The sequence below is a fragment of the Bradyrhizobium sp. USDA 4369 genome (genome assembly GCF_054056435.1).
This window is the reverse complement of the sequence record NZ_JBSRYH010000002.1, coordinates 110891-226233: the sequence shown is the minus strand read 5'-3', so window position 1 is coordinate 226233 and position 115343 is coordinate 110891. Positions and strand designations below refer to the sequence as shown.

Sequence of the window (115343 nt, the reverse complement as noted above, 5' to 3'; positions counted from 1 at the left end):
GGTACCTCGAGCCGCTGGCTCCATACCTAGCCGACGACACCCTCACTGAAATCGTCGTCAACCGTCCGGGCGAGGTTTTCGTGGAGGGGACTGACGGTTGGACCCGGCATGAGCTAGCTGCCCTCACGCAAACTTACCTCTCACATCTTGCAACCGCAGCCGCCAGCCACACCCGACAGGATATAGGGCCGGAATACCCGGTGGTCTCGACCAGCCTGATCGGCGACGAGCGCTGTCAGATCGTTGTGCCACCCGCGGTCCCGGCGGGCATGATCAGTCTCACGATCCGCAAGCCCTCATCGTTGACCATGAACCTGAAAGCGCTCGAGCGGGCAGAGCTATTTGATGCGGTCCGCTCCGCGAGTGACGACCTGGATGCCGACGAGCATCGACTGCTGGCCCTGAAAGAAGCCGGCCATTGGCGCGAGTTCCTAGAGCTTGCGGTGCGCACCCGTCGCAATATCCTGATTTCGGGAGCAACCGGGTCGGGCAAGACTACTTTATCCAAGGCGTTGATTGCGGCGATCCCGGAGCACGAGCGGCTCATCACCATCGAAGACACCGCCGAGCTGGTCATCCCACATCAAAATTGCGTCCGGCTGCTCTATGCCAAGGATGGGCAGGGTGTGGCCAAGATCGGCCCCCGCGAACTCCTGGAATCGTCCTTGCGCATGCGGCCTGACCGCATTCTGCTGCAGGAGCTGCGCGACGGCACCGCCTTCTTTTATCTCAGGAATGTGAATTCGGGGCACCCAGGATCGATCACGACGGTTCACGCCGACAGCGCTCGCCTTGCCTTCGAACAGATGACCTTGCTGGCCAAAGAGAGTGCGGAGGGACGTGACCTCCACCGCGACGATATCCGTTCGCTTTTGCTGCATCTGGTCGACGTGGTGGTGCAGATGCAGAAGCGTAACGGCCGCTACCGCATCTCGGAAATCTACTATGACCCCGTTCGCAAACGCGACCACGCCCGTTAAGACCGGCCTCGGCACGGCGCTGGCGCTCGCGGCCGGCGCCGTTTTCCTGCTGGTCGCCTCGAACGTTCTGCTGCTCGGGCTCAGACTCCACGATGGCGGCTTCCACTGGTCGGAGATCGCCACAGGCTGGCCGCGTTATGGCACGGATCCGCGCTTCGACCGTTGGCTGACGCTGTCGACCCTCGCTGGCTTGATTGCAGTCTTTGGCCTGCTCGGCGCCATCCTCCGGCACCGTCCGGTTCCCCTTCACGGCAAAGCCCGTTTCGCATCCGAGCGCGAGATCAGGGCTGCCGGCCTGCGATCCAAAGAGGGTCTACTGCTCGGCCGCAAGGATGGAAAAATGCTCTGCTTCGGCGGATCGGAGCACGTCCTCCTTTATGCCCCAACGCGCGCGGGGAAGGGGGTCGGCTATGTCATTCCGAACTTGCTCAATTGGCCGGATTCGGTTGTTGCGCTGGATGTGAAGAAGGAGAACTGGGATCGCTCGGCCGGCTTTCGCGCTAGCCACGGGCAGGAGGTCCATTTGTTCGATCCGCTCGACGAGAACGGTCGTACTGCGCGTTACAATCCGCTGGGATATGTGCGCAGCGATCCCGCCGACCTGTATGACGACCTACAGCGCATTGCGGTGATGCTGTTTCCGGCCGAGAGCCGCGGGGACCCGTTCTGGTTTGAGGCCGCTCGTTCATCCTTTGTGGCGATCGGCGGGTACGTCGCGGAAACGCCGGGCTTGCCATTGACGATCGGCGAGATCCTGCGCCAGCTGTCGGCGACCCAGGATCTGAAAGCCCACTTCGACAAGATCATCGCCGACCGTAAGGCGGGTCTTTCACCGCTCTCGCGGTACTGCATCACAGCGCTGAACGACTTCCTTGCTGCCTCAGAGAACACCTTGAACTCGGTCCGCAAGACCGTGACGGCACGGCTCGGCCTCTGGCTCAATCCCCGCATCGATGCCGCAACCTCGACCAATGATTTTGACCTGCGGAAGCTTCGCCAAGAGCCCATGTCGATCTACCTTGGGGTGACACCTGACAATCTCGACCGCATGGCGCCGCTCTTAAACCTGTTCTTTCAGCAGGTGGTCGATCTCAATACTCGGGAGCTGCCAGAACAAAACCCCAAACTCAATCGCAAGGTACTGCTGCTGATGGACGAATTTCCGGCGCTCGGCAATGTCAATGTGCTGGCAAAATCGGTCGCCTTCATCGCCGGCTACGGCATCCGCCTTCTCACTGTCGTCCAGAGCCCGGCGCAGCTGCGCGCCATCTACGGGATCGACGCAGCCCGCAACTTCATGACTAACCACGCAGTCGAGGTCGTGTTTGCCCCGAAAGAGCAGGACGTGGCGAATGAGCTCTCGGAGCGCATCGGCTACGAGACCGTGAACGCCCGCAGCCGCAGCGGACCAAAAGGGCTCGCGATGCGTGCAATCAGCGAAACAGTGTCCCAGCACCGGCGCGCCCTCATGCTGCCACAAGAACTCAAGCTTCTTCCGAAGTCCAAGGCCTTCATTCTTGGCACCGGCATTCCGCCAATCATCGCCGATAAGATCATCTACTACGAGGACAAGTCTTTTCTGAAGCGATTGCTGCCGGCGCCTGTCCCCAAGATGCCCAAAGCGCGTTCAAATGCACTGCTCGACGCCGAAATCAAGGAGTTGCGCTCCGAGATCGCCGAGCTGCGTGCGGTATTCCGAGCACGACCCATGACCGACGAGGAGGTGGCCGATCCCTCCACGATTCCTGCAGGCGCCAGTTTTGATTTCGGTGACGTGGATGTGGACCTCGAAGGCCTTTCCGAAGACGACATGAAGGCCTGGGTTCTGAATTATATCGACGCCCAGGCCATCCCGCCGGCGCGACGGCCCGGCCGCAAGCGGAGCGAACAGCAGCATGAGCGACACACATGATGATAGCAACGAGTTCAGCCTCGAACGGCACCGCCGCGCCGCGGATTCTTCGAACAGAGACAAGAGGGGCGATGACTCCGGAAGCAAGGCCGCCACTGACAAGTCTTCCTCCACGGAAGGTCTCGACAATGCTCTCCCCGATCGCATCCGCCGCAAATATTACGTGGTGGCCAGTCAAACCGAAAAGGATGGATCCGCCCGGGAAGCGCGGCTCTATGCCGATGAGCGGAAAGAGTACCTCGCGTTCAAGGCCACTGACGATCGCCTGGTCACCCGCCTAGCTGCCATTGAGGTGATCCGCGATATGGTCAGCGTGGCACAACATCGCCAGTGGGAGGCGCTTCACGTCCGTGGTTCTGTCGAGTTTAGACGCGAGGCTTGGCTGGAGGCTGCCGCACGCGGGATCGACGTGAAGGGCTATCAGCCAAACGAGCTTGACAGCCAGGCGCTCGCTGACCGACGAGTCGCATGGGATCGAGCCCACCCCCGGACCAACGACGTAGGGGTCCGCTCGACCTCCGACAGGTCAACCAAGGCGGATAGGCTCGATTACGACAAGGGCGTTTCCGGACGTCTGATGGAGGTCGGTATTGGCCCCTACCGCAACCGACCCGACGCGGAGCCGTCAACCTATGTAGCCATCGAACTGGGCGATGGCCGGCGACATCAGGTGTGGGGCGTCGGCGTTGTAACTGATGTCGCAGATAGTGGCGCCAGGCCTGGCGACCGCATCTCTCTGCGCAGGGATGGCGTCGAACCCATCATCAGGACGATCAACTCCATAGACACCGCCACAGGAAACGCTGGCATTGAACGGCGCCAGATGTGGCGCAACAGGTGGAGTGTAACGGTGGAGGCGCGCCGTGCAGACCGACCGGCTGCCTCGCATGATTCCGACCTGCTCGCGGCCCGATCCCAGATTGTCGTCATCAACAAGCTTGTCGAACGCGCTCTGCCGAACGATGAGAATGCTCGCCAGAGCATTCTGGCTTTCGCCAAGGAGCGCATCGCCCAACGCCTCGAGCAGGGGCACTCGTTTGCGCGAGCAACCGTCATGGAGCCCGTTGGAGAGCGGCAGCAATCGGGGCGCAACAAAGAAGAGGTCCGGCAAAGCCGGGGCGGCGAACGAGTGAGGCTGCAAGAGCGAGAGCGCTGAATGCGCGAGTTCATGCAATCAATCTTTCGACTTTGTATCACGTCACGTCGTCGCGCGGATTCACAATCTGACATTTCGAAGATAATTCATCGGACGCAATGATTCCGCGCACCGCAGACTCCGACTGACCCTCGGGAATTGCCGAACCGTCGAGAACCCGCACTGACCAGGGAGGCCCAGGCAATTGGGCTCGCCGATAGGCCTGGCCAAGCCAGACGAGATTTTGCTCAGCCGCACACGAGCCTCGCCGAGAGTCACCTGTGGCGTGGGCGTCGTCATTACGGCAAGATGCTCATCGGCCTTTGGACAAATCACGCGAAAGCAGGTCGCGGATGACATTCAGATCTGTAAGATACAAACTGACCGACGTGGGGGGGTGACCACCAGAAAGCCGTTTTTGCAAGCAGGCCCTTTGCCTTTGTGCCTTTCCTACACAGCTTTTGTCGGTCGAACGGATAACCGAGACCGCGAGATACCACCAGCTTGATGAAGCGCATGTGACAGCGGCTCCCGCAACCGCTTTCGTTATATCAACTCACCATCTCGGTCTAACCGCCCGGGGCGGACTTTTTTTTAAGGATAGGGGGTTGACGACGGTCAGCTCGGCCAAGTTTGGCATTGCCAAGTCCAATCGGCACATGAGATCGTCGAGTCCAAGTCGGTCCATTTTTGCATCGCGAACGCTGATAGTGCGAGTTTCATTGAGCATCTCATATCGCAGTCAACCATCCCGCATCATTGGATCGTTGGGTTCGTCTCAGGTGAGCGCAGCCCTTAGTTCAGCAATCAGTTTCCCGCACGCGGGTAGGTGGCGTTCCTCCACATCCAAAATACAGAGAAATCCTCGCTTCTTGGTTGCCGCTATGGCAGCTGGAGTTTGAGAGTCCGGACCGGCCGCCTCGGAAACAATATCGATCAGACGGTCCATGGCATGCAGGCGGCCGAGTAGGTAATCGTTCTCACGGTAAGCCCGCGACAGGAACGCTGCAGATTGACTAAAGCCAGTTCCCCTTAGCCGGAATGTACCAAGTCTGTTGATGCCGACAGCGTCCTGTGCGGCGATGCGATCAATCCGGATCTCATTGAACTCCCCAACTTCGCGCCACGGCATGACCGGAAACGTCACAATATCCCAGAAGGGAAACCCGAGGTAATTCACCAGGACCTCATGCGCTGCACGCGGTGGCCACCGCTCGGTTTCGGCAAGGAGAACGTCGAGGTCCGAGGTAGTGGATTTGAGGTCCACGTCCGAGCCCAAGTGCTCGATGAGGAGATCAATCCGATCCTTATGTCGCGTCACAAACGACTGCGCAAATTTGGATATCTCTTTGACTTCAGCCGGAGATGGACCTGCCCGAAAGATGTCTTCGACCAGATTGCGCGTGGTCGCGCTGACGCTGGCTTCCGTCTCTCTCCGCTCCAGCGCCTCGGCACACTCGTAATACTTACGTTTCAAGCGGTCGACGCTGGCGGCGTCTAGCCCATCGAACTCTTGTGAACCGAGCATTTGGGAAAGGCGATTTTGACCTTCAATCAAAAACCGTAGCCTGCGCTTTCGATAACTTATGTCAAATGTAAGCAAAAACGCGATCCACTTCGGGATGATCTCACCGCCTGTAACTCCACGCACAGACGAACTGTCTGCGGGCTCGTATATTACACCAGCGCGGATCGCCCAGGCGTCTATGATCTCCGTGATCGACCGTGCAAACGGCGATTCCATACGAACGCCGCGTATCTCCATTATCATTCGGCTGATGAAATCTCGCACCGAGGCGAGCTTCAGACGCACATAGGCATCGTATGCGAAGCCCGCGTCGCGAGCGGCCCTCTCGTTTGCCTGCTCGCGCCAACCGCGAATCTGAGCCGCGCTGTCCGACCCCTCGCAGTCGAAGGCCTCGACTTCCTCCACAACTCGCCGGATATGAGGACGAGCGCTATCCACGATCGATCTGAGCCGCCGCACTTGTTCGTTGAAGTCGGCTATCCAGCCAAGCTCGTCGGTTACAGGTTGGGACAACGGAATCTCGGACATCGCGCCTTTCAATGTCGAGAAAAACCCCGGCAGGCCGTGATGGGCAGCTAAGCCCGTTGGTGTGGGATTGGGATCAACGTAAACGACCCGTCGATCTACCTCACGATAAGCGGCGCGGCCTCGGATGGCGCTGACCGCCTGGCGAAACGGATGGCTGCTCAAGACGCTGCCATCGATGAAGGGCACGGACGCAGCGTCAACATTCATCTGCGCATAATTTTCGAAGTTTCTGACCATAAAATCCGCGCGGTGCGGCCAAATAATAGAGCGGTCTCTGAGTAGCTGATCGACCTCCAGAATGCGCGCCGGCGGGAAGGCTCCTGGAATTGATGATGTTGCGCGCGCGGCGAAAGCTAGTGCGGGCGCATTCGTCATGTCAAAATCGCTCTTGATAGCTCCGCTTGCGCTCCGCCGATATTTGAAATGAAGCTGGTGACGGTGATCGCGCTCATGGATGATCGGCGGACTGTGAATCGGCATGCTTCGTTGATGACCGTTGAAATCAGTCAAGGTCACGAATAAGTCGAGACCCTGACCTGGAGGAAGCAGAGACGACGTCTCCTCCCGTGGCCTTCCCATCGCCGCCACCGCGTCGTACATCAGAGCCGTCATCTTCGGACCATCAAACGGCGGTTCGAACCAGCGAGACCGCATGAACAGCGACAGCTTGGAACGCACCTCCGGGTCTCTAACGAGCCCCTTTCCAATTAGACCCGCTGCCCAGAAAAGCGGCCGAAGAACCCATTTGCTGAATCTACTTGCCTTTGCTTCGGATGCCAGGAGTTCAGTTATATCGGCATTCTCAAGCCAGAGGTCGCGCAATCTCCCCAGGGGCAGGTCATGGCTCAGTGCACGTGCCAGCATGACCCCGTTGATTCCCCCCGCAGAGGCACCAGCAACTATGTCAACCACGACTCGCAGGTCGACCGTTCGACCGACGTCGCGCAGAAGGTCGAAATAGATCCTTTCGGTATCAAATTCGGGGTCGGAGGCATCGCGGACATCTGCGAATGCGACGCTCGAGCGCTTCTTCCGGTTGGCAACGGAATGAAGAGCGCTCGAAGCCCTGGCGAGCTTCAGAACCTCCTTGGTGATCCCATGCATATAGATAGCGAGCGAGGCACCGCCAAAGCAAACAAGCGCTATGCGGAGTTCTTTTTCGCGCAAACTCTTTTCCGATCTTGAAAGTATCGATACCCTTCACAATAGCTGCCTAGCGACACAGAGGTAAGGTTTTTTCCACAACTGGCGCACACTTAAGCCTTGCGTCGGGAAATCCGGGGCAGCTCTTAACCGACTTTCGTCGGCAACATCCTCCCGGGCAGGCACGAATGCGGCTCGCAATCCTACACTGGCCGTCGCGCCATGAAACTTGCCCCCTCAGGAGTCATGAGGAATTGCCCCTCATTGGACAGCCGACGAGCGAATTGACGATGAAACGAATCACGGAAGGCTCGTCGGGCGCCGAATGAGGTGGCAGAGATGTTACGGCGGAGAGCGAGCTGGGGTCTGAAGCGGATTGCGCCATAGCTGGCAGAGGAGCTCATTTGGGCGAGATTCAGCCGGCCCTTAACAAGGTCCATCTCTCGAACAGGCTGGCGCTCGTCAACCGGATGGTGATCGCTTGAGTGGTTTAGCCCGGGACGTCCGGGAGCCGATCGGATCGCGATTGGGGCCGGTGCCGGTCAAAGTATGCGCGAAATCGCCTGAATGCCTTTCATTCCGCTCCCGAACCGCGCGATTGCCTCCCTGTGCCTTTCAAACTCGCCGTAAGGCAAGAAGCGTACCTGCAAATCCGCTACGCGACTGAAAGCGGGGCGGCGAAGTTGTGCCCGAACCTCCTCTTCACGCGCATCGGGGGCAACCAGAAAGAGACCGCCCGTCGCGTGCAGGTCGCTGCTTAAGGCGAGATCCAGCATGCGAACGATCCCCGAGTAGATAGAGGTCGTGTGTTCGACCTCGAAAGCGGCCGTCACGCGCGTGCCATCCGAGTTGATCCAAAGGACGTCGATGAGTCGGATCGAGTCCGCCCCCGACAAGCTTTCGATCGACGGCGAAAGGCACTCCAGGCAGCCAGCGGCCAGCATGCCACCATTGTGGGTGCGCCCACGATCGTTTGAGGCAACCCAGACCTTGTAGCCGAGCGCTAGCCCCAAATCCCTGAGCCACGCCTGAATTTCCGTGTGCGTGCGATCGCCTTCTCGGGCGGCGGCGATCGATCCCTGTAGTCTCTTGGCTGTATCCCGTGCCTTCGACAATTCTGCGAACCACGCATCGCGCGCCGCATCTCCTTCGGCCACCGGCGGCGCGGAGTAACGTCCCATACCGATATCGAAGAGGAAGCCCGCGATTGCCCCGAGATCGTTCGACAGGAGATCGCGGTGGGTCTGGTTCAGCCGCAACATGCCGGCTCGCATCGCCAGATACTGATCCCAGCGTCCGAGCTTGACCTTCGAACCGGTGACAGCATTGAAGCCATTGACGATGGCGGTGTTGAACGGCGACATCAGGGTAGGGTGCAGGAAGTAAAGCAGATTTGCGACCGCCGGACCGAGCCCTTTGATGGCCAACCGATCGATTGTCTCGATTCCCTCGATCAACTCCTGTTCGGTGCTGCAACACGAGCAGTGATGGAGCAGTCGACCGAAGGCCCGCTGGTTCTGCGCATCCTCATAGATATCCGGAATGCGCAGCTTAGGCTTCCAAAGGAAGGCATGATCGGCGCCTTTGAATATTTGCCGCTGCTCCGCAATGGAGCCTACGATCGTTTCCAGCGAGGAGCCCCTGTAGACGTTGCCGAAAGTTCCGGCCTCGATCTCCTCGACCACCTGCGCAATGCCCCGCCGGATCGATCGAAAATTCTTGAGTCGCTCGTCCCAGAGAAACCAACTTCGATAGGTTGATTCCGGATCATCACGCCAACGTTCAATCAATACGCGCAGGAGATCAGCCACCCCACTCTCCCTTGGACATTTCTTGCCTGTCTAAGTCGATCACCAATCAATTCGCGAATAGACAAGATCATCGGTGGGCTTAGGCCTTGTCAAGTCGCCTCCGCTGCCTGGCTCTTTGATTGCCCGGTGCTCACCAACTCTAAGAGGAACAATGCCGACGGGAACGATGTCAATCAGCGCTTCGGAGCCGCCGTGATTGCCCTACCGTATGATTGTTTTCTGATTGTCTGGTTCGTGCTCGCGCTGGCATCTACGGCCTATGTGCCTACGACCAGTTCGCGGGGAATCCCGGCCCGACAGTTATGAAGTGGGGCTTATCCTGGTCACGCTCTACATGGGCCGCTCGGGTTCTTGCTGTACGTCCTCGCCGACAAAGATCCACGGAACGAGACTTTCTTCGAGCAAACTTGCAGGGCTGGCTAGTTTCAGATTCGGACAGTTCGTAGTCGCAGCGCATTGCCCACCACGCTGACCGAGGAGAGCGCCATCGCGGCCGCGGCGACGATCGGTGTCAGCAGAAGACCGAACGTCGGGTAGAGCACCCCGGCTGCGATCGGAATTCCCGCCGCGTTGTAGACGAAGGCGAAGAACAGGTTCTGGCGGATGTTGCGCATCGTGGCGCGCGAGAGACGCCGTGCACGCACAATCCCGTTCAGATCGCCCTTCAGGAGCGTCACTCCTGCGCTCTCCATCGCCACGTCCGTCCCTGTGCCCATCGCCACTCCGACTTCGGCGGCGGCCAGCGCCGGCGCGTCGTTCACCCCGTCTCCGGCCATGGCGACCTTCCGGCCTTCCTTCTGTAGCCTGGCGACGACTGCGCTCTTCTGATCCGGCAGGACTTCAGCTTCGACGTCGCCGATGCCCAGCCTGCGTGCGACCGCCTGAGCCGTGGTGCGGTTATCGCCGGTGAGCATGATGACCCTGACGCCTTCGGCCCCAAGGTCCCGCAGCGCCTCCGGCGTGGACTGCTTAACCGGGTCGGCGATGGCGAGGATGCCGGCGAGCTTGCCGTCCACGGCCATGTTGATGACGGTGGCGCCTTCGCCGCGCTGACGCTCGGCTTCGGCTTCTATGGCGGAAGTATCCACTCCCTGCGAGCGCATGAAGCTGGCGTTACCGAGCAGAACTTTCTTGCCATTGACAGCTCCCAGCGCGCCCTTTCCGACGGGCGAGTCGAAGTCCTGGACGTCAGTTATCTGGATGCCTCGCTCCTTCGCTTCGTTCACGATCGCGTCCGCAAGTGGGTGCTCGCTCGCGCGTTCCACGCTGGCCGCGAGCTGCAGCACTTCGGCCTCCGAGTAGTTGCCAGCGGGCACGATAGCCACGACCTTCGGCTTGCCCTCCGTGAGGGTGCCTGTCTTGTCCACCACGATGGTGTCGATGCGCTCCATGCGCTCCAGCGCTTCGGCGTTCTTGATCAGGACGCCCATGTGAGCGCCGCGCCCGACACCGACCATGATCGACATCGGAGTGGCCAAACCGAGAGCACAGGGGCAGGCGATGATTAGGACGCTGACTGCGGCGACGAGGCCGAAGGCGAAGCGGGCTCCGGACCGTAGACCGCCCAGGCGGCAAAGGCCGCGATAGCAACGACGATGACGGCCGGGACGAACCAGCCTGCAACCTGGTCGGCCAAGCGCTGGATGGGAGCGCGGGAGCGCTGGGCCTGCGCAACCATCTGAACGATCTGAGACAGCATGGTGTCGCTGCCGACCTTTTCGGCGCGCATGACGAAGCCGCCGGAACGATTCAGCGTGCCGGCGATCACCTTGCCGCCGACCTCCTTGGTGACGGGCATCGATTCGCCGGTAACCATCGACTCGTCGAGCGAGGATCTGCCTTCGACGATCTCACCGTCGACCGGCACCTTCTCGCCCGGCCGCACGCGAAGGCGATCACCTGGCTGCAACACCGCAATCTGGACCTCCTCCTCGTCCATGCCGTCAGAGCGAATACGACGGGCTGTCCTCGGCGCGAGGTCGAGAAGAGCCTTGATCGCGCCTGAAGTCGCTTCGCGGGCCCGCAGTTCGAGCACCTGGCCAAGCAGGACCAGCACGGTAATGACCGCAGCCGCCTCGAAGTAGACGGCTACCGCTCCATCCTGCCCTCTGAACGTGGCCGGAAAGACACCCGGGACAACGGTGGCGGCGACGCTGTAGACCCACGCGACCCCGATGCCCATCGCGATCAGCGTGAACATGTTCAGATTGCGTGTCAGGACCGATTGCCAGCCGCGCACGAAGAACGGCCAGCCCGCCCAAAGCACCGCCGGCGTTGCAAGGACCAACTGGATCCAGTTGGAAAGCGTCTGATCGATCCAGCCATGGCCGCCGATGAGGTGACCGCCCATCTCAAGGATTACAACAGGGACCGAGAGGGCGAGGCCCACCCAAAAGCGCCGGGTCATGTCGATCAGCTCGGGGTTCGGACCGGTTTCCGCGTTTGCCAGCTCGGGTTCGAGCGCCATGCCGCAGATAGGGCAGTTGCCCGGCCCGAACTGGCGTATCTGCGGATGCATCGGGCATGTGTAGATTGTGCCTTCCGGCGCGTCGGGAGGGGTCGCTTGCTGCGTCTCGCGGTGAACGTACGTCGCCGGATCTTCCGCGAATTTCGCCCGGCAGCGCTCCGAACAGAAGTAGAAGGTCTGTCCGTCGTGCTCGATCTTGTGACGAGCCGTGGCGGGATCGACCAACATCCCGCAGACAGGATCCACGGTCGTGCCTTGCGCTGGATCGTGACGATGGTGATCTGCGGCCTCCTGGGAGGTGGAGTGAGACTGTCCGCAGCAGCTTCCGCGCGCTTTTTCCAAACCTGAGGCGTCCTGCTCAAACATCATCATCTACTCCATCTCTTGCGGAATGTACCCGTGGGGGGGTACGTACGGCTCATGATGAACGACATCAAGGCTTCTTGTCAGAAACGCCTGAACCGCATCGAAGGCCAAGTTCACGGGCTCGCGAAAGATGGTCGACGAGGACAGATACTGCATCGATATCGTTACCCAGATCTCAGCCGTGCGTTCCTCGCTTCGTCGTGTAGAAGAAGAAATCCTGAAGGATCACGTCGCCCACTGCGTGGAACACGCCATCCGCAGCGGCGACAAGCCGATCAGCGCCGAAGATCGCGGAACTGATGGAAGTCGTCGGCCGGGCGGATAGGTAAACGAGCGACGGTCACGAATGCTTGATCCCGGATCAAAGACGCCCATCGGACCTGGACTATGTTATTTAATGAAATACCTGCCGCCGCAGTGGGATCCGCAGGCCGCGAATGCCGCTAGACAAGCAACTCGGTTGGTTCCTGCCATTTTGGCATTCGTGGATCGCCTCCTTGGGCGAAAAGCTGCCGGTCGGCGCGTTGAGTTGGAGCCGGGTTATGTTCAAGCACACAGTCAGAACTCTGTTGCTGGCACTGCCATTGGCAACAGCAACGGCAAGTGCTTACGCAGGTGTTACCATTTCGGATAGGCGGTATTGGCCAAACGAGGCGAGGCAGAGCGCGCATGAGCTGTCGGTTCCGCAGGACGGCGGGAGTTCTGCGTTCGCTTTAATTCCTATGGCGCCGCCGGGCTACTCCTTCGCGCCATCTCCGAGCAGGCGGGTCTGGAGATATCAACGAGCCAGAAATTCCCGATGATGTAGCTGCATGTTCGACGCGAGGCGGGCGACCGGAAACTCTCTTTTCGGGACAACGGAAGCCCGTAGGTGGGCGGATCGTTCCTCTCGGTTCGCGCCTTTGATATCGATCAAGACTTCCGCTGCAGCATACTGTTTACTGTTTACGTAGCAGGAGTTTACGATGTCGCTGCAGGAGCGTTCCGATCACCAGGCACAGCCGCCGAAGGGTTTGTCACTTCAATCGCGCGCCGGACTGGTTGTGATCGGATTTTTGATCGTCGCAGGTGTCCTGCTGTTCACCGAACACCGCGCACACGTGCTCGGGCTTCTGATTTGGCTCCCCTTGCTGGCTTGTCCGCTGATGCACGTTTTCGTGCACGGTGGGCACGGCCATGACGGCACTGACAGTCAGCAGGACAATCGGAGAGCGTCATGAACGAGGCCACGCCTGCCTACGGCCTATGGAGCCTTGTGATCGTCAATTCGGCGATCTTCATCTTCTTTGCTTACACGTTCTTCAAACCACGGACACCTCGGGATTGTCGCTCATTCAGCGCATTCAGCGCGTTTCTGGTGGCACTGTTCGCGGAAATGTATGGATTCCCGCTGACCATCTACTTCCTGTCCGGCTGGCTGCAGTCGCGGTTTCCCGACGTGGATTGGTTTTCGCACGATGCGGGTCACCTCCTGGAAATGATGTTTGGCTGGAAGGCCAATCCGCACGCCGGTCCATTTCACATCTTAAGCTTCGTCTTCATCGGCGGCGGCTTCATCCTGATTTCTGCAGCGTGGAAGGTCCTTTATGATGTGCAGCAATCGCGGTCGCTCGCAACGACGGGACCCTACAGCTATGTCCGGCACCCGCAGTATGTCGGCTTCATCATGGTCATGTGCGGCTTCCTGTTGCAGTGGCCGACGATCCTCACGCTCGCTATGTTTCCGGTCTTGACAATGATGTATGTCAAGCTTGCGTGGGCCGAAGAGCAGGATGCCAGAGCGGCATTTGGCGAGGCATACGCAAGATATGCGGCCAAGGTGCCCGGATTCATTCCGAAGCTCAGCCGCATCCTGGGCCAATCGGCTGGCGGTTTTCCGCCACGGCTGATAAAATAATCCGAGAGAGCCAGATCAAGTCATGAAGCAAGTCCGGTATGGCAATATCAAATTTGCCCTCGGCGCGGCAATGCTCGTCGCAGCAGTGGCTGTGTTGTGGATGATGTCCTCCGCCGGACCGCCGCGATCTGTTAAGGTGGAGGTCACCGAGCCCGAGCTGTCCGCATTGGCCACAAAGGGCAAACCCTTATTCGAGGCCAATTGTGCAACTTGTCATGGAATGAGGGCCTCGGGGACGGAGAAGGGTCCACCCCTTGTTCATGACATCTACAATCCCGGGCACCATGCGGATCCCGCATTTTTTTCGGCAGCCAAGTTCGGCGTGAGGCAGCATCACTGGCCCTATGGAAACATGCCGCCGCAACCCCAGGTCCGTGAGGATCAGGTGGCGGCCATCGTGCGATACGTTCGAGAGCTCCAGATCGCAAACGGCATCAAATATCGGTCGCATCACATGTAAGGCACCAGCTGCAGGTTCGATTTCAAGTGACCAAGTCGAAGAGAGCCGGTTGAAGCTTCGGGATTTCTACAAGCTGTCCTGGTTCGATCTTGCTTTACCACAATACGCGAACGCCGCCCGCAACAAACAGGCTGCCGACAGCCTCTCCGTTGGCCCTCGCAATACCGGCTGTTTCTCCGAGCTTGCGGTCCCATACGACGCCGATATAGGGGGCGACGTTGCGAGTAACTTCATAGCGTAGCCGAGCACCCAGCTCGACATCGGTGAATCCACTGCCGAGATTGAGATCGGAGACGCGCTGCGCCTGCAGCTTGAGGTCTATGCGAGGCTGCAGAATAAGCCTGTTGGTAATCAGAACATCGTGAAAGGCGGTGAGCGCGGCTGAGACCTCGCCCTTCTGGCTGATGTAGAGGTCGGCGTCGATCTCGATGAAGAATGGGACCAATCCTTCGACACCTATGGTGGCATAGGTGCGGTTGGACTTGGCCGAAAAGTCCTGGCGAATGCCGAATTGTGCATCAAAATAATAGCTGATGAGGCGCGAATAGAGTAGCTGCACCTGTCCTTCTTCGAGCTTTCTCGTTTTGCCGTCATAGAAGCCTTCCGACTTCAGGAAGAACTTGTCGTAGTCCCCCCCGACGAAGGCTTCCATGTCCCATCGGGCGTTCGACCCGGGCCCGTTCCATTCCAGCTTGTCGAACCGCATGCTGCCGAATGGCTGCTGATCTGGGAACATTGGCTGATAGTAGGGGACGGGTGGGACGCTCAGGTCAGAATAGTTCGGCTTTAGCGAGTTGGTTGATGACTGCGCTGAGGCGATCGACAGCGTCGCAAGAATAAGACCTCCGCTTGCGACCAAGGTGGAAAGCAATTTTTGCATTCCGTCCTCCTATTTTGCGGCCGAGGCCGTCTCGCGCACGACCTCGATCTTGCGCATCATGCCGGTTTCCATGTGGTAGAGCTGATGACAGTGGAAGGCCCAAGGCCCTTCGGCATCGGCCGGAACATCGACGTCGACAGTCGCGCCTGGCTTGATGTTGACCGTGTGCTTTTTTGGGCTTCGCGCGCCATTGCCGACGTCAGGCAGAAACCAGGTGCCGTGAATATGCATCGGGTGGTTCATCATGGTTTCGTTGATGAACCGGAATCGGACACGCTCGCCGTAGCGCAGCACGATGGGCTGTGCCTCGCTGAACTTGCGGCCGTTAATCGACCAGAAGTAGCGCTGCATGTTTCCGGTGAGACGGATTTCGATGATACGGTCGTAGCGCTTGTATGGGTAGGGATCGATCGCCTTGAGATCGCGATAGGAAAGAACTCTGGTGCCTGGAGGCGCGCCGGTATCGTTGGTCAGTGGATCGGGGTCCATGTTGACCGAGGTGACCGGGACGCTGGCCATGTCCTCGCCGCCGCGCAAGGCATCGGCCTGCGGCCCAGTCTGAAGCCCAGTAGATGGCATCGACGCTGGCGACATCCGAGATCTTCGGCTTGCGCCCTGCGAACCGCCTTTCATCGCTCCATGATCCATTCCCGACATTTGTGCCAGCGCCTCGCTGGTACTTTGCGTAGGCGCTGAACTCATTCCGGGCATCTTGCCGTGGTCCATGCCCGGCACGGTTGGCGATTTCGCTGGCTTGCTGGGCTTGGATCGCGGGGCGCTCGCCGCGTGGCCAGTGTGCTGGGCGCTACCGGAGCTCGTCGGGACGCCCTTCGGCATTCCTTTCATTCCTTGCATGCCGCTCATCCCGCCACCGGAGGACATGCCCCCCATGCCAATTTCCATAGCGACAGGATCTTCCGGTGCGACATGGCCTGGCAAATCCTGCTCGGGCTGCCGCGTGCCGCGATCCTGTCCTTTGGGTCCCAAATTCATGCCCATCTCGGCCATGGACACCAGGGGCCTAAGCCGGTGCGGCGGCAGGCCGCCGATCATGCCGGGGCGCGGCGCCAGGGTGGCCCGCGCGAACCCGGTGCGGTCCATCGGTTCGCCCACGATGGTGTAAGCACGGTCTTCCGTCGGCTGGACGATCACGTCGTAAGTTTCGGCATTGCCGAAGCGAAACTCATCGACGCGCACGGGTTCGACGTTGTTTCCGTCGGCGGCGACCACTGTCATCTTCAGGCCGGGAATGCGGACGTCGAAGTAGGTCATCGCCGAGGCATTGATGAAGCGCAAACGGATGCGTTCGCCGGGGCGGAACAGCGCCGTGAAATTCTGCTCGGGCGTTCGGCCGTTGACCAGGAACGTATAGGCCGACACGTCCGAGATGTCGGTCGGATCCATTCGCATCATGGACCAGGCGATGCGGTCGTTGAGGATAGTTTTGCGCGCCTGCTCGTCCGGCGCCTGCGAAAGCTCCTGGAACAGACTGACCAGAGTGCGCCGGTTGAAATTGTACCAGCTGCTATCGATCTTCAAGTTATGGATCACGCGACTGGCCTCGTCGGTCCAATCCGACATCATGATGATGTAGTCACGGTCGTACCGGTAAGGGTCCGGCTGCCGAGGCTCGATAATGATCGGCGCGTAAATCCCGAGTTGCTCCTGCTCGCCGGAGGAGTGGCTATGGTACCAGTACGTTCCCGATTGTTTCACCTTGAAGCGATAGGTGAATGTCGTCCCCGGCTGGATGCCATTGCCGTAACCGGGCGAGATGCCGGGCACGCCATCCATCTCCGGCGGAACGATTAAGCCATGCCAATGAATGGATGCGGGTTCGTCGAGCTGGTTCGTTACATTGATCGTGACATTCTCGCCCTCCTTGAAACGCAGCAGCGGTCCTGGCAGCTGACCATTGATCAACATCGCCGCGGCCGGACGGCCGGTAATGTTTACCGCGCGACGCTCAAGGACCAGATTGTAGGTCCCAGCCCTCGCCTGCACGCCCGATATCGTGAGAATGACGCCTAGCAGGAATAGGCGAAGCGGCAAGCGATGAAGCAACGACTGCATGGGGGTCTCCCGGAAACTCGGAGCGGTTCGTATCCTTCTCCAGACTTGCACACCCGGTTCGTTGTACAAGCTGCGCGGATTAATATTCCGACACTGTGACCAGCGCGCCATACTTCAGGCTGAGGTCATGGCTAATTCATAGATGTGTGCCGAAGCATTGCAAGCACATCTGCGTCAACCCGCAATGGCTCGAAGCGCGAGGGCATCGGCCGAACGCTTTCCGCCAGCATCTGCGGCGCAAGCTTTTTTGGCCACTTCCTAGACGGCATCCAGCCTACGACACGAGCGGAGAGCAGAACTTTAGCCCGTCCTCAAGTTCGATTTCCGGCGGCCTCTCGGATTGCGGTCGCGAGACGACGTAGGCGGGCTTCTGGGTCGGATTTTCGACGCAGAGGACCTCGACCGAACGCCCTTTCTGGTACACCTGCCAGTTGGCCTTGTACGTGGTCTCTGGCGCGATCAGGACGCAGATCGCTTGTCCAAGCGCGCAAAGCTGCGGCAATGCGGGCCCCATTTTCCCTCCCATGTTTCCGCCGACGAGACGGCGGTTCGCTTGAACGTTGATGATAGTATTGGAACTCGCGGCGATTCTTGTTTTTTCTCCAGACTTGCACACTCTTATGGTTTGGCCCGCGTACCGACTTCACGCCGCGGTCAGGGTTGAATCATAGATGCTTGCATAATCCGCTGCGGCATCATTCCAGCCGGTGGGGCGCGCCATCGCGGCCCTGCGCATCGTGCGCAGACGCGAAGGTGAATGATAAACGTCGAGAGAGCGGTAGATCGCTCCGAGGAGGCCGCCGAGCGAGAACTCACGGAACAACAGACCGGTGACACCGTCTTGAATGGTATCGGCAAGCCCGCCGGTTCGATGTGCAACAGGCAATGAGCCGAAACGTTGCGCGTACATCTGGGTCAATCCGCATGGTTCAAAGCGCGAGGGCATCAGCAGAAAATCGCTTCCCGCCAGCATCTGACGCGCGGTCGTTTCCTCGTATCCGATCTTGATGCCGACCTTGCCGGGATGTTGCTTGGCCATCTGGCAAAGTGACTGTTCGAGTTCGCTTTCGCCTCTGCCGGTGACGACAATCTGACCGCCCTGTCGCACGATCGTTTCAATGGCTTCGATTGCAATGTCCAGGCCTTTCTGATGGACCAATCGCGAGACGATCGCAAACAGCGGGCCCCGCGACACCGCCAAGCCGAACGTTCTCCTTAGCGCTTGCGCGTTGGCGGCCTTTCCCTTCCAGTCATCCGGACTGAACGGTCGCGCCAGGTGCGGATCCGTCAGAGGGTCCCAGCTTTCGTCGATGCCGTTGATGATACCGGTCAAGCGCCCCTGATCGAGCTTTCCTCTGAGCAGCCCGTGCAAGCCGCAGCCATGCTCGGGTGTCACGATTTCCCGCGCATAGGTGGAACTCACGGTCGTAATGTGCGATGCGTAAAAAATCCCCGCTTTGAGGAAGGAAATGTCACCACAGAACTCGACCCCATTGATGTCGAATGCTGCGTGGGGAATGCCGAGCCGATCTAAGCGATGCCGCGCAAACAAGCCGCGATGCGCAAGATTGTGGATGGTCAGCACGCTCGGTATCGATCGGCCGCTCCAGGCCAGGTAGGCGGGCGCCAGCGCCGAGGTCCAGTCATTGAGATGCAGCAGGTCCGGTATCCAATTTGGATCACCTGTGCCGGACGCGATCTGTGCAGCGGCAAGACCGAGCCTGGCAAAACGAAGATCATTGTCCGTCCAGTCAATGCCCGTTGCGTCTCCATAGGGACCGCCGTCGCGCTCGAAAAGCTGCGGACAGAGCAGCACATAGACGGCAAGATGGTCGTCCGTGGTGCTGCGCGCAAGATCGCAGGCCGGGACGCCGCCGCGGGAAGGCAAATGACCGACGATTTCGACTGCCCGAAGTTGGCTCACGACATCGCTATACCCTGGGAGCAAGACGCGCACATCGCACTTATTTCGGAGCGTGCGGGGCAGCGCGGCGGATACTTCGCCAAGGCCGCCCACTTTTACGTAGTCGGCAAATTCGGAGGTGACGAACAGAATTTTCGGGCAACTGCGTGGAACCTGGTCGGCGCCGAGCGCAGCCCCACTTCCGGGTTTGATCGGCCGCTTATGCCGAGCCGAATCATGCGCCTTCCGCCGGTCTCCCATTCCGCTTCCCCCTTTGATGCCAAGGACCAACCATTCGATAGACGCTCGAACAGCGAAATCATTACAAGCCTCGGCGGCCATTTGTCGTTGAAGTGCCGTCACCTATTTGGAGGTTGTCACGCATTTGACCGCAGACTTTGTTTTAGATCAAACGTCTTTCACCAAGAGACAGCAACATGACGTGAGTATCAGGAGGACCAGACATGAGCCTTAGCCGTCGAAACAACCTGCTATCTGTCCCGACAATGTCGTACCGGGTCGCCGCAGTCGCCCTCATGGGCGTGCTGTCATCGCAGCTAGTCGTAACCTCTGTGCTCGCGGCATCACCGTCCGTTCGCATGGCGATGATGGACGACAAGGAAATGGGCTCGATGGGAGGCCAATCCAACAATTCGATGTCCGGCATGGGCGGAATGTCGGGAAGCCCGTCAGGGGGTATGGGGGGAATGTCCGGCGCTTCGTCCAGCGGCATGGGCGGCGGTTGCTGCATGGGATCGATGGGACAGGCGCCCGGATCTGGGTCGTCCAGTGCATCGGGCATGTTAATGCAAACCAGCCTACCGGGATTTCCCGGCTCATCTCATATTTATCACGTGGGTGCGACGGGATTTTACCTCGAATATGCCGACAAGCTCGGCCTTTCTACCCAGCAGAGGACCAGCCTCAACGAAATCAAGCAGCGCGCCCTCGTCGACCAGTCAAATCAGCAGCGGAAGATCGACGAAGCAGAGCAGGCCCTCTGGTTGCAAACGGCAGCAGACCAGCCAGATGCCACGTCGGTCGAGGCCAAAATCCGCGAGATCGAAAAGTTGAGGGCGGATCAAAGACTGAACTTCATTCGCAACGTGGGCGATGCCGCCAAAGTCCTGACCGACGATCAGCGCAAGATGGTGCTGGGAATGGCGCCGATGCCAGGCTCAGCGGCCGCACCTGCATCGGCGCCGAAGTCGATGAATATGGGTAAATAGACGATCGACAGCAATGGTAGGCGTTCAATGAAATCCAAGGAGGCTGAGCCGCTGTTTAGATGTGGTCTTTCAGGAGGATGTTTATCTGGTCTCTCCTCGGAACACTGAAGCGCCGTAACCTCAGCTTCCTGCAGAAGCATTGCCATACTCGCCTAGCCGGCAACAAGTGGCAGGAGCCGCGTGATGGCGTACCGTTGGTCAGAGACAAACCGGCACATCCGGCGGAACGTTGACACACCAATTGCCGCGAGAAGTTCCCTTCGAGTTGGAGGAGGCGTTCGATCTATAGTCGCGCTACTCTCCCCGACGCGGATATAGCTCGTTCGAACGGTTTATTAACATGCCAGTCGGCATCGACCTCGACAAGGTCGAGGCGCAGTTCGCGAACGGCGTGCTGACCGTTGAGCTAGTGACGTGACGTCCGAGAATGTGACAACACACAAAGAGATCCCGATCGAGGACAGATACGCAGAACGAGGCCATCGGGCCAGACACTGGCGCCTCGAACGACACGAGAGTCAAAACATGACCACTGACAGTCTGGCCGAGCCAACACGCCGCGACTTCCTTTATGTTGCGACCGGGGCGGCTGCAGCTGTAGGCGCGGCGGCCGCTATGTGGCCTCTGATCAGCCAAATGAACCCCGATGCGTCAACGATTGCGGCGGCTGTTCCCATTGAAATCGATCTCGCGCCCATTGCCGAAGGCCAGATCATCAAAGTCTTCTGGCGCGGCAAGCCAATATTCGTGCGGCACCGCACCGCTAAGGAGATCGAGGAGGCGCGCGCCATCGATCCGCGAACACTGCCCGATCCGCAAAGTGATGCCGATCGCGTGAAAAGCGGCCACGAACAATGGCTTGTTGTGGTCGGCATTTGCACGCATCTTGGTTGCATTCCGCTCGGCCACCAAGGCCAATATGACGGCTGGTTCTGCCCGTGCCACGGCTCCGTCTACGACACCTCTGGCCGCGTACGACGCGGTCCCGCGCCTGCCAATCTGTATTTGCCGCCCTACGAGTTCCTCTCCGAGGCGCGGATCCGCATCGGCTAACGCAATCCAATGGTTCCTGGCCGGCCAAGCAGGGCAAGCCGCGCGACAGCCCGCAAATGGCGTGCTCGGCGAAGTCGCCGAACTTGATTCACGTCGGCTCAATGCGGATCACGGTTTCGGTGCCGCGCTAAGATGCATGCGTGGAGGACATCGATCTGCGCACCCGCGTCAACTCGTTGGCACTCGCGATTTCATCGCGTTAGTTGCCCAGCAGAATGATACTGCGGATCCCGACCAGAAACGATGTCGCAAGAGTTCGTGCGACGGCGCCGATACCCGTGGTACGCTACTCTTCACGGAATCCCTGGTGTGCACCGTGCTTGTTGCAGATAACGACCAACGCTTCAGTGCTGCGCCAAGCGGATCTCCGCCCGTGCGGAGCCGTAGACAAGGGCAAAAGAGCGGCAGCGCGAAACAACTCCCTTCATGATGTCCAAAGCCTCGTTTGTAGCGCCTCGGTGGATACCATAGTCGGCGACATAAAACTGAGCCTCGCAAAGCCGCCGCTCGGAGTCATGCTCAGCACCTTCTTGGGCCTTTGCGAGCATGTCCGTCGGCATCAGTGCTCCCAGATACAGGTCGAGCACCGCGCCAGGCCACACGTCACGTTTCACTCTTGCGGCGTTGGTGGCGAACTCATCGTCGTCAATGGATTTTGCATGAAGCCGTGCGATGTGCAGCCAGATCGCAGCGTTGCCATCGGTCGGCCGCAGCCGCACCGCCACCTGGAGATCGTTGATTGCGTCCGCGGTATTTTCCAGAAACAGGCGGGCGCGGCCACGTCCAAAATACAGCGCGGGATTGCCGGGATCGATCTGCAAGGCCTCCTCGAACTCGGCAAGCGCGTCGCTGTAGCGGGCCTCAACCAGATAGGCATTGGCACGGGCGTCATGATATCGCGCGTTGCGCGGCGCGAGCTTGAGGGCGGCGTTGAGGTCGGAAAGAGCTCTTTCGAAATTCCCATTCGCCAGATACAGCGCCCCGCGACTGGCGAAAGCATCCGCGAACGAGGGACGAAGCTCGATCGCCTTGTCAAAATCCGCCATTGCGCGTGCGAAATCGTGCTTAACCGTGTAAGCGCCCGCCCGATCAAAGTAGGCCTTGTCGAAATCCGGACGCAGCGCGATCGCTTGGCCGTAGTTCTCAATTGCGAGCTCGAGCCTGCCCGTTTGAGCGTAGAGGTTGCCGAGATTCAGAAGCACGCTCGCATCGTTCGGGGCAAGCTGATGGGCTAGCTGCAAATCCGTGAAGGCCTCTCCGTATCGCCGCTCCGCGGCCCAGATCACGGCGCGATAGACGTAGCCGCCAGGAAAATCAGGTAGCAGCGCGACCACCCCGTCCAGATCGGTGAGGGCGGCCTCTGTCATCCCGAGTTGCTGATAGGCGGCGCCACGGCCGAACAGCAGCAGGCCGCGTTGCTTTTTCGAAAGTTGCTCGTCCTTCATGGCCTGATTGAACAGGCCGATCGCCATCAGGAACTGACCGCGATCTTTGGCCTCAAAGGCGGCTCGCGCGACCTCCGAAGTGTCGGGCGCAGAAGCAGCTGCTGTCATTGCGAAGGCAAGCGCGGCGCAAACAACAGAAAGTGTTCGAATACAGCGATACATGATGATCTCCAGCCGAAGGAGATGGGAAGGAATTCTTCTACCATGGCTATCCCACCCGCTATCGGGAGTTTGGCATGGCTGAACGCCCTCACATATTCTCGCGAGCAGATACCACCTCGATGCGATGGTCGATCCGTTCCCAACCACCCTCCTGCCAACGGATGGTGAAATCGATACTTTCACCCTTGTTCATCCGGCCAGTGTCGAGTTCCGCCACCCAGAAGCCGAGACTGCTATCGAGTGCTTCGAGGTCCGAGACCTCACGCCAGCCATTGACGCCCCAGTGCACCATACCCGCCCGAGGCAGCGCAATGACCAGACGGCAGCCAGCGATGATCGACCGGATTTGCGCGTGGGGCCACCAGAAGGCGTAAGCGGATGTCTTCTTCCTTCCCCCGTAGCGATTCCAGACGGCCTCCGGTCGGTCGAATGGCCGGCCGTGGTTGCGGGAGACGGCAAGCTTGACAAATTCGGCATGCGCCCATGCGAGCGGCATGGCCGATCCGGTGGGGCGGCCGGGATGCAATCGCCGCTCCTGGATTGGTGACGCATCCCAGACCTGTTCAGGGATCATACCGCCGGGGCTGGCTGATGCGGCCATCGTCTCAAGCATCGGCAAGGGATCTTCGTCGGCGCTTAAGGCATAATGGCCCCGCTCCCCTGCGAGAAGCGGCCAGGGCCGGCCTCTGCCGGCCCCATCATACGGCCGGCCATCATCGTGCTCGCCGTAGCCATCGCCATTATAGCGGTGCCAGAACGAACCGGAGGGGGTTTCGACTTTTAGGAGCCGGTCCATCACCTTGATCGTATCCAGGATCAGTGGATCAGATGCGTCCCTGAGGCCATAGCGGACCAGGCGCAAGAAATCCGTGCTGACTTGTTCGCTCGCCCGCATTCGCATCCCATCGCTTCGGTTGCGAATGGGCACGTGCTCATCGAGCGCGGTCTGGCCTTCGGAAAGTACTGATGGCGGCGACGTGCGAATATAATAGCCGGCAATGGCGAACTGTTTTGCCAGATCGGTGCCGCACGCGGTGAGCCAGTCTTCCAGATGGGCGTTCCAGAAGTCTGCGAGCGCCGTGGCCCAGTGGCGCGCCATAGGCTCGAGCAGCGAGCCGCCTGCGACAAGCGCCGCGATGCAGGTGGCAAGGGTGAACGCGTTCAGTCCGCTATTTTCTTCCCAACGGTCCTGATCGGTCGAGGGGCCAACCCGGGCGATATAGCCGAGCGCGCGACGGATCATGTCGTGGGGCTCTGTTCCCCCCAAGGCATCCCGGTCGGCGAGCAGAGCGGCCAAAAGAACCGGATAGGCCGCTTCGTCGAGTTGGACCCCGCGCCAATAGGGTTCGCCACCCAACCATTGGTTTTGCTGCCAGTGTCCTTCCACATTTTGTGTTGCGATCAGGTAGCGTAGGGTGTTGCGCGCTTCCGCCTCCCCTCCGAAGGCAAGCAGCGCCGTGGCGCACTCGACGAGGTCGCGAGGCCAAACCAAATGATAACCGCTTCGCTCGTTACCCGTGTCGCCCCAGGGCACGCTCAGGCTTGCCACCATCGCGCCCGGATAGGTCTTATCGAGGTGTGTGCGCAAAACCATCACGGATGTAACAAACTGATCCTGCAAATGAGCCGGAGCGCCCGCCGGTCGGGCGCAACATTCAGCGCAGCTGCGGTGCCAGGCGCTCCAATCGGCGATTTGCGAGTCCAAAACGCTATCGAACGGCTGCATCAGTGATGACACGGCCAGTGTCGCGGCCGCACCTTGGCTGCTTGCGAAGGCCAAAGCGAGCACGCTGAATGGCTGCAGCTCCGCCAACAGCGCGACGTTGCCGGGACCGGCAGCCGGGTACTCCCATGCCATCCTGCCGTTGCCGGCGAAGTCCTGCCAGCCGTCGCTGGCGCCGACATAACCCGCGCTCGCCCTCGTGACGGCGTCCTGCTGGTGCTCGTCGACGGCGGCAAGGGCCATCGCAAACGGCGCCCGTTCCGCCGACAGAAAACGCCGTCCGCGATGCTCGGCGATGACAGCGCGATTGCTGTAGCCGGTGGCGCCGAGATGGGGGGCAACCAGCACATAGATTCGCAACGCCGGATCGTCACTCTCAAGGCGACATTCGATCAAAAGCACATCGCGCAGCGGGTCGGGCGTGATTCGAAGCCGCAAGCTGAACCGCGAATGGGAATGGGTGATTTCATAGGCGGGAACGCCTGGTGCGACCGATCGCAGCTGATATTGACCGATCCGCTTGACCTCGATCCAAAATCCCCGGTCGTCGGCTACGATGAAGCCGAGGTCCCGAATCTGCGGAATGTCGATCCTCGGCCAATAGACTTCGTTGATGATGCCGTAACCTGCCGTGAACCAAAGCCGGGCGGGCCCGAGCGAGCAGCCGACCACGTCTTTTGAGCTGCTCGTCCAGGTCGGAAGTATCCCCGGCGCGCCCGGCGCATCGAAATACGGGGCCGGTTCCCAGTGGTTGGTCCGGCGCCGCGGAGCTGTTGAAATCGCCGCTTCCTTCGCAAGCGCGTCCAGGTGATCTCGAGCAGTTATCACGGCTTGATGCTTGGATTGACACTCTGGCAAAGGAGGGCAAAGGTTCCGTTCACAATGTTGCATTGCATGAGCTCGATGATCGGATGAACTTATAACAGTTTGTCGAACATCCGGCTTGTCAAGTATGATGCAGGTCAATCACGGCGACCCAATCCGGTTCATTATGACCATGACGCATTGCAGGTGTAGGAGCCGGGGCTTTGCCAATTCCTGAAACCTCTGCAGGAAAGGGGGCGATTCGTGGCCCGCAACATCCTGGACGCAGCCGGCGGCTTGTGCAGGAGGATAGGGTGCGCGGGGTGACTTCAAATCCCGCCATCTTCCAAAGGGAAATCGCTGAGTCCCGGGACTATGATGTCGCGCTGTGTGCCCTCTCTGGCGATGGGACGTGTCTGGAGACTCCGGGAAAAGCAACCGGGTTGTGTTCTCTGCCAGATGATGCTCTCTCATAATAGAAGTTCGGGAGTCTCTTTCGTGCCGTTCGCATCTCAACGTCGCCGTTCATGGTTGGCCCGGATTGCAGCAGCCACGTTCGTGAGCCTTTCTGTCTTCCACGCCGATGCGCAGACGGAAGGGGGGCACGAATCCCATCATCCGAATGCATCTGCGCCAGCGAATCCAGCGGCGCCGGGCAGCATGGGATTTCCGCCTGTCCCGTCGAGGCCGCCAATGGGCCCGCCGAGCGCAGGGATGGGAGAAATGGGAGGCGCATCCCCGGGCGGCGCAGGCCACGGCGGCGGCATGGGCGGGATGGGCGAAATGATGGGGGGCCGTCCGCGCAAGGCGTTTTATCCGTCGCTGATGGAGATGCCGAGCCTCTCAGCCGAGCAGCGCCAGCGCATCGAGTCGCAAACGCGCGCGGCGCTCAATACCGCCACAGAAGAGATCGCCAGCGCTGAAGCGGCGCTTCGCCAGGCGAATGCGAGGGCTGATTCCAAGGGCGCGGAGGAGGCTACATCGCGGCTTCGGGATGCGCTTAACCAGGCGAAGAGCGCGGCTACCACGCTTCGGGCGCTTTCAGAAGGAAAGCCCCCACAGCAGATCGCGCTGGACTGGTTCAGGACACAACTGAATCTTCCTGCCCTGACGGCTTCGAACGATGCGGGGCTTGGATTGTCGTGGTTTCATGTCGTCACAATGGCGGTGCTGGCGACATTCACCGTGGCCATGATCCTCGTGTATGTTCTGCGTCTGCGCCGTGCCAACCTGTTGGTGCAAAGATTGACGAGCGCTCCCGCTCTCGCCACTGCATCTGGCAGAGTAGCTACTCCGGGGCCGCCAAGTGCGCCGCCGCCCACCACACCACCTCCTGCCGCATCTCCGGGTACGCCTCCATCGACCCGGGCGGGTGAAGCTGCCCCGCCAAGCTCGGCAGTTGCGGCGGCAAGTCCTGCCGCCGCATCCTCGCCCTGGAAAGGCAAACTACAGGTCGCCGGCATCTTTCGCGAAACGAACGACGTCAAAACCTTTCGACTCAAGAGCCCCGACGGCGGTCCCATTCCCTTTACCTTCCTGCCGGGGCAGTTTCTCACCTATACCGCTGAAATTGATGGCAAGCTCGTGCGGCGCTCCTACACCATCGCCTCGTCGGCCGCACAGACCGCCTATGTGGAGACGACCATCAAGCGGGAGGAGCCAGGCATCTTCTCCGATTACATGCATGACAAGGTCAAACAAGGCGATCTGATCGAAGTCACTGCGCCCTTTGGCGCGTTCACCTTCAGAGGCAAGGAGGCCGACAGCGTCGTCCTGATCGGTGGCGGGGTGGGAATCACCCCTTTGATGGCTGCCATACGCTATCTGTTTGATACCGCCTGGCGGGGCGACATTTTTCTCGTCTACGGCGTCCAGACCACCGAGCACTTCATCTTTCGCGACGAGCTTGAATATCTGCAACGCCGCATGCCGAACCTGCACGTGATCGCCACCATGGCGCGCGCAGAGGGCACCTCCTGGATGGGACCGCAGGGTCACGTGACCAAGGAGCTCCTGAGCCAATCGGTTCCAGATATCCAAAAGCGGCGCGTCCACCTCTGCGGCCCGCCCGGCATGATGGAGGCCATGAAGAAGATCCTTGCGACAGTCGGGGTGCCGTCTGACCAGGTGAAGACCGAGGCGTTCGGACCAGCGCGCGGCGCCGTGCCGCCACCGGGGGTGACACAGGTGCTCTCAGCCGAGCCGGCTGCTCCCGCGGCGGCGGGTGCGCCGCCTGCCGCACCTGCTCTAGGGCCGGCGACGGCAACCATTCGGTTTGCCAAGGCCAACAAAATCGCAGCCCTGCCGCCCGACAAGACCGTGCTTGAGGTCGCCGAGTCCAATGGAGTGTCGATCGACTACGCCTGCCGCGTCGGGGTTTGCGGTACCTGCAAGACGAAACTCCTCGAAGGTCAGGTGACGATGGAGGTCGAGGACGCCCTGACACCCGAGGACAAGACCCAGAACATCATCCTCGCCTGCCAAGCCAAATCCGTCGGCAATCTGGTTGTCGAGGCCTGAGATGAATCAGACCGAACGGCAGATCACCGAGGCCGTGCTCTCTGTCATCCTCTTCCTGGTGCCAGCATTCCTGTTTCACACCGCGCCGCGCTTTGCCGGAAGCCTGACAGGCTTTGTGCTCGGGGTGGCCGCTGCCACCTTGATGGTCTTGCTTCTGATCTATCCGCTCGTCAAATATACGGCTTGGCTCAAGCGATGGGTGACTCGCGTCGTGTCGCTGCGCGCGCTGCTGGCGTTTCACGTCTATGCCGGTGTCTTCGGCGCGTTTCTGGCCATTCTTCACACCGGCCACAAATACCAGAGCCAACTCGGAATCGCGCTTCTCGTCACGATGTTGATCGTGGTGGCGACGGGGTTCATCGGCCGATATTACCTGCCGCAGACGTCTCTTGAGCTGAAGGAGGCGGAGTCGCACCTGGGGACACTTCGCGCGACCTACAATCAGGCAGCGGAAGCCCTTGCCGAGCGCCAGGCCCTCGAGGACGCCGCTGCCGCTAATATCAGCGCGCCAGCCCTGCAGAACGTTTCGATGCTGCAGGTCGTTGAAGGCATCGCCGATCTCGAATATGCCATCGGCTCGCGCGAGATCCTGAAGAAGGTGTCGATGCGCTGGATCGTGGCGCATGTCGTGGCCGCAATCCTCATGTACACTTTGCTCGCCCTGCACATCGCAGGAGAAATTTACTACGGGCTGCGGTGGCTGTCGTGAAGCCGCTCAATGCCTTTTACCTTCTGCTGGTCGTCGCCGGGCTGCTTGCCAGCGGAACCGCCATCGCGATGCTCTATCGCACCGGATCGGCCTCTATTCCGGGATGGCAAGAAACCTTCCAGCCTGGTCCCCTCTCCAAGGAGCATGCGTTCTTGAGCGGCAAGTGCGAAGCGTGTCATACACCTGCGCGCGGTGTTGAAGCTCAGACCTGCATCAAATGCCACGCCAACGCCGCCGCGGATCTGGCCAAGCAGCCGACTGCCTTCCACGCCACGGTCGAGGATTGCCGCGGCTGCCATAGCGAACATCAAGCGGCAGGCCGGCCGACCCGAATGGATCACGCGGCGCTCGCGCGAATTGGCTCACACCTCGCCATCGGAGCGGCAGGCCATCCGGGAGTAACCCGGCAGATGGTCAAGGATATGGCGGATTTTCTCGGAATTTCCGTCTCACCTGGGGTGGAGAGGAGTGCGCTGGATTGTGCGAGCTGCCACAGTAATCAGGACCCACATCAGGAGCTCCTGGGACGCAATTGCGCAAGCTGCCATGACACCGAGACATGGCGGATCACTTGGTTTCTGCATCCCTCTCCCGCGTCAAAGATCTGTGCGCAATGCCATCAGGCCCCGCCGAGCCATTTTACCGAACATTTTTCGGCTGGTTCGATGGGTGGGCACGGAAGCACGCAGATCAATCAATGCCACCAATGTCATAAAACGAACTCGTTCAAGGATCGCAAAGAAGCAGCCGGCGGCGGCATGCACTGACGCCGTGCTGCCGCCGGAATGCGTTACGCTGTGACGGAAAGAACGATGTCCGCGACCAAGAGCACAGACTGGAAGCGCGAGAGTGAGACGGCCAATCGCCTGACCTGGGCAATCACGGCGATCAATGCCCATCTGGAGGAGCTTCGGCAGATTTTGGCCCGAGCGCTCGGCATCAGCGGGCCGCAATGGATGATCCTAATGGCCATTTCCGATCTGGACACCGGCGACGGCGTTCAGGTCAATGCCGTTGCGAGGATGTTGCATGTTAATGGATCCTTTGTCACAACCCAATCCAAGCTGCTTGAAAAGGCCGGGCTGGTGGGGCGCAAGCCTTGCCCGTTGGACCGGCGGGTCGTTCGGCTTTCATTGTCACGCAAGGCGCTCAAGCAGCTAAGCCGCGATAGCGAGCAGCAGCAAGCCGCCGCCGATATCGTTTTCGCGGGCTTTGAAGGTGAGGAGCTCAATCAATTCATCACCCGCTTGGCAGCGGTAAGTCGGCGGCTCGAGAAGGCCCGGTTAAGAGTGGCGCTCGAGTTATGAGCCCCTCGTCTCCGCCGTCATCAATTGTGAACGCCTTCATCCGCAAGCTTCGCGGGGCTGCTGCAAGTGCAAGCGCGCTCATGAGTGGCTGCGATTGATCATTCTGTCGTCGGTCCGGATGCGCCGGACCCGGGAACGGCGATACCGCGCGCGCGCGGCCAGACCAGGTGATCGACCTGCCACCTCAAACCCTTCAATCTCATCTCGAATTCGATATTCGGATATTGCGGCTCGTTCATCCTCAGTGTGACTAGGAAGCGCGTCGGGGTCCGGAAGAACGCGTAGCTCGTTGCCTCCCATAACGTGCTCGATCGGCCCGATCTTCGTGCGTCCGAATACCAGGCGATGAGTCCGGACGGCGAGATAACGCGCTCGGCTACGGGGTCGAACACATATGGACTTAACGCCAGCGCAAAAGCCGCGCCAATCGCTTCCGGCCCGCTTGCGCCATAGGCCTGCGTTGCGAGCGACGTCGTAACGTCCGTCTTCAGCTGCGTCCGAATGCTCGGCCAGTCGATCAGTTCTGCAACCACGCGGGTATCGCTGGCTTCCAAGGCCCGATCAAGCCGATACAGGGTCACATAGGGATAGGATAAATAACTGGCGAGCAAAGTGCCGAGAAGCACATATGCCACCGTGCGGCGGCGAATGTGGCGGTGCGCCGCTATCACCTCGGTCTCCAGGTATGCCATGTCGATCTCCCGTCGCGGCTTCGCCACCGGTCCCTAGCAGGGTCCGTGAGATTGCCGTGCAAGCCGTGACGTGTGTTGATCTGCCTCAAGCCTGGAAGAATGCGATCGCCATCCTGATTGATCGCGCGGGAGTGGTGGAGAATTCGAGTTCTTGGTCTTCGTTGCCCGGACAGCGGAATTTGTCTTTCCTCCATCGCATCAATAGGACGAAATAGCCGTGAGCTCTTGGTTCAGATGACGCCCGTCGTTTTCTGTGCGGACCGATTGATAGGCCGTTTGATCTGTACAACCATCGCTTTTCGCGACCGTCACAACCCGTCGAGGAATAAATGGCATTCAAGTTCAAGGAGGTGTTCTCGAGCGCGCAGGCTGCGCTGAGCGCTGACCCTGCCCAAGCGTTAGCGACCTTCCGAGCGCAATCCCGTCTCGGAGATGGCGTTGACAGCGCCGTCGCGATTCGCCAGTTCAGCGTCCAGGTCGACGAGCCAGCGGGCCTCGGCGGGCAGGACACAGGACCGAACCCAGTGGAGTACATTTTGGCTGCCCTAGGCTCTTGTCAGGAAATCACCTACCGCCTCTATGCCGACGCGCTTGGCATTCCCCTCAATGGCGTTTCGGTTCGGCTTTCCGGCAGGATTGACTTGCGCGGCTTGTTCGACGTCGAAGCGGACGTTCGGCCGGGTTATCAAGTCATTGAAGCCGAGGTAATTTTGGACAGTCCGGCTCCCGAAGGCGAGTTGGCGCGCCTCAAAGAAATCGTTGACCGTCATTGCCCCGTGCTGGACATCTTACAGAATCCGACCCCGATTCAGCTTTCACTTCGTGTGGACCCATTGCGGAGCGCGGGTGAGTGAGCCGCCTGCCGTTCGTGTCATCCCCCGGAAAGCCGCGTTCGAACGATCTAAATGGCTGATCAGGTCGGAAGGATAATGGTCCCGTGAGCCGGCTCTTTTGGCGGAGGCGGATCAAGAGTTTTCTAGCCCTGAGCATCTTCGTTGAGGGTACGTCCACTGCACAGCAGCACTTGAGCTTCCGGTTGGCTTACCCCTGTGGTCACCGCCAAGTTCGCGAGAATTCCGCGCCCCCTCCGAATTTGTCAGCTGAAGCGGCGAGCATCGCACGGAGACGACGGGGCGCGTTTGCGCGTCGTACCAGAAAGCGCGTCATCTTTGAGCGAATTGCGTCAACAGACCAATGCCCGCTAGATGATCATGGATGCTCAAGGGATGATCACTTCTATAGTCGGTGAGGCGTCACTGCATCCAACCAGCACGCGCAGGCTTGTTTATCGATTGTGCAGCTGTTTAAGGTCTCCAGTTGAACGAGACCGCAAGATGTCAGATAGTGTTTCCAACCGCGGCTTGCCGCTCACAACCAGGGGGGCATTGGTACTCGCCGCCTTTGCGACCGCCCTGGCGTTCAGCATCATTCTGCCAAACCTGCCGTCGCGGATTGCGGCCGTGTCCGGCTTCGATGATCCCGCGACGATATCGCGGCATACAGGTCTCATGACGGCGGCCTACACGGCTGCCATTTTCGTTTCCGCTCCCTTCCTTGGGAGGATCTCGGACGGCTGGGGCCGTCGACCGGTGCTCATCCTGGGTCTTGCAGGATTTTCCACCAGCCTGATGCTGTTCGAACTTGCAGGCGACTTGTTGCTTCTTTACACGGCGCGAGCGCTGGCCGGGGTTTCGGCAGCGGCAATCACACCCGTGGCGCTCGCGACCGTTGGTGACTGGTCGCCCGACGATGGGTGGCGTGCGCGGCGGTTCGCCTGGATTGGAGCGGCAACCATGATCGGCTTTATGGTTGGTCCGCTGCTCGGCGGCACCTTGTCCATCCTGAGTTCGAAGCAAGCTCAACTTGAGGCCGGAGCCCCGCTGTTTTGGCCAATCGTGCTTGCGCTGGTTAGCGCTTGCGTGATCGCGCGCACAGTTCCCGTCTCGAAGAGACCCTCCAGTTCACATGCCAATGCATACCCTCCGCGGAGCCGATGACCAACGAACCTCCAAGAGCTTGCTTGTGCTGGCCGCGATCGTTGCGGGCGCTGTTGCTGCTCTTGACGTTCACCTGGCCTTGCGCGGCAATCTTGGCTCAAGCGCCTCCGGGTTGACCATCGGATTGATGCTCGCCGAGTGCAGCGCTGTGATGCTGCTCGCCCAAATACTCGTGTTCTCGCCGGTTGTGCCGCCGAAGGCGACGCGCTGGTTGATCGCGCCCGCGCTGGGCATGCTTGGGATCGCTCTTGCTCTCGCCTCGGCCGCGACAACTGCGCCAGCACTTGCGCTTGGCGTCGGCGCGATTGCGATGGCGGCGGGTGTGGCTGCCCCGATTATCACCTACTGGACCTCCCTGATTGCGGGCGAGCATCAGGGCGAGGATTTGGGCCGATGGATTGCGGTCACCAGCCTTGGTCAGGCCCTGGGGTCGGGCGCCGCCGGCCTGTTGCTGGCATATGGGTTGTCCAACGTCATGTTCGCTATCGCGAGCGCGCTGGCGCTCGCCGGGATGATCATCGCCGCGTGGTTGGCAAAGCGGTTGGCATAGCCCAACAACGGGATCAGCTGGTTTTCCGCAGAAATCGGGAGCTCCGCCGAGCCGGAATCGCCCGAGCGCGCCGAGTTGGCTCCCGGAACAAATAACTTCTCCCATGAGTCCGTAGCGATGTGCAGTCGGAAGCGGCATCAGCGGCCATCGGGTGTGCGCACCCCGAACCAGGAATCCCTGACCTGATGATAGTGCACCGACGGATCATAGGATTCTGTCGGCAATCCGAGAACGCCAGGAGCGAGCCGGCCAACGGCCGCGAGCAGCGCGTAGGAGGACGTCACCCGCTCCCGCTGAGTCATGACCAGGGCGATCCGCGCATTCAGCAGCTCCTGCTGAACCGTGAGCAGCTCGAGCGTGCTGCGCTGGCCGGCGCCGAACTCGCGCCGGACGGATTCGAGTGCGAACTCGGCCGCCTTCACCTGAGCTTGCGCCGAATCGACCTGCGCCCTCGTTGCAGCAACCGCGCTCCACGCCTGCACGACGGTGGCCCGTGCGAGCTTGCGCACCGCTTCAAGCGACAGTCGTTTCTGACCGGTCATTTCCTTCGATTGGCGGATCTTGGCGTACTCGCTGCCCCCCTGATAGAGAGGAATGACCACCCGGCTGATGATCGACGCATCGGTGCCCGTCGCCGGAAACATCAGATTCTGGTCGGGCATGATGTCCCAGCGGCGTTTCACGCTACCTTCCAGCGTCACCATCGGGTACAGCGCCCCTTCGGCAATTTTGGTCTGCAGAAGCGCGATATCGACGCCGTACATGGCGGCAAGAAGGGCCGGGTGCTGGGTGCGCGCAAGTGCGATGGCGGCCTCGAGCGTCGCAGGAGCAAAGCGATCCACCGGTTGGCCGGGCGTCAATTTGCCGGGTTCGCTGCCGATTACGCGAGCGAATGTGGCGCGCGACGAGTTGTACGTCGCCTGAGCCGCGAGCACCGCTGTCCGCGCCGCGGCAAGGCGAGCTTCCACTTGCGCCACATCGGCAGTGGTCAGGTCACCGCTCGCTTGCCGGTTACGGACTAGGTTCAGTTGCTCTCCCAGTAGGTCGAGATTACGCTTCTGCAGTTCAAGGATCGCGGCATCGCGCAGTACATCCATATAGGCGGTCGCTGCATCCACCAGCACGGTCTGCTCCATGACGCGGAGCGCCTCCCGGCCGGCAAGCACCTGGTTCTCGGCCGCACGCACCCGGTTTGCCGTCTGGAATCCGTTGAAGATGGACTGGCTTGCCGTCACCCCGACGCCGCGAGGGGTGGTGGTCGAGCTTTGCTGCGCGCCATCGGCTCCCTTCTCGTTGAGGTAACGAGGACCGGCCTCCGCGGTCGCTTCGATGCGCGGGCGATAACCGGAGAGCGCCTGGGGCACCTCTTCGTCCGTCGCCCGCAGATTGGCGCGTTCCGCATTGAGCGTCTCGTTGTTGCGGTAGGCTTGAGCCAGTGCCCCGTCGAGCGTCTGCGCCGCACCGCTGCGCCAAGACCAAACCGCGACGACCGCCATGGCCAGCAACCGAATTGACGTACGCGCAATGCTCATTGAAGTCCCCGGATCGCGATACCGAGCCAGGTCTGCTCCCCGCCCTCCGGCGTCGTCATGCGAGATTACCCAGCCCCCAAATGCGACAATAGCGTCTGGACGGGAGATGTGCAAAGCTCGCGCCCTTAGCGTTGGGCGCGCCGTGGGAAGTTTTCGGCGTTGTCGGGTCGCGCGCATTGCCTTCGGTGAATGGCTACGGGCACGTCATGCGTCACCGCTGGCGGCCCAAGCCGGACGCTGCCGATCCATGCGGGTGGGGCAAGTCCCTGAGGACGTTGATAATGACTGGCAACGGCAATTTCGTTTCTGATCCAATCATCGCGGCGCTGCTCTCGGAAGTGAGCGCAAAGTTGGCGGAGATCGTCGAATCGGGGACGAGCTTTCGCATCGATCTGCGCCGGCTTCCGTTGCCTGTAGGCGGTACCGCCGCGCTACGCGACTTTCTTGGCAACGGGCAGGTCGAGGCAAGTTTTAGGGGCGTGGGATCATGCATCTTTTCGGAAACGGCCGTGGCCGGCGTATGGTGGGGGCAGCAATACAACACCGGCGGTGATCTTGTCGGCGAATTTATCGAAATTGCCTATGTCCCTGAACTACTGAAGTGCGAGACCGACGAGATCGAACAGGCCATGAAAGACCTTCGGCTCAAGATCCGCGAAGCTCAGCAGATTCGTGGTAGCGGGTCGGAATCGAGCTCCTCGACCAACCGTTCGCCGCCGAGCTCCGTTTCCAACACGACGTAAGGCCCATCTTCGCCCACGACGCCGATTTCCGCTGCGTCTTCTCCACCCGGCAGGCCGCGCCAAGCCTGCACCAGCCGTTCGGCTGACGGGGAATCGGCGACAGCCACGATCCTGCCCTCACAGGCTAGATAGAGCGGATTATAGCCGAGCATATCGCAGACGGCCTGCACTTCATCGCGCAGCGGAATCTTACGCTCGAACAGGCGCACGGTTTTTGCTGTTGATCGAACGATCTCGTGGGCGACGCTTGCCAGTCCGCCCCGGGTCGGGTCGCGCATGAATCGGATGCCCTGCTGCATTAGGGCGCTTCTAGCAAGCGGCAGAACGCTGGCGCAGTCCGACTGTAGCGTTCCCGTGAGACCAAATTGCTTGCGGGCAAGCAGGACGGCCGTTCCATGATCGCCGATCGAGCCACTGGCGATGATGCGATCGCCAGGGAGGATCTGATCGAGGCCAAGGGCGATGTCAGGGCTGCGAAATCCAAGCCCGGTTGTCGCCAGATAAAGCCCGCCACCCTCGCCATTGCGGAGGACTTTGGTGTCGCCCGTCACCACCTTGACCGATGAGGCCCGCGCCGCGGCGGCCATGGATGCGACAAGGCGCTCGAGGCGCTCCCGTTCGAAGCCCTCCTCGATGAAGCAGTTCAGCGCGATGTAGAGCGGCTCTGCTCCCGACACTGCGAGGTCATTGACGGTGCCGTTGATCGCCAGACTTCCGATGTCGCCACCTGGAAACTCCAGCGGATCCACCGTAAAGCCGTCCGAGGTCAGGGCCGGAAAACTGCCGGCTGGCAGCATCGGTAAGATCGCTGCATCGGCACTTGTATCGAACAGGTCGTTGTGGAGATGTCGGCGGAAGACCTGTTCAATCAGCTCACGCATCCTTCTGCCGCCATTGCCGTGCGCCAGCGAAATGCGGCTCAGGTCGCGCGAGGAGTGCTTGGCGTCACCAGGTTTCATGGGGCTTTCCGCGCAGAAAATTCAACGACCTGACCATAACTCAGTCCACCGTCATTCATCGGTATGCGTTCATGCAAGAGAACCTGGAAGCCGTGGCTGATCAGAGCGGCCGCCGCATGCTCGGTGAGCAGCTTGTTCTGGAACACGCCGCCCGTCAGTCCGATGATACTGGTGCGATTGGCCGCGCCATGATGCAGGGCCTCGCGAACCAGGGTTGCTGACAATGAACCGTGGAAGCGTCCGAGCCGCTCGCCAACGGACAAGGACGAATCCACGAGCATTGGAACCAGGGGAGTCCAGTCGATCCGCCGGATCTCGCCCTGGGGGCGGACCGGCAGAGCGGGCTCGGTGATGACTTCACCTGACATGCTCTCAGCCAGCGCCGGCGCCTGGCCATCGTAACTGCAGTGCTCGATGAGGCCCACCATTGCTGCGGCGGCATCGAACAATCGACCGACCGAGCTGGACATCATGCCGGCCCCGGCAGCCCAGGCACGGCGGTAGGCGGCTGCATGGGTGTGGACGCAGTCCCACCTATGATCGGCTTCCAACGACAGCGTGTACGCGCTGCGCCACGGCTCGACTGCAACGCGGTCGCCGCCGATGAGCCGAAACGGACGCAGGCTGCCGACCCTCTGCCATTGTCCGGGCGACCCGTACAAGGTCTCGCCGCCCCACAAGGTGCCATCGGTCCCAAGCCCCAGACCGTCCCAGGTGAACGCCAGCATCTTCTCCTTGCAACCATGCTCCCCGGCCAGCGCAGATGCGTGCGCTACATGGTGCTGGATCCCGATTGCGGGCACTTCTTGCCGCAGAGCCCATCGCGTCGTCGTGAAATCCGGATGAGCATCGTGGAGGATACATGTTGCATCCGTCGCATAGAGTCTTTGAAGATCGCTAGCTACCTGCTTCAGCGTTGTTTGTGAGCGCAAGGATCCCATGTCCCCAATGTGTGGCGACACGACGACCCGGTCGCCTAGCCCGAGCGCCACCGTCGCCTTGAGTTGACCTCCGCAGGCGAGCACGGCGTCAGCCGCCGCATAGGCGTTGTGCAGGATGATGGGTGCCGAACCGCGGCCGAGCCTGATCGATCTGGTCCGCCCGCCCATCACCCGCCAGACCGGATCGTCGGCAGGGCGCTGGATGGGACGATCGTGGTGCAGGAAGGCGTCGCAGCAGCGGGCGAGCCGCTCCTCGGCCTCGTCCGGATCGGTGATCACAGGTTCGCCGCTGATGTTGCCGCTCGTCGCGACCAGCACACCATCAAATTCGCTCAGGATCAGGTGGTGCAACGGGCTATAGGGCAACATCAACCCGACCTGGCCAAGTCCGGGCGCAACGGCAGCCGCGACCGGCGCGCCCGCGCGCCGCCGCACCAGGACGATGGGCCGAACGGGATCGCAGAGGGCCGCTTCTTCGATTTCATCGAGATCAGCGATCGTTCTGGCAAATCGATGCCGGTCGTTGCCACCCGGCACCATCACGGCAAGCGGCTTGTCAGGCCGTCCCTTCCTGTTGCGAAGCCTGAGCACCGCGGTCTCATTCGTCGCATCGCACATCAGGTGGTACCCGCCGATACCGCGAACAGCCACCGTCAGGCCATAGCGCAAGGCCTCGACAGCGGCGGCAAGCGCTTGCTCGCCGCCGGAGATCTCCTCGTCATTCGCTTTCCTGAAGATCAATTTCGGGCCGCACTCGGGACATGCCAAAGGCTGCGCGTGAAACCGGCGGTCCTGCTGGTCCTCAAACTCGTGCCGGCAGTTTCGGCACAGTTCGAAGCCCGCCATCGAGGTGTTGCGGCGGTCGTAGGGCAGGGCTGTGATAATGGTGTATCGCGGGCCGCATTGGGTGCAATTGGTGAAAGGATAGCGGTACCTGCGCTCCAATGGATCATCTATCTCGACGAGACAGTCGTCGCAGAGGAACAAATCGGGCGGTAGCTCCGCATCGCGAGTCGAACCAGATTTGCTTTCGAGGATCGAAAATTCGCAAAAGTCGGCTCGTGGTCGCGGGCTAACCGACTTGATCATCGGCCGCGCCAACGGTGGCCTTTGGGCGATCAGGCCGGCCGCAAAGCGGTCGAGCGCGTCAGGCTCGCCGCTGGCCAGCACGGACACATGGCTCGCCTCGTTCTTCACCCAGCCCACGATCTGGTGAGCGTCCGCGAGACGCTTCACGAACGGTCGAAATCCAACACCCTGGACACGACCCACGATTTCGAACAGCCTTGTCTCACCGCGCGATTCGATGGTCTCATTCCTGTTCATCAGAGCGCCGCGAGCCGATCGGCGCGGACCCATTTGCGAGCCAGGCGCAGCACCAATCCGGCGGCCAACGGCACCGCCGTTGCGACTCGGTCGCTCAGGCCTTCGCCCCAATCGATGCATTGAGGATGAATACCGATCAGCGCGCGACGATGCGGCAGAAGGTCCTCCATCCGAGCCATGTCGAACAGTTCCTTCAGCCCGATCTCGTGCGCGGTATGCTTCGAGGTGCCGAGGAACGCGTCGAGCTCGTCACCAACCAGGCCGCGAACCGCTCCAGCCTCATCTCCGATCATCGCAGCATCGATGACGATGAGACTTCCGGCGGTTTCGATGACCGGCAGCAGATTGAAACTCAGGGTACCGCCGTCGACGATCGCCAGCTTTGCGCTTGGTTCCGGACAGTCACGCAGGTACCGGATCACGTGAACGCCTACCCCTTCATCACCGAGGAGCACGTTGCCGATGCCCACGACAGTGACTGCTAGACCAGCGGCATGCGGTGCGGAGGACATCGGCGCTCACCTTGCTGCGCGGGCCACGCTGCCGCCCGCAAAGGCATGGCAGCCGCTGCGGTAGCCGGCAGTCCACCACACATGGCAGGCCCCTTCGTCCGACACCATGCAAGGACCTATCGGCGATTCGGGCGTACAGGCAGAACCGTACAATCGGCAATCGGTTGGCAGGACTTTGCCGAGAATGACCCGCGCGCAGTCGCAACCTGGGGGCATTTCGCCGCGACGAGGGCGTTCTGTTGTTTCGTCCAACGGAAAATCTGTCCTTGCATCGTGGCCGGCATATTCGGGCCGGAGGCGGAAACCGGATTGGGGGATGACGCCGATACCGCGCCAGGCGGCGTCCGTCACCTCCAGGGTTTCGCTAAGATACCGGCGTGCGGCGGCATTGCCGCCGGGCCTGACGCTTTTGGGATAGCAGTTGTCGAGAAAGTATCGGCTTTCGAGCAGCTGCCGAAGCGTCGAATAGGTGGCTGCCAGCAAGGCGTCGGCCGTGAAGCCTGCGATCGCAGCGGGCATGTGGTGATCGCGCGCCACGAATTCCCATTCCTCAGGGCCCATGACCGTTGCGACATGGCCCGGCGCGATCAAAGCGTTAAATCCCGGCTCTTCCGACTGAAGGAGAATGGCGACCGCTGGCCATGTCAGCCGCCCGGAAATCAGGAGCTTAAGATTCGGCGGAAGGCCCATCGCGATCAGCGCCGCGACGGGAGCAAGCGTGGTTTCAAAGCCAGCGACGAAGAAAACCACCGTCTTGCGGGGATTCTCCCTGGCAATAACGGCGGCTTCGCTCGGACTCGCGATGGGGCGAACATCCGCGCCGAGCGCGATTGCCTGCTCAAGGGAACGCGGCTGGGCCTTCGGTCCATTGACGGGGACGCGCAGCATATCGCCGAACGCAACCAGGATGACGGACTTCATCAGCGACAGTTGGATAGCATGGAAGACATCCTCTTCCGGGCAGACGCAAACCGGGCATCCCGGACCCGGAATCAGCTGCACCGCGGGCGGGAGCAGGCTTCTGATTCCTGAGGTCGCAATCGTCCGCTCATGGCCGCCGCAGACGTTAAGTATTCGAACCGGCCGATCGAGCGGGAGGTCCTTGATCCGGTCCAGCCAAATGCGAGCAGGCGAACTCATCAACTCCCTCCTGCTTCAACCGAGGTGGTTAGCCCGGCGCGATGATCGGCAAGCCGCTGGCGGAGCCAGGCCAGCCATTCGCCCACATCGGCCGATTTGGCCGCCGACGTCCTCAGAAACGGACCGTCATAACCTGATGCCTTGAGCGTTGCCGCCGCTCGATCCACCTCAAAGTCACCCAGATATGGCAAAAGATCCGATTTCGTGAGCATCACGAGATCGCTCTTGCGGAAGATGATCGGATATTTGGCCGGCTTGTCGTCGCCTTCCGTGGCCGACAAGAGGGTCACATTGCAGTGCGCCCCAAGATCGAATGAAGCGGGGCATACCAGATTGCCCACATTCTCAATGAACAAAACGTCGACGCCGTTCAGATCGAGCTCATGGAGCCCATGATGCACCATGGTCGCATCGAGATGACAGGCGCCGCCGGTCGTAATCTGGAGGGCGGGGACCCCTTTTGCTCGGATCCGGTCGGCATCGTTCTCGGTTTCGAGGTCGCCCTCGATGACGGCGAAACCGAGTTTGGAGCCGAGAGCATCAATTGTTGCTTCGAGAAGCGAGGTTTTGCCGGATCCGGGCGAGGACATCAAATTGATCGCAAGCAGACCGCTCTCATCGAAATGCTGCCGGTTGTGGCTGGCGATCCGATCGTTGGCGGCGAGAATATTACGGATCACGCCTTCCTCGTGGGCAAGCCCGTGTACCGACGCAATTGCGCTATCTTCCGAACCCCTATGTGGAAGATGAAGCCGGTGCTTGTTGTTGGCGGCGCAGCCGCAATGGCTACACATGCGGCGCCTCCTCCGTGTTCAGGTTCGCCGATCCGCCGGCTGCTGGTGGATCCGAGGTGCGGGGGATGCCGGTTCCGGTAAATTCGACTGCCGCGATCGACAGTTCGTCGCCGCCGATGACATTTACTCGAAATGAACCGCAGCACGCGCAAAGCAAGCGATTGGGGCGTGTCACGTTTTCCAGGCCGCACTCCGTGCATTTGACACGTGGATCGCAGCGCTCGATCGTCAGATACGCATGTTCCGCTTTCGTGCCCGAACGCGCGACCTCGAATGCGCGAACAAGCAGGCCTGGGTCCGTACCCGACAGCTCACCGACGCGGATTGCGATATGCGCAATGCTGTCCTCGCCCGCCTCCTGCGCGAGGCGCTCGACTTCGGAAATCAGAGCCCAGCACACCGAAAGCTCATGCATGCGAGTGGTTGTCCCCTGCGGCCAGCATGGCGTCGAAGACTTCCCAGGTGGACTTGGCCTCCCGCTCGTCGATGAGCTGGATCGCATAGCCCAGGTGAACCAGGACGTGGTCACCGACCGAGACGTCCTGGTCCTGTAGCAGGAACAGGTTCACCTCGCGAGAGACGCCTTTGACGGAGCATTGCGCGAGGAATCCTTCGATTCTATCCACCCGCATGGGGATGGCGAGGCACATGATAGTTCTCCGACGATCTACGGTGGGATGGCGGCCAGGATCGGTCTGAGCCCCTCGACAAGCCTCTGGCGCTGTTGATCCGAAAGGCTCGCATTGAGGCGCGCAAGCGCGAGCCCAACGGCGCGCATGCTCGCCACGTGTTTGGATGATTGCAGCTCATGAACCTTGAGTAACGTCACCGGGTCCTTGGTGGCAGCTTCGGCAGGACCGGAAGGACGCTGCAGCGCGCGAGCGGCTGCGTCGAGAAGGTCGAGCCACGCCGGCTCCTGTGCCGTCGTGATGCCGACCGCATCATGTAAGGCCGCCATCTCCCGAGACAGCTCCTCGTCTGACGTCGCCGGCTGCGCATTCACCTTCGGTTGACTCTCGGAGGACGCAGTATTGGGTTGCGCGCCCTCCGGCGTCGGCAGAGATGGACTTGGGCCCGGCGGCATACCCATTGGGCTTGTCGAGTTCTCAGCGGCTTCTGCCGTTGCGCTTTTAGGCCCCGGAGGCAACTTCTCTCCGGGCACGCGCGCCGTTTGGGTGCTATCGGTCCCCCCTGGGCAGAAGAAGCCGAAATCGCCAGTTGTTCGTCCTCTGATGAACTCGTTCCAGTTCGGTTCGATTCGATGTTCGGGAGACGTGTCGAAGGTGCCAAGGTGGTGGCACATCGCGCAATGCGGCTGGTGCGCGCGGACCCGCAAGCGGCCACGTTCGATGCAATAGTTGTCGATCAAGTCGCCATAGCCATTCCCAGGGCGGGCGAGGACAGGGGACATTTGCCAACCAAGCAGAGTCAGGACGAATATGGCGACCGATGAGAAGACGCTCAGTCGCCGCTGCCGGTCTTTCCTCGCTGTCTTGTTCGCATTCAGCATTAGAGCACCTTCACGCGAACCAGTTCTTCGCCGTTTGGGTCGACGACATGAACGGCGCAGGCCAGACACGGATCGAAACTGTGGATCGTGCGCAAGATCTCCAAGGGACGGGAAGCATCCTGTAACTTGTGGCCGCGTAACGCCGCCTCGTAGGGCCCCTCTCGCCCTTGGGCGTCGCGGGGGCCGGCGTTCCAAGTGCTGGGGACGACGGCCTGATAGTTGCCGATCCGTCCCTCCTCGATCGTGAGCCAGTGAGCCAGTGCGCCGCGAGGCGCCTCCATCATGCCGACGCCACGCGCCTTCTTCGGCCAGGTCTTCGGATCGAACAGCACATCATCGAAGGTGCGAAGATCGCTGCGCGCGATGTTCGCCATCAGCGCATCGTACATGCCCGGCATCATGTCGGCGATCAATTTCGTCTCGATGGTGCGGGCAGCGACGCGGCCCAGCGTGGAGAACAGGGCGGAGATCGGAAGTCCCAACCGTCCGAGGCTGTGGTCGACGAGTCCTCGCGTCCGCACCTCTCCGCTTGCATAGAGAATCAGAACACGCGCAAGCGGCCCGACTTCGACCGGCAGACCCTTCCATCGCGGCGACTTGATCCATGAATAGGACTGGTCAACATCGAGCTGCTCGTAAGGGGGCTTCGGTCCCGTATATTCGAGCTTCGTTTCGCCGTCGTAGGGGTGCAAACCGACTTGCTTGCCTGCCGAATAGCTGTACCAGGAATGGGCGACGAATTCCTGAATCTCCGTCGGGTCCTCAAAGTCGACCGGCTGTATCTTCGAAAGGTCCCTGTTGATGATGACCCCGGCGGGAAACTGCAAGGTCGCTCGCTCGGCGGCACCCACCCCGGTCGGAAATTCACCATAGGACAGGAAGTTTCCGACGCCTTCGCCTCGCGTTGTCCAGTCCTTGTAGAATCCGGCGATCGCAAGCGTGTCGGGCAAATAGACCTGATCGACGAACTCCCGCATCTTGCCGATGACCTGGCCTACGAGACGCAGATTTTCTGCATTCACCGCGGTTGCATGCGAGGTTTCAGAAATCGCACAGGGGACACCGCCGACGACAAAATTGGGGTGGGGGTTCTTCCCGCCGAAGATGGCGTGAATTTTGACCACGTCGCGTTGCCAGGCCAAGGCCTCCAAATAGTGCGCAACCCCGAGCAGATTGACCTCTGGCGGAAGCTTGTACTCTGGATGACCCCAGTACCCGTTCGCAAAGATTCCAAGCTGACCGCCCTCGACGAAACCCTTCAACTTCTGCTGGACTCCGCCGAAATACGCCGGCGAGTTGTTCGGCCATGGGCTTAAACTCATCTGCAGTTTGGAAGTCGCGGCGGGATCTGCCTTGAGCGCGGAAACCACGTCGACCCAATCGAGCGCATGCAGATGGTAGAAATGCATGACGTGGTCATGCACATATTGCGCGGCAATCATCAGATTGCGGATGATTTGCGCGTTCTCCGGGATCACATAGCCGAGTGCGTACTCAACAGCCCGGATCGAGGCGATGCTATGGACGACCGTGCAGACGCCGCAGAAACGCTGAGTAAACGCCCACGCATCCCTGGGATCACGCCCCTTCAGGATCAATTCGATGCCGCGCACCATCGTGCCCGAGCTGGATGCGCGGGTGATCACGCCCTGAGCATCCGTCTCCGCTTCTATTCTGAGGTGCCCCTCGATTCGAGTAACGGGGTCGACGACAATTCGCCGAGGCTGCGCGGCGGGCGCATTCTTGGCCGCAGCGGTGGGCTTTTCGTCTACCTTCTTAGAAGACCTTGCCATAGAAGCCGCCTTCGCGATCCCAGAATTTCGGTTGGGCGCAGCCTAGGCAGCCGTGGCCCGAGAACATCGGGAAGCTGGTCTTCTCGTTCCACTTCACCGTCGTGCATGCGTTGAACGTCGTGGGTCCCTTGCAACCAAGATCCTTGAGGCAAAACCCCTTTTGGGCGCCTTCATCGTCAAAGCTTTTGGCGAACAGCCCCTGATTGAAGAAGGGCAGCCTCGGACAATCGTCATGAACGGTCCGCCCGAAAAATGGAATGGGGCGTCCCAGATTGTCGAGATCAGGCGGTTTCCCATAAGTGAGAAAATACACCACAACTCCGGTCATCACCTCCGGGACCGGCGGACAACCGGGAACGTTGATGATGGGAGCCGCGACCTCCGTGTTGTCGACGAGCTCGCGCAGGGCATCGTGAACTCCGCCCGCTCCGGTCGGGTTGGGCGAGGCTGCAGGGATGCCCCCATAAGTGGCGCAAGTGCCGACCGCAATGATGAGCGCCGCTCCTTTTGCTGCAGCGCGCACGAGATCGCGTCCGCTCTTTCCGCCGGTTGTGGAGTAATATCCATCCGGATCAAGCGGGATTCCGCCGTCAACCACAAGCACGTATTTGCCGAAGTTTTGCTCAATCGCCCTGTCGCGCGCCTGTTCGGCGGCGTTTCCAGCGGCCGCCTGCAGCACATGATGATAGTCGAGAGAAAACTGATCGAATATCAGGCTTTCGAGCGTCGGCTCGAACGAGCGCAGAATCGACTCGCTGCAGCCGGTGCATTCCTGGATGGACAGCCAGATGACGCTGGGGCGAGGCTTGGTCGCAAGCGCTTGTGCGATCGCTTGGCTTGCGCTCGGCGGCAGGGCAAGAATCGAAGCCGTATAGGCGCACCAGTTCAAAAAATCACGCCGCGACACGCCTTGACGGCGAAGATGGTCCAGCAGCGTTGGATGGTTGTCCCGTGCTTCCATTGCCGCGTAGCCTCCCCGAAAATGCTACCTTGGCGCTAAATGCCCCGCAAGAGCCAAAGCGATCCGAAACTTGTCTCGAAAGTGAGGCGAACTCGAGCGAGTCAACTCGCTAAGATAAGACGCTAAGGGTCGCTTTTTATTACAGTGAACGAGGGTGAGCTGCTGGTGCCGTCGACGCGTTGCTCAATAGCAACACGGGGCAAAGGGTGAATGGTTGATCAGCTATCCCAAGCGAGCTCGATTGCGGAAGACGAATGAAACTTTTCGTGGCTCGGGATGCGCAGAAGCTTATTCCCGGTCGAGCGCTCGCGGGCGGGCCGGTCGGCGAGGCCCCGGGCCGGGGACCATTATGCACTGTACTGGTGCTTCGCTGTCTCCCAAATCAGATCGGCATGTTCACCATGGCTCTACAATCACGAGCACAGTCACGACAGAGCGAGGCGCAATGCGCCATTTGCTCGTCTCCGGCGATGGTCTCGCAATCGTTGGCACAGGCATCGCACAGTTGCGCACAGGCGCTGCAAATCGCTCCGTGCTGCGGCGACCTGCGCATCAGCGAGTTGGCCGTCATCTGGCACATCTCGGCGCAGTCGAGCAGCAGCGCCAAATGCGTGGGCGCGACGTGGGCGCCGCCCTTTTCGGAACAATATCGCGCCGTCTCAAGGCACATGCGGTGCGACTTGATGCAAATATCGATGCAGCTCTCTCGGGTCATTGGGCTCTGTCCCATGCCCGGCATTCCCATCCCCGGCATACCCGGCGCCTGAGCTCGGGCGATGCCGCTGGATGCGGCCAACACGAGGCACGATCCCAAGAGGTTACGTCGATTCCACATGACTAAATCTCCTGTCCTAATCGTGACAGCGACTCATGGACGGCTAACGCCTACTCGTTGCAGAGCCGAGGGGAGCGGGGCTGGCGACTGTCGTGGCGGAAGTTGTCGATCGGCCGTCGAGCAGGTGGTGATAGCGCGACGCCGCGCACGAGAGGCCAGGCACGCCCAATCCGCAGGACAGCAACTCATTCCAAATCTCCTCGGCATCTTCGGCAAAACGGAATAGCGTGCAGTCCGACTTGTCGACCGTGCCACTGGCGATCAGCGCATCGAAGTTAACCGCCGCGCGCCAGTACTTCTCGTCAAATAGGACGATCGGGATTGGCGGCGACTTTCCGGTCTGACGCAGCGTGAGAATTTCAAAGAGTTCGTCGAACGTGCCAAAGCCGCCGGGAAAGGCGACCAAGGCGTTGGCGCGCATTGCCAAATGCATCTTGCGCATCGCAAAGTAATGGAATTGGAAGGTCAGTTCCGGAGCCGAATAGTCATTTGGCGCTTGCTCCCGCGGAAGCCTGATATTGAAGCCGATCGAGGGGGCGCCAGCATCATGCGCGCCGCGGTTGGCCGCTTCCATCAAGCCGGGACCGCCGCCGGTAGCAATCACGTTGTCACGCACGCCGCCATTGTCGGTCAGCGCGCCACCACGTTGCGACGCTATCAACCCGAATTGGCGAGCTTGTTCATACCAGTACGCGTGTCTGCCAGGCCCGTTCTGCCGCACGCGCGCTGATCCAAAGACCACGATGGTCGATCGTACGCCCCAGCTTCGTAGCGCTTCTTCGGCCTTGGCGTATTCGAGCAGAAACCGTACGCCTCGCATCGAGTCGCCTAGGAGGAAGTCTTGATCCAAGGCGGGCAGAATGTATGAAGACGAGTTTCGTTGGGAGAAAGCAAGCCCGGAATCGGGTTGCGAAACACCGTCGGACGTCGCTTTTTGCGAGGAATTATTTTCGGTCATTCCGCCCACTTTCGCTCCCGCCGCCCGTCCCGGCTTTCGCTGGGACGGGCGGGAGTGGGATCCTACTTGCAGCCGGAGTTCTGTGTCTGGGTTTGCCCCGGTCCGCAGGGGCGAGTTCCCATCTGGCCATGCTCCATGTTCTTATCATTCTGCATCATCTTCTGGCCCTGGTCCCGCATCATACGGCCGTGCTCCATGCCTTGCGGCGCGGAAGTCGTTCCGGTCGTCTGTTGATCGGTCGCTGTCCCCGAGGGCTGCCCCGGCTGAGCTTGCGTGGTCGACGGCTGATTGCCAGTCTGGGACTGGTCGTTATGCATCATCTTCTGACCCTGGTCGCGCATCATGCGACCGTGCTCCATGCCTTGCATAGGCATGGAATTGGTCCCAGTTTTCGGTTGATCGGCTGCTGCCCCCGAGGATTGGCCTGGCTGAGCTTGCGTCGGCGGATTGCCACTCTGCCCCGATTGGGACTGAGCCAGCGCAGCACCAAAGGACAATGCCATCGCTGCCGCGATGGCGGTTGGGATTGCGATTCTTGAGAACGAGTTTGACATGGGAATTCCTTATTCTCGATGAGAGGGCTCCGCAGCCCTAAGCTAAAGGTTAAAGCGCCGAGCGCCCGCCAAAGTTGATCTAGCTCAACAAGGAGCGGGTCACATCTGTAACGAGTTCCAGCGAACATCGTTCAAATGCGAGCATCGAAAGTTGCTCTGAACTGCAGGCCAATGCGGTCCGCCACGAAATCTAAAGGATGATTTTGCCCTCACCCTAAGTCGTGAAGCAGGCCTTACCACAGCTCATTCGTAACGCTCCTTGGTATGGGCTCGTTTGCCGCGACGGTAACGACGAGCCTGCCGGCAGAGTCCCTGCGGGCACGCTGGTCTGCCGACGCGCATGGAATTGTCGTCTGCGCCGCGCCCCTCTATTTTGCATTCCATCATCTCGGGTCAAGTCTCCAGGCCAAGCTATCCGGACCTTGCGTTCCCCAGCTTTGTCGATAGCCAACTGTCGTCCTTCGCAGTATAGAATGGTCGCGATATTTCGCCGTGATGGCGCTTCGTTCCGTGTTCCCAAACTTGCCCTGTTGGCGGTCGGTGGAATTTACTGCTTGCTGCTTGCCGGTGCTCGCCCCACAGAGAGTGGGGTTAGGTCGCAGCGAGGTTCCTGCACATTCGAGAGTTTGTCGAAAGCTGATCTTCTAGCAACCGCAACGTAGGAACGAGTGCTCGCGGCAGGACCGGCACATCTTGAGCAATCGCTGCCTGAGCTGGCCGCGTGCGCGATGCAGCCGAACCGTCAGCGCATTGACTGTCAGCCCAAGGGCGGCGGCTGCCGCAAGCCTATCCTCGGCCTCCAGGTCAATCCGGCGGATCACTTGCGCATATTCCGTGTTGAGCGAAGGCAAAATCAGGTGAACGCACTCGCACGCCGCGGCCTCGCTCTCGTCGCCAATCGGTTCCGGCGAACCCTGTTGCAGCAGAAGGTCGTTCTCATTGCGGCGGCGGAATGCCTGGCGGCGCTGGTGATCAACAATAGCAGACGCGACGATGCGGCTGAGCCAGCCATGGACGGCACCTTCATCGCGAAGCGCTTCGGCTTTCTCCATCGCGCGAAGAATGACACTATGCAAAACATCCTCGGCGTCGGCCGCATTTCCAAGCCGGCGGACAAGGTAAGCTCTCAGACGATCATAGCCCCGAGATAGCGCGTCCCCGACGACGGCCTGCCGCGGAGAGGAGGTCGTCTGAGGAGCGGGCGAAGCGGACGGCTTCTCTGACATTTTGGCGCCAAGCTTGAATGTGACGGGGCCGTGCTTAAAGGAAAACAATAATCAGCTTTCCGCTTGATACAGCTCAACAAACACGAGCGCAAGCCGAGATACATTTTAAAGAAACTTGAGAAGAGGAGGGATCGCGCTTCCGCCGCGTCCCTGATTTTTGATCGTTTGGTTCTGACGCTGCTCCGCGCGTTCGGCCGTGTGCGCAACTGGGCGCCTGACGACTTTGTGTGATGGGCGCTAATGCAGGGTGTGTTTGTTCGATTGCAGCGCAAGACCCGGCACGCCGGCAAAAGCAGCTCGATCACGATCTAAGAGGACTTGGAGTTCTGAGGGGAACCTTTCCGTGAGCATTAAATTGAGCTTTCTCGGCGCCGCTGGCACGGTCACGGGATCCAAATATCTCTTGGAAAACGGATCGCAACGACTGCTGATCGACTGTGGGTTGTTCCAAGGCGAACGAGAACTCCGCGAGGCAAACTGGTCGCGATTTCCGGTCGATCCGGCAAGCATTTCGGCCGTGATGCTGACCCACGCCCATCTCGATCACTCCGGCTATCTTCCCAAGCTGGTCAAGGGCGGCTTTCGAGGGGATATCCTGTGTAGTGAGGCAACAGCCGACCTCTGCGAGATCCTGTTGCGCGATGCTGGGCATCTCCAGGACAGCGATGCGCATTTTGCCAATCGCCACGGGTTTTCTCGCCATAAGCCGGCTCTGCCCCTCTACACGGTTGAAGATGCTGAAGCTGCGCTGCGGCAGCTGTGGACCATTCCCTTTCATCAGACTCAAACGTTGCCCGGCGGCGCGCAGCTGCGTCTCTCGCGCGCCGGACACATTTTGGGTGCGGCATCGCTCCAAGTCGAATGGGGCGGGGTGAGTGTCCTGTTCTCTGGCGATCTCGGGCGGTTCAATGATCCGCTGATGGTTGACCCTGAGGCGCGTCCCGATTCGCAATATGTCGTCGTCGAATCAACCTATGGCGATCGCCAGCATCCGCAAGCCGACCCGCAGAGCGAACTCGACGACATTGTCAATCGCACCGTTCGGCGGGGCGGAACGGTCGTCGTACCAGCCTTTGCGGTCGGGCGGGTGCAGAGCCTGTTGTTCTACTTCGAACGTCTGAAGGCGGCCGAAAAGCTCGCAAACGTCCCAATTTTTCTCGACAGCCCGATGGCGGTCAATGCCAGTGAGATCTTTTGTCATCATCGAAGGGATCACAAACTGTCAGAAGCCGAATGCCGTAGTTCGTGCGCGGTGGCGACCTACATCCGCAGCGTGGAAGATTCGAAGCGATTGGGCGCCATGGCGATACCCAAGGTCATCATATCCGCGAGTGGGATGGCGACCGGCGGACGCGTCCTGCACCACCTCAAGCGCTTTGCGTCCGATCCGAAAAGCACGATTCTGTTTGCCGGCTATCAGGCGAAAGGGACGCGCGGGGCGGCGATGATGGCGGGTGCGAGAGCCATCCGGATCCACGGCGAGGACATTCCAGTCCGAGCCGAAGTCAGGAATATCAGCGCGCTGTCGGCTCACGCGGATGCCGAGGAAATCTTGGCATGGCTGAGGACCGCCAAGTCCGCCCCTAGCATGACATTCATCACGCACGGCGAGCCCGCTGCGTCGGATGCATTGCGCTCTCGCATTGAGCGCGAGCTTGGCTGGAGCGCGACAGTCCCGGCGCGGATGGAGGTCGCCGTCCTTTCTCCACCCAAGCCTATTGCAACCGCCCGCGCAAAACGTTCCTGATACGGCCGACTCGGCGAGCGCCTGGTCATTTGATACGTCCGAACCTCGCTCGCTCTCCTGTGATCGCTGCTTTGCAAAATCGGCAGTGCGGTGATCCAGTCGATCGGCCCTCGTTTGAAACGCATGGACTGTGTGGAATCCGTGGATAGGCCCGCATGCACAGCGGGCGACTGAGCTCGTGTCGTTTCCAACATGTTCATCGTCGCCATCACCCTTTAAGTTGAACCCAGATGCGGTGTTCCCCTTGTAGGTGACATCGAATGGAAGCACTCCTCGGTCAGCGCCTCGCTCGCCTCGGGCACGGCAAATCGTCTTAGGAGGAGTTCTTGCCTTCCTTGCCGAAACCAAGAGCGACCACGCCGCGCACAGCCGACGTGGTGATGGACGACATCTCCCCGACCCGATCGCAGCCTTAATGGCTTCAACCAACATCGTTGGTCACTGATGCTTCTCCATGCAATACGCATACATGTCACCATTATGGTGGCACGTCATCATCCGCACGGTTGGGCGATAGGAACGGCAACCAGGCGCGGCCGATCGAGAAGAATCCCACGTAGCTTCGGGTTTCAACCCGATATTCCGGGGAGCCGATAAACCTTGATCCACCGCAAGCCCCGACACCCCATTCGGGTGCAATAATCAAACAACTCTGAACGGCAATCGAGGCAAGCAGTGAAGGCGTATTTCATTGGCGGGGGCATCGGATCGCTTGCTGGCGCGGCATTTCTGATCCGCGATGCCGCCGTTGCCGGACGCGGCATCACGATCTACGAGGCGCTGCCGGCGCTCGGCGGCAGCCTGGACGGCGCGCAACTTCCGAACGGCGCCTATACGTTGCGCGGCGGCCGCATGCTCACCACCGATCATTACGAATGCACCTGGGATCTCCTGTCGTCGATCCCCTCGCTCGAACGTCCCGGCTTGAGCGTGCATGACGAGACAGTCGCCTTCAACGAGGAGAACAGGGCCAATTCCCGCGCGCGTCTCGTCGACCGCAATCGCTTCAAGGTCGACGTCTCGCATATGGGCTTTTCCGGCCGCGACCGGCTGGAGCTCTTGCGCCTGGTCGAGACCTCCGAGGAGACGCTCGGCAACAGTCGGATCACCGACTGGCTGTCACCCGGATTCTTCGAGTCCAATTTCTGGTACATGTGGCAGACCACCTTCGCCTTCCAGCCCTGGCATAGCGCGGTCGAGCTGAAGCGCTATCTGCATCGCTTCATGAACGAGTTCCCGCGCATCGAAACGCTCGGCGGCGTCAAGCGCACCGTCTACAATCAATACGACGCGATCGTGCGGCCGCTGACCGACTGGCTGAAGCGACATGGCGTGCAGTTCGTGCAGGACACGCGTGTGGTCGACATGGCGTTAGAACGGGAGGGCGAGAAACTGCGCGTGCGCCAGCTCGTGCTCAACCGCGACGGCCGGACGGCGGAGATCCGCCTCGAGGATGGCGACCTCGTGTTCTTCCAGAACGGCTCGATGACGGATGCCTCGAGCCTTGGCTCGATGACGGAGCCGCCGACGCATCTGACCAAGGCCGACAGCCAAGGCTGGGCGCTCTGGGAGAAGATCGCGAAGGGACATCCCGAATTCGGCAACCCGGCCGCGTTCAACAGTTCGATCCCCGAATCCTGGTGGTTGTCCTTCACCGTCACCTGCCGTGACAGCCGGTTCTTCGACCAGATGGAAGCCTTCTCCGGCAACACGGCCGGCACCGGCGGCCTCGTGACCTTCAAGGATTCCAACTGGCTGATGTCGGTGGTGCTGTATCATCAGCCGCATTTCGTGAACCAGCCGCAAAACGTGCAGGTGTTCTGGGGCTATGCGCTGCATCCCGACCGCGTCGGCAATTTCGTCGCCAAGCCGATGTCGGAATGCAACGGCGCCGAGATCCTGACCGAGCTGTGCGGGCACCTGAACTTCGATCGCACGGTGTTCGAGGATGCGATCTGCATTCCCTGCCGCATGCCCTACATCACCAGCATGTTCATGCCGCGCGCGCTCACCGACCGGCCGCTGCCGGTGCCGAAGAACTCGGTCAACCTCGCCTTCGTCAGCCAGTTCGTGGAGATTCCCGACGACGTCGTCTTCACCGTGGAGTACTCGGTGCGCGCGGCGCAGATGGCGGTCTATCAACTCATGAAGATCGATCGCCCGATTCCGCCGGTGACCCGCCACGACAAGTCACCGGCTGTGCTACTGAGGACCGTTGAGAAAGCGTTTGCTTGACTTAACCGCTGAATGCGAGGTGTCGGATGACAATGCGACTCGCCCATCTATTTGGTGCAATTGCGCTCGCGCTTCCAGTTGCTGGATCGGCGCACGCCGGGCAGTGCGCCCAGGAGATCGCGGCTTACGAAAGCGCGGTTGCCGACCTTGCGGCGCGGGGTTGGTCCGCACACCAGTCAGTGCGTGCGCAGATGCATCGCCAGCCCACGATCAGGTCCGCGACCGAGGCCGACGCGCGGGCAAAGATCGAGGCGGCCCACGATCGGGCTGCGTTGGATCGCGCGCGGAAAGCTGACGAGGTAGGTGACGAGGCCGGCTGTCTCCGCGCCTTGTCGCAGGCGCGTCGCCATCCGCATCGTCAGAATGATTGAAAATGCCACTTTAATTTAGTGCTCAGCTTTATCGTCACGAACCCATAGAATTCAGGTCTTCGGCGATAGGACTAGACTTTGAAGATGTTTGGAGCGGCTCGCAAGCGCGAGCCGCGGCAATATGCCGCTACGGGAGCTGCTTCATTGCTCTGCGAGGAGACAATCCAGGCACGCAATCTGGCCGACGACAGCGCGACGATCAGCGCAGCTCTACTCCGGCGCGCGATCGACGCGGCATGGACCATACTGCTCACGGCGCCATGGCTATTCGGGAACATTTGCCAATTTATTGATGTCGTCGGCATCCTGCGAGCTCTTGAGCAATCTGCCGACCATCTCGTAGGTTCGGGTAATCTCCGCAAGGCGGCTCATTTCGCGCGTGCTCTGCACATTGGATTTCTCCAAGGCGCCGCTCGTGAGGGTGATAGCCGGCGGAGCGATGTCAGAAGGCGGGTCGTCGGACCTGAATAGAGTCCCGCCGATGGGTTGAAGTAACTGCGGCCGTTCGAAGCGGACCACGCGGAGCTGACCGAGGAAGCCTTGCTTCGTGTTGACAATCCCAGTAGGCGAGATCTCCAATCCCCCTTGGTTGGGCGGGACCTGCAGTGGACCGTTTTGGCCGAGGATAGGTTGTCCTTCCAGCGTCACGAGACGGCCACTGCCATCAATCGTGAACGCGCCGTTTCGCGTGAAGCGCTCGCCTCGCTCGGTCTGTACTACGAAATACCCCTGGCCATTGATGGCAACATCGAGCGGGTTGCCCGTCAATTCAGTGGCGCCTTGGGAATCGTCGGTGAATTGAAATCGTGGGTCGGGCAGCGAGAGCGGTCGCTCTCGCTGCGCCGCTTCATTCAGACCTCTCTCCGGCTTGAGGTATTCACGAAACGACAGTTCCCGCGCCCGAAATCCAACCGTATCGAGGTTTGCCACGTTCTGCGCGGTGACATCGAGCTTGCGCTGCAACGAGATCAGCCGCGACAGGTGAATCAGGGTCGTCCCACCCATGACGAGAAAACTTCCGGTGCGAATCAGAGCCACGTCGAGCTGAGTTGAGGTCGGGCGCGGTGTCAATGGCGGCTTCGACCAACACGGATGATCGCTACGCCGGGGCGCATCACTTCTGTCCGGGAAAGTCGTGGGCGCTCCACCTATGGTGATCGAGTGCGGACAGGGTAGAGAAAGCACCGGGGTTTGAGCTGGATCAAGGAACGTCCGAGGGAATATCCTTAATCTCCTAAAAGGAGGATCTTGACAATCTCTTGCCTCTCTCAGTATGGCCACGCAGGTGGTTGAAACGCGATGCGCCTTGTTCGGCCGATATTTGCCCTGATCATCGCCGTCTCGGTGGCGCTGCTACCGACGGTGGGGTTTGCCGCACCCATGAACGTACTGGCGGGGCAGCAAACGATGGCGGGGTCCTCGGCGGGCGAGGACGGATGTTGTCAAGATGACATCGACGTCAAGCCTTGCGACCAGCAGAAGGCTCAATGCCCGATGGCCTTCTGCGCGGCGCAAGCAGCTAGCATCGGTTTCGCATCACCCTTCTGGTTCAATCCCCCAGTAGCCAGTGGCGATCGGCTGCCGACCCCGCTGGATCAGGTCGCTTCGCTCCACCGCGGAAGTCCCCCTTTCAAGCCTCCTCGCATCTGACTGTTGGCACTGCAACCGCGGGAGCCCGTTCGCGCCCGCGCGTGACGCACTATCGCGACAGTCAGAGAGGGAAAACCATGCAGTGGAAGATTGCAGCCGTTGCGGCGCTTGCCGCGACAACAGCCATTGCTGAGCACGCCTGGGCCGCGGCCAGCGATTACGTTTTCGAACCTGTAAGCGCGGAGGTGAAAAAGGGGGAGGACGTCCCCATTGCGGTCCGCCTGATCAACAAGGCGACCGGAAACCCAGTCACTGATGCGGTGATCTTTCGTTCGCGGGTCGATATGGCGCCGGACGGAATGGCGGAAATGGAATCCCCAGTGACGGCCTTACCGTCAAAGGAGCCAGGTATCTATCCGTTCACGGCTGATTTGCCGATGCCAGGACGCTATCAGCTGAGTGTTGCCGCCAAGGTCCAAGGCGAGCAGGAGACGGTGACCGGCAAGGTCGTGATCAAGGCCAGCAAATAGGCGCGCATTTCGAATGCGAAATGCCGTCAAGCCGTTGCGCCTCTTGATGCAGCTCAACACGCCTCACAGCCCTCCTTCCAAGGTAACGACGATGAAACACTCCATCATGACAAAGCTCGCGCTCGCAATCGTGCTGGGCGCGGCCAGCTACTGGTCGGCCCAACAGCCGCTATTACAAGAACTCTTGCATCCGGCGCCACCGGCATCCGCCGCCGAGCGCTCGGTGCTTTATTACCGCGATCCCAGCGGAGCGCCCTTATGGTCGGCCGCTTCCAAAAAAGACCAGCGAGGGATCGACTATCTTCCAGTCTATGACGATCAGGAGCCATCACTCGAGCCCCCGGGGAAAAAGGCTCAGGTTCAAAACGCGAACGGGCCGCGCAAGATTCTCTACTATCGCAATCCCATGGGCCTACCGGATACTTCGCCGATACCCAAGAAAGATCCCATGGGGATGGACTATGTGCCCGTCTATGAGGGCGATGAGCCGGACGACGGTTCGATCAAGCTCTCACCGGGCAAAATCCAGCGTACGGGAGTAAAATCCGAGCCGGTCGAGCATCGGATCATGCGCACGCCGGTACGGGCACCCGGGACTATCCAACTTGACGAGCGACGTGTCTCGGTCATTGCAATGCGGTCCGAGAGCTTCGTGCAGAAGATCGCTGACGTCACAACCGGCACGCGCGTGAAGGCCGGCCAGCCGCTGATGCAAATCTACAGTTCGGCAATCGCGTCTGCCGCTGCGGAGTACCTCACAACGATCACCTCGAAAACCACCGGAGGTGTGGAGGAGTACGGCCGGGGTTCGCGACAACGCTTGATGAATTTGGATGTTCCTGAGCGGGTCATCTCGTCGATGGACAAGACGCGCGTTGCGCCGGTGACGATCGAATGGACCGCGCCGCGAGACGGTATAGTCCTTGAACGAAACGCGGTTGAGGGAATGCGCGCGCAACCCGGCGACGTACTCTTTCGGATCGCCGACATTTCGTCGGTCTGGGCGCTGGTCGATGTGGCCGAGCGCGACCTCGGCAGCGTCGCGGTCGGCCAGCCCGTCAATGTCCGGGCTCGCAGCTTCCCTGGCCGGACGTTTACCGGAACCATCAGCGTGATCTATCCGCAGGTCAACCGGGATACCCGCACAGCCCGCATGCGAATTGAACTGTCCAACTCCGATTTTGCACTGCTTCCGGACATGTATGTCGATGCCGAAATCGACACCGCAAGTTCAGCTCCTACGCTCGCGGTCCCCGAGAGTGCGGTATTGGATACCGGCACCCGACAGGCCGTTCTTGTCGACAAGGGGGAGGGGCGCTACGAGCCGCGCGAGGTCAAGCTAGGCCGACGGGGCAGTGGATACGCCGAGATCAGAGACGGCCTTGCCGAAGGCGAAGCTGTCGTGACAACGGCGAACTTCCTAATTGATGCGGAGAGCAACCTCAAAGCCGCTCTGAAAAGCTTTGCACAGGCGGCGACAAGTTCGGATGCAAGCGACACCTCAGGGCATACGCAGCACACGGGAGACCACAAATGATTTCCCGTGTGATTGCCTGGTCGGCACGAAATCTGTTGTTGGTGTTGTTCGGCACCGGCTTTGCAGCCGCTGCGGGGCTGTATGCCCTGATCCACCTGCCTCTGGACGCAATTCCCGATCTGTCCGACACGCAGGTGATCGTCTACACCGAATATCCCGGTCAGGCGCCGCAGGTGGTGGAGGACCAGGTCACTTACCCCTTGACCACGGCGATGCTGACAGTGCCGAAGTCCAAGGTGGTGCGCGGGTTCTCCTTTTTCGGCGTCTCTTTCGTCTATGTGATCTTCGAGGATGGCACCGACATTTACTGGGCGCGTTCGCGCGTGCTCGAGTTTCTCAACAGTGCCGCCTCCCGCCTGCCCGTGGGAGTTGCGCCGACCATCGGGCCAGATGCGACCGGGGTGGGGTGGGTGTACCAGTACGCGGTCATCTCGAAGGAGATGAATCTCGCCGAGACGCGAACACTCCAGGACTGGAATCTGAAATTCGCGCTGGCGAAGGCCGAAGGAGTGGCCGAGGTCGCAAGCGTCGGCGGCTTTGTCAAGCAGTACAACGTCGTCCTCGATCCTCAGCGCATGCGCGATCGCGGCATCAGCATGCAAAAGATTCGAGAGGCCATCCGCGCCAGCAACACGGATGTGGGCGGCCGCACCGTCGAGTTGTCGGAATTTGAATATGTGATCCGGGGCAAGGGCTATCTGAAGAGCATCGACGACCTCGGCAACATCGTGCTTAAGACCAGCAACGGCACCCCGGTTCTGCTGCGTGACGTCGCGCGGGTCGAACTCGGACCTGACGAAAGGCGCGGAATTACCGAACTGAACGGTGAAAACGAGGTCGCGAGCGGGATCGTGCTGCAGCGCTTCGGCGTGAACGCGCTCAACGTCATCGAGAATGTCAAGAAGCGTTTTAGCGAGATCGCAACCAGCCTGCCGAAATCGGTGGAGATCGTGCCGGTCTATGACCGCTCCAACCTGATCTATGCCGCGATCGATACGCTCAAGCACACCCTGCTTGAGGAAAGCATTGTGGTTGCCGTCGTCTGCGTGCTGTTCCTGCTGCACGTCCGCAGCGCGCTGGTCGCGATACTGATGCTGCCGGTCGGTGTGCTGATGGCGTTCGGAGCCATGAAGCTGCTTGGGCTGGGCTCGAATATTATGAGCCTAGGGGGCATCGCAATCGCGATCGGCGCGATGGTGGATGCCGCCATCGTCATGATCGAGAACGCGCACAAGCACCTGGAGCGCGCCGAGCCAGACCAGTCGCGCATCAGCATCCTGATCGATGCAGCTTCCGAAGTTGGTCCGGCGTTGTTCTTCAGTCTTCTGATCATCACCGTCTCGTTCATGCCGATCTTCACCCTGGAGTCGCAGGAGGGGCGCCTGTTCAGTCCCCTTGCGTTCACCAAGACGTTCGCGATGGCAGCCGCAGCCCTGTTATCAGTGACCCTCGTGCCCGCTCTAATGGTGATTTTTGTGCGGGGCAAGATCGTTCCCGAGCACAAGAACTTCATCAACCGTTTCCTGATCTGGATTTATCGGCCCATCATCAAAGGTGTGCTGCGCGCCAAGATCTTGGTCATCCTGCTCGCGGTGGCCGTGCTCGCTGCGACGCTATGGCCGGCCCGCCAGCTCGGTACCGAGTTCATGCCTGCGCTCAACGAAGGCACACTCTTGTATATGCCGACGACCCTGCCCGGCATTTCCGTGACCAAGGCGGCCGAATTGATGCAGATGCAGGACCGGATCATTCGATCGTTTCCGGAGGTCGCCTCCGTCTATGGCAAGGCCGGCCGCGCGTCGACCGCCACCGATCCTGCTCCGACCGAGATGTTCGAGACCGTCGTCAATCTAAAGCCGAAGGAGGAGTGGCGTCCGGGCATGACGATCGACAGCCTGATTGCAGCAATGGACAAGGCGCTCCAATTCCCGGGCGTTTCCAACGCCTGGACCATGCCGATCAAGGCGCGGATCGACATGCTCTCGACCGGAATTCGCACGCCGATCGGTGTGAAGGTGATGGGCACCGACCTCGCCGAGATCGACAGGCTGGCCAAGCAGATCGAGCCGGTGCTGAAGGCGGTGCCCGGCACGTCTTCCGCCTACGCGGAGCGCAGCCTTGGTGGCTATTACCTGGAGATCAATCCGGACCGGGTGGCGCTGTCTCGCTATGGCCTGATGGTTCAGGATGTCCAGGACACGATCGCCAGTGCGCTGGGCGGCCAAGCCGTCACCACCACAGTGGAGGGGCGGCAACGCTTTACGGTGAACCTGCGCTACCCGCGGGATCTCCGGGACAATCCGAAGGCGATCGCAAACGATATTCTGGTGCCAATGCCGGCCGGTGGCGCGGTGCCGCTCGGAGAGGTCGCAACGGTCGACACAAAGCGCGGTCCGACATCGATCCGGACCGAGAATGGACAGCTCTCGACCTACATCTATGTCGACATCCGCGACCGCGACATCGGCGGATATGTCGCCGATGCCCAGCAGGCGGTAGCGGCAAGCGTCCAGTTTCCGCCTGGCTATTATGTGGTCTGGAGTGGCCAATACGAATATCTGCAGCGCGCCGCCGCGCGGCTGAAGATCGTCGTCCCGGTCACGCTCACCATCATTTTTCTCCTGCTCTATCTCAACTTCCGCTCACTCACTGAGACCGCCATCGTGATGCTGTCCCTGCCATTCGCGCTCGTCGGAGGGCTCTGGATGATGTGGTGGCTCAGCTTCAACCTGTCGGTTGCGGTCGTCGTCGGCTTCATTGCACTGGCCGGGGTCGCAGCTGAAACCGGCGTCGTGATGCTGATCTACCTCAATCACGCACTCACCGAGATGAAGATCAAGCGGGAATTCGAAGGTCGCGCATTAACTCGCAACGATCTTTACGCTGCGATCATGGAAGGCGCCGTCGAGCGGGTGCGACCGAAAATGATGACCGTCGTCGCCATCATGGCAGGCTTGCTCCCGATCATGTGGAGCACGGGGACGGGGTCCGAGATCATGCAACGGATTGCGGTGCCGATGATCGGAGGCATGATCTCATCGACCTTGTTGACGCTGATCGTCATCCCGGCCATTTTTGGCCTAGTCCGGGGTGTTGGATTACCTGATGAAGATCGCGACCAGAAGCCGGGACGTCCGTCGGTCAGCAAGCCAACTGCCCGTATTCGCCTTGTTCCCGAGCCAGCCGAATGAGGCCATCCGTAATGGACACTACAAGTTTGCCGCCTGAACTTGAGGGGCTCTCGAAAGACATGGCAGCGACATCATCATCCCCCGAGCCTGCTCGCTCGTGTCTCTCAACCTATCAGCTGCGGTGGTGAATCCGTGCACGATGGCGTTCATGAAGCCGGCGCAAGCCAGTCCGCGCTGAGAGGATGGACGCGGGTGAGGGCGGCTTTCGTCACCAGCCAGCGGGACCTGCGGCTGGACTTATTCCGGGGCTTCGCAAACTGGGCGATCTTCCTCGGGCACATCCCGGATGCCGTCCTTTCCTGGTTTACGACGCGCAACTACGGCTTCAGCGATGGTGCGGATCTGTTTGTGTTCATTTCGGGCTACACCGCCACGCTCGTTTTCGGGCGGATGATGCTGGAGCGTGGATTCCTGATTGGTGCCACGCGCCTGATGCGCCGGGTCTGGCAGCTCTATGTAGCGCATTTGCTCATCTTCCTGGTCTATACCGTTGCGGTGCACTATCTGGCGCACAATTTTGACGTGCCGCACCTGATGGACCAGTTCAATGTCCGCAATTTGATGGACCATCCGGTGGAGACGCTGGGTGAGGGCCTGATCCTGAAGTTCAAGCCCCTCAATCTCGACGTGCTGCCGCTCTACATCGTTTTGATGGCGTCGTTTCCACCCATTCTGTGGCTGATGCTGCGCTTCCGGAACGGCGTGCTGATCGGCTCAGTGTTGCTTTACCTCGCGGCGCGCCACTTCCAGTGGAACTTGCCGTCCTATCCCGCCGGTGTTTGGTACTTCAACCCGTTTACCTGGCAGCTCGTCTTTTTTCTGGGCGGCTGGCTTGCTGTGGGCGGGGCGCAGACCGTGCAGTTTCTGGTGAGGTCGCGCGCTGCGCTCGCGGTCAGCATGAGCTTTTTGATCTTCGGTCTTCTGATGACGCTGGCTCAGCCGATCCCTCTGCTGCGAGAGCTCTTCCCGGACGCACTGTTCGAACTGTTCACGCCGAATGACAAGACGAATCTGGCGCCCTATCGCGTTCTGCATCTGTTGAGCCTTGCGCTCGTCGTCGTCCATTTCCTGCCTTCGCACGCGCGAGTGTTAACATCGCCGGTGCTGCGGCCCTTGATCAAGTGTGGTCAGCAATCGCTTGAGGTCTTTTGCGTTGGTGTATTCCTCTCCTTTTTGGCGCATGTCGTCCTTGAGTTGACCTCTGATGGCATGATTGCTCAGCTCATCGTGGGGGTCGCTGGGCTTTGGATACTAACCACTATCGCGTACTATAGGTCCTGGTCGAAGCGCGTCGACAAGTCCGCGCATCACGAAGCGCGCGCCACGAAGGGATAGAATGGCATGAAGACGCTCAGAGGCACAGAGCTTGGAGCGAAGAAGGCGGCGCTTGCTCTCGCTGATGGCGTTGAAGAATTCTACACGAGGCGACGTTCTCGAACACCGAGGGAACGATCGTGAGGTTCGCGCCTCTCTATGTCGGGCTGATCGCGGCCGGAGTTTTTGCGGCAGGGCTTATCAGCATCCCACTATATCGAAGTGGTTCGATGGTGACGGCCAATTTTGCGGGCGCTGTTCAGCCGCTGCCACTCTCTGCCAAGCATGAGTTTATCGGCGGAAGATGCGAAGCATGCCATACCCCGTTGCGCGGCATCGAGGCGGCCTCCTGCATCTCATGTCATGCGACCGCAGCGGGCGATTTAGGCAAGCAGTCGACCGCCTTCCACGCTTCTGCACAGCAATGTCGCGACTGCCACCCCGAACATAAGGGTACGGGCCGACTGATCACGATGGATCATTCCGCGCTGTTAAAAATAGCCGCTCGCTCGCCGGCTGGCCAGCCGCAACATCTCTCCATCTCCCGAGAGATGGTCGACGACCTCAAGGGCGTTTTGGGAATTCCTGCTTCGCAGTCAGAGCAGAGAACCGGCCTCGATTGTATGAACTGCCACAGCAATCGGGATCCGCACCGCGAATTATTCGGAAAGGACTGCGCGGCGTGCCACGAAACTACCGCGTGGCAGGTCGCGGGCTACGTTCATCCGTCTGTGACATCGAAGGACTGCGCCCAATGCCATCAGGCTCCGCCCAGCCACTACATGGAGCACTTCGTAATGATGGACCGCATGATCACCGGTCAAGAGCATGCTGAAGTCAACCAGTGTCATCTTTGTCACCGAACCGACTCGTTTAATGACATCAAAGATATCGGATGGCTGAAGCATCACTAGTCCGCAAAGATGGCTATGACGGATAGCATCTTTGCGGTCTTTCTTGCAGAGCGAATGATGCAGAAGCGCAATGTGTCGCAGCGCAAGATGCTGGGCCAAGCCTGATTGACTGGCATCCCGAGTGTTGCATGGTTAATGCGAGCGAGATTGCGAAGGCATATCGGCGTTTTTCCTGAACGGTTTGCTTACAGAAGCCGGAGCATCGGCATGCTCCTTGCCGGCGAGACAGAGCAGGCCGGCGAAAGTCCTAACCTCGCCTGGCCCGGCTCTCAAAGGGAGCATTCACGATGAGATTCACGCCAAAAAGCGAAAGAGGACGCCGAAAAGCGGCGAATCCATATCTTGAGCAGTCCCCTCGGCACCGTCTTGTAGCTGGAACGGCTATTCTCGCGCTGGATAGGAAGAGGCTCGCCCATGATGCAGCGGGGATCGAGGCGCTGCCCGTGCGCTGTTCCTGGAAGCGCACACGCGACCGCCGGCGCAGGATCATCCTCGATTTCGACGCCACCGACGGCCCGCCGTACGGGCATCAGGAGGGACGCTTCTTCCATGGCTGTTCCGATTGCTGCGTTATCGACCGCTCTGCGTGTTCTGCAGTCGGCATCTGTTGGCAGCCAAGCTGCGCTCCTCGGACATCGACCCAGTGCGGGCAGCATCGCTTTGCGCGCGAGGGATGGCGCGGTGCGAGCAGAACCGTGTGGAGTACCTGTTCGGGCTTGCCGCAACAGTACGCGAGAAGGATTGCGCGACGCGTCGCGCCCTCGAAGGTCGAGAGGCCCATCTGGAGACGGCGAGCCAGTGGAACCGCGCCTTTTCCGGCTCGAAAGTGCTGATGGCTGCGGACTCCTGCCAGATTTCCATCCCCAACTATGACAAGCTGAGGCAGAACCTCGGCTGGATGATCCGACACCACTCGGGGCGAGATCCTGGACCGCCAGCTTTTCGCCAAGGGAACCGGGAGCCGCCGCCTCACGGATGGCAAGCCGGTCCGCGATCAATACGGCCGCGACCGGATCAGGGAGCTGCATCTGCAATCCCACGGGAGTCTTCACAACGGCGAAGTCGCAGCCATCCCGCCATCATCCCGGCGTTTGTTCCAGCCGGTTTCGACCGTTGCCCATGAAGCTTGCGCCCCACACGCATCATCCCAGGTCATCACGATGATCCTGCGGAAAGGAGCATTGTATCTGCGACGGAGCGGCGCGGCAGATTGTCGTGCTCATGATCAGCAGGCCGATACCGGTGTGGGCCGGCGGCATTATGTCGCTGCCATTAAATGCGGGTTCTGTCGTGTAGAGTGCGCCCCGACATTTCTTCGCATTCTCTAAGTGGGAAGGGCCTAGCCGACGGCAATGGGCGATAACAATGGTCAATCGTGGGTTGATCCGGATCAACTATGTCCGGAACGTCGCCGGTAAGGTGCGCCACCTTCTTCTAGGGCATCTCAATATGCTGTTTGAGAACCGAACTGATGCCTGGCGGCTGCCCGCGACCGCACTCCCGAAATACGGTGGGCGGCGTGCCGACTCGCACACTGAAGAAGCCTGGCGCATCAGTTCTGTAAGGAGGCCCCCGTTTTTTCTTCGCGCGCCGCTGACGCTTCTCCTGATATCCCTCGGCGTTGTCGCCGCGGTGTGGTGGTGGCTGGGCACACCCGTCAGCTTGGTGCGCGCACCGATCGATCCGAACAACAAGCTACAATGCATATCGTACGCGCCCTTCCGCAGCCGTCAGACGTCATTGTCGCCAGCGACGCAAGTGTCGCGCGAACAGATCGCGGAAGATCTCGTCCAGCTTGCGAAAATATCCGACTGCATCCGCACCTATGCGACCGATCTCGGTCTCGATCAAATTCCCGAACTTGCGGCCAAGGCCGGCCTCAAGGTCATTCAGGGCATTTTTCTTGATAAGGACCGGCAGAAGAATGCGACGCAGATCGCAACGGCGATACGCCTCTCCAAACAGTTTCCGGGAACCATCATCGCGCTCGTGGTCGGCAACGAGACCTTGTTGCGTCATGACATCACCGCGTCCGATCTCGCCGCTACGATCCGCTCGGTCAAGGCGCAGGTTGCCGTTCCCGTCACCTATGCCGACGTCTGGGAGTTCTGGCTGAGCAACCGCGAACTTTACGACGCGGTCGATTTCGTCACGGTTCATATCCTGCCGTACTGGGAAAATGTGCCGATCCGGGCCGAATTTGCTGCCGCGCACGTCGATACCATCCGCCGGCGGATCGCGTCGGCTTTTCCGGGCAAGGAAATCCTGATCGGAGAAATTGGCTGGCCAAGCGAGGGGCGGATGCGCGAGTCAGCGCTGCCCTCGCGCGTCAATCAGGCTCGTGTGGTCTCCGAGGTCCTCGATCTCGCTCGGCGCGAGAATTTCCGAGTCAACCCGTTCGAGGCCTACGATGAATCGTGGAAGCGAGACATCGAGGGCACGGTCGGCGGCTCCTGGGGCCTGTTCGATTCCGTGCAGCGCACGCTGAAATATCCGCCCGGCATTCCGATCAGCAATTTTCCGCTCTGGAAGCTGCAAATGTACAGCGGAATGGCGCTGGCAGTCCTCGTATTCGGCGCGGCCTGGCTGACCTTGCGCCGCAAGCCGGGGGAGCCCCGGCTCATCTCATGGCTTGCGGTCGGACTATCGGCAAGCACAGCCGGAATCCTGTTTGGGGTGGCCGCCCAGAAGATGTTCGATGAAAGTTACGGAGCGGGAGGCTGGCTTCTGTGGGGCTCGCTTCTGGCCGCGGCAACTGCTTCGCCGGTTTTTGGCGCCAACGCCCTTATGTCGGGTCGCCCGTCGCCGAGTTTTCTGGACGTGCTGGGTCCGAGGGGCTACCGGACTGAATCGCTGCTGGCGATCATGCACGGATTGGTCTTGATCGTAATCGTCGTGATCGGCACGGCGACCGCACTCGGCCTCGTGTTTGATCCACGATTCATTGACTTTCCTTTCGCGGCGCTGACCATGGCGGCGGTGCCTTTTGCGGCTATGACGGCGCTCAATCCCCCGAGGAAAGGAAACCGCCCTTTGGCGGAATCGATTTTTGCCGGCGTTTTTCTTGGAGCGGCGATCTACATAGGGTTCAACGAGGGGCCGGCCAATTGGCAATCGTTGTGGACTTGCGCTGCGTATGTACTGCTGGCTGTTACACTGTGGCGCGCGCGTGCCTGAGAATGGCGAGAGTCCTGTAGCTTCATGGCACATCATCCAACGGCAGCACTACTTGCGTTCGGTGCTTTGGTGTGGCGAGCACCCACTCGCGGTGTGTTGCGCAAGTATGCTGCTATCGTTCTCAGGTCAGGCCATTCTTGCGAATGGCCTGGAACAATCTCTTAACGCAAGCGCTGGTGACACTGGGCGGTATCGTGACTATGACAGGGTCGCGCCCAGGCTCGCGCACCTAAATCGGTCCCGCGGGAGCCCTGCTCCCCGTTTGATGCCGTGCCATTCACTCCCGTAAACGCGCCAAACTCTAGGCCCAGCCGCCACGGGGTAGCGGGACTGCGACGGATAAAGGCGCTGAGCGCCGTAAGCCCCCGGTGACGGCCACCTTGCGTCGGCAGTGAGGCTTCGCGAAGCCATAGGACTAGTCCTGGAGCTAGTCCTATGGCCAAAGCGGAAGTTGAAGTGATCACGTCGGAGCGGCGACGGCGGCATTGGTCGCGGGCTGACAAGGAGCGCATCGTCGCTGCAGCGTTGCAGCCGGGTGCGACGATCCTGGGCGTGGCGCGCGCGTTTGGTGTGCATTCCAGCCAGGTGTTCCGCTGGCGCCAGCAGCTGTGCGGCGAGGAGACTGCCGTGCCCGGCTTCGCCGCTGTGACGATTGCAGCCGATCCCGATCTTCACGCAGCGGCAGCTCCGCCTCAGGGGCTGATCGAAGTCGAGATCGGGACTGAGACCAAGATCCGGATCAGCGGCGCGGCGGATGCCGCGACGGTGACGGCGGTGATCACGGCGCTCCGGGCGGGCTCGCGATGACGATCCCGATCCCTTCCGGCACACAGGTCTGGCTGGCGACCGGCCATACCGACATGCGCAAGGGCTTCGACGGCCTGGGGCTGCTGGTCCAGGAGACCTTGAAGCGCGATCCGCATGGCGGCCATCTGTTCGTGTTCCGCGGCCGCAGCGGCGGGCTGATCAAGGTGCTGTGGCACGACGGCCAGGGCATGTGCCTGTTCGCCAAGCGGCTGGAGCGCGGCCGCTTCATCTGGCCACAGGCTGTTGACGGAGCGGTGACGATCACGCCGGCCCAGCTCGGCTATCTGCTCGAAGGCATCGACTGGCGGCATCCGCAGCGGACGTGGCGCCCGGAAGCTGTTGGTTGAGGGCTCGAACGTCACGGCACTGATGCGTGCCGGGCGGAGCTGTGATTCCATCTTCTGTGATGATCACAGCCGATTCGCTCCCTGATGATGTCGCGACGCTGAAGGCGCTGGTGCTCGCCGGCCAGGCGGCCAAGCTTGCGGCGGAAGCCAAGGCACGCAATCTCGAAGCCGAGGTCCGCGCCCGCACGCTGCTGATCGAGCAGATGAAGTTCACGATCGCCAAGCTCAAGCACGAACAGCACGGCCAATCCTCCGAGCGCGCCTCGGTGCTCGATCAGCTCGAGCTGGAACTCGCCGACCTCGAGGAGGATGCATCGGAGGCCGAAGCCGATGCGCAGCTGGCAGGCGAACGCGCTAAGGCCGCGAAGATAGACGTGCAGCCATTCGAGCGGCGGCGTCCGGCGCGGCGGCCGCTGCCCGAAGACCTGCCGCGGGAGCGCGTCGTTCATCCCGCGCCGGCCAATTGTCCATGCTGTGGCGGGGACAGGTTGCGCAAGATCGGCGAGGACGTGACCGAGACGCTGGAGCTCGTGCCGCGGCAGTGGAAGGTGATCCAGCATGTGCGTGAGAAGTTCTCCTGCCGCGCCTGCGAGGCGATCAGCCAGCCGCCGGCGCCGTTCCATCCGATCTCGCGCGGGCGCGCTGGACCGCGTCTGCTCGCGCACATCCTATTCGCCAAATACGGCTTGCACCTGCCCCTCAACCGGCAGAGCACGACGTATGCGCACGAAGGTGTGATGCTGGACGTCTCCACGCTGGCCGACTGGGTCGGCGCGGCGGCGGCGACATTGATGCCGCTGGTCGATGCGATCAAGGCGCATGTCCTCGCTGCCGAGCGCATCCATGCCGACGACACCACGGTGCCGGTTCTGGCCAAGGGCGAGACGCGCACGGGGCGCGTCTGGACCTATGTGCGCGACGATCGGCCCTTCGCCGGGCACGCGCCGCCGGCCGCCTTGTTCTTCTACTCGCCCGACCGCTCCGGCACCCATCCAGAGGCGCATCTTGCGACCTATGCTGGACCGATGCAGGCGGATGCCTATGCCGGCTTCAACAGGCTCTACGATCCATCGCGGAAGCCGGGCCCGATCATCGAGGTCGGCTGCTGGGCGCATGCACGGCGCAAGTTCTTCGAGATCGCACGGCTGAAGAAGGCGCCGATCGCGATCGAAGCGATCGCGAAGATCGACGCTCTGTTTGCGATCGAGCGCGAGATCAACGGTCTGCCGGCCCAAGAGCGCAAAGCCGCGCGCCATGCGCGCAGCCGCCCGCTGGTCGATGAGCTTCATGCCTTCCTGCACGAGCGCCGCACCAAGCTCTCCGGCAAGAGCGAGACCGCCAAGGCGATCGACTACAGCCTCAAGCGCTGGGAGGTGTTCACGCGCTTCATCGACGATGGCCGGCTGTGCATGACCAACAACGCGGCCGAACGCGAGCTGCGCGCCGTGGCCGTCGGCCGCAAGAACTGGACCTTCGCCGGCTCCGACGATGGCGGCCGCCGTGCTGCCGCCATCTACACCCTGATCCAGACCGCCAAGCTCAACAACCTCGACCCGCAGGCGTGGCTTGCCGACGTCCTCGCCAGGTTGCCCGATCATCCGGCCAGCAGGATCGCAGACCTGCTGCCCTGGAGCTGGAAGCACACCGCCATCCCTGCCGCTGCCTGATCGCTCCGATCAATCGTCCATCCGCGCGGGCTACTCCGCCTGCGGTCTTCACCGGATGCGTACTGAGCGCCTGCAGCTGCTTTGTTTCAGCCTTACTTCGCACCCGTGTGATGCGGGACATCCGAATTTGGCCCCCCACTGTAATGATGGCTTCCGCCAGCACCTTTCTTCTTACCGGAAGACATGCCCATGTCCTTCTTTCCCATGTGATGGGGGACCTCGGTCTTCGGGCCACCGGAATAATGGTGGCCATTCTTCTCGGTATCGGGAGTCGTTTGCGTGCTCTGGGCAAGAGCAGACCCCGCGGCGAGGGCGGCGACGGCAGCGATGGCGAGCATCTTTGTCAAGTTCATGATTTCCTTCTCCTGGCAACGACAATTGCGACCTTAGGTCTAAAGATAAAAGCAAAATCGAACCTCTGCCAGTTGATTCATGTCAAAAGCGCATTCTGTTAGCACCCTCTGTGCTGCCTGAAATTTCAGCAAAATGCGCCGCATGCTTGCGGGGAGCCGGTTGCGAGACCTCCTACCAAGGTGTGTTATGAGAAGAAGCATGGGGTTGATTTGGCGCAAATCTCGGCAGGCAAAACCGGTCGATTGTTGAGTGTCGAACAGCTTTCGAGGCGACCCATGCCAACTGCTCCCGCCGCAAACCCAACAGTCGATCAGGTCGTTCCGACGACGACGGTGCAAGCCGCTCGCCTGCAAGCAATTTCGGAGCCTCAACAACCGGCATATTTGCAAAGACCGGATTTTGGCGCCCCGCAGGGCGCAGGCGAGCCTAGCGTATCCACCGCATTCGCGTATGGACGCGATTTGTGGGAGCGAACCATCCTGTTCTGGGACGCGCTCCGGCAACGTGCTGACAACATGATTGCTCATGAGCGAGCCGGCAAACCGCCGTTGCTCAATTTCGACTACGAAATCTTGTTGGACGCGCGTCAGTTTGAACGGCCCGTCAACTACGCGTTGGCAGCGATAAGAAAATATGGAGACAAATGCGTCGACGACTGTCTCGATCCAGCAAAGCCGCCGGTTGTGATCGTCGACCCACGCGCCGGGCATGGTCCAGGCATCGGGGGCTTCAAACGCGACTCGGAAGTCGGGATCGCCATGCACGAGGGGCATCCCGTCTACTTCGTGTTGTTCTATCCCGATCCGGCCCCGGGCCAGACCATTGCCGACGTACTGCATGCGCTTCGCCGGTTCGTCGTGGAGGTATCGAGGAGGCACGATGGAACGCCTCCGATCCTCTATGGCAACTGTCAGGCCGGATGGGCAATCGCCATCCTGGCGGCGGATTGCGAGGGGCTCGCCGGACCAGCCGTCTTGAACGGCTCGCCCTTGTCTTATTGGAGTGGTGAACCGGGCATCAACCCGGCTCGCGTGTCCGGCGGATTGTTGGGCGGGGCATGGCTCACGCACCTGACCGCCGATCTCGGCAACGGCCGGTTCGATGGAGCATGGCTCGTGCAGAATTTCGAGAACCTGAAGCCCGAGGCGGTTTGGGACAAGTATGCCAATCTCCTTGCTCACGTCGATGAGGAGCGCGACCGCTTTCTTGAATTCGAGCGGTGGTGGAACGGCTTCTATTTTCTCAGCCGAGAAGAGATGCTCGCCATTGTCCAAAATCTCTTCATCGGCAATAAGTTCGAACAAGGCCTGTTGCGGGTGTGCGAATGCTGCTTTGCCGATCTGCGCCGCGTCCGTAATCCGATGGTCATTTTTGCCTCGCAGGGCGACAACATCACCCCACCCCACCAGGCGCTTGGGTGGATCCCGACGGTCTACGGCAGCACCGAAGACTTGAAGCGCGCCGGCCAGCGGATCGTGTATCTCATCAATCCTCACGTCGGGCATCTCGGGATTTTTGTCTCTGCCAGCGTTGCGCGTCTCGAACACCGCGCGATTCTCGAGCACCTTGATCGAATCTCCGCGCTTGCGCCCGGTCTCTATGAGATGAGGATCGACAATCCGACCGGCAATCCCGATTGCAAACGCGAAGCCTATACCATCCACTTCGAGGAGCGGCGCGTTGAGGAGTTGCACTTTCCGGAGAACCGAGCTGCGTTTCGGCGCGTGGCCGAGGTTTCGTCGCGGCTGGATGAACTCTACTCAGCAACCCTCGGAAATTGGGTGAGAGCCACCTCGACGCCCTTGTCTGCCCTGCTGCTCGAATGGTTCCACCCGATGCGAACCAGCCGGTTGATGTTCGCTACCGCTTTCAATCCATTGTCGTCGATCTTGATGCCGCTCGCGTCGTCCATTCGACAGGACCGGCATGTTGCCCCTGATACGAACCCCTACAAGGCTGCAGAGCTCAAGGCTTTCGACACGATAGGCGGCGCCATTACCGAAGCGCGACGGCAGCGCGATACGACTTATGAGCGATGGTTCGAGTTGCTCTACGGCCGGTTACCGGGGCCAAATGATGTGCTATCGAGGTGATTCCGTAGTCTGAAGATCGAACGCGATGGTGTCAACGCCCATAGGGTTCGCCTTTGTCTCCGAATCCGAAGCTCAGCGAGTCTTTAAGTGTAGCGTCCGAAAGCTGCCGCCATGGTTAGCCAGCCTACGCGATTGCGCTTCTCCTTGGAGCCTTCGCGGTCGGACTGGGAGCCTCGCGTATATTTCGAATGAGCCATCAACGGCGAGGACAGAGTTGCAAACCCAGCAACTGAACACCCGAAGAGGGGTGACGGCCTATTTCAGTCTCGTGCCTGCGGAACATCAAGGAACTGATCATGAGCGCCGCTGAACAAGGGCTGCGTGGCCACGTGCCTAGGCACCCCGCACGAATACCAGATCCTTGCGGCGCTGTTCAATGCAGCGAAATGCTGTGCGAATTGCGGACGCCGTCGTGAGCGTCGAGTTCTCACGGCCGGGATCGCAGATGGTGGCAGGCAGAAGTTAACGCCGATGCAGGAAGGGGCGGCAGCGTGTGGAGGAGTCTTCGATCTGCCCGTGTTCGACCTCTACAGAGTGAAATGTTGTGGAGCGCCCTGGCGCGGGCCCTACAACCATCGACCCTAGGTACTAGATCATCTGGGCGAACCAGGCACGCCGAACTTGTCAGTTCGCGGATCCACCAACGAGGACCCATCCTTGTTGAAACATAGCGCCTTCGGGCAGCTGCAGCTGATGCAGCCATTACGAGTAATCAGCAGGAATCCCGTTGCTTGAAACCAACGCTTCCGATCTCGCGCGTTGCCCGAGCAGGAGTTGAGTACTGTCTTAGCTGGGTCTAGTCTACCGGGAGACGTCCAACAAGAGAGTGAATTGCCAGCCGATGAAGGCTAGAACTTTAAGGAGCCGCATCCATCCGTTCGGTGGCCTCGCGACTCACCCGGGTACAATCATGAATCGCATTGGCATTTCCTTGTGTCTGATCGGGATCATATTGGCATTGTTCCCCCTGATGCTGGGAGAGCATTTGCCTGCAGATTATCACAGAGTCTGGATGTATTCTGGGTTTGCGATTTTTGGGATCGGATTTGGAGCAGGTCTTGCCTCTCTGTTGGCTGAGCCAATCCGAAAACGATCGCGTTTCTTCTTTGGTCCGTATCCACTGCTGATGATGTACGTCTGGGTGAGCAGAACAGGGTTGGTAAAGGATCGCGTAAAGACGCTTAATTTCGTCGAAAGGCTACGCGCGGCCGGCGTCAAGCAAGAGCTCGATTTCTATGGGCAGCTCATCACCAAGGACGGCACCAATCCTGAATTAACGAAAATACCACCTGCGCACCTCGAAAAGTGCGCGATCAGCATCGCGACCTCGCGTGCGCTCACGCAGGGCGGAAACGAGCAGGTCTGTACCTACAATCCCAGGCGCAAGTCGGGCACGGTTTCCGGCCAGCCGGGACATTATTGCAATCTGCATGTCAGCAGGAAGGTTCTCAAGGTGATCAAGGAGCTTTGGTATGAACCGGATGTGTCGACCGGTGACGAGCGAGCGAACACCTGATCATTGCAGTTCACGGACCCGAATCGGCACAGAGCTTACAGAATTGTATTGAAGCAGAGACCGTATGAGGCGAGGAGGGGCGCTTCAGAGTCGCGGTTTCGGCCGGGCCAGCCATGCAATCGTCGCGAAGCTTGATCAATAGCAATGGACCTACAGAGCTTGGCCGAGAGGTATGCATACAGCGCCGCGACGGGAGGTAGCTGCTGTGCAGCGGACAGACCCCGCGCATCATCCACAATATATACCTATCAAAAGTCGCAAAGGGAAAGCCGCCCGGAGCGGCGCTCGATGAACGTGGAGGACGAATTAGTGCGCTCGAACGAACGTGCGTCCGGTCCAGCGAAAGCTTTGCGTTTCGCTGCCGAGCGTAGCTCTGATCAATAGGGTTCCCGAATAGCTTTCCATTCGGACATCCTGCGCGAATAGGCCGAAGATCTTTCCGAAGGTGCCGTTGCGTCGCCTGTAGATCTCGTGCAAACAGCCGCCTTCAGTGCAAATCGATTGCCTGTTTTGGCAACTTGATCTTGGAAGTGAAGGGCCCGGAAACCTTCCTTGCCGATCTCAATCGATGTCGAAAAGTAGTGTTGCGCGGAGATTTCGGACCCGCAGGTTCTCTGCAGCACCAACACGCGACGTTGTAGCTCAGCGGGAAGTTGCGCCAGATGATTGGTCGACCAGTGCCGGTCGCTCACAACGCTCGCAGCTATTACCGGCAACACGCCGAAGAGCAAACCGATCGCGGCCGCACCCAAATTAAACACCATTTTCATAGAGATTGCTCCGGACGTAACCCCAATGGTCAGCGCTACGTTTACGCCGGGGTGTCTTTCAGGAAGCGTGCGCGCGAGGTCGGCCCTGCAGCAGGTAATGCCAGCGCTCTCTAAGAAGGCGATCCGGATACAATCGTCAGCTTTGCTCCGCTCGCGGGAGCTCCACCGGACCGCCTCCCTCACGAGAGGCATTCCATTTCCGCCAATGGGTCGGCTGAATATCAACGTGCCTCCTGTTTGCGGCGTCCACAAAGCCCACTCCGCTTCTGTGGCATGGATAGGGAAGCGCGACGATCAGGCCATCATAATCCATGACTCCGATTTCCAGATCCCCATCCGGCGCGACTATAGAGACCGGTAGCCATTCTTGGACTTGAATTCGAGGTTCCATCATGACTCCGCTCCTTCAAGGCGATGATAGAACAAGCCTATTATATGTTGGTTCTACGTTGTTGATTTGCATCAATATTCATGTGTGCAGTCCGTCCGCAGCGATGGGGCGGGCGCATGATTCGCGGGAGAGATCCCTGCGATATATTGCAACAGGTACCCCGAACGGGTATATATGCGACACACCTCGGCTACCGTGAGCCGGGCGGAGCGCATGGTCCAGTACGCGGCAATTCGATGTTGTCGGCTTTTCCGCACGCGCGAACGATGGTAGAGACGGTTGTATGTTGTCGTGGTTGACGAACGCGGGTCGGCGAAGAGCGGGATATGTCCTTGCTCTCGTGTATGCGTTTTGCGCATTCGCCCCTAGCCTTGCTGTTGCGTCATCGCACTGCTCGCCCCGCGACAGTCATGAGCAAGGCGTCGTGGTGCACAATCACGAGCATGGTGACGCTTATCATCATGTAGCCGCCTCAGGAGCGAGCGTCGTCACCGACGACGCATCGGCCGATAACAATGGGCGCGTCGACCAAGATCAGCCGGCCAAGGCTCCTCGCGGCGCGACCTGCTGCAGCTTGATTTCAGTGCCCGGGCTGCCAGCCGGAAGTGCTGAGATCTTGACGCCGACCCCACAGCGCTCTTCCTACCTGCCGGAGGCGTACCTCCGCTTGAGGGATAACGCGCCGCCTCGGCACTACCGTCCTCCGATTTCCTGACCAAACGGACTAAGCTGACGCATGGCCCAGCGCACCAGCGCGGGCCAGGTGATTCATGTCAATTGGTCAGGATTCCTATCCATGTTCGATTTTCTCGGAGCGGTCCGCGTCCGAATACGTGCGGTCGCATGCCAGCGCTTGGCGCAGCTGCGGAATCCAGCGCTGGCGCTGATACCCGCCGCCGTCCTAGCTGGCTGTGTTCAGATTGCACCGCCGCTGGCGGGACCGGATCCCGCGGACCCCGGGGTGCGAGTCCGCGGCGCTTCCTATCGCTCGACTGTCGCTCCCTACACCAGCTTGCGGCCGGCATCGCCAGTCGGTTGGAAGGAGCACAATCAGGGCGTGACCCCTCCGGCCGCCAAGTCCGAGTAGGAGTGGAAACGATGAGAACTTCATACTCGATGCACCCTCGCGTCATCGCCGGCTCGTCATTGCTGGTGCTGACGCTGATGCTGGCCGGTTGTGCAAACTTCTCTCCGGACCACGGCATGACGCTCGTCGCAGACGGTGTCGGCGCCACGATCCAAAAAGACGTGGTTGCGGTGCGCACGGCCGAGGACGCCGACACGACGGAAGCAGTGGTAAAGAGGCTGCTCGGCCGGACTCTCGACGTCGAAACGGCGATCCAGATCGCCCTCCTCAACAACAAAGGTCTGCAGGCTGCATTTAATGAACTGGCCCTGGCCGAAGCAGACTCCGTCGAGCAGAGCCTTCCGCCCAATCCGGTCTTTTCGATCTCAAGAGTGAGTGGGGACGCGGCCTTCGAGACCAGCCGTCAGGTAGTTGGGGATATTCTGGCTCTCGCGACGCTTCCTTTTCGCGCCGAGATTGCACGGGAACGGTTTCGTGCAGCCCAATTCCGGGCCATCCTTGAAACGCTTCGAACTGCAGCCGAGACGCGGCGAGCCTACTACCGGGCGGTTGGGGCAAATGAACTTACCGTGGTGCTGAACGATACGAAAACCTCTGCGGAAGCGATCGCCGAATTGGCCGAGAAACTCGGCAAGACCGGGTCGATGAACAAGCTCGACCAGGCGCGCGAGCAGGTGTTCTACGCAGAGATCACTGCGGATGTTGCCTCCGCGCGGCAAGAGGCCGCGAGCTCACGAGAGCGGCTTGCGCGGGCGATGGGGCTCTGGGACCAGAAGCTGAACTTCAAGCTTCCCAGTCGCCTGCCTGACCTGCCGCGACGGCCAAAGAGTCTGCCGTTCATAGAGGTCGATGCGGTTGCACATCGCGTCGATCTGCAGATCGCTCGGATCGAGCTCGGCGCGTTAGCCAGGGCGCAAAATCTGACCGAGGCAACCCGATTTGTGACGCTCCTGGATTTGGCGGGAATTGATAGTCGCACCAAGGAGCCAGAGGGCAGCCCGTTTCGACAGCGCGGCTTTGAGCTGCAATTTCAGGTCCCTATCTTTGATGGAGGGGAAGTTCGGGTCAGGCAAGCAACTGAGATCTATAACCAGGCATTCAATCGCTTGACGGAGCGGGCGGTCAATGTGCGCTCGGAGGCGAGGGAAACTTATCGCAATTATCGCTCGCTCTACGATATCGCCGGCCACTATCAACGCGAGGTTCTGCCGCTGCGCAAGGTGATCGCCGACGAAACGGAGCTGCGTTACGGCGCGATGCAGGTCGACGTCTTTGCGGTGCTGGCTGAAGCGCGACAGCGTGTTGCCTCTCTCCGCGCCGCCACGGAAGCAAAACGCGACTTCTGGCTAGCAACGGCCGATCTCCAGACAGCCGTCAACGGCGGCGGGTCCGGCGACTCCGGCAGGGAAGGACGAATCACAACAGTGTCTGCCGTAGCATCGACTCCCAATTAATCGAAGTATTGGCAGTCAACCAATGGAGTGAGCGATGATCTCGAGAAGAGGTTTCTTAGGTACTGCTGCGCTCGTCAGTGCGACCGCGATCAGCGGCCGCGTTCAGGCTGCTGCAATCCCGGAAGCGCCAATCATGGACAAGGTCACGATGCAGCCGCCGCTTCATCCGAGCAGTGGCCCGGATTACAGACCTGTCGTGACTCTGAACGGTTGGTCGCTGCCGTGGCGCATGAACGGAGATTGGAAGGAGTACCATCTGGTTGCTGAACCCGTGGTGCGCGAATTTGCGGAAGGCATGAAGGCGTTCCTTTGGGGCTACAACGGGCAGTCGCCGGGACCAACGATCGAAGCGGTCGAGGGTGACAAGGTCCGCATCTTCGTCACCAACAAGCTTCCCGAAGCGACGACCGTGCACTGGCACGGCATGATTCTGCCGAGCGGAATGGATGGTGTCGGTGGTTTGACGCAGCCGCACATCAAACCGGGCAAGACCTTCGTCTACGAATTCGAGACGAAGAAGAGTGGCACGTTCATGTACCATCCGCATTCCGATGAGATGGTGCAGATGGCCATGGGCATGATGGGAATGTTCATCGTCCATCCGCGGGATCCCGCGTTCCGCCCTGTCGACCGCGACTTCGTGTTCATCATGAGCGCCTACGATATGGATCCCGGAACCTATCTTCCTAAGGTCACCGAGATGACCAATTTCAATATGTGGGCCTGGAATAGCCGAGTGTTTCCGGGGATCGACCCGCTGCCGGTTAGACTTGGCGATCGGGTCAGGGTGCGAATCGGCAATCTCACCATGACCAATCACCCGATTCACCTGCACGGGCATAGCTTCTCCGTAAGCTGTACGGATGGCGGTTGGGTGCCGGAGAGTGCGCAATGGCCGGAGACCACGATCGACGTGCCCGTCGGTGCGGTGCGCGCCTTCGACCTCATCGCCGACAACCCTGGTGACTGGGCCTTCCACTGCCACAAATCGCATCACACTATGAATGCGATGGGTCACGATCTCAGGACGTTGATCGGGGTCCCCAAGCAAGCAATTGCCAAAGCGGTCAAGAAGCTCGCGCCCGATTCCATGGCCATGGGATCGACGGGCATGGCGATGGGGGAGATGGAAATGCCACTGCCGGACAACACCTTGCCAATGATGACCGGCTCCGGACAGTTCGGTCCGATCGAGATGGGGGGCATGTTTACGGTCATGAAGATCCGGGAAGAACTTGCGCAAGACGACTACCGCGATCCCGGTCCTTATCAATTCCCGAAAGGCACCGTTGCCTATGAAGTTGAGACGCCGGCGGCGCAGCCAGTTCGGGAAGAGCAGGGAGCTCCGAAATCACCGACTAAGAATGGCGGGAATAAAGCGATGAAAGGGATGAAAATGTAACGCAGAGCTATGACTGGGACAAACGAAGACATCTGAAGGAGAATGCGATGAACAAACTGATCCAAACGGCAGGCGCCGTGCTCGTGGCGGCCATGTTGGTGACAGCCGCTGCGGCGGAAGACATCAAGGGCGAAGTCAAGAAAATCGACGAGAGCGCGGGCAAGATCACCCTGAAGCATGGACCTGCCAAGAGCATTGGCATGGATGAGGAGATGACGATGGTCTACCGCGTCAAGGACCCTGCGATGCTTAAGCAGGTGAAGGTGGGTGACAAGGTTACGTTCGAGGCGGAGAAATCAGACAACGGTTTCGCGGTAACCAAAATCCAGAAGGGCAAGTGATCCTGATCCTGGACGTCGCTGCGCAGACGGCGCCGTCCAGTCCAGATCTCACAAGGAAGAGGAAAGAATGTCGAAGGCATTTCAATATGGCGCCGCGGCTGGAGTTGCGGTCCTCCTGTTTACCTCGCTGGCGCAAGCTCACCCGCAGCTTCAGTCTGCGGAGCCGGCTGCTGGCACGACCGCGCCTGCGCCGAAGCAGATCCGAATCATATTTAACGAAGCTGTCATTCCGCAATTCTCAGGCATCGAGCTCAGGGATCCAAGCGGTAAGCTTATTCCAGTCGGGAAGTCAGATACGGATCGCGCAAACAAGAAGATTCTGATCGTCCCAATGAAGCAGGACCTCGCGCCCGGAGACTACAAGGTGGATTGGCACGCGGTCTCCGACGATACCCATCGCGTCAAGGGAAGCTACTCATTCAGCGTGGGACGCTGATGATAGATATTGGACTCGTAGCATCGCGACTGCTGCAGTACATAGCGGCAACAACCCTGTTTGGCATGGCGCTATTTCCCCTCTACGCATACCGAGGCCGAGAGCCAGACCGAATCTTCCGTTGGAGAGGGCGGCTGCTGTTTTTGGCGGCACTTCTGGCGATAGTGAGCGGAATCGCATGGTTCTTTTTTTCTGTCGCAAGCATGACCGGCGATGTTTCCGGTCTGCTCGATCCGGACACTCTCTTGCTCGCGGAGCACACGAGTTTTGGCACTCTCTGGACCTGGCGCATGCTGCTTGCCTTGCTCATAGTGGTCCTGATGAGCAGTGGGGTGACGTATGTCGCGGGAAGTGTGATGATATCCCTTCTCGCGGCCGTACTTCTCTTCTCGTTAGCAGGTACTGGCCATACCCAAGTCGAGGAAGGATGGGCCGGCATTGTTCATGTCTTGGCTGACGGGGTGCACCTTCTTGCCGCCGGAGCCTGGCTTGGAGGATTGTTGCCACTCGCCTACCTGGTCTCTCATTACTGCAAGACACCTGATGACGTGTCCCCGCTCGACGACGTCCTCGTCCGCTTTTCCGGTATGGGCTATTTGGCGGTCGCGACTCTCGTCGGAACGGGTCTGATCAACAGTTGGCTGCTGGTCGGTTCGGTTTACGCCCTATTGACGTCCGGGTACGGGCAGCTTCTGGCGGTGAAGCTTGTGCTTTTTATAGGTATGCTCGGCCTTGCCGTAGCCAACAGGTTCTGGCTTATTCCTGCGCTGGAGAAATCATCTGCCGTTGCATGCCGCTCGGGTACCATCGACTACCTTCGCCAGCTGCGGAACCACATCGTGAGCGAGCAGCTGTTGGGACTCTTGGTCCTGTTCGTTGTAAGTATACTGGGGACCATGCAGCCGGCGATCGTCCCGTGAGCGAGAAGCATTCTCCTCAATCGAACCTGGCCCCGGTGCTGGCTGCACTGGCCCTGCAGCCGCCCGCGGCGACATCTTACGTTTGGGAACGTTGAGCTGAGAAGGTCTTTTTCGACCGGTGCCACTGGTGGGGCTCGCGGTCGAGCCACCTGAAGGACGCTCACGAATGTCGGATCTATTGCTCAGCGGCGAAGTTCGGAATGGGCTAGGCCACACCCTTCATTGGATTGCAACAGGGATCGAAATACTTGGTGTCGCCGTCATCCTGTTGGGGGTGCTTGTCTCTACCACATGGATGGCGCGTGATCTTGCGAGCGGAGAGTGGACGAGAGCCTATCGTTCCTACAGAGCCAATTTGGGGCGAGGGATTCTGCTCGGTCTCGAGTTCTTCATCGCGGCCGATATCATCGGAATGGTCGCGATCGTACCGACGTTTGAACGTCTTGGCATACTCGCCGTGATTATTATGATCCGGACGCTTTTGAGCTTCTCGCTTCAGATCGAAGTCGATGGACGACTGCCTTGGCGTAGAAAGGAAGAAAGCAAAATCCAGAGTGAAGGCCTGTGATCATCGAGTGCGCCCCAGCACTTGGCATTCATCCGACCTATTCACCTATTCCGCTGATGCTGCTGCTGGACGAAGCGGCGACAGCGATGGAGGCGGGTTCCGACCAGACATCAGCCATACTTAACCGCCCTTGGTCTGCAGGTTATCTGCATCTGGATTTGTCAGTGAAGCGTCTGTCGCACTCTTTGAGAAGCGCCGGCGAATCCCAGATGACAGACCCGTCTTCGGCGAGAATGAACGGATCAACAAACAATGGATCTCGGGTCAAACGCCATGCCTGTTGAATGGCGGCTTCGTTGGTTGGATAGGATTCGCAGCGCAACACTGAGACTTGATAGGGCTCCTGCGAAGCCTGCAAGAGGGGGCCATCCGTATAAACAAGCAAGACCGGACCAACGCTTGGATGTCGGTTCGCGAGCTGGCTGAGTTCTTCGCAGGCGAGCTCGACTGCCTTGGGTACTGGTCTGATTTCACGCTCCCAGTTTTGTACTGCGCCGCGGTTTACTCCGAGTTTCTCTGCCGCCTCAAACTGGTTATATCCAAATCTTTTTCGCCACTTTTTCAGATCCCACGAGTCCACCGGCGTCATCCAGTTCGGGCGTAATCTACAGACCAAGAGGCGCGTGCACTGACGCCGACCTAAAATCTTCGCATTGCTTCGTCAACTCGTTGCCGCTCCAGATGGCACTTCCAAGGTCATCTAATATCATCGCGTTGAAGAAGGTCGAATTTTCGCTGAGTTCATTGATCCTTCGGAAGGCCTCAATGTTATTGACGCACCCCTTGCAAGTGAGTGCAGCCGGTTCGCTTGCAAGATTTGACCCATTCGGGAGCGGAATGATCGAGTAGACCAAAGTCACCGGTCCGAACTCGGGGCGACGCTTTTTTCGGCGTAAGAGTTGCCTGCAGGCTAAGGGCACGGTGAGTGGAATGGGAGTAATTACATACTCCCAATTTTGGATCGTCGCCCTGGTCACGCCGAGTTCGTCTCCGGCCTGCTGCTGTGTGAAGCCCATGGCCCTGCGCCACTCCTTCAACTCAACCCCGTTCATCCGCAAGTCTCCCGAACCGGAAAGTTGGCCCATCACGGCTCATGATATCGTCGGAATAGGAGCCTAAGGTGTGATGAAAATGCAACGAACGCCTGAAATCAGCCTGAAATGCCGGAAATCGCCCAATGCTTAGGCACGTGCCTACGTTTGTTGCTTCACGGGCCTGTCAATCTTCAGCGACAATGTGTCCTATCCGTTGCCGCACTCACTCGCTCAGATTCTCCGGCAACTGAAACTTAAAGTTGAGGGGACATCATGAAAACAGGGGCTTTGCTGGCAACGGCGCTAGCAATGATATCAGGTTCGGCTTTCGCCGCGGATATGCCGGTCAAAGCCGTGAAGGCGCCACCCCCGGCTGCGTTCGACCCATGGGATATCGCGTTCGGCAGCGCAATCATGAATGATTATATCTTCCGTGGCGTGACGCAGTCCAACCATAAGCCCTCGGTGGCCGCCTATTTCGAGCCTCGATTCAACGTCACGAAAGACCTGCAACTCTACGTCGGTCTGGCCGGAGAGAGCATCTCGTTCACAAACCGTCCTGCCGCGGAAATTGACATCTATGGCGGTATCCGCCCAACGTTCGGAGCCTTTGCCTTTGATTTCGGCGTTTGGGGCTATCTGTATCCTGGCGGTACCTGCGTTTACGGCGCTGCCGCGGATTTCGCGGGAAATCCCCTTGGTGCCGAATGCGCCGCCAACTTCGTACCTAATGGCAATGTGATGAAGAAGGATGTCAGCTTTTTCGAAGTTTATGGCAAGGTCAACTACACGGTTAACGATAACTGGCAATTCGGTCTGAACGAATATTACAGTCCTAGCTTTTTGAACTCCGGCGCATGGGGCAACTATACCTCGATCATCGGCAAGTACACCGCCCCGAGCACGATCTTCGGCAGCAGTGGCGTCGGCATGTATGTGTCCGGCGAGTTCGGGCGGCAATGGTTCGGAACGACCGATTCATTCTACGGGGTGCCAGCTTCTCCCTTGGGGATCCACTATGCCGACTACAATACCTGGAACATAGGTGTTGGCTTCACCTACAAGGTCTTTACGCTCGACCTGCGTTACTCCGACACCAACCTGTCCAAAGGCAACTGTAATGCCTTCACTGGGGATTACACGGCCAAGTTTGATGGCAGCTTCACCCCGATCAATCCGACCGGAGTTGGCTCGAATTGGTGCGGCGCCGCAGGCATTGTCAAGCTCTCGGCTGACCTGACGGCAATTACGAATCTGAAGTAAGCATCCGACTCTGACAGGATCGAAGGGCGGGAGAGAGATCTGTCGCCCTTCTTCATCTTGCGATGCGCGAATTGGGAAAATTGTGCCCTTCGTCGGTCCGCCCCCCCTTCACGACCAACAAAGCCTCAGATGAGGCGTGCTCTTTTTGGACCGCCGGACAAACGCGGCGGCTATCGGCTCCCATAAGCAAATGGTGGGAATCTACGCCACGCGCCTCTCACATTGCCCTACTCAGGGGCGCTTAGGTTGAGTCGAGGTTCCGCTCAGTCGTTCCGCGCGAGGTTGCTGAAAGGGTCTCTCTAATCTGCTCTGGCGGGCCCCGCCCGGCAAGAAACTTGGCCGCCATTTGCTGGACAACGACCGGGACCTCACCATGAGACGCCCGACCTCTTTGGCCTTGCACCCGTGGGCATGACCGCGGGGGGGGGGGGGTACGCCGTGGGATGGATTTGGAAAAACTGATTGATCTGCGTCAAAAGCGCGTTTGATGATTGATCTAACTTGTTACCTCGTACTGAATTGAACGAGTTCTGGATCAGAGTATGACATCGGGGCTGCTCCGTCGCTCTGATGCCAGCTGACAAATGCGGGCGCATTGTCGTTCGCTCCTTCTCTGGCCCCACTCGTGAAATGCGCGGAGGACAGAACATGCGCGTGTTACTCGTGGTATCTTTTGTATTGGCTTCGTTGGCCCATGCACACGCTCAAGAAGCGATCAAGAAATCTGACTCGTGCAGCTACGAACTAAAGGACGGGCATTCGTACGCGGTACCTGTTGGAGAGGCCCTTTGCTGGCGCGTGCCACCTCCGTTTTCCAAGGACGAGTACACCTTGCTTCGTTGTGATCCCCCGTTTCGGGAAATTGTCCGGGTGCGACGAGGCGACCATCGCTGCACCCAATACGAGGAGCGGCAGTAGATTTCGATTCGATAGTGCGCACCAAGCTCAATTGATTGCCGCTGCGGTTTTCGGATCGATTTGGGACGACGGGTGCGAATTCGATGTGCGTTCTAAGCTAAAGCTCCGCTCGCCGCAGCAATTGCGCGTTAATCGCCACGACTACCGTACTCGCCGACATGAGAATCGCGCCGACAGCGGGCGCGAGGAGAATTCCCGCCCAGGCGAGTACACCCGCCGCGAGAGGAATTGCGAAAATATTGTAGCCCGCCGCCCACCAAAGATTTTGCAGCATCTTGCGATAGCTCGCCCGGCTGAGCCTGACAATGCGCGGGATGTCGCGAGGGTCACTCCGAACCAGCACGACGTCGCCTGCCTCAACTGCAACATCGGTTCCCGCCCCGATGGCGATTCCGATGTCGGCAGTCACCAGTGCCGGCGCGTCATTGACTCCATCGCCAACCATGGCCACACGCTTGCCCTGCGCCTGCAGCTCCTTGATCTTCTCTGCCTTGTCCTCGGGCAGCACCTGAGCAAAGACGGTGTCGATCCTCAATTCCTTGGCCACGGTTCTGGCCACGGCTTCGGAATCGCCGGTGAGCATGGCGACCGCGATGCCCTCCCGGTGCAGCCGCTCAACCGCTTCGTATGATTCCGGGCGAATCGCATCGGCGATAGCAAAGGCAGCGACGACACCGTCACCCTCGATCAGATAGATGGCAGCCTGCCCCTTCTGCCCGAAACGCTCCGCGGCTTCGCGCAGCTCGGGCGCCGGCTGCACGCCCAGGCGTTTCAGCAGTGCAGGGCCGCCCATTTTTAGTTCGCGGCCGTCCACCATAGCCTGGACCCCGTGACCCGCCATGGCCTGAAAGTCCTCCGCGCGGGACACCTGGAGATTGCGCTCCTTCGCGCTCTTGACGAGTGCTTGCGCGATGGGATGCTCCGAGTCGTGCTCCACCGCTGCGGCTAGTCTCAAAGCCTCGTTTTCCTCAATTCCCGCCACCGTGACGGTTTCCACTACTCGGTGCTCTCCAAGCGTCAGCGTGCCGGTCTTGTCGAATACCACCGCGTTAAGATCGCGCGCCTCCTCCAATCCGCGCCGATCCCGGACAAGTAGGCCGGACTTTGCTCCCATAGTGGTGGAGATCGCGGTTACCAGCGGAACGGCAAGACCGAGCGCGTGTGGACAGGCAATCACCAGCACCGTCACCACTCGGGTGATGGTGAAATCAAGCGATGCCCCAAGTATTTGCCAGACTACTAGGGTGGCTCCGCCAGCCGCAATTGCCACAACCGTCAGGAGGAATGCTGCCCGGTCGGCAAGCGCCTGCGCCCGCGACCGCGAGGTCTGCGCCTCTTCCACCAAGCGCATGATTCCCGCGAGAGCGGTCTTCTCTCCGGTCCCTGTCACCTCGACACGCAGCGAACCTTCGCTGTTGACGGTACCGGCAATCACTCTGTCGCCTTCGCCTTTCGACACCAGGCGGGATTCGCCGGTAATCATCGATTCGTTCACCGAACTCTTGCCGGACTTGACAATGCCGTCGGCGGGAATGCTTGCGCCAGGGCGAATCAGAACGAGATCGCCGACGCGTAATTGGTCGACTGTAACCTCCTCCGTTTGGTCATCGTCGGTGAACCGCAGAGCCTTGTCGGGCAACAGCCTTGCAAGCTCCTTGAGCGCGCCTTGTGCCTGGAAGATCGAGCGCATCTCGATCCAGTGGCCGAGCAGCATGATTGTCACAAGAGTCGCTAGTTCCCACCACAGCGCGTGACCACGGAGACCGAGTGTGACGGCGGCGCTGTAGAGAAAAGCCACGCTGATAGCCAAGCTGATCAGGGTCATCATGCCTGGCAGCCGGGCCATCAATTCGCGGACCCCACCTTCGATGAAGATCCATCCACCATAGAAAAAGACAACTGTTCCGAAAATGGCAGGAACGTAAGCCGAGCCGGGGAACGCCGGAGCCCGAAAGCCAAACCAATCTTGGATCATCGGATCCCAGACCAGTGCCGGGATGGTCAGTGCAAAACAAACCCAAAACCTGTTGCGGAACATCTCGACGCTGTGGCCAGCGTGCTTGTCGTGGCCGCTATGATCGGTCTGCGCGCGACGGTGAGTATTGCCTATTTCCGCGTTCTGGGACGAGCGCTGCGGATCAGCCGAATCAGGCCTTGATCGCGTAAGATGCTCCGCGCCGTGGGGGCCATGCTTGCTTGAATTCACGATGGCATTTCCCGACCATATGACGGCATGGAGCCTGGCTTCAGGCGCCTATCATCCCAGTCTGCCGTCAGTAGGTTTTCAGAGCGACTGGGTTCCTTGTCACCTCAGTCCGGTCTATTGTGAGCATAAATCGAGTTCCCCGCAAGTCGCCGCTGGTAGACTGCCCGGGTCCGCGGCGAGAGGCCCGGCCTTCATAGCGGTTTTGCACGAGCTAATCGCACCAGGCTGACGCGGCGGCGCCTACGCTGGGCCGTGAGTGCGGACGCGGAGGGCCCGGAACGTATGGTCGAATAGTTCTTCGTCGAATCCTGGGGCGAGCAGCTTCATCACATATTCAAGGGAAGGCGCACAGGTACCGTTATGGCGAGCACGCGCCCAAGGTCTCGCGCTATCTTGGCGTCGGTCGGTTCCCGCCCTATGAATCACGACCCGACCACTTAGCGTCAGGAGGGGCGCGCGATCGCTTTGCGCGCCAGCTCTTTGTGCAGGCCAGGACCCGAAATTGATTTGGACGGCCGCACTGTGCTGATCACCGGCGCCGCACGGTGATCGGCCGCGCGACGGCGCTTGCCTTCCCAGCGGCGCGCGCTGCGGTCGTGATTGGCGACGTCGATCCGCGGGTAGAAGGCACCGCGCGTGATACAGCGGCCGTCGGCGGCAAGGCGGTCTTCCAAAAGACGGACGTTTCCGACAGCGGTCAGTTCGATCCCCTTCTGCCGATTAGCATCCGGCTCGATCAAGCTCGCGTCGACTGCGAACCTACACCGCGGACAGCCGCGCTTAGCGGACCTTTGCCATCGCCGCGGCTATGCACAGTTTGCTTCGTTGTGATCCCCCGTTTCCGGAAATTGTCCGGGTGCGACGAGGCGATCATCGCTGCACCCAATACGAGGAGCGGCAGAACACGCTGATCTAACTCGCACCTGTCGTCCCGAGTCGAGCCAAAAAACGCAGCGGCAATCAGTTGAGCTTGGTGCGCACTACGGAATCGAACTCTTGATGATTCAAGCTGTTCGCCGGGAGGCCGGCGGGCATGGCGAAACCGCTGTCGATGGACCTTCGCGAACGTCCTTGCCTGTATTGCAGGGGGCATTTCCGGCCGGCAGGGCTGCCGAGCGATTTGGGGCGAGGCGGCGAGCGTGAGCCGCTGGCGAACGCGCGAGCGGAAACAAGGTAGCCTAGAGCCCAAGGCGGCGATCGCAGGTCTCATCGGATCGATGCCGCCAAGCGGCGATCCTGGCAAATAAGGGCCGTAGCCGCGCTGTCAACTCTGCTGCCCTAAGGACGGAGGTGAATGCCGGATCTGACTTCAACAAGAATGGCAACAGCGGTTGCCCAGGCACGACGACGCGGCGCAGGTGAATCCGTAAACCAAACAGGTCAGCAGGTGGCTCGACGCAATCTCAATCGCCAGCCAACGCTGACGGTCCGTCCCGGCTTATCGTCAATCGCGACTTGATCCTGGAACCTTATCGAGTATGAACAATTTGGCACAACTTAAGCTTGAGGTGATTGTCGATGATAAATCTGTGAAGGTTCCCGTCAAAATAAGAACATCGATCAAACCATTGCGAGACGTGGTTGCCAGATGCGTGCGCCAGCGTTCGACTTCTGAGAGTTCAATACCAGGGTATCTCCACGAAACTCCAGCAACGAAGCTCGGAGGTTACAGCTGTAAGTGATGTGCAGAACCCGGCGGCGTGCGTAAGGCTTGCAAGCGCATCCAGTTGCTAAAGAATGGAGCGTGCTATGCGCAAGAAGTGCCGGCCGGTCGGTGTCGCTCGCACGCCATCTCTCGATCATTCGAATGTTGCCGCTCCAACTCTGTGTTCAAGCAATTGAATCGAGCGGCTGAGCGTTGACTGCTTGATTGACAGGACTTTTAGCTGCCCGTCGGAACACTGCCGTAGTCCGCAGCCGCGATGGCGTGTGAAGCTGATTTGGCGGTAGTTCCGAACGCGGACAAGCGCGGAATTTGGCGCAAAATGCTCGGTATTCATAACAGCAACTTTTGGAGATTTCAGCCAAATGTTTTTGCGCAGAAACTTGCGACATTTTTGGTTGCATTCTTGCAAAGGCGAACTGTTGAGGACGTTCACTCCTGCGAAGTAGCCTCTTGAGACATTGATCTGGATCAAAAGACCTCCTTCGGCCTTCAATAGCATCAGCTTCGCGAAGCCAGGAGAAACCGAGTTGGCGGCGGTTCAATGCAAGAGCTTTCGGACCATGTTGCTATCGTCGACGACGACGCGTCCACGCGAGTAGCTCTGGCGCGAGCGCTCGCGGCGGACGGTGTCGAGTGCCACACCTATTCCTCAGCTCGGGCCTTCTTAGCGGCGCTGCCCTTTGCAATGCCCGCATGCCTCATACTCGATGTAGATATGCCAGAAATGACAGGTCTCGATTTGCAGCGCGAACTGCTGAGACTGGGAATAAACATTCCGACTATTGTCGTGACCGGAGCCGACGACAAGGCCATCGCGAACAAAGCGGCCTCCCTTGGTGCGGCGGCATTCCTGCCAAAGCCGGTAAGCCGCGAAGTGCTGATTGCGATCATCGCTTCTGTCACGGAGAAACATGCATGACTGCGCGCGAGGAAATCGTTGGCGCGGCCGATATTCCACGAGGAGATCGACCCACAGCGGGGGTCCAAGCAGCGCAGTAGTCTCAGCGCAATCGCAGGATTTCTGTTCGATGTCGGTAGCGGGCGCTTTACCCCCTCGCCTCGGAGCAGGCGACTCTCCGCACTTTCGAAAGCACGGGAGACCGCGAAGCGGCTGGAAGGTCCGATCGAGGTCGCGCGCGAGAACGCCCTCACGCACACCGAATTCCAAGCTTGGCTCCGGGACCTAGGCTTGTCCCTCGGGTACAAGATCTGGATCGCCGCAGACGATAGAGGGCGGGCCCACGACGGTGCGACGTTGGCCGCCGGGTGCCTTGATCATCTTCCGCCGTTCGTCGAAGACGCCGCCAGCGCGGAGTCGATTCGATTGATCGACGCACTCTGGATTGACGGCGCGAGCAGCTGCGTGTCAGCCGCCTTCGAGGTCGAGCCGACGTTCATCTACTCCGGCATCGTTCGCATGCTCGATCTTGCGCTGAGCAGAGACCTGCATGCGCGGGGAGGACTGTTTCTGGTCGCTCCTGACGGCAGGGAGGAGGAGGTGCGAAACTAGCTTCGCCGGTCTGACTTCAGTCGTGTGGCAGACCTGCAGGTGCGTTTCTTGCTTTACGGTGAACTGGGAGCGCAACAAGGACGCGATCGCCCGTTTCGAAACGGGAATGAAGGGTATTCAGGGCATCGCGCGCCTGCTCTAAGCGGCGCGCGTCGGCCTCGTCCGCCTCCATCGCTTTCAGCCCGCATCTGCCGTACTTAGCGCGGGAAGCAAAGTCTTAAGGTGTCCCCCATTCTCACTTAGTGCTTCATGCTTCGTCCCGCCTCCTCACAGGCGCTCATGCATCGGCGGCACGCTTCTCCGCAGATTCGGCAGTGCTCATGCATCTGGGCGTGCTTTTCGCATTCCTCGGCGCAAAGCCGACACGCAGCAGCACAGGCGTCCAGCATCCTCCGGATCATCTCTTCGTCCGAACCGGTACGTCTGGTAGCGATCCGTCCCGTGATGTTGCAAATGTCGGCACAATCCAGGTTCAGCCGGATGCATTGGGTCAGCGATGTCACCTTCTCCTCGCCCAGGCACGCGTCAGCGCAGGACGTACATGCCTGCGCGCAGGAATAGCACTCCTCGATGCAGCGGATGAGCGCGTCATTGCGGATTCCGATCGATGTCGCCCAGGATTCCGAGATGATCTCGCCCACCATTCCGATTTGAAGTCGCCCACCCGTTCCGAGATGATGTCGCCCACGATTCCGGGATGATGTCGCCCGGGTATCGCAAGAGCGAACCCGGGGTGACGAGACCTCTTCTGGCTCCCATAGGGTCAACCTTTCGGCTTTGCGAAGGGGGACCCTGGATGCCGACGGAGAGGCTTGCGATGCGCCGTGTGCGCGATGTGATCAGGATGAAGGCGGCTGGGCTGCCGAGCCGCGAGATTGCTCGGCGGATGGGCGCGGCGCCCTCGACAGTGCGGCTGACCATCCGGCGGTTCGAGGCCGCAGGCCTGAGCTGGCCGTTGCCCGACGAACTCACGGACGCGGCCCTGGAGGCCCGCCTGTTCGCCAAGACCGGCAACGGTAACCGGCAGGGTCATCGCCGCATCGCCGAGCCCGATTGGGCGGCGGTGCACCGCGAGCTCAAGCGCAAGCACGTGACGCTGTCGATCCTGTGGGAGGAGTACATCGGCGCCGAGCCCGGCGGATACCGGTACTCGCGCTTCTGCGAGCTTTACCGCGCCTGGGAGGGACGCCTGTCGGTGACGATGCGCCAGGCGCACGCGGCCGGTGACAAGCTGTTCGTCGACTACGCGGGCGACGGCGTGCCGGTGGTGGTCGACCGCCTCACCGGCGAGCGGAGGACGGCGCAGATCTTCGTCGCCGTGCTCGGCGCCTCGAGCTTCACCTACGCGCAGGCGACGTGGACGCAGGGGCTCGCCGACTGGATCAGCGCCCATGTTGGCGCCTTCGCGGCGATCGGCGGCGTCCCGGCGCTCCTGGTGCCTGACAACACCAAAGTCGCAGTCATCAAGGCGAGCCTCTACGACCCGCAGATCAATCGCACCTATGCGGAGATGGCCGCGCATTACGGCACGGCCGTCTTGCCGGCGCGACCTCGCAAGCCGCGCGACAAGGCCAAGGTCGAGCAGGCCGTCCTCATCATCGAGCGCTGGCTGCTCGGTCGCCTGCGCCACCGCGTCTTCTACAGCCTCGCCGAGGTCAACGCAGCGATCGGCGAGTTGCTCACCAGGCTCAACGAGGAGCGGCCGATCCGGCGGCTCGGCGTGACGCGCCGCCGGCTGCTCGAGGAGATCGACCGGCCGGCGCTCAAGCCGTTGCCGGCGAGCCCCTACGTGCTCGCCGAGTGGCGGATCCGCCGCGTCAGCCTCGACTACCACGTCGAGGTGGAGAAGCATTATTACAGCGTTCCGCATCGCTTCGCGCGTGCCGAGGTCGAGGTGCGGTTCACCGCCCGCACCGTCGAGATCTTCCACAAGGGCGAGCGGATTGCCGCGCATCAGCGCATGAGTGGCAATCACAAGCACACCACCGTGCCGGAGCACATGGCCTCCAGCCATCGGCGCTACGCCGGCTGGACTATCGGGCGTATCCGTCAGGACGCCGCCGCGATCGGGCCGGCAACCAGCGCATTGTGCGACCTCATTCTCGACGAGCGCTCGCACCCCGAACAAGGCTTCCGCGCCTGCCTCGGCATCCTCAGGCTCGCCGCCTCCTATGGGCGCGAACGGCTGGACGCGGCGGCTGCGCGGGCGATCGACATCGGCGCGCGCACCTATGGCTCGGTCAAGTCGATCCTCGCCAACAATCTCGATCGGCGTCCCGCTCACCAGCGCTCCGCGGACGATGCGCCGATCCTGCATGCCAACATCCGCGGACCGCGCTACTACAATTAGGAGACCGTCCCTTGCTCACCCATCCGACCCTCGACCGCCTCAACGCCCTCGGCCTCCACGGCATGGCCAAGGCCTTCGCCGACATCGAAGCCGCCGGTGAGGCTGGCAGCCTCGGTCACGCCGAATGGCTTGCTCTGCTGCTCGAACGTGAAGCCTCGCTGCGGCACGACAAACGGCTCGCCACTCGCCTGCGCTACGCCAAGCTGCGCCAGCAGGCATGCGTCGAGGACATCGACTACCGCACCCCGCGCGGTCTCGACCGCCCGCTGTTCGCCAAGCTTGTCGAGGGCCGTTGGATCGACGACCACGTCAATCTCCTGATCTGCGGCCCGGCAGGCGTCGGCAAGAGTTGGCTCGCCTCGGCGCTCGGCCACAAGGCCTGTCGCGACAATCGCTCCGTGCTCTATCAACGCGTCCCGCGCCTGTTCGACGATCTGGCGCTCGCCCGCGGCGACGGTCGTCACCCACGCCTGTTGCGCGGCCTTGGCCGTGTCGATCTGCTGATCCTCGATGATTGGGGGCTCGAGCCGCTCGATGCCGGCGCCCGTCACGACCTCCTGGAAATCCTCGAAGATCGCTACGGTCATCGCTCCACCATCGTCACCAGCCAGCTCCCCGTGGACCAGTGGCATCTGCTCATTGGAGATCCCACCTATGCCGACGCCGTGCTCGATCGCCTCGTCCACAATGCCCATCGGCTCGACCTCACCGGTGAGAGCCTGCGCCGAACTCGGCAATCCGCCCGAAAGACCTGAGCGCCGTGGACATGCCGCTGCGCTTGGACAACGCAATCGCGTTGTCCACATGCCCACAGCAACCGCAGAAGAAGAAAAAAGGTTGAAGTCGCGATTCCAGATTGACCGCGCGGCTTGACCGATGCCAGAGAACCAGCCGGCCAGAACGCCTCGCCGCTGGGCGAGATCAAATCGGAAAGGTGGGCGACATCGTCTCGGAATCCACGGGCGACTTCATATCGGTACGCCTGGGCGACTTCGTCGGAATCCGCACGTCATTCGTCTCTCCGCGAACGCGAGGGTGCGTGCTGATCATCTGATGTACATGCATTGGGAACTCCAAGAGCTGTGGACCAAAGCACACCAATTCCCGAGGAGCGGTAAGGTTCTTATGGGCAAATGGTTGGGAAATATTCACCGCGTCGTCCTTAGGGCGCCTGTGTCGCAGACTGAGGAACCATGATTGGCTGGCCGCTTTGTGGAAACGGATGTCGTTTTGGAAGGAGATGCGTTGTCAGCCGAGCGAACCAAGCCCACTCTTCACGATTTCGAGATTCCCGCGGACGGTTATGCCATCCTGGTAACTTGGCCTGAACTACGAGATGGGAAGCACGTGCAGGAGGTCTGGTACGCGCATCAGGGCGATCAACTCGAGGCTGTGAAAGCCGTACAGGAGGCGTGCGGAGCGCTGAATGATGCCAAGGTAGAGCTTCTTGGCAGCCTCTCCGCGTCCAGTTTGTTCGCGCACGGTGTTCCCAAGGGACGCGTGCGGCGGGCCACGCATTCCCCGATCACATCGTCTCCCTGACCAATTCCGACAGCAACCAGCGGGGCCAATTTCGCGATGCCGGCCTTGCGGTCATGCTCCGAATGCGGAACGCAAGCCAAAGCCAACGGCGCGCATGCTCCGACGTCAGATCCGCACCGTTCGCAGCCGCAGCGCGTTGCCAACCACGCTGGCGGTGGAGAGGGCCATCGCAGCCGCAGTAACGATCGACGACAGCAGCAATCCAAGCGTCGGGTAGAGCACGCCGGCCGCGATCGCGACTCCTGCCGCGTTGTAGGCGAACGCAAAGAAGAGGTTCTGTCTTATGTTCCTCATGGTGGCCTGCGATAGCCTCCGCGCCCGCACGAGGCCGGTGAGGCTCCCTTGAGCAGGGTGTCTCCGGCGCTCTCCATTGCCACGTCCGTGCCCGACCCATCGCGATACCATCTTCGGCGGCCGCAAATGCCGGCGCATCATTGACGCCGGCGCCCGCCGTTGCGACTTTTCGACCCTCCTTCTGTAGCTTGGAGACAACCGCGCTCTTTTGGTCAGGCAGAACCTCGGCTTCCACATGCGGGATACCAAGCCTCCGCGCCACCGCCTGAGCGGTCGTCCGATTGTCGCCGGTGAGCATGATGACCCTGACCCCTTTGACGGCTAGTTCGCGCAGCGCCTCGGGCAGTTGGCTGCTTAACCGGGTCGGCAATGGCCAAGATGCCTGCGAGGCTGCCATCGATGGCCATGTTGATGACGGTTGCGCCTTCGCCACGCTGGCGTTCGGCTTCCGCTTCCAGCGAGGAGGTGTCGACGCCCCGCGAGTACAGGAACGTCGCGTTTCCGAGAAGCACCTCGTTGCCTTCGACGGTTCCGAGGGGCCCCTTGCCGACTGGCGAGTCGAAATCCTTAACGTCGGTCGTCTGGATACTGCGATCCCTGGCCGCGCTGACGATCGCATCCGCCAACGGATGCTCGCTCGCGCGCTCGACGCTTGCAGCGCGCCTCAACACGGTTGCCCCCGAGTACTCGTTTGTGGGTACTTCTGCGACAACCTTTGGCCTGCCCTCTGTCAGCGTACCGACCTTGTCGACCACGAGCGTGTCAATCTTCTCCATGCGGTCCAGCGCCTCGCGTTCTTGATAAGGACGCCCGCATGTGCACCGCGCCCCACGCCCACCATGATCGACATTGGCGCCGCCAGGCCGAGCGCGCACGGATAGGCGATAATGAGAACGCTGCCGCTGCCACCAGGCCGAACGCGAGTCGTGGCTCCGGCCCGTAAACGGCCCAAGCGGCGAACGCCACAAACGCGACCATGGCGGACTCTATCTGCGCAGTTCGAAGCCAACAGGCCGACGGAAGACTTAATTGGCTTCCACGTCCAATTTGCCGGCGTCGTTTGCTAATGCTGCTGCCGGCGTTTGTCGAATCCCAGCAGGGGCCCGGTCGTCGGGTCCGGCGGCGGTGCCCGCCGATCATAGGCCGGATTTCCTGCCGGCAGAGCGGTCGACCGCAGCGGGCCAAGGCCTGCCAAGGAGGGCATGATCGAATCGTGCAAACGCCGCCGCTCGAGGGACCGGGCTATCGGCGGACCTGTTTGACAGGCGCGCTTCAAGCACAATATCGCCGATCAACCTACGTTAATCGGCCGCTCTTCCCGGGGTGCGGCTTGGACAGAACTAGGAACAAAGCTCCGGCGCGGGGGTTCGAAAGACCGGCAGAGCGTGGCCCGACGGGCCGATCGCTTTTCGTCGGGTTCGAACCGGGAGCAACCAAATGAGCAGGCGTTTCGAGGATCGGCATCATCACTCCGGAGACGACATTACCGTCCAGACCTTCGACGACTACCTCCTCTTCATCGGCGACCATCATTCGGACCGGTTGACGGGTGCCGACGAACAGATGAACATAGCCTTCGGCCGCGCCGGGAACGACCACCTCGTCGGTGGAGCGATGGACGACGATCTCATCGGCGGTTCCGGCAACGACCGTCTGATCGGCGGCGAAGGAAGCGACCATCTCGTCGGCGGCGCCGGCAACGACCAGCTGGTGGGTGGCGGCCAGGCCGACACGCTGATGGGCGGCGACGGCAACGACGTGCTGGATGAGGGAGGCGGCCACGGCGATCTCGACGGCGGGCGCGGCAACGACGTTCTGACCGGCGGCCCGGGCGCCGACGCGTTCATGATCTCTCCGGACAGCGGCAACGACGTCATCACCGACTTCCGCGCTGGCGTCGGGATGTTCGACCATCTCGCCGTCATGGACATCGAGCCCGAGCAGTTCCGCTTCAAGGACACGCAGGACGGCGTCCTAATCAGTTGGGACACGAACAAGGGCGACGGGTCGGTCTTGCTCGAAGGCGTGTTCAAGGCGGATCTCGCGCAGGACGACTTCATGTTCGTCGACGACCGCCACCTGATTGACCCGGCGAGCGCCCACGCGGACCGCGTCACCGCCGAGCACTTCGTCAAGGACGAGGGCAGCGAGAGCGCGCCGACGACGGCAGGCGAGACCCCCTCGCAATTCCAGCGCTCCGTCGACGGCAATCTCATCAAATACGGCAGCGATGGACAGAACGACGTCTTCCAGGCCACGGCCAAGAACGACTTCTACTTCGGTCTGGGAGGCGACGACCATCTGTACGGCGGAAGAGGCGACGACCACCTTGCGGGAGATGCCGGCAACGATGTTCTGGGCGGCGGAGACGGGCGGGACGATCTCCGCGGCGGCGACGGGAACGACCAGCTCTACGGCGCAGCCATGGCCGACAACCTGATGGGCGGAGCGGGCAACGATTATCTCAGCGCCGGCGCCGGGCACGACATGCTCGAAGGCGGGGCAGGAAACGACGTCTACAACGGCGGCGACGGCGCCGACGCTTTCATGGTCTCGCACGGCAGCGGCAACGACGTCGTGGTGGCGGGTTTCGACCCGGGGCCGGGCGCGTTCGACCACATCGCGTTCATGGACATTCTCCCCAATGAGGTAAGTGTCACCGATTCGCTATCCCCGCACGGCGACGGTCACACCGGCGTCCTGGTAAACTGGAGCGACGGCTCGATCTTTCTGGAAGGCATCCAAAAAAGCCAGTTGGCCCAGGACGACTTCATGTTCAACGCCGTCGAGGGTGGGGCTTTCGTACCCGACCCCTCGATCAGCACCGAAGGCAGCGAAATGATCTTCCAGGGAACCCACACCGAGTGGCATCTGGTCTAGGAGCGCCGACCGCTCGAAACGGCGCTGAAGTAGGCACCGGATTTCACCGTCTTGCCGCCAGTCGAACGAGATCAAACGGGTGGATGATCGCGTCCCTCGCAATCCACAGAAGGATCAGTGAATGTCCTAGGCCGCTTCGCCGCGATGATAGCCACCACCACAGTGATCATGTTCGGACTGATGTACCTGAACACGTTCGCTACGGATTACGTCTGGTACAGCCAGACCCGCACCTGGATGGCGCTCCTCATGGGCGCGGTGATGGCCATCATCATGCTGGGCTTCATGTGGGGCATGTACAAGAACCGCGCGGCCAATCTGGGCACGTGACCACGAGCGCCCTCCTTTTCGCAGGCGCGCTGTGGCTGGTGCGCAGCCAGCAGACCGTCGCGGACGTCTCCTACAGGAAAGCGATGATTCCGCACCATTCGATCGCGATCCTGACCAGCGAGCGGTTGCACATCAGGGATCCGCGCGTCCGAAAGCTGGCGGACGGGATCATCGAAGCGCAGGTCAGGGAGATCGGCGAGATGAAGAACTTGATCGCCGAACTCGAGCAGAAACCGGTCCCGGACGATGCGAAGGATCTGCCGCCGCGCGCGCCGCAGTAGGGGTTTGCTCGGTTCGGGCCATGGACCAAGCGCGGCGCGAGCGTCAGCCAAACTGCAGACTTGCCTAAAGCCTCGTCAAGTTTGTCATGCCACCATCATCGAAACGCCCTCGCTTACAGTTGTTCGGGAGCTGCACAACCGCCGTTCCATGACCGATCAATAGGGAAAGCTCAACGTGTGCTGTATACCCAAGACAGCACGGAACGTTTCTGATGAATTCGCGAACCCAACTCCGAAGCTTCCAGACACGACGGTCTGGGGAGTTAATTGATATCGTGCGCCAATTTCGGCCATGTTGGTGACGTCTCCGAGCCGTCGGGCCGTTTCGCGGTACACGTCTGCGACTATGACGAGATCATTGATCACCGGCTGACTGTAGCCCAAGCCTACCCGATACCGATCGCTCCGTTCGCCCATCGTGCCCGGGCAGAGGGTCATGATTGTGGAACCATGACGCGTTGAAATGTATTCGACGTGGCACGTAGCTGAAAGGCGAATAGCCGCCCAAGTCGAAGGTGCCGATGGGTTTCGTAGCCAAGAACTTGAGTTCTGTCTCGGTACCGCCCGCATCGCGGCCGTACGGCTTCGTCACTCCGGCGGCGACGGACAGCGCCGGAACCCAAATGCTCTCACTGTTAAAATTGTAGAGCCCCTGGACGCGGACGTCCCCCTGGCGGTTTCGCTGGCATCGCGAACCGGTAGGGTGCCTCATCTTGATCTGCGCATTGGGAAAGATTCGGTACTCGACCCGCGGCACCGTCCAGTACCGATTCTTTCCCTCCACGTCCCGAGTCCGGTCGTACCTGAAATAGGTCCGGGCCTCGATCGCGCCCTGCTTCAGGGGGTAAGCATCCTCGACCGTCACCGGGATGCCATCCTCGAGGTTAATGAGTGGGCGGCAGAGCTACGCGGGTCAGGGGGCGTTCGCGGCAGCGACGATCCGCAGGTCGTCCGTGGTGCGCTCGAGCAAATCGTAACCGCCGCGCTCGAGGCCAATGTCATTGCGCGCTAGTCGCCATGCCCATCGAGACGAACCTCCATCGACTGTTCGCGATCAGGAATTGCGTGCCGAAATACTAGCGATAGGCGGTGGCTGCGCTTCCGGCGCCCGCTCGCAGACCATCAGACAGGATCGGATCGCGGATCGGCGCTGATGGCCGGTCCCTGCGTCACACCTCGCTACGTCAAGGCACGAGGGGACCACCGTGACGATCGGTCGTGCCCCGAGCGCACCGCCTCCGGAGGCCGCACCCGACATCCGCGCGACAAAGGCGGCCGGCAGCTGGATTTCGAAGAACCCGAACATCGCCAGCGAAAGGATGACGAGGACCGTGCTGATCACGCTAAGCAGGAGCTTGTCCCGCAGGAGTAAATGCCATTGCCCTGCTTCTCGCACTCTTCGGCGCAGAGCCGACATGCCGCCGCGCGCTTCTGCAAAGCGGCCGCGCCAAGTCTGGAGAGGCTCGTCGCGGAGAATATTGGGGTAAGCCTCATCCATAAGGACTGGCCAATCCTGACCAATGCGTTTTCTACGGCGCTCGCCTGGCCTTGAGAGCTCTATGGAGGCAGGTACGACATGGTTCGCCGCGCGCTGATGGCCATTCCGGAGGCGAGGATCCCGCAGAAGCGGATGCTGGGAGCTATGGCCGCTTCGATGGCGTCGAGACGGCGCGTATGATGGGCCGCCTGTATGCGGCGGCACGGCTCTACGTCAACTTCTTCCAGCCGTCGTTCAAGCTGAAGGAGACGCGTCGCGAAGGGACTAAAGTATCAAGCGCTATCACCTCCCATCGACGCCCTATGAGCGAGCCTTGGCGCATCTCAAGGTGACCGCGGCCGTGAAGAAATGGCTACGCGATCAGTATCGCTCGCTCGATCCGGTTGCGCTGTTGGCGGAGATTCGCGCGACCCAAGAGGAAATAGGCAATCGCGTTGATCGTCGTGCCGGACAGGCGCGCGGCCTGCAACCCGCTCACACTAGCATCCTCCCAGCGACCGCGGCGACGTTCGCGAAGACGCTCGGCAAGACCGACAACTCGGCGAGCCGCGTGTCACACACCGGCGAACTCGTCGGCCCTATAAGACCAGAGTTCGCATGCCGTCCAAGCTCGACCCGCATTGCCACGATCAGGGTTGGCTCGCTGAGGAGCCGCAGCTAACCGCGCTCGCCATTGTCGGCCGGCTGAGCGATAAATGCTCTGAGGAGTTCGGGCCGAGACAGCATTCTATTGTGCAGCGTCAGGGTGCTTGGACGGAAGACTGCTAAGCAGTTGGTCGCGGAGAAGCTGCTTGGCGACGCCGCGACTGTGGCCCCGTTGCCCGGGGCTGTGGATGACTCGGGCTATGCAGGGCCCGACCCGCCCACAGCCCCTCTCCCCGAGCAAGCGGGAAAAGCTACTTGGCGCCACCCATCAGTCGACGTCGCATCGTCATCGGCCACGGCGCTACCGGGGTAACATCTGCAAGTGAGACAATACGTACGTACATCTTCTGCAAGGCTATCACGTCGCGTCCGTTCCTCGACGGCGTGACATGAGTGCGAGGAGACATAGATCGGTTGGCGTCCCGTGGCGGTAAGTGAGTGCTGGCCGGCCGTAAGCCCTGCAAGCTAAAGCACCCGAGTGGCGCCAGGGATCTTTAGCAACGCAGCCGTCGCACCCCAGCTCAATAGCACCGTGAGTACGAAGACGATCAACGCCTTGGCGATCGCTGGCATATCGACGTCGAACAGCCAGTATTGCAGCCAGAGCACGATCGGGTAGTGCACCAGGAACATGCCGTAGGCCGCCGCCTGCATAGGATCGAGCATGCTCGAGCCCAAGCGTTTGAATCGGAGGAAATAGGCAAGAATAGCGAACAGGATGGCGGCGCTGAAGGCGGCGAAGAGCAGGCCGTAGATGATCTCATACCAGTCCGGCAGCCACACGGGATTCCCCAAGATCTCGCGCTTCATGTAGATTAGCACCCACAAGAGGCAATACGGGATCATTGCGGCGATGATCCAAGCCCAATTGCTCTTCGCCAGGCGGCCGTCCGCACTCAAGAGGCCGCGATCGAAATTCGCCGCACCCACACCGGCACCGATGAAGAAGTAGACGGGATAAAGAAGCACGCGGCTGGATTGTAGAGAGAGCGGCCCGAACTCGAACCAGCGGCTCGCACCGAAGTAGACCCGGGCCGGTATATAGACGATGGCGGTCACGATGAGCATGAACACGAAGAACACGGCCGGCCGCTCGTAACCGCGCAAGGAAAGGCGATTGATCGGGTCGACCAGCTTCGGTGAGAGCCGATGTAGTGTGCTGGCCGCGAGGTCGAACGCCAACAGGACTGAGATAAACCAGACCGGTCCACTTGGCCACGGCCCGACGGTCACCGTTGTCCACCAGAAATCAGCAAAGCTTATATGTGGCGCTCGTCGCAGCGCAATGGCGTAATAGGCGATCGGAATGATGGTAAGTGCGGCGATCGCAAGCGGCAGGCCGAGCCGAAGCAGTCGGTCGCGCAAAAAGATCCATGGTTCTTTGTGGGCCAGGCTTGGCCAGATGAACAGTCCCGACAGAAAAAAGAACGTCGCCATAAAGAAGCTGTCAGTGGAAAGAATGATCGCGTCAAAGCCGATCCAAGATTTGGGGTCGGTATGGCCGAAATAGGTGTAGGCAATAACAGAATGGTGGAGCAGCACCACCAGCGTCAGGAAGCAGCGCAAGCGATCGAGCGCCGGGTTGCGAGCTCTGACCTTCAGTGCTGTCTGAAGATCGGTGTACCCAGCCGTTTGCGAAATCGTTGTCATATTAGTATGATAAGAAGGCTCTGAGCGTGGCTTGTTGATCGAGGTCAACTGTCGCCGTTGGGTTCCCTCTCGTGTCATATGGTAGACGGGATCTATCGGCGGCGTTCTCTGAACTTTATGTCGGCCTCAACGACGCGATGAACACTCTGTTCGTAAAAGGACCGCGGGTGGAGAACGGCAAGGCGGGTGGAGGCTCCGCTATGAATCGGGAAGGCATTCCCGGTCCTTTCGGCCGCATCTGGGGGAGACATCACGATTCGGGGGTGTCACTGCTGGCGAATGGCGTCGTCAACAACGAGCTTTGGCTTACGTCCCACCTGGCTTTGTGACCGTCTTTTGTGCCCCACACGACCGTCTATTGCGTTACATGGAAACTGGAATCATTTGAGGTTTCCAGGTTCCGAGGACAGTCGCTCCATAACCGCAATTGCGGCTATCAAACCGTCCGCCGTTTCGGCTGCGCCTTCATCTCCGTTTCAGCGGGGGCGCCGGCCAGTCCGCGATAGAGTTCCGCATAGGCGTGTGCCGAGCGGTCCCACCCGAACTCCTGCCGCATGGCGTTCGATTGGATTTTGCGCCAAGCTATGGTCTGGTCTAAAAGCGAAAGCGCGCGCCTTATGCACGCAATCAATTCGGAGGCGGTCGGTTCGCTAAGGGAGAAGCCCGTGGCGATCCCGTTTCTGATGTTCTTCTGATCGGCATCGACCACGCTGTCGACCAATCCTCCGCAGCCTCGCACGATTGGCAACGTCCCGTAGCGCATGGCGTAAATCGGCGTGAGCCCAGGGTTCGAATCGTGAGGGATGCGGCAGCATGTCGGCGCCCGCGAAAAGGCGGTGGGCGACGCCTTCCTCGTAGCCGATCCCGACCGAGACTTGGCCGGGATAGCGTGTTGCCAGTTCACGGAAACCGCTCTCGTAGCCAGCGTCTCGTCTGCGATAAGTGCGAATTGAATCCCCTCAGCGAGCAGCGACGGGAGTGCCTCTGGGACGATGTCGGGCATCTTCTGAAGGCGAGGAGGGGTGTATCGGGCGACCGTACAAGGTTCAGCTCCTTCTGGCAGCCTTACAAGCCCGCTTAAGAGACACTTGACGCGGCGTAAAGGTCATCGTGAGATGGACGTCGTTGGCGGGATCCCAAATTCCATAATCGGCACCGTTCATGATCCCGCGCAAGCGATTACGTTTCTCGCGCAACAGGCCGTCAAAGCCAGAGCCATACTCGGGCGTCAGCACCTCCCGCCTGCAGTTCGGGCTGACGGTAGTGATCGCGTCAGCCCAGCAGATGCCGGCTTTAAGGAACGAAATCCGCCCATAGAACGCCAGCGTAGGGTAGAGATCGGGTCGTACGGCAAAGCAAGCCGTCCGAGTTCATCGGAGAACGCAATCGTTACGCGCCGGCGCATCGACTTGAGTTCACGCTCAGGGTCCTCGAAGGTACGCTGACAGTCGCGCGGCAAAAATAGTCGGTCCGGCCACAGCGCTCCGGGGTAAAGGCGGTCGCCTTGTCGACCATAGTCCCGCAGATGGGATCCTTGGCGAGTTCATGGACGGCCGCAGCCGGAAGCGCTGCTGGATGTACGTGGGTGTGACTCTGCAGGGGCATTGCACGCCTCGTTAGTCTGCAAAGTCGGCAAGTGCAACTTCGCATCACCCTCGGGCTCTCGTGGGTGATCATCTCTTCGCAGAGTCGCAGCCGAGACTTTAATGTCGATCAAGTATTTGCAGAACTAATCTCTCCGCCGCTTAGAGCTTGCTCTAGCTCAAAGTTTTGCAGGAGCATTGCTTCGATGCTTGCAGTCTCGGAAGAACAAACGGCCAAGAGCAGTTGTCATGGCACGTTCCACAGTTGAGGTGCAGAGAGACAGGCCGAAACTCCGGAGGAGGCCGACCGGCACCCGCGAATGCACCGTTTGCTACGAAGACTTCGCTCCGAATTGGATGATGCCTTCGATCGTTTCGCGCGTCATATTGAATTTCCTTCACTGCACTCGTTGCACCGAATCGCTGACCTTGAGCGCCGACTGCACCACGGCATGCCGCTGAGTTCCATTGCTGCAGCCGTCGAGGTGGTGGAGGAGGACGTCGACGTAGGTCAATACGACTAGGCTCCTGACCAGCGTGTCTTTGAGCGCCCGAGCAACTCAGCTCCTGCGAACTTGGCAAGTGGGCCGTGGCAGTTGGCGTTTTCCGCTACGGTCTCTTTCCAGACCTAAGGGGAGAGGTAGTCTGGTAGTAGGTGGGCGCTGGCTCGATCCTCCGACGCGGGCGATCCCCTGGCGCCGGAGGATCGATCTCGGCCGGACGGAGTTGAGCGGACGGGCGAATTTCCGAGGAGGTTCGAAATGTGCACGTGGCGCGGCCTGGGACTAACGATATCTGCTCTCATTCTGGCATACGGCGCGGTCGATGCGACCGCACAGGAGCGAATGAAGCCGCAGCCAGATCAGCAACAGGCTCAATCCCATTCCATGGAGGATGGGGGCGGTACGACGGGGCAGGGAGGTATGATGTGCGGAGATATGATGGGTCGCGGCATGATGGGCCGCGGGATGATGGGTGGCGGGATGATGGGTAGCAGCATGATGGGGAGCCGCGCGATGGGGAGCCCGATGATGTTCCGCATGATGTTCGCTCTGATGGACGACGGCGACGGGCAAATTTCATTGCAGGAGTTTCAGGCCGCCCATGAACGAATTTTCAAGGCAATGGACAGTAACAAGGATGGCCAAGTGACCCAGGAGGAGATGCAAGCTTTCATGCACGGGCGGCCGGGTAAGTCGGTTCCACAGCAGTAGCAGGCCGCTTGCTCCTTCACGGTCTCCGAATTGCCCAGTGACGCGCGGCTTTATGGCCAGGCAAGCAATTCGGCGAGGCGCCAAGCAGGACTGACCACGCGTCGCCGACGGGCAACCCCGCCAATTGGGTTGTAAAATCACAGAAGACCGGCCGGTCGACTGGGCAGTGAAGAAGGCCGAGAGGACGCTAAGAACTCGGCACAAGCCTCTGGTGCGTCAGCCGATCACGCATGGTTGTCATGATGAACATGATGGACGGGATGGGATGGGGGATGGGCCTGGTTGGGATTCTCATCCTCGTCCTGCTTCCTCGGCATTGCCGCCCTCGTCAAATATCTCTCGAGGTCGTGACGTCATGCGGCTCGGGTGCAGATCTCGGATGGAGCGTCAGCCCGCTACTCGCGATCAATAGGGACGTGGGGCTCACAAACCCGTGAACTGAACTGCCGTGACGCAGTGCATTTTGCGCGTGCTGCCAACGGCCTAGCCTTTGGCTAGGTTGGTTGTTATCTTAGCTCACATGTTGGAGAAGATCGGCCGCATCATGAGACTGGCACTGGCGCTCACGTTCATCGTGGGGCTGGTTCCGCATGGCATACGTGCAGCGGATGCGGACGTGAAGATGGTCATGGCTGCCGCGACCGACATGCCAATGAAGGGCAAGTACAATGGTTGCGGCGACAGTCAGAAGGAAATGACAGCCGCAGCATGCTCCGCCTCTTGCGGAAGTTTCGTGGCCTTGCCCGTCTTTGTTTCGCTGTTTGACCCAGTTCTTGTCGAGATGGCGCAAGATTTCTCCGGCCCAGCTCTCGCAGGGCATACGATCCCGCCTGATCCATATCCTCCCAGACCTCTCATCCTGAGCTGAGGCGCATCGCGGGTCGCGATGTGTCCTCTGGTGCGCGCGATGCCCACCGCATCGATGACGCGTCGCGATGTTGCACGTGGTTTTTGGCCATGGGCAGCGGATCAATATCCAGGATTGGCTTTCATGCACTCCAGTTTAGGTCCGGCGATCAATCGCCGCGCACTGCTCGTAGGCGGCACCGCAGTTGCGGCTTCTGCCCTGTTCCCGCGAATAGCACGAGCCACAGCGGCAGTACCCAAGGCAATTGAGCTCACCGCTGCGCCAGGTCGCGCGTCCCTCGTTGGCTCGCCTTACCCGCGCACAAATGTGTGGTGCTACGGGGACCGCATCCCAGGTCCCGAAATCCGGCTCCGTCAGGACGAGCCCGTTCGCTTGGCCGTCCGAAACAACTTACCGGAAGATACGACTGTGCATTGGCACGGCATACGTCTGCCGAATGCCATGGACGGCGTTCCCGGCCTCACGCAGCCGCCGATCAAGCCTGGCGAGAGCTTCACCTACGAATTCACGCCCCCCGACGCCGGCACGTTCTGGTACCACCCGCATGCCGACAGCCTGCAGCAATTGGGGCGTGGCCTGGCTGGCGCTCTGATTATTGAAGAGCCGGAACCCGTTCCGGTCGACCGCGACGTTGTCTGGGTATTGAGCGACTGGCGACTTAGATCCGATGCGCAAATCGCGCCCGGCTTCGGCAGCGGCATGGAAGCCGCCATGTCCGGTCGCGTCGGCAACACGGTCACGGTGAACGGTGGGGTGTCCGAAGAGGAGCCAGTACGGGCAGGGGAGCGCATTCGCCTCCGCCTCGTCAACGCCTCGCTCGCGCGCATCATGGCCCTGCGCTTCGAAGGCCACCGCCCAATAGTCGTCGCGACCGACGGTCAGCCTTGCGACCCGCATGAGCCGGACAATGGGCGTCTGCTTCTCGCTCCTGCAATGCGGGTCGATCTCATCCTCGATATGCAAGGTGAACCGGGTCGACGATACCGGGTGGTCGACGACTTCTACGATGAGCTGTCTTATTGGCTCACTCAGCTCGCCTACAACGACGAGCCGCCGCTCCGCGCCCATCCACTCGATGGACCGCTGCGTTTGCCGCGCAATCCGGTGCCGGAGCCGGACTTGACCACCGCCGAGCGGCACGAACTCCGGCTTCAGGGCGGGATGATGAGTGGTGGAGGCATGATGGGGAGGGGCGGAATGATGGGCATGGGCAGCGAAGCCAGCTGGGCCATCAATGGTCATTCGATGACAGGCGACGGTCACGTCGGCGTGCCGCCGCTGTTCACTCTGCGGCGTGGACGAAGCTGCGTGCTGTCGATGCGTAACGAAACAGCTTGGTGGCATCCTATGCATCTCCACGGCCACAGCTTCCGCGTCCTGAGTCGCAATGGCGCAGCGGTGCCGCACCGGCAATGGGCGGATACCGTTCTCGTACGACCGAAACAGACGGTCAAAATCGCTTTTGTCGCCGACAATCCCGGCGACTGGATGCTGCATTGTCACGTCACAGACCATCAAGCGTCCGGAATGATGACCATGCTGCGCGTTGCCTAACCAATTCTAATACTGCGAAGGAGAAGCGACATGAATAGACGGACATTCTGCCTTGGCACTGCGCTAACGACGCTTGTGCTGCCGCTGCCGGTATTTGCCGAGCCGATCAAGGCGACGTTGTACAAGAACCCGCAATGCAGTTGCTGTGAAGGCTACGCCGCATATCTTCGGCAGAACGGGTTCGACGTCGAGGTAAAACCCACCAATGATCTCGCTGAGATCAGCCAGAACGCCGGCGTACCAGCGAAATATCAGGGCTGTCACACCATGTTCGTTGGCGGCTACGTGGTCGATGGGCATGTTCCTGCGGACGTGGTCCGCAAGCTCCTATCCGAGCGGCCGCAGATCGCGGGGATCACGCTGCCTGGCATGCCCACCGGCTCCCCCGGTATGACCGGCCCCAAGACGCAGAAATTCGTCATCTATGTCGTGACCAAGGAAGGCAAGGCGCCGACCATCTACGCCAGCGTGTAATCGGTAGGCGCCGGCGAGGTCAACCAGCACCGCCCACAAGCACGTTGGCCCAGTATCGTCCGAGTGCTTGTGAAACGATGTCGCCAGCGATCAGAGGGTTTGAGCAGCAATGACGCTTGTCTCCTGCATCCGAGGTATCCAGCTCGCGGTTGTTGTCGCAATCGCAATCGCAACGGCTACTCCATTAGCCGCAGCTCAGGAACCAGTAAGAAGGCTGGTCCTGCATGACAGCCCACGATCTGTCGCTGCTGTCCAGTTCACCGATCAGCAAGGCCGCGCACGAAGTCTGGACGATCTTAGGGGAAAGGTCGTGGTCCTCAATATCTGGGCCACCTGGTGCGTGCCCTGCCGAAAGGAAATGCCCGCGCTCGACCGGCTGCAAGGGACCCTGGGCGGCGCCGAGCTCAAGGTCGTGCCTCTCTCGGTCGATCGCGGTGGCCTCGAAACCGTCCGCAAATTCTATTCCGAGATCAACCTTCGCAATGTTGCCATTTACACCGACCCTTCCGGACAGGCCTTGCGCGCCGTGGGTGCCATCGGCTTGCCGACCACGCTCGTTATCGATCGTGCTGGTCAGGAAGTTGGGCGCGCCATTGGTCCCGCCGAATGGGATTCGCCAGAAATCGCCGCGACGCTGCGCGCCGTCATGACCAATACCGGCGGACGTCTCGGTCAGCGGCAAGATCCCGATCGATCCAACTTGCAAGCGTCGCCCGGCCCGCTCCGGCGTGCGTTCGACTGGCTCATGGCGCCTGTTACCGAACTGATCCTTGATAGAGAAACGCCTGATAATTCCTCAGAGAAAAATAGGAGCAGATTGACGAAGGAGAATGAGCATGCAGTCAACGACTAGAATCCTCATTTCATTCGCCCTGGTCTCGGCCGCCGCGATCGTGATGGCTTCGGCTCCCTATGCCGTCGACGATCACGCGCCGTCCAGCTCGACGGGTCCTTTGCGTCAAATGCGCGGACGGTAGCTCAGAGAGGCAAAATTAGCTTTTTGAGACAACAATCAATGACTCCGACGTAAAAACAGAAATAGGGTGGGAAAGAACCAAGGGAGGAGGGGATGGAGACCGTTCGCCGCTTGCGTGCCAGGGCGTTACTGTGCCGACAGGCCGCCGCGTATCATCCAGATAGAAGCTGGAAGCTGCTCGCAGAGGCGGAGTACTGGGAGCACTTGGCCAGCGCGGCTTTGCTTGAGCACTTCAGAGAATGCAATACCCTTTTGCATAATATGGCCACCCCGCAGCACGCGAACGAAACCACCCTGAAACATGGGGCCCCGCAATGGATCAAGGGATGACGTTGCTGTCTTTCTTCGAAAGCGTCTCGAAGCTCTGACTTATCAATGGGCCGAACTGGAGGACCTTCGAGCGCGTGTGATCGAAGCCGAACAGAACAAATTCACCTCTCGTTCGCCTGCGTAACACCGTATGCTTCCGCGCAGTTCAGTCGCGCTCTTCTCGCCAAATCGCAAAATCGGCTTTCGTTCGCTTTCAGGAGAACACTCATGCTATCAAGAAAGCTACAAGCAGGCAGTATTGCGGCAGTGCCTGAGGCGCATTCGCCGGGCGTGGTCAAGTAGCTTGGCCATTCGGCTTTGCCGTGCCGGGCAGGACCGGATTATCGCGCTGTTCCACGGAAGCATAGAACGCATCCATGTCGATATGGATGATCTTGCGATGGGGCGCCGTCGAGACGACTTGCTCCGATCGGATCGGGGCCATAGACGGATTATAGAGTTACCAGTCGAGTCGTCGCAGCCGTTAGACCAGGTTGGTCCGACCGACACTCCGGGCGGGTATCGCCGATCGAATCAAAGACCTCTGCGATGGCGCCCGCGGCCGCCTCGGGAGAGACGCCGACCCGCGCATCCCGACGCGCGACATCGAACGCACGTTCCCGGGCGTGAGGGTAAAGCCGCGATCCTGCATCCAGCCGTGCTCCCTACATTCCCTGTGGCTCCGGCGTCGTTGACCATTGGCCTAGCCGCGCAGCGTCCGGACCGCGGGCTCGAGGCGAATTAAGGCCGGTGGCCACGATATGTTCCACATGTACTTTGAATGAGCTGCAGATTTCCCTTCGCATAGCACAGATTTTGGAATCTATTCCTAGCCGACCAGCTCAGGAGGCGCGGCAAACGCCAAAAGTCCCAAGATCGGCCTGGGACAAAGGGTAGGGGGTCCAGCTAGTCAGGAACTTAGGCGGTTTCGTTTATTTCACTTGTTGCGTTTATTTCGAATATGGCCTATACAAGAGGCCATACAGGGGAGAAAATACGATGACGATGCCAGCCTACGTTGAAGAGCTGGGAGGTACTCGCCTACCTTCTGCGAGCGAGAAGGCGGCAGCCAACCAGCTTCGTCAGATACTCGCTTCGCACGCGACGGGAGATGCCAAACTCCGAGTGCTCGACGATGCACAACAGGCTGCAGAGATAACCTTGTCGCCGGCGCTATCGAGTCTTTTGATGGAATTGCTGCGGCATATCGGTCGCGGCGATGCGGTGACGCTTGTGCCTGTGCATGAGATGTTGACCACGCAGCAAGCTGCCGACATTCTGAATGTCTCGCGTCCGTTTCTGGTCTCGCTGCTCGAGAAGAACGAAATTCAGCACGTGACAGTGGGGCGTCATCGCAGGATTAAGGCAGAGGACCTATTCGCCTATAAGCGCACGCGTGATGAGAAGCGGGGCAAAGCGCTTGCGAATCTCGCTGAGCAGGACGCGGAGCACCTGTAAGCTTGTTTGCAAACCGCTTCACCGCATTCGTCGATGCGTGCTCACTTGCAAGCGCGCTCAAAAGGAACCTGCTTCTCTCCTTGGCGGAAGCGGAGTTTTTTCGTCTCCGCTGGTCGAGCCGCGTCCTGGATGAGACCGAAGCAGCTATCGAGGAAATCTTGAGCGGCAAAGGCTTTGCCGATGCCACAGCGCGCGCAGAGCGGGCGCGCGCCAGTATGGAAGCTGCCTTCGAAGACGCCATGGTTACGGATTTTGACAACTTCTTGCCGGTTGCGGCGGGTCTGCCCGATCCTGGCGATCACCACGTTGTTGCTGCGGCGGCCAAGACGCAAGCCGCAATGATCGTAACGGAAAACCTTAAGGACTTTCCCGCGGCAGTTCTTTCCGACCTGAACATGGAGGCGAAATCGGCCGACGCTTTCATTGCGGATACTATCGCACTCGACGAAGCTCGCGCCGTTGCAGCCATTCGGCGTATGCGCGAACGCTTCAAGAAACCGGAAATGACGCCGGCGGAGTTCTTGCTCGTGATGGAAGCTGCGGGGCTGATTGAGACTGTTGACGTGCTAAGGTCACACGTGGAATCCCTCTAGCTCAGTAACTAACCAGACGGGCTTTTGGCAACACGATCTTGATGCGAACTCGACTTCGGATATTCCATAATGAAAATTATGCGAATAAAATCAATACCTTATCATAACTGCTGAAATAAGCGCTTCGAGCAAGTTTTGCTCACGCGCGCCTAACCAAATAGCCTTTCGCTTTGAACTCCTCGTTCACGAACGTTCCTTTGGACGTCGAGTCGCGGAATTGCTCCCAAACCTCTCGGGTAACGCCACTGTAAATGTAATAGGCTCCACGTTTGAAGATCACGTGTGCCTCACCCTGGTCCTCGTCGTATGCGATTTGGTCGACGCTGCTTGAGTCCACATAGGTGAAATCCATGAACTATCTCTTCAGTTGATGGCGCCAGTGAGTGACAGATCTCATATTGAGCCAGATCAAGTTTCCGGCTGTTCTTTCGCTGTCGGCACAACACGCCGCGATCTCCAAAGAACTGACTCTGGCTGACTCCGAACGATCCAGACAATGTGAAGTGGGGCTGGGGACCGACCGCTGTGGTTGCGCCGCTCTCTTGTGTGTCGGGGAAAACAGTGTACTGGTTAGCCTAATTCTGCGGGCGGAGATGGTGCATCGAGAAGAGGAGAGGGCTTCGTCGCTTCGTGGGCCTCAGAGCGCAGCGGACGTGTCAACACCTCACGTCTGAATTCGTGAGCTTTCGCCCCTTTTCTAATTGCAAGACGCGAGACCGAATTCGCTATACGGCCGAGTGGTCCCGTGAAGTCCGGAAGATCGACCATAGCCAGCAGCAGCCCTGCGGTTCGATGAGGTTATCGCAACAGGGTACTGGATCGCTGAGCCTCGTTGAAAAGCTGACGCCCAAGGGAAGATGACTCGCGGCGTGCCTTGGGGGCGCTCGTGCATGAAGCCGGCACCCTCGCTTAATTCAGATTTATCAACCGCGCATTTTTTCTCTGTGGCCGGAAGGAATTAGGAACGTAGCTCCGGTGCGAAGGTTCCTACGAACGGCGGAGTGCCGCCCGGCGGGGTCGATGCTCGTCGTCGCGTTCAACCGGAGCAACCAAATGAGCAGGCGTTTTGAAAATCGACATCATCACTCGGGAGACGACGGGAACACGCAGACCTTCGACGACTATCTCCTCTTCATCGGCGACCATCACTCAGACCGGTTCACGGGTTCCGACGATCGCATGAACATCGCCTTCGGCCGGGACGGAAACGACCGACTGGTCGGCGGAGCGATGGACGACGACCTCAACGGCGGTGCGGGCAACGATCATCTCATCGGCGGCGGGGGAAGCAATCATCTGGTCGGAGGTGCGGGAAACGACCACCTGATCGGCGGAGATCAAGCAGATACGTTGATGGGAGGCGATGGCAACGACGTCCTGAACGAGGGTGCGGGCCATGGCGACTTGGACGGCGGGCGAGGCAACGACGTTCTCACCGGCGGTCCGGGCGCGGATGCATTCATGATCTCTCCCGATAGCGGGCACGACATCATCACGGATTTCCGCGCCGGTCCGGGGGTGTTCGACCATCTTGCGGTCATGGACATCGAGCCCGAGCAATTCCGCTTCAGGGACACGCACGACGGCGTCCTGATCAGTTGGAATACCGACAAGGGCGACGGATCGGTGCTGCTCGAAGGCGTTTTCAAGGCGGACCTCGCGCAGGACGACTTCATGTTCGTCGACGACCGCCACCTGATCGATCCGACGAGCACTCATTCCGACCGCGTCACCGCGGAACACTTCGTGAAGGACGAGGGCAACGAGAGTGCGCTGCCGACGCCGGGCGAGACGCCGGCGCAATTCCAACGCACGGTCGACGACAATCTTATCAAGTACGGCAGCGATGGACAAAACGACGTCTTCCAGGCGACCGCCAAAAACGACATCTATTTTGGCCTGGGGGGCGACGATCGTCTGTATGGCGGAGAGGGAGACGATCACCTCGCTGGAGACGCCGGCAACGACCTCCTGAGCGGCGGGAATGGACGTGACGATCTTCGCGGCGGCGAGGGAAACGACAGTCTCTACGGCGGAGCCATGGCCGATAACCTGATGGGCGGAGCCGGTAACGACTATCTGAGCGCCGGCGCGGGCCATGACATGCTGGAAGGTGGGCCGGGTAACGATGTCTACAACGGCGGCGATGGCGCCGATGCCTTCATGGTCGCGCACGGCAGCGGCGATGACGTCGTGGTGGCGGGGTTCGACCCCGGACCGGGCGCGTTCGATCATATAGCCTTCATGGATATTATGCCCAAGGAGGTGACCGTCACCGATTCCGTGTCGACACACGGCGATGGCCACACGGGCGTGCTCGTAAGCTGGGGCGATGGATCGATCTTCCTGGAAGGCATCCAGAAGAGCCAGATGGCGCAGGACGATTTCATGTTCAACGCGGTGGAGGGCGGAGCCTTCGTGCCTGACCCGGCGATCAGCACCGAGGGCAGCAATATGATCTTCCAGGGAACGCACGCCGACTGGCACCTCGCGTAGCGGCTTGTCACAAGAAGCGCCTGGCGACTTACAGGGCGCATCTTACAAGGTCGGTTGAAGGCCAATATACCGGCTTTAGCTTGTCGCGACCGCCCTTCGAAGGTAATCGATCGTCGTCTGCGGCACCGCTGACGGCTGTCCGAAGCATGGTCCGCAGTCTTCACCCCTTGCGCTCAACCGAGGAACAACGGCTTTGCGGAGCCGTTGCGACCGAACGCAATTGGAAATCAAGGAGCAAACATGTACCAGAAATCCGCCGCGGCTGCCGCCGCCATCGTCCTGCTCTCCTCACTGGGGACAGCGGTGGTCGCCCAAGACACGATGGGCGCCTACAAGCAGTCGATGGATAAGATGAATTCAGAGATGAAGAAGGGCATGGACGATCCCGACGCCACCAGGTCCTGGGCCAAGATGATGATCGCGCACCACCAAGGCGCCATTGAGATGAACGAGACGGTTCTTAAGGAAACTAAGGATCCGATGATCCGCAAGATGGCCGAGAAGGGCATCAAGGAGCAGAAGGAAGAGCAGAAGCAGCTTGGAGAATGGCTCGCCAAGCACGACAAGTGACGCCGAGCCGTCGCCGACAGAAACGCCATGATCGCTTTCCCCTACGACTACTTCCTCGTTGCTTGGTTCGCCTTCGCGCTGGCGTCGACGGCCTACGTCGCCGTCGATCAGTTCGGCAACAATCCCGAGCCGACGGTGATGAAGTGGGGCTTCATCCTGGTCACGTTATACATGGGTCCTTTCGGACTGCTGCTCTACGTGCTGGCCGACAAGGAGCCGCGGCCAGGCCAGCATGAGGAATTCACGTCGCCGCTCTGGAAGCAGGGTGTCGGCAGCACCATCCATTGCGTGGCGGGAGATGCGACCGGCATCATCATGGCGGCTGTTATCACTGCGTCGCTCGGTCTGCCGATGTGGATCGACTTGATCGTCGAGTATATCGCGGGCTTCTCCTTCGGGCTCTTCATCTTCCAGTCGCTTTTCATGAAGCGGATGATGGGCGGTACCTACTGGCAGAACGTGAAGATGAGCTTCATGCCCGAGTTCATCAGCATGAACGCAATGATGGCCGGCATGGCACCGACCATGAGCTATCTGATGATGGGCCGGGACATGCGGGCGATGGACCCGCTTGAGCTTATCTTCTGGGGCGTGATGTCGCTCGGGGTGATGGTCGGCTTCACGACCGCCTATCCGTTCAACGTTTGGATGGTGAAAAAGGGCATCAAGCATGGCTTGATGACAGAGAGGCCCGAGAAGGAGGGAGGTCAGCAGAAGGACGGCGGTGATGGACATGGGTCACATGGCGGCGGCCATAAGATGAAAAGCGAGGCGACGACGCCACAGTTGGCTGCCCTTGCCGGCGTGACATCCTTCCTGCTGCTGACCGGCATGATCGTGCCCGGCTTCTCGGTCAATTTGCGCTTGAGCGCGCGCGACGTCGACGCCTCGATTATGCCGCCCGGCATGATCAACACGTTCGATCTTCCGGCCGCCGCGATGAAGGACATGGCGGCAGTCAAACCGCGGCAGGCCGGCTTCGAAGCGGCGTCCGACGCGCGTGGGGACCAGCCGCTAGAACCACGCATCGAAAACGGCGTAAAAGTATTCCATATCGACGCCTCCATCATCCGTTGGCACATCCTGCCGGACGTCGCGGTCGATGCCTACGCCTACAATCGTCAAATTCCCGGGCCCCGGCTGCAGGTGACGGAAGGAGATCACATCCGGATCAATTTCACGAACCACCTTCCGGAATCGACGACCGTCCATTGGCATGGCCTGATCGTGCCAAACGAAATGGACGGTCCCGCCAAGGTCGCCCAGCCGCCCATACCTCCTGGAGGCACGTATACGTACGACTACACCGTCGGCCAGCACGGGACCTATTTCTACCACAGCCACGATCATCCGGACCGGCAGCAGGCGCTCGGGCTGTACGGAGCGCTTATCATCGCGCCGAAGAACGCCGCCGACGAGGTCAAGGCCGATCTCGACTACACCATTCAGCTACAGGAGTGGTTGAAGCGCGAATGGCTGACCTATCCCGCGATGCTGATGGAAGGAGAACTCCCAAACTACTTCACGATTAACGGGAAGGCGTATCCGGCAACGGACACCATCAACATGAAGGTCGGAGAGACCATCAAGGTCCGCTTCATCGGCACCAACAACAACTTCGTGCACCCCATGCACATTCATGGCGGTCCCTTCGAGGTGGTTGCGGTCGACGGGGTCACGCTGCAGGAGAGCGCTCGCTATCAGGCGGATACTGTCAACGTCGGACCTGGCCAGCGGTATGATGTCCTCTGGACGGCACGCAAGCCAGGGAAATGGCTGGTGCATTGCCATATCCCGCATCACACGGCCAACAACAACGTCGAGCAGAATGGCGGGGGCGGCTTGATGCTTGTCTTGAACGTCAACTAGAGCGTCTGCGGCACTCTGGCTACTGCGGTTGATCTGCATCAACGACGGACGCGGTGCTCCCTCTATGCTTCGAAAGACCATAGGAGCGCGCAAATGTCGGTGCAGGATCATCCCGGGTATCGAGAACGCCCTCAGGTGGGCATGTCCACCAAGGTCAAGGCCGGCATGGTTCTGCTGGGATTTCTGGCGATCACCGGCGCGCTCCTGTTCACCGAGCATCGGGCCCACGTGCTCGGGTTGCTGGTTTGGTTGCCGCTGGTCGCCTGTCCGCTGATGCACTTCTTCATGCACGGGGGAGAGGGCCACGATCACGGCGGCGGCCGGCCGAGCGATTCAAGGAGCGCGTGATGCATGACACGGCACCCGCCTACGGCCTCTGGAGCCTTGTCATCGTCAATTCCGCGGTGTTCATCCTGTTCGCCTACAGCTTCTTCAAGCCGCAGACGTCCCGGGACTGGCGCTCGTTCGGAGCCTTCAGCGCTTTCCTGGTTGCGCTGTTCGTCGAGATGTACGGCTTCCCACTCACCATCTACTTCCTTTCCGGCTGGCTGCAGTCGCACTACCCGAGCGTCGACTGGTTCTCCCATGACGCGGGCCACCTGCTCGAGATGATGTTCGGCTGGAAGACCAATCCGCACGCAGGTCCGTTCCACATCCTGAGCTTCATCTTTATCGGGGCAGGGTTCATTCTGATCTCGGCTGCTTGGAGAGTGCTGTACGACGCGCAGCAGACCCGCAGCCTGGCCACCACCGGCCCGTACAGTTACGTCCGCCATCCGCAGTACGTTGGCTTCGTGCTGGTCATGTTCGGCTTCCTGCTGCAGTGGCCGACGATCCTCACGCTAGCGATGTTTCCCGTGCTAACGATCATGTACGTGAAGCTCGCGCGCGACGAGGAACGCGAAGCTCGGACCGAGTTCGGCGAGGCCTACGCGAAGTACGCGGCCGAAGTCCCGGGCTTCATCCCGCGCCTGAGCCGAATTCTCGGACCCGGCGCTTCCAGCAGCAGCGTTCACCACGGCTGATCCGGAATGGCATGGATCGGTGTTTTGTTGATCGGAGTCGGCATTACTTCCTTTCCTCCGGCCTGCGCTGCTGCCGGAGGACATTCGGTACATGAACCTCGACCGGGCCGAACTGCAGTCAATCGGACCGAGACTGACATCGTGGCTCACCCAGTATTTCGCGTGATGGATGGCCACGTGGCGGCGGCCGCCGGGGTGCTCGTACTCACACCGACACGCTGGCGTGGACATCCTTCCGCGACCATCGGGCAGTCGCTGCGGCTGGCGCCGTCATCGCCGCGGGCTCTCGTCAGCGATCTGCACTGACCCAGCCCGCTCAGAGTCACGACGCCCGCAGCCCACTCCAACCCCAGACTCCAAGACAGCCGTGATCTGATTTCGATTTCGATTGTAGTACGCGCCTGATTTTGGCACGGCGCCAGCTTTTTCAGCAACCTAACCTATTGATTTCACTGTGCCGATTTTCCGAG

95 protein-coding genes and 6 pseudogenes (1 of these 101 cut by a window edge) are annotated in these 115343 nt (G+C 60.3%); 61 read left to right on the top strand and 40 right to left on the bottom strand.

Features of this window, described 5'->3' with window-relative positions:
* The 3 genes in view from virB11 to ACVIJ6_RS39020 are tightly spaced (each overlapping or abutting the next) and all read left to right on the top strand, a layout consistent with a single transcriptional unit that may run on beyond the window.
* Positions 1-980, top strand: the 3' portion of a protein-coding gene (gene virB11, locus ACVIJ6_RS39030) for a P-type DNA transfer ATPase VirB11 (protein WP_028133092.1). The gene continues 52 nt to the left of window position 1, outside the view; the window shows 980 of its 1032 coding nt (coding positions 53-1032); the start codon falls outside the window, past its left edge; it ends in the stop codon at positions 978-980.
* The gene (locus tag ACVIJ6_RS39025; protein WP_028133091.1) at positions 946-2892 is read left to right on the top strand and encodes a type IV secretory system conjugative DNA transfer family protein; all 1947 of its coding nucleotides are present in this window, start codon (positions 946-948) and stop codon (positions 2890-2892) included. Before virB11 ends, ACVIJ6_RS39025 begins: the two co-directional genes overlap by 35 nt.
* Positions 2876-4048: an LPD7 domain-containing protein gene (locus ACVIJ6_RS39020; protein WP_028133090.1), complete on the top strand. Its 1173-nt coding sequence runs from the start codon at positions 2876-2878 to the stop codon at positions 4046-4048. The genes ACVIJ6_RS39025 and ACVIJ6_RS39020 overlap by 17 nt, the downstream gene beginning before the upstream one ends.
* Positions 4049-4805: 757 nt before the next feature.
* On the opposite strand, the gene ACVIJ6_RS39015 is transcribed toward ACVIJ6_RS39020, so the two are convergent.
* From ACVIJ6_RS39015 to ACVIJ6_RS39005, 3 genes and pseudogenes are all read right to left on the bottom strand, one after another.
* Positions 4806-7250, bottom strand: a complete 2445-nt coding sequence (locus ACVIJ6_RS39015; RefSeq protein ID WP_250173145.1) for a patatin-like protein — start codon at positions 7248-7250, stop codon at positions 4806-4808.
* 518 nt (positions 7251-7768) lie between these two features.
* On the bottom strand, positions 7769-9037 hold the full coding sequence (locus tag ACVIJ6_RS39010; protein WP_250173146.1) for a type II restriction endonuclease: 1269 nt from the start codon (positions 9035-9037) through the stop codon (positions 7769-7771).
* Between the two features lie 425 nt (positions 9038-9462).
* Positions 9463-11870 (bottom strand): annotated as a pseudogene (locus tag ACVIJ6_RS39005) (heavy metal translocating P-type ATPase).
* A gap of 54 nt (positions 11871-11924) precedes the next feature.
* Between ACVIJ6_RS39005 and ACVIJ6_RS39000 the strand changes: the two are divergent.
* From ACVIJ6_RS39000 to ACVIJ6_RS38985, 4 genes and pseudogenes are all read left to right on the top strand, one after another.
* Positions 11925-12199 (top strand): annotated as a pseudogene (locus ACVIJ6_RS39000) (metal-sensitive transcriptional regulator).
* Positions 12200-12835: 636 nt separating this feature from the next.
* On the top strand, positions 12836-13090 hold the full coding sequence (locus ACVIJ6_RS38995; RefSeq protein WP_028133086.1) for a DUF2933 domain-containing protein: 255 nt from the start codon (positions 12836-12838) through the stop codon (positions 13088-13090).
* Complete coding sequence (locus ACVIJ6_RS38990; protein ID WP_028133085.1) at positions 13087-13767, top strand: methyltransferase family protein; 681 nt, start codon at positions 13087-13089, stop codon at positions 13765-13767. Before ACVIJ6_RS38995 ends, ACVIJ6_RS38990 begins: the two co-directional genes overlap by 4 nt.
* Before the next feature lie 22 nt (positions 13768-13789).
* Positions 13790-14227: a c-type cytochrome gene (locus tag ACVIJ6_RS38985; protein ID WP_028133084.1), complete on the top strand. Its 438-nt coding sequence runs from the start codon at positions 13790-13792 to the stop codon at positions 14225-14227.
* 94 nt (positions 14228-14321) lie between these two features.
* On the opposite strand, the gene ACVIJ6_RS38980 is transcribed toward ACVIJ6_RS38985, so the two are convergent.
* The 4 genes from ACVIJ6_RS38980 to glgA all read right to left on the bottom strand — a co-directional run bounded on the left by ACVIJ6_RS38980 (position 14322) and on the right by glgA (position 19425).
* Positions 14322-15107: a copper resistance protein B gene (locus ACVIJ6_RS38980; RefSeq protein WP_456777209.1), complete on the bottom strand. Its 786-nt coding sequence runs from the start codon at positions 15105-15107 to the stop codon at positions 14322-14324.
* Positions 15108-15116: 9 nt separating this feature from the next.
* Complete coding sequence (locus ACVIJ6_RS38975; protein ID WP_456777208.1) at positions 15117-17180, bottom strand: copper resistance system multicopper oxidase; 2064 nt, start codon at positions 17178-17180, stop codon at positions 15117-15119.
* Positions 17181-17454: 274 nt separating this feature from the next.
* The gene (locus ACVIJ6_RS38970; protein WP_456777207.1) at positions 17455-17694 is read right to left on the bottom strand and encodes a hypothetical protein; all 240 of its coding nucleotides are present in this window, start codon (positions 17692-17694) and stop codon (positions 17455-17457) included.
* A 129-nt stretch (positions 17695-17823) separates the two neighbouring features.
* Entirely contained in the window at positions 17824-19425 is a 1602-nt protein-coding gene (glgA, locus tag ACVIJ6_RS38965; RefSeq protein ID WP_245269304.1) for a glycogen synthase GlgA, read from the bottom strand.
* Positions 19426-19547: 122 nt separating this feature from the next.
* On the opposite strand from glgA, the gene ACVIJ6_RS38960 reads away from it, so the two are divergent.
* From ACVIJ6_RS38960 to petA, 3 genes and pseudogenes are all read left to right on the top strand, one after another.
* The gene (locus tag ACVIJ6_RS38960; RefSeq protein ID WP_245269303.1) at positions 19548-20312 is read left to right on the top strand and encodes a Spy/CpxP family protein refolding chaperone; all 765 of its coding nucleotides are present in this window, start codon (positions 19548-19550) and stop codon (positions 20310-20312) included.
* Positions 20313-20631: 319 nt separating this feature from the next.
* Positions 20632-20730, top strand: a pseudogene (locus tag ACVIJ6_RS38955) (Hsp20/alpha crystallin family protein); the annotation flags it as partial.
* Between the two features lie 107 nt (positions 20731-20837).
* A complete protein-coding gene (petA, locus tag ACVIJ6_RS38950; protein WP_028133079.1) occupies positions 20838-21365 on the top strand; it encodes a ubiquinol-cytochrome c reductase iron-sulfur subunit in 528 nt (175 codons plus the stop codon).
* A gap of 344 nt (positions 21366-21709) precedes the next feature.
* Here the strand turns inward: petA and ACVIJ6_RS38945 are convergent, their stop codons facing one another.
* Positions 21710-22972 (bottom strand): tetratricopeptide repeat protein, encoded by a 1263-nt coding sequence (locus ACVIJ6_RS38945; RefSeq protein ID WP_456777206.1) that lies wholly within the window; start codon positions 22970-22972, stop codon positions 21710-21712.
* Between the two features lie 88 nt (positions 22973-23060).
* Complete coding sequence (locus ACVIJ6_RS38940; RefSeq protein ID WP_250173148.1) at positions 23061-25586, bottom strand: glycoside hydrolase family 15 protein; 2526 nt, start codon at positions 25584-25586, stop codon at positions 23061-23063.
* 636 nt (positions 25587-26222) lie between these two features.
* Here ACVIJ6_RS38940 and ACVIJ6_RS38935 point away from each other — a divergent pair.
* The 4 genes from ACVIJ6_RS38935 to ACVIJ6_RS38920 are packed head-to-tail and all read left to right on the top strand — an operon-like array spanning position 26223 to position 30035.
* The gene (locus ACVIJ6_RS38935) at positions 26223-28019 is read left to right on the top strand and encodes a 2Fe-2S iron-sulfur cluster-binding protein (protein WP_456777205.1); all 1797 of its coding nucleotides are present in this window, start codon (positions 26223-26225) and stop codon (positions 28017-28019) included.
* Between the two features lies 1 nt (position 28020).
* The gene (locus ACVIJ6_RS38930) at positions 28021-28728 is read left to right on the top strand and encodes an iron reductase (RefSeq protein WP_028133075.1); all 708 of its coding nucleotides are present in this window, start codon (positions 28021-28023) and stop codon (positions 28726-28728) included.
* The gene (locus ACVIJ6_RS38925; RefSeq protein ID WP_080672104.1) at positions 28725-29495 is read left to right on the top strand and encodes a cytochrome c3 family protein; all 771 of its coding nucleotides are present in this window, start codon (positions 28725-28727) and stop codon (positions 29493-29495) included. Before ACVIJ6_RS38930 ends, ACVIJ6_RS38925 begins: the two co-directional genes overlap by 4 nt.
* Positions 29496-29540: 45 nt before the next feature.
* Positions 29541-30035, top strand: coding sequence for a MarR family winged helix-turn-helix transcriptional regulator (locus tag ACVIJ6_RS38920; protein WP_028133073.1), 495 nt, complete (start codon positions 29541-29543; stop codon positions 30033-30035).
* A gap of 98 nt (positions 30036-30133) precedes the next feature.
* Here the strand turns inward: ACVIJ6_RS38920 and ACVIJ6_RS38915 are convergent, their stop codons facing one another.
* Entirely contained in the window at positions 30134-30727 is a 594-nt protein-coding gene (locus ACVIJ6_RS38915; protein ID WP_028133072.1) for a DUF2939 domain-containing protein, read from the bottom strand.
* Positions 30728-31056: 329 nt separating this feature from the next.
* Here ACVIJ6_RS38915 and ACVIJ6_RS38910 point away from each other — a divergent pair, with 329 nt between their 5' ends.
* The 3 genes from ACVIJ6_RS38910 (at position 31057) to ACVIJ6_RS38900 (ending at position 33274) form a co-directional block, all read left to right on the top strand.
* Positions 31057-31581 carry an OsmC family protein gene (locus ACVIJ6_RS38910; RefSeq protein ID WP_028133071.1) on the top strand — a complete coding sequence of 175 codons (525 nt, stop codon included), beginning with the start codon at positions 31057-31059 and terminating at the stop codon, positions 31579-31581.
* Between the two features lie 480 nt (positions 31582-32061).
* Positions 32062-32724 carry an MFS transporter gene (locus ACVIJ6_RS38905; protein ID WP_196235980.1) on the top strand — a complete coding sequence of 221 codons (663 nt, stop codon included), beginning with the start codon at positions 32062-32064 and terminating at the stop codon, positions 32722-32724.
* Positions 32725-32749: 25 nt separating this feature from the next.
* Positions 32750-33274 carry a hypothetical protein gene (locus tag ACVIJ6_RS38900; RefSeq protein ID WP_155253175.1) on the top strand — a complete coding sequence of 175 codons (525 nt, stop codon included), beginning with the start codon at positions 32750-32752 and terminating at the stop codon, positions 33272-33274.
* A 137-nt stretch (positions 33275-33411) separates the two neighbouring features.
* Here the strand turns inward: ACVIJ6_RS38900 and ACVIJ6_RS38895 are convergent, their stop codons facing one another.
* Complete coding sequence (locus tag ACVIJ6_RS38895) at positions 33412-34806, bottom strand: TolC family outer membrane protein (RefSeq protein ID WP_080672085.1); 1395 nt, start codon at positions 34804-34806, stop codon at positions 33412-33414.
* 281 nt (positions 34807-35087) lie between these two features.
* On the opposite strand from ACVIJ6_RS38895, the gene ACVIJ6_RS38890 reads away from it, so the two are divergent.
* Positions 35088-35549, top strand: a complete 462-nt coding sequence (locus tag ACVIJ6_RS38890) for a hydrogenase expression/formation C-terminal domain-containing protein (RefSeq protein ID WP_080672103.1) — start codon at positions 35088-35090, stop codon at positions 35547-35549.
* Here the strand turns inward: ACVIJ6_RS38890 and hypE are convergent.
* The 14 genes from hypE to ACVIJ6_RS38820 all read right to left on the bottom strand — a co-directional run bounded on the left by hypE (position 35468) and on the right by ACVIJ6_RS38820 (position 49058).
* Positions 35468-36508 carry a hydrogenase expression/formation protein HypE gene (gene hypE, locus ACVIJ6_RS38885; RefSeq protein ID WP_049819854.1) on the bottom strand — a complete coding sequence of 347 codons (1041 nt, stop codon included), beginning with the start codon at positions 36506-36508 and terminating at the stop codon, positions 35468-35470. The two genes, ACVIJ6_RS38890 and hypE, sit on opposite strands and share 82 nt — an antisense overlap.
* Positions 36505-38775 carry a carbamoyltransferase HypF gene (hypF, locus tag ACVIJ6_RS38880; protein WP_250173149.1) on the bottom strand — a complete coding sequence of 757 codons (2271 nt, stop codon included), beginning with the start codon at positions 38773-38775 and terminating at the stop codon, positions 36505-36507. The genes hypE and hypF overlap by 4 nt, the downstream gene beginning before the upstream one ends.
* Positions 38775-39287 (bottom strand): HyaD/HybD family hydrogenase maturation endopeptidase, encoded by a 513-nt coding sequence (locus ACVIJ6_RS38875; protein ID WP_049819852.1) that lies wholly within the window; start codon positions 39285-39287, stop codon positions 38775-38777. The genes hypF and ACVIJ6_RS38875 overlap by 1 nt, the downstream gene beginning before the upstream one ends.
* A gap of 6 nt (positions 39288-39293) precedes the next feature.
* Positions 39294-40427, bottom strand: coding sequence for a hydrogenase formation protein HypD (gene hypD / locus ACVIJ6_RS38870; protein WP_250173150.1), 1134 nt, complete (start codon positions 40425-40427; stop codon positions 39294-39296).
* Positions 40427-41221, bottom strand: a complete 795-nt coding sequence (gene hypB, locus ACVIJ6_RS38865; protein ID WP_250173151.1) for a hydrogenase nickel incorporation protein HypB — start codon at positions 41219-41221, stop codon at positions 40427-40429. The genes hypD and hypB overlap by 1 nt, the downstream gene beginning before the upstream one ends.
* Positions 41214-41636, bottom strand: a complete 423-nt coding sequence (locus tag ACVIJ6_RS38860) for a hydrogenase maturation nickel metallochaperone HypA/HybF (protein ID WP_049819851.1) — start codon at positions 41634-41636, stop codon at positions 41214-41216. Before ACVIJ6_RS38860 ends, hypB begins: the two co-directional genes overlap by 8 nt.
* Positions 41629-41871: a HypC/HybG/HupF family hydrogenase formation chaperone gene (locus ACVIJ6_RS38855; RefSeq protein WP_028133066.1), complete on the bottom strand. Its 243-nt coding sequence runs from the start codon at positions 41869-41871 to the stop codon at positions 41629-41631. The genes ACVIJ6_RS38860 and ACVIJ6_RS38855 overlap by 8 nt, the downstream gene beginning before the upstream one ends.
* A 17-nt stretch (positions 41872-41888) precedes the next feature.
* Positions 41889-42731: a Spy/CpxP family protein refolding chaperone gene (locus ACVIJ6_RS38850; RefSeq protein WP_028133065.1), complete on the bottom strand. Its 843-nt coding sequence runs from the start codon at positions 42729-42731 to the stop codon at positions 41889-41891.
* A complete protein-coding gene (locus ACVIJ6_RS38845) occupies positions 42731-44524 on the bottom strand; it encodes a nickel-dependent hydrogenase large subunit (protein WP_250173152.1) in 1794 nt (597 codons plus the stop codon). Before ACVIJ6_RS38845 ends, ACVIJ6_RS38850 begins: the two co-directional genes overlap by 1 nt.
* The gene (locus ACVIJ6_RS38840) at positions 44508-45485 is read right to left on the bottom strand and encodes a hydrogenase small subunit (protein WP_028133064.1); all 978 of its coding nucleotides are present in this window, start codon (positions 45483-45485) and stop codon (positions 44508-44510) included. The genes ACVIJ6_RS38845 and ACVIJ6_RS38840 overlap by 17 nt, the downstream gene beginning before the upstream one ends.
* A 382-nt stretch (positions 45486-45867) precedes the next feature.
* Positions 45868-46320, bottom strand: a complete 453-nt coding sequence (locus tag ACVIJ6_RS38835; RefSeq protein ID WP_028133063.1) for a four-helix bundle copper-binding protein — start codon at positions 46318-46320, stop codon at positions 45868-45870.
* Positions 46321-46363: 43 nt separating this feature from the next.
* On the bottom strand, positions 46364-47278 hold the full coding sequence (locus ACVIJ6_RS38830) for an LOG family protein (protein WP_409881748.1): 915 nt from the start codon (positions 47276-47278) through the stop codon (positions 46364-46366).
* Between the two features lie 62 nt (positions 47279-47340).
* Complete coding sequence (locus ACVIJ6_RS38825; protein WP_155253174.1) at positions 47341-47832, bottom strand: hypothetical protein; 492 nt, start codon at positions 47830-47832, stop codon at positions 47341-47343.
* 644 nt (positions 47833-48476) lie between these two features.
* Positions 48477-49058 (bottom strand): RNA polymerase sigma factor, encoded by a 582-nt coding sequence (locus ACVIJ6_RS38820; RefSeq protein ID WP_080672081.1) that lies wholly within the window; start codon positions 49056-49058, stop codon positions 48477-48479.
* 343 nt (positions 49059-49401) lie between these two features.
* Here ACVIJ6_RS38820 and ACVIJ6_RS38815 point away from each other — a divergent pair, with 343 nt between their 5' ends.
* Together ACVIJ6_RS38815 and ACVIJ6_RS38810 are read left to right on the top strand one after the other, a co-directional pair.
* On the top strand, positions 49402-50805 hold the full coding sequence (locus tag ACVIJ6_RS38815; RefSeq protein ID WP_049819849.1) for an MBL fold metallo-hydrolase RNA specificity domain-containing protein: 1404 nt from the start codon (positions 49402-49404) through the stop codon (positions 50803-50805).
* Between the two features lie 654 nt (positions 50806-51459).
* A pseudogene (locus tag ACVIJ6_RS38810) lies at positions 51460-53040 on the top strand (oleate hydratase); the annotation flags it as partial.
* Between the two features lie 635 nt (positions 53041-53675).
* Here the strand turns inward: ACVIJ6_RS38810 and ACVIJ6_RS38805 are convergent.
* Positions 53676-54449, bottom strand: a complete 774-nt coding sequence (locus ACVIJ6_RS38805) for a flagellar hook-basal body complex protein (protein WP_250173154.1) — start codon at positions 54447-54449, stop codon at positions 53676-53678.
* A 689-nt stretch (positions 54450-55138) separates the two neighbouring features.
* Between ACVIJ6_RS38805 and ACVIJ6_RS38800 the strand changes: the two genes are divergently transcribed.
* From ACVIJ6_RS38800 to tnpC, 9 genes are all read left to right on the top strand, one after another.
* Positions 55139-55531, top strand: a complete 393-nt coding sequence (locus ACVIJ6_RS38800; RefSeq protein ID WP_028133057.1) for a FixH family protein — start codon at positions 55139-55141, stop codon at positions 55529-55531.
* 91 nt (positions 55532-55622) lie between these two features.
* A complete protein-coding gene (locus tag ACVIJ6_RS38795) occupies positions 55623-57068 on the top strand; it encodes an efflux RND transporter periplasmic adaptor subunit (protein WP_080672102.1) in 1446 nt (481 codons plus the stop codon).
* Positions 57065-60259 carry an efflux RND transporter permease subunit gene (locus tag ACVIJ6_RS38790; RefSeq protein ID WP_028133056.1) on the top strand — a complete coding sequence of 1065 codons (3195 nt, stop codon included), beginning with the start codon at positions 57065-57067 and terminating at the stop codon, positions 60257-60259. Before ACVIJ6_RS38795 ends, ACVIJ6_RS38790 begins: the two co-directional genes overlap by 4 nt.
* A gap of 132 nt (positions 60260-60391) precedes the next feature.
* A complete protein-coding gene (locus tag ACVIJ6_RS38785) occupies positions 60392-61594 on the top strand; it encodes an OpgC domain-containing protein (RefSeq protein ID WP_080672080.1) in 1203 nt (400 codons plus the stop codon).
* A gap of 119 nt (positions 61595-61713) precedes the next feature.
* Positions 61714-62487: a cytochrome c3 family protein gene (locus tag ACVIJ6_RS38780; protein WP_063831397.1), complete on the top strand. Its 774-nt coding sequence runs from the start codon at positions 61714-61716 to the stop codon at positions 62485-62487.
* Between the two features lie 1365 nt (positions 62488-63852).
* Complete coding sequence (locus ACVIJ6_RS38775; RefSeq protein ID WP_456777204.1) at positions 63853-65664, top strand: glycoside hydrolase family 17 protein; 1812 nt, start codon at positions 63853-63855, stop codon at positions 65662-65664.
* 435 nt (positions 65665-66099) lie between these two features.
* Complete coding sequence (gene tnpA / locus ACVIJ6_RS38770; protein WP_039187448.1) at positions 66100-66471, top strand: IS66-like element accessory protein TnpA; 372 nt, start codon at positions 66100-66102, stop codon at positions 66469-66471.
* A complete protein-coding gene (gene tnpB / locus ACVIJ6_RS38765; protein ID WP_456772120.1) occupies positions 66468-66818 on the top strand; it encodes an IS66 family insertion sequence element accessory protein TnpB in 351 nt (116 codons plus the stop codon). The genes tnpA and tnpB overlap by 4 nt, the downstream gene beginning before the upstream one ends.
* Positions 66819-66877: 59 nt before the next feature.
* Positions 66878-68485, top strand: coding sequence for an IS66 family transposase (gene tnpC, locus ACVIJ6_RS38760; RefSeq protein WP_456772119.1), 1608 nt, complete (start codon positions 66878-66880; stop codon positions 68483-68485).
* A 92-nt stretch (positions 68486-68577) separates the two neighbouring features.
* Here the strand turns inward: tnpC and ACVIJ6_RS38755 are convergent, their stop codons facing one another.
* Complete coding sequence (locus ACVIJ6_RS38755) at positions 68578-68838, bottom strand: hypothetical protein (RefSeq protein ID WP_028133053.1); 261 nt, start codon at positions 68836-68838, stop codon at positions 68578-68580.
* 276 nt (positions 68839-69114) lie between these two features.
* Here ACVIJ6_RS38755 and ACVIJ6_RS38750 point away from each other — a divergent pair, with 276 nt between their 5' ends.
* Positions 69115-70932, top strand: a complete 1818-nt coding sequence (locus ACVIJ6_RS38750; RefSeq protein WP_080672078.1) for a DUF3141 domain-containing protein — start codon at positions 69115-69117, stop codon at positions 70930-70932.
* A 910-nt stretch (positions 70933-71842) separates the two neighbouring features.
* Complete coding sequence (locus ACVIJ6_RS38745) at positions 71843-72448, top strand: hypothetical protein (protein WP_155253172.1); 606 nt, start codon at positions 71843-71845, stop codon at positions 72446-72448.
* Positions 72449-72825: 377 nt separating this feature from the next.
* Here ACVIJ6_RS38745 and ACVIJ6_RS38740 read toward each other — a convergent pair whose 3' ends face one another.
* Complete coding sequence (locus ACVIJ6_RS38740; RefSeq protein WP_155253171.1) at positions 72826-73218, bottom strand: hypothetical protein; 393 nt, start codon at positions 73216-73218, stop codon at positions 72826-72828.
* 1489 nt (positions 73219-74707) lie between these two features.
* Here ACVIJ6_RS38740 and ACVIJ6_RS38735 point away from each other — a divergent pair.
* From ACVIJ6_RS38735 to ACVIJ6_RS38710, 6 genes are all read left to right on the top strand, one after another.
* Positions 74708-76150: a TolC family protein gene (locus ACVIJ6_RS38735; RefSeq protein WP_245269298.1), complete on the top strand. Its 1443-nt coding sequence runs from the start codon at positions 74708-74710 to the stop codon at positions 76148-76150.
* 34 nt (positions 76151-76184) lie between these two features.
* Complete coding sequence (locus tag ACVIJ6_RS38730) at positions 76185-77552, top strand: multicopper oxidase family protein (RefSeq protein WP_028133049.1); 1368 nt, start codon at positions 76185-76187, stop codon at positions 77550-77552.
* 47 nt (positions 77553-77599) lie between these two features.
* Positions 77600-77893, top strand: coding sequence for a copper-binding protein (locus ACVIJ6_RS38725; protein WP_028133048.1), 294 nt, complete (start codon positions 77600-77602; stop codon positions 77891-77893).
* A gap of 67 nt (positions 77894-77960) precedes the next feature.
* Positions 77961-78329, top strand: a complete 369-nt coding sequence (gene copC, locus ACVIJ6_RS38720) for a copper homeostasis periplasmic binding protein CopC (protein WP_028133047.1) — start codon at positions 77961-77963, stop codon at positions 78327-78329.
* Positions 78329-79249 carry a copper homeostasis membrane protein CopD gene (copD, locus tag ACVIJ6_RS38715; RefSeq protein ID WP_028133046.1) on the top strand — a complete coding sequence of 307 codons (921 nt, stop codon included), beginning with the start codon at positions 78329-78331 and terminating at the stop codon, positions 79247-79249. The genes copC and copD overlap by 1 nt, the downstream gene beginning before the upstream one ends.
* A 166-nt stretch (positions 79250-79415) precedes the next feature.
* Positions 79416-79817, top strand: coding sequence for a DUF1622 domain-containing protein (locus ACVIJ6_RS38710; RefSeq protein ID WP_028133045.1), 402 nt, complete (start codon positions 79416-79418; stop codon positions 79815-79817).
* 142 nt (positions 79818-79959) lie between these two features.
* On the opposite strand, the gene ACVIJ6_RS38705 is transcribed toward ACVIJ6_RS38710, so the two are convergent.
* Positions 79960-80397 carry a helix-turn-helix domain-containing protein gene (locus ACVIJ6_RS38705; protein WP_080672099.1) on the bottom strand — a complete coding sequence of 146 codons (438 nt, stop codon included), beginning with the start codon at positions 80395-80397 and terminating at the stop codon, positions 79960-79962.
* 25 nt (positions 80398-80422) lie between these two features.
* A complete protein-coding gene (locus ACVIJ6_RS38700; RefSeq protein WP_409889773.1) occupies positions 80423-80902 on the bottom strand; it encodes a helix-turn-helix domain-containing protein in 480 nt (159 codons plus the stop codon).
* A 222-nt stretch (positions 80903-81124) separates the two neighbouring features.
* On the opposite strand from ACVIJ6_RS38700, the gene ACVIJ6_RS38695 reads away from it, so the two are divergent.
* Positions 81125-82114 carry a TorF family putative porin gene (locus tag ACVIJ6_RS38695; protein ID WP_028133043.1) on the top strand — a complete coding sequence of 330 codons (990 nt, stop codon included), beginning with the start codon at positions 81125-81127 and terminating at the stop codon, positions 82112-82114.
* Between the two features lie 1015 nt (positions 82115-83129).
* On the opposite strand, the gene ACVIJ6_RS38690 is transcribed toward ACVIJ6_RS38695, so the two are convergent.
* Together ACVIJ6_RS38690 and ACVIJ6_RS38685 are read right to left on the bottom strand one after the other, a co-directional pair.
* Complete coding sequence (locus ACVIJ6_RS38690) at positions 83130-85238, bottom strand: heavy metal translocating P-type ATPase (protein WP_245269297.1); 2109 nt, start codon at positions 85236-85238, stop codon at positions 83130-83132.
* Between the two features lie 443 nt (positions 85239-85681).
* The gene (locus ACVIJ6_RS38685) at positions 85682-85978 is read right to left on the bottom strand and encodes a hypothetical protein (RefSeq protein ID WP_028133041.1); all 297 of its coding nucleotides are present in this window, start codon (positions 85976-85978) and stop codon (positions 85682-85684) included.
* Positions 85979-86513: 535 nt separating this feature from the next.
* Between ACVIJ6_RS38685 and ACVIJ6_RS38680 the strand changes: the two are divergent.
* A pseudogene (locus ACVIJ6_RS38680) lies at positions 86514-86720 on the top strand (TrbI/VirB10 family protein); the annotation flags it as partial.
* Positions 86721-87037: 317 nt separating this feature from the next.
* Here the strand turns inward: ACVIJ6_RS38680 and ACVIJ6_RS38675 are convergent.
* Entirely contained in the window at positions 87038-87376 is a 339-nt protein-coding gene (locus ACVIJ6_RS38675) for a hypothetical protein (protein ID WP_155253169.1), read from the bottom strand.
* A gap of 69 nt (positions 87377-87445) precedes the next feature.
* Between ACVIJ6_RS38675 and ACVIJ6_RS38670 the strand changes: the two genes are divergently transcribed.
* Together ACVIJ6_RS38670 and ACVIJ6_RS38665 are read left to right on the top strand one after the other, a co-directional pair.
* Complete coding sequence (locus ACVIJ6_RS38670) at positions 87446-87823, top strand: response regulator transcription factor (protein WP_456777203.1); 378 nt, start codon at positions 87446-87448, stop codon at positions 87821-87823.
* An 18-nt stretch (positions 87824-87841) separates the two neighbouring features.
* On the top strand, positions 87842-88414 hold the full coding sequence (locus tag ACVIJ6_RS38665; protein WP_049819842.1) for a hypothetical protein: 573 nt from the start codon (positions 87842-87844) through the stop codon (positions 88412-88414).
* 239 nt (positions 88415-88653) lie between these two features.
* Here ACVIJ6_RS38665 and ACVIJ6_RS38660 read toward each other — a convergent pair whose 3' ends face one another.
* Positions 88654-89058: a four-helix bundle copper-binding protein gene (locus ACVIJ6_RS38660; RefSeq protein ID WP_456777202.1), complete on the bottom strand. Its 405-nt coding sequence runs from the start codon at positions 89056-89058 to the stop codon at positions 88654-88656.
* A 173-nt stretch (positions 89059-89231) separates the two neighbouring features.
* On the opposite strand from ACVIJ6_RS38660, the gene istA reads away from it, so the two are divergent.
* The 3 genes from istA to ACVIJ6_RS38645 all read left to right on the top strand — a co-directional run bounded on the left by istA (position 89232) and on the right by ACVIJ6_RS38645 (position 92306).
* Positions 89232-90764 carry an IS21 family transposase gene (gene istA, locus ACVIJ6_RS38655; RefSeq protein ID WP_083780767.1) on the top strand — a complete coding sequence of 511 codons (1533 nt, stop codon included), beginning with the start codon at positions 89232-89234 and terminating at the stop codon, positions 90762-90764.
* 11 nt (positions 90765-90775) lie between these two features.
* Positions 90776-91519 (top strand): IS21-like element helper ATPase IstB, encoded by a 744-nt coding sequence (gene istB / locus ACVIJ6_RS38650; protein WP_012041725.1) that lies wholly within the window; start codon positions 90776-90778, stop codon positions 91517-91519.
* A gap of 442 nt (positions 91520-91961) precedes the next feature.
* A complete protein-coding gene (locus ACVIJ6_RS38645) occupies positions 91962-92306 on the top strand; it encodes a hypothetical protein (protein WP_155253168.1) in 345 nt (114 codons plus the stop codon).
* A 105-nt stretch (positions 92307-92411) separates the two neighbouring features.
* On the opposite strand, the pseudogene ACVIJ6_RS38640 reads toward ACVIJ6_RS38645, so the two are convergent.
* A pseudogene (locus ACVIJ6_RS38640) lies at positions 92412-93575 on the bottom strand (heavy metal translocating P-type ATPase); the annotation flags it as partial.
* Between the two features lie 462 nt (positions 93576-94037).
* Here ACVIJ6_RS38640 and ACVIJ6_RS38635 point away from each other — a divergent pair.
* The 3 genes from ACVIJ6_RS38635 (at position 94038) to ACVIJ6_RS38625 (ending at position 96091) form a co-directional block, all read left to right on the top strand.
* Positions 94038-95480, top strand: coding sequence for a calcium-binding protein (locus tag ACVIJ6_RS38635; RefSeq protein ID WP_409898441.1), 1443 nt, complete (start codon positions 94038-94040; stop codon positions 95478-95480).
* Positions 95481-95597: 117 nt separating this feature from the next.
* Positions 95598-95810, top strand: coding sequence for a hypothetical protein (locus tag ACVIJ6_RS38630; RefSeq protein ID WP_433994190.1), 213 nt, complete (start codon positions 95598-95600; stop codon positions 95808-95810).
* Positions 95807-96091, top strand: coding sequence for a DUF305 domain-containing protein (locus ACVIJ6_RS38625; protein WP_433994189.1), 285 nt, complete (start codon positions 95807-95809; stop codon positions 96089-96091). The genes ACVIJ6_RS38630 and ACVIJ6_RS38625 overlap by 4 nt, the downstream gene beginning before the upstream one ends.
* Before the next feature lie 1054 nt (positions 96092-97145).
* On the opposite strand, the gene ACVIJ6_RS38620 is transcribed toward ACVIJ6_RS38625, so the two are convergent.
* The gene (locus tag ACVIJ6_RS38620; RefSeq protein WP_409889755.1) at positions 97146-97589 is read right to left on the bottom strand and encodes a cytochrome c biogenesis protein CcdA; all 444 of its coding nucleotides are present in this window, start codon (positions 97587-97589) and stop codon (positions 97146-97148) included.
* Positions 97590-97902: 313 nt separating this feature from the next.
* Here ACVIJ6_RS38620 and ACVIJ6_RS38615 point away from each other — a divergent pair, with 313 nt between their 5' ends.
* Positions 97903-98250: a hypothetical protein gene (locus ACVIJ6_RS38615; RefSeq protein WP_155253167.1), complete on the top strand. Its 348-nt coding sequence runs from the start codon at positions 97903-97905 to the stop codon at positions 98248-98250.
* A 449-nt stretch (positions 98251-98699) separates the two neighbouring features.
* Here ACVIJ6_RS38615 and ACVIJ6_RS38610 read toward each other — a convergent pair whose 3' ends face one another.
* From ACVIJ6_RS38610 to ACVIJ6_RS38600, 3 genes are all read right to left on the bottom strand, one after another.
* Positions 98700-99884 (bottom strand): acyltransferase family protein, encoded by a 1185-nt coding sequence (locus ACVIJ6_RS38610; protein ID WP_028133034.1) that lies wholly within the window; start codon positions 99882-99884, stop codon positions 98700-98702.
* Positions 99885-100320: 436 nt separating this feature from the next.
* Positions 100321-100647 (bottom strand): hypothetical protein, encoded by a 327-nt coding sequence (locus tag ACVIJ6_RS38605; RefSeq protein WP_409881695.1) that lies wholly within the window; start codon positions 100645-100647, stop codon positions 100321-100323.
* 283 nt (positions 100648-100930) lie between these two features.
* Positions 100931-101152 (bottom strand): hypothetical protein, encoded by a 222-nt coding sequence (locus ACVIJ6_RS38600; protein WP_433994192.1) that lies wholly within the window; start codon positions 101150-101152, stop codon positions 100931-100933.
* A gap of 1076 nt (positions 101153-102228) precedes the next feature.
* On the opposite strand from ACVIJ6_RS38600, the gene ACVIJ6_RS38595 reads away from it, so the two are divergent.
* From ACVIJ6_RS38595 to ACVIJ6_RS38560, 8 genes are all read left to right on the top strand, one after another.
* A complete protein-coding gene (locus ACVIJ6_RS38595) occupies positions 102229-102681 on the top strand; it encodes an EF-hand domain-containing protein (RefSeq protein ID WP_250173574.1) in 453 nt (150 codons plus the stop codon).
* Between the two features lie 520 nt (positions 102682-103201).
* Entirely contained in the window at positions 103202-103549 is a 348-nt protein-coding gene (locus ACVIJ6_RS38590) for a hypothetical protein (protein WP_028133030.1), read from the top strand.
* Between the two features lie 123 nt (positions 103550-103672).
* Positions 103673-105103, top strand: coding sequence for a multicopper oxidase family protein (locus ACVIJ6_RS38585; protein ID WP_028133029.1), 1431 nt, complete (start codon positions 103673-103675; stop codon positions 105101-105103).
* 30 nt (positions 105104-105133) lie between these two features.
* Positions 105134-105577, top strand: a complete 444-nt coding sequence (locus ACVIJ6_RS38580; protein WP_028133028.1) for a DUF411 domain-containing protein — start codon at positions 105134-105136, stop codon at positions 105575-105577.
* Between the two features lie 109 nt (positions 105578-105686).
* Positions 105687-106430: a TlpA family protein disulfide reductase gene (locus tag ACVIJ6_RS38575; protein WP_155253165.1), complete on the top strand. Its 744-nt coding sequence runs from the start codon at positions 105687-105689 to the stop codon at positions 106428-106430.
* Positions 106431-106646: 216 nt separating this feature from the next.
* Entirely contained in the window at positions 106647-106883 is a 237-nt protein-coding gene (locus ACVIJ6_RS38570) for a hypothetical protein (RefSeq protein WP_049819840.1), read from the top strand.
* Positions 106884-107861: 978 nt separating this feature from the next.
* Positions 107862-108320 (top strand): helix-turn-helix domain-containing protein, encoded by a 459-nt coding sequence (locus tag ACVIJ6_RS38565; RefSeq protein WP_028133026.1) that lies wholly within the window; start codon positions 107862-107864, stop codon positions 108318-108320.
* A gap of 2 nt (positions 108321-108322) precedes the next feature.
* The gene (locus tag ACVIJ6_RS38560; protein WP_028133025.1) at positions 108323-108913 is read left to right on the top strand and encodes a PIN domain-containing protein; all 591 of its coding nucleotides are present in this window, start codon (positions 108323-108325) and stop codon (positions 108911-108913) included.
* A gap of 139 nt (positions 108914-109052) precedes the next feature.
* Here the strand turns inward: ACVIJ6_RS38560 and ACVIJ6_RS38555 are convergent, their stop codons facing one another.
* A complete protein-coding gene (locus ACVIJ6_RS38555; RefSeq protein WP_028133024.1) occupies positions 109053-109265 on the bottom strand; it encodes a KTSC domain-containing protein in 213 nt (70 codons plus the stop codon).
* Between the two features lie 668 nt (positions 109266-109933).
* Here ACVIJ6_RS38555 and ACVIJ6_RS38550 point away from each other — a divergent pair.
* The 5 genes from ACVIJ6_RS38550 (at position 109934) to ACVIJ6_RS38530 (ending at position 114873) form a co-directional block, all read left to right on the top strand.
* Positions 109934-111409 carry a calcium-binding protein gene (locus ACVIJ6_RS38550; RefSeq protein WP_245269296.1) on the top strand — a complete coding sequence of 492 codons (1476 nt, stop codon included), beginning with the start codon at positions 109934-109936 and terminating at the stop codon, positions 111407-111409.
* Between the two features lie 240 nt (positions 111410-111649).
* On the top strand, positions 111650-111979 hold the full coding sequence (locus ACVIJ6_RS38545; RefSeq protein WP_049819839.1) for a DUF305 domain-containing protein: 330 nt from the start codon (positions 111650-111652) through the stop codon (positions 111977-111979).
* A gap of 27 nt (positions 111980-112006) precedes the next feature.
* Positions 112007-113848 (top strand): DUF4396 domain-containing protein, encoded by a 1842-nt coding sequence (locus ACVIJ6_RS38540; RefSeq protein ID WP_028133022.1) that lies wholly within the window; start codon positions 112007-112009, stop codon positions 113846-113848.
* Positions 113849-113941: 93 nt separating this feature from the next.
* Positions 113942-114196, top strand: coding sequence for a DUF2933 domain-containing protein (locus ACVIJ6_RS38535; RefSeq protein WP_028133021.1), 255 nt, complete (start codon positions 113942-113944; stop codon positions 114194-114196).
* The gene (locus tag ACVIJ6_RS38530; RefSeq protein WP_028133020.1) at positions 114196-114873 is read left to right on the top strand and encodes a methyltransferase family protein; all 678 of its coding nucleotides are present in this window, start codon (positions 114196-114198) and stop codon (positions 114871-114873) included. Before ACVIJ6_RS38535 ends, ACVIJ6_RS38530 begins: the two co-directional genes overlap by 1 nt.
* Positions 114874-115343 lie beyond the last annotated feature (470 nt).

Bases quoted from the DNA above. Each gene is read 5' to 3' on its own strand.
- ACVIJ6_RS38930 (WP_028133075.1), top strand. From the start codon at position 28,021: ATGAATCAGACCGAACGGCAGATCACCGAGGCCGTGCTCTCTGTCATC.
- ACVIJ6_RS38800 (WP_028133057.1), top strand. From the start codon at position 55,139: ATGCAGTGGAAGATTGCAGCCGTTGCGGCGCTTGCCGCGACAACAGCC.
- tnpB (WP_456772120.1), top strand. From the start codon at position 66,468: ATGACGATCCCGATCCCTTCCGGCACACAGGTCTGGCTGGCGACCGGC.
- petA (WP_028133079.1), top strand. From the start codon at position 20,838: ATGACCACTGACAGTCTGGCCGAGCCAACACGCCGCGACTTCCTTTAT.
- ACVIJ6_RS38590 (WP_028133030.1), top strand. From the start codon at position 103,202: ATGTTGGAGAAGATCGGCCGCATCATGAGACTGGCACTGGCGCTCACG.
- ACVIJ6_RS38575 (WP_155253165.1), top strand. From the start codon at position 105,687: ATGACGCTTGTCTCCTGCATCCGAGGTATCCAGCTCGCGGTTGTTGTC.
- ACVIJ6_RS38855 (WP_028133066.1), bottom strand. From the start codon at position 41,871: ATGTGCCTCGCCATCCCCATGCGGGTGGATAGAATCGAAGGATTCCTC.
- ACVIJ6_RS38910 (WP_028133071.1), top strand. From the start codon at position 31,057: ATGGCATTCAAGTTCAAGGAGGTGTTCTCGAGCGCGCAGGCTGCGCTG.
- ACVIJ6_RS38710 (WP_028133045.1), top strand. From the start codon at position 79,416: ATGTCGGATCTATTGCTCAGCGGCGAAGTTCGGAATGGGCTAGGCCAC.
- ACVIJ6_RS38745 (WP_155253172.1), top strand. From the start codon at position 71,843: ATGAATCGCATTGGCATTTCCTTGTGTCTGATCGGGATCATATTGGCA.
- ACVIJ6_RS38945 (WP_456777206.1), bottom strand. From the start codon at position 22,972: ATGTATCGCTGTATTCGAACACTTTCTGTTGTTTGCGCCGCGCTTGCC.
- ACVIJ6_RS38995 (WP_028133086.1), top strand. From the start codon at position 12,836: ATGTCGCTGCAGGAGCGTTCCGATCACCAGGCACAGCCGCCGAAGGGT.
- ACVIJ6_RS38620 (WP_409889755.1), bottom strand. From the start codon at position 97,589: ATGGATGAGGCTTACCCCAATATTCTCCGCGACGAGCCTCTCCAGACT.
- ACVIJ6_RS39020 (WP_028133090.1), top strand. From the start codon at position 2,876: ATGAGCGACACACATGATGATAGCAACGAGTTCAGCCTCGAACGGCAC.
- ACVIJ6_RS38935 (WP_456777205.1), top strand. From the start codon at position 26,223: ATGGGAGGCGCATCCCCGGGCGGCGCAGGCCACGGCGGCGGCATGGGC.
- tnpA (WP_039187448.1), top strand. From the start codon at position 66,100: ATGGCCAAAGCGGAAGTTGAAGTGATCACGTCGGAGCGGCGACGGCGG.
- ACVIJ6_RS38845 (WP_250173152.1), bottom strand. From the start codon at position 44,524: ATGGCAAGGTCTTCTAAGAAGGTAGACGAAAAGCCCACCGCTGCGGCC.
- ACVIJ6_RS38580 (WP_028133028.1), top strand. From the start codon at position 105,134: ATGAATAGACGGACATTCTGCCTTGGCACTGCGCTAACGACGCTTGTG.
- ACVIJ6_RS38860 (WP_049819851.1), bottom strand. From the start codon at position 41,636: ATGCATGAGCTTTCGGTGTGCTGGGCTCTGATTTCCGAAGTCGAGCGC.
- ACVIJ6_RS38790 (WP_028133056.1), top strand. From the start codon at position 57,065: ATGATTTCCCGTGTGATTGCCTGGTCGGCACGAAATCTGTTGTTGGTG.
- ACVIJ6_RS38830 (WP_409881748.1), bottom strand. From the start codon at position 47,278: ATGACCGAAAATAATTCCTCGCAAAAAGCGACGTCCGACGGTGTTTCG.
- ACVIJ6_RS38565 (WP_028133026.1), top strand. From the start codon at position 107,862: ATGACGATGCCAGCCTACGTTGAAGAGCTGGGAGGTACTCGCCTACCT.
- ACVIJ6_RS38940 (WP_250173148.1), bottom strand. From the start codon at position 25,586: ATGCAACATTGTGAACGGAACCTTTGCCCTCCTTTGCCAGAGTGTCAA.
- ACVIJ6_RS38610 (WP_028133034.1), bottom strand. From the start codon at position 99,884: ATGACAACGATTTCGCAAACGGCTGGGTACACCGATCTTCAGACAGCA.
- ACVIJ6_RS38755 (WP_028133053.1), bottom strand. From the start codon at position 68,838: ATGAACTTGACAAAGATGCTCGCCATCGCTGCCGTCGCCGCCCTCGCC.
- ACVIJ6_RS38585 (WP_028133029.1), top strand. From the start codon at position 103,673: ATGCACTCCAGTTTAGGTCCGGCGATCAATCGCCGCGCACTGCTCGTA.
- ACVIJ6_RS38905 (WP_196235980.1), top strand. From the start codon at position 32,062: ATGTCAGATAGTGTTTCCAACCGCGGCTTGCCGCTCACAACCAGGGGG.
- ACVIJ6_RS38975 (WP_456777208.1), bottom strand. From the start codon at position 17,180: ATGCAGTCGTTGCTTCATCGCTTGCCGCTTCGCCTATTCCTGCTAGGC.
- ACVIJ6_RS38635 (WP_409898441.1), top strand. From the start codon at position 94,038: ATGAGCAGGCGTTTCGAGGATCGGCATCATCACTCCGGAGACGACATT.
- ACVIJ6_RS38795 (WP_080672102.1), top strand. From the start codon at position 55,623: ATGAAACACTCCATCATGACAAAGCTCGCGCTCGCAATCGTGCTGGGC.
- ACVIJ6_RS38960 (WP_245269303.1), top strand. From the start codon at position 19,548: ATGAGCCTTAGCCGTCGAAACAACCTGCTATCTGTCCCGACAATGTCG.
- ACVIJ6_RS38550 (WP_245269296.1), top strand. From the start codon at position 109,934: ATGCTCGTCGTCGCGTTCAACCGGAGCAACCAAATGAGCAGGCGTTTT.
- ACVIJ6_RS38840 (WP_028133064.1), bottom strand. From the start codon at position 45,485: ATGGAAGCACGGGACAACCATCCAACGCTGCTGGACCATCTTCGCCGT.
- ACVIJ6_RS38535 (WP_028133021.1), top strand. From the start codon at position 113,942: ATGTCGGTGCAGGATCATCCCGGGTATCGAGAACGCCCTCAGGTGGGC.
- ACVIJ6_RS38660 (WP_456777202.1), bottom strand. From the start codon at position 89,058: ATGGTGGGCGAGATCATCTCGGAATCCTGGGCGACATCGATCGGAATC.
- ACVIJ6_RS38750 (WP_080672078.1), top strand. From the start codon at position 69,115: ATGCCAACTGCTCCCGCCGCAAACCCAACAGTCGATCAGGTCGTTCCG.
- ACVIJ6_RS38530 (WP_028133020.1), top strand. From the start codon at position 114,196: ATGCATGACACGGCACCCGCCTACGGCCTCTGGAGCCTTGTCATCGTC.
- copD (WP_028133046.1), top strand. From the start codon at position 78,329: ATGATAGATATTGGACTCGTAGCATCGCGACTGCTGCAGTACATAGCG.
- ACVIJ6_RS38730 (WP_028133049.1), top strand. From the start codon at position 76,185: ATGATCTCGAGAAGAGGTTTCTTAGGTACTGCTGCGCTCGTCAGTGCG.
- ACVIJ6_RS38545 (WP_049819839.1), top strand. From the start codon at position 111,650: ATGTACCAGAAATCCGCCGCGGCTGCCGCCGCCATCGTCCTGCTCTCC.
- ACVIJ6_RS38835 (WP_028133063.1), bottom strand. From the start codon at position 46,320: ATGTGGAATCGACGTAACCTCTTGGGATCGTGCCTCGTGTTGGCCGCA.
- hypB (WP_250173151.1), bottom strand. From the start codon at position 41,221: ATGTGTAGCCATTGCGGCTGCGCCGCCAACAACAAGCACCGGCTTCAT.
- hypD (WP_250173150.1), bottom strand. From the start codon at position 40,427: ATGAGTTCGCCTGCTCGCATTTGGCTGGACCGGATCAAGGACCTCCCG.
- ACVIJ6_RS38605 (WP_409881695.1), bottom strand. From the start codon at position 100,647: ATGCGCTACGGGACGTTGCCAATCGTGCGAGGCTGCGGAGGATTGGTC.
- ACVIJ6_RS38875 (WP_049819852.1), bottom strand. From the start codon at position 39,287: ATGTCCTCCGCACCGCATGCCGCTGGTCTAGCAGTCACTGTCGTGGGC.
- ACVIJ6_RS38775 (WP_456777204.1), top strand. From the start codon at position 63,853: ATGGTCAATCGTGGGTTGATCCGGATCAACTATGTCCGGAACGTCGCC.
- ACVIJ6_RS38850 (WP_028133065.1), bottom strand. From the start codon at position 42,731: ATGCTGAATGCGAACAAGACAGCGAGGAAAGACCGGCAGCGGCGACTG.
- ACVIJ6_RS38595 (WP_250173574.1), top strand. From the start codon at position 102,229: ATGTGCACGTGGCGCGGCCTGGGACTAACGATATCTGCTCTCATTCTG.
- ACVIJ6_RS38700 (WP_409889773.1), bottom strand. From the start codon at position 80,902: ATGGGCCAACTTTCCGGTTCGGGAGACTTGCGGATGAACGGGGTTGAG.
- ACVIJ6_RS38735 (WP_245269298.1), top strand. From the start codon at position 74,708: ATGAGAACTTCATACTCGATGCACCCTCGCGTCATCGCCGGCTCGTCA.
- ACVIJ6_RS38555 (WP_028133024.1), bottom strand. From the start codon at position 109,265: ATGGATTTCACCTATGTGGACTCAAGCAGCGTCGACCAAATCGCATAC.
- glgA (WP_245269304.1), bottom strand. From the start codon at position 19,425: ATGGCCGCCGAGGCTTGTAATGATTTCGCTGTTCGAGCGTCTATCGAA.
- hypE (WP_049819854.1), bottom strand. From the start codon at position 36,508: ATGAAACCTGGTGACGCCAAGCACTCCTCGCGCGACCTGAGCCGCATT.
- ACVIJ6_RS38970 (WP_456777207.1), bottom strand. From the start codon at position 17,694: ATGGGGCCCGCATTGCCGCAGCTTTGCGCGCTTGGACAAGCGATCTGC.
- ACVIJ6_RS38895 (WP_080672085.1), bottom strand. From the start codon at position 34,806: ATGAGCATTGCGCGTACGTCAATTCGGTTGCTGGCCATGGCGGTCGTC.
- ACVIJ6_RS38980 (WP_456777209.1), bottom strand. From the start codon at position 15,107: ATGCAAAAATTGCTTTCCACCTTGGTCGCAAGCGGAGGTCTTATTCTT.
- ACVIJ6_RS38990 (WP_028133085.1), top strand. From the start codon at position 13,087: ATGAACGAGGCCACGCCTGCCTACGGCCTATGGAGCCTTGTGATCGTC.
- ACVIJ6_RS38670 (WP_456777203.1), top strand. From the start codon at position 87,446: ATGCAAGAGCTTTCGGACCATGTTGCTATCGTCGACGACGACGCGTCC.
- ACVIJ6_RS38820 (WP_080672081.1), bottom strand. From the start codon at position 49,058: ATGTCAGAGAAGCCGTCCGCTTCGCCCGCTCCTCAGACGACCTCCTCT.
- ACVIJ6_RS38915 (WP_028133072.1), bottom strand. From the start codon at position 30,727: ATGGCATACCTGGAGACCGAGGTGATAGCGGCGCACCGCCACATTCGC.
- ACVIJ6_RS38985 (WP_028133084.1), top strand. From the start codon at position 13,790: ATGAAGCAAGTCCGGTATGGCAATATCAAATTTGCCCTCGGCGCGGCA.
- ACVIJ6_RS39025 (WP_028133091.1), top strand. From the start codon at position 946: ATGACCCCGTTCGCAAACGCGACCACGCCCGTTAAGACCGGCCTCGGC.
- ACVIJ6_RS38725 (WP_028133048.1), top strand. From the start codon at position 77,600: ATGAACAAACTGATCCAAACGGCAGGCGCCGTGCTCGTGGCGGCCATG.
- tnpC (WP_456772119.1), top strand. From the start codon at position 66,878: ATGATCACAGCCGATTCGCTCCCTGATGATGTCGCGACGCTGAAGGCG.
- ACVIJ6_RS38890 (WP_080672103.1), top strand. From the start codon at position 35,088: ATGACTGGCAACGGCAATTTCGTTTCTGATCCAATCATCGCGGCGCTG.
- ACVIJ6_RS38920 (WP_028133073.1), top strand. From the start codon at position 29,541: ATGTCCGCGACCAAGAGCACAGACTGGAAGCGCGAGAGTGAGACGGCC.
- ACVIJ6_RS38540 (WP_028133022.1), top strand. From the start codon at position 112,007: ATGATCGCTTTCCCCTACGACTACTTCCTCGTTGCTTGGTTCGCCTTC.
- hypF (WP_250173149.1), bottom strand. From the start codon at position 38,775: ATGAACAGGAATGAGACCATCGAATCGCGCGGTGAGACAAGGCTGTTC.
- ACVIJ6_RS38570 (WP_049819840.1), top strand. From the start codon at position 106,647: ATGGAGACCGTTCGCCGCTTGCGTGCCAGGGCGTTACTGTGCCGACAG.
- istA (WP_083780767.1), top strand. From the start codon at position 89,232: ATGCGCCGTGTGCGCGATGTGATCAGGATGAAGGCGGCTGGGCTGCCG.
- copC (WP_028133047.1), top strand. From the start codon at position 77,961: ATGTCGAAGGCATTTCAATATGGCGCCGCGGCTGGAGTTGCGGTCCTC.
- ACVIJ6_RS38740 (WP_155253171.1), bottom strand. From the start codon at position 73,218: ATGAAAATGGTGTTTAATTTGGGTGCGGCCGCGATCGGTTTGCTCTTC.
- ACVIJ6_RS38825 (WP_155253174.1), bottom strand. From the start codon at position 47,832: ATGTCAAACTCGTTCTCAAGAATCGCAATCCCAACCGCCATCGCGGCA.
- ACVIJ6_RS38695 (WP_028133043.1), top strand. From the start codon at position 81,125: ATGAAAACAGGGGCTTTGCTGGCAACGGCGCTAGCAATGATATCAGGT.